This window comes from Kitasatospora sp. MMS16-BH015 (genome assembly GCF_002943525.1).
Taxonomy (GTDB): Bacteria; Actinomycetota; Actinomycetes; order Streptomycetales; family Streptomycetaceae; genus Kitasatospora.
Map to the genome: position 1 here is coordinate 7,015,761 of NZ_CP025394.1, position 114,350 is coordinate 7,130,110.

At 73.2% G+C, this 114,350-nt stretch carries 97 protein-coding genes, 3 rRNA genes and 1 pseudogene (2 of these 101 cut by a window edge); 59 read left to right on the forward strand and 42 right to left on the reverse strand.

The genetic code is table 11. The annotated features are described in order from the left end of the window. The 6 genes from CFP65_RS29855 to CFP65_RS29885 all read left to right on the forward strand — a co-directional run. Positions 1–436: the 3' portion of a TetR/AcrR family transcriptional regulator gene (locus CFP65_RS29855; RefSeq protein WP_104819100.1), read on the forward strand. Its footprint begins 209 nt before the window's first position; 436 of the gene's 645 nt are visible here — the last part of the coding sequence; its start codon lies beyond the left edge, outside the window; the stop codon is at positions 434–436. 42 nt (positions 437–478) lie between these two features. Beyond that, on the forward strand, positions 479–1,264 hold the full coding sequence (locus CFP65_RS29860; protein WP_104819101.1) for an alpha/beta fold hydrolase: 786 nt from the start codon (positions 479–481) through the stop codon (positions 1,262–1,264). A gap of 594 nt (positions 1,265–1,858) precedes the next feature. Continuing rightward, a 16S ribosomal RNA gene (locus tag CFP65_RS29870) occupies positions 1,859–3,380 on the forward strand. Between the two features lie 281 nt (positions 3,381–3,661). Further along, a 23S ribosomal RNA gene (locus CFP65_RS29875) occupies positions 3,662–6,784 on the forward strand. 88 nt (positions 6,785–6,872) lie between these two features. Then, positions 6,873–6,989 (forward strand): 5S ribosomal RNA (rrf, locus tag CFP65_RS29880). The 16S, 23S and 5S rRNA genes sit together here, the layout of an rRNA operon. A 158-nt stretch (positions 6,990–7,147) precedes the next feature. Further along, positions 7,148–7,792: a hypothetical protein gene (locus CFP65_RS29885; RefSeq protein ID WP_104819103.1), complete on the forward strand. Its 645-nt coding sequence runs from the start codon at positions 7,148–7,150 to the stop codon at positions 7,790–7,792. Positions 7,793–7,805: 13 nt separating this feature from the next. Here CFP65_RS29885 and CFP65_RS29890 read toward each other — a convergent pair whose 3' ends face one another. The 6 genes from CFP65_RS29890 to CFP65_RS29915 all read right to left on the reverse strand — a co-directional run bounded on the left by CFP65_RS29890 (position 7,806) and on the right by CFP65_RS29915 (position 14,614). Next, positions 7,806–8,591 carry a GNAT family N-acetyltransferase gene (locus tag CFP65_RS29890; protein ID WP_104819104.1) on the reverse strand — a complete coding sequence of 262 codons (786 nt, stop codon included), beginning with the start codon at positions 8,589–8,591 and terminating at the stop codon, positions 7,806–7,808. Between the two features lie 123 nt (positions 8,592–8,714). Continuing rightward, positions 8,715–9,233 (reverse strand): NUDIX domain-containing protein, encoded by a 519-nt coding sequence (locus CFP65_RS29895; RefSeq protein WP_104819105.1) that lies wholly within the window; start codon positions 9,231–9,233, stop codon positions 8,715–8,717. A 77-nt stretch (positions 9,234–9,310) separates the two neighbouring features. Continuing rightward, positions 9,311–10,033: a WXG100 family type VII secretion target gene (locus CFP65_RS29900; protein WP_104819106.1), complete on the reverse strand. Its 723-nt coding sequence runs from the start codon at positions 10,031–10,033 to the stop codon at positions 9,311–9,313. Between the two features lie 56 nt (positions 10,034–10,089). Beyond that, positions 10,090–10,854: an SDR family oxidoreductase gene (locus CFP65_RS29905; protein WP_104819107.1), complete on the reverse strand. Its 765-nt coding sequence runs from the start codon at positions 10,852–10,854 to the stop codon at positions 10,090–10,092. Positions 10,855–10,952: 98 nt separating this feature from the next. After that, complete coding sequence (locus tag CFP65_RS29910; RefSeq protein WP_104819108.1) at positions 10,953–12,656, reverse strand: AMP-binding protein; 1,704 nt, start codon at positions 12,654–12,656, stop codon at positions 10,953–10,955. Between the two features lie 8 nt (positions 12,657–12,664). Next, on the reverse strand, positions 12,665–14,614 hold the full coding sequence (locus tag CFP65_RS29915; RefSeq protein WP_104819109.1) for an FAD/NAD(P)-binding protein: 1,950 nt from the start codon (positions 14,612–14,614) through the stop codon (positions 12,665–12,667). 287 nt (positions 14,615–14,901) lie between these two features. Here CFP65_RS29915 and CFP65_RS39305 point away from each other — a divergent pair, with 287 nt between their 5' ends. The 3 genes from CFP65_RS39305 (at position 14,902) to CFP65_RS29940 (ending at position 21,181) form a co-directional block, all read left to right on the forward strand. Next, entirely contained in the window at positions 14,902–19,026 is a 4,125-nt protein-coding gene (locus CFP65_RS39305; protein WP_158702428.1) for a type I polyketide synthase, read from the forward strand. Positions 19,027–19,154: 128 nt separating this feature from the next. After that, positions 19,155–19,766 carry a TetR/AcrR family transcriptional regulator gene (locus CFP65_RS29935; protein WP_104819111.1) on the forward strand — a complete coding sequence of 204 codons (612 nt, stop codon included), beginning with the start codon at positions 19,155–19,157 and terminating at the stop codon, positions 19,764–19,766. Positions 19,767–19,846: 80 nt separating this feature from the next. Continuing rightward, entirely contained in the window at positions 19,847–21,181 is a 1,335-nt protein-coding gene (locus CFP65_RS29940; protein WP_168219639.1) for an NAD(P)/FAD-dependent oxidoreductase, read from the forward strand. A 9-nt stretch (positions 21,182–21,190) separates the two neighbouring features. Here the strand turns inward: CFP65_RS29940 and CFP65_RS29945 are convergent, their stop codons facing one another. From CFP65_RS29945 to CFP65_RS29955, 3 genes are all read right to left on the reverse strand, one after another. Further along, positions 21,191–22,048 (reverse strand): alpha/beta fold hydrolase, encoded by an 858-nt coding sequence (locus tag CFP65_RS29945; RefSeq protein ID WP_104819112.1) that lies wholly within the window; start codon positions 22,046–22,048, stop codon positions 21,191–21,193. A gap of 95 nt (positions 22,049–22,143) precedes the next feature. Beyond that, on the reverse strand, positions 22,144–24,714 hold the full coding sequence (locus CFP65_RS29950; RefSeq protein ID WP_371682478.1) for a discoidin domain-containing protein: 2,571 nt from the start codon (positions 24,712–24,714) through the stop codon (positions 22,144–22,146). Between the two features lie 157 nt (positions 24,715–24,871). Further along, positions 24,872–26,089 (reverse strand): ROK family protein, encoded by a 1,218-nt coding sequence (locus CFP65_RS29955; RefSeq protein ID WP_104819113.1) that lies wholly within the window; start codon positions 26,087–26,089, stop codon positions 24,872–24,874. A gap of 142 nt (positions 26,090–26,231) precedes the next feature. On the opposite strand from CFP65_RS29955, the gene CFP65_RS29960 reads away from it, so the two are divergent. From CFP65_RS29960 to CFP65_RS29975, 4 genes are read left to right on the forward strand one after another with little or no spacing between them, the layout of a single operon-like run. Continuing rightward, positions 26,232–27,548 (forward strand): sugar ABC transporter substrate-binding protein, encoded by a 1,317-nt coding sequence (locus tag CFP65_RS29960; RefSeq protein ID WP_104819114.1) that lies wholly within the window; start codon positions 26,232–26,234, stop codon positions 27,546–27,548. A gap of 1 nt (position 27,549) precedes the next feature. Further along, the gene (locus tag CFP65_RS29965; protein ID WP_104819115.1) at positions 27,550–28,476 is read left to right on the forward strand and encodes a carbohydrate ABC transporter permease; all 927 of its coding nucleotides are present in this window, start codon (positions 27,550–27,552) and stop codon (positions 28,474–28,476) included. Beyond that, complete coding sequence (locus CFP65_RS29970; protein WP_104819116.1) at positions 28,473–29,315, forward strand: carbohydrate ABC transporter permease; 843 nt, start codon at positions 28,473–28,475, stop codon at positions 29,313–29,315. Before CFP65_RS29965 ends, CFP65_RS29970 begins: the two co-directional genes overlap by 4 nt. Then, complete coding sequence (locus CFP65_RS29975) at positions 29,312–30,694, forward strand: GH1 family beta-glucosidase (RefSeq protein ID WP_371682479.1); 1,383 nt, start codon at positions 29,312–29,314, stop codon at positions 30,692–30,694. Before CFP65_RS29970 ends, CFP65_RS29975 begins: the two co-directional genes overlap by 4 nt. Positions 30,695–30,713: 19 nt before the next feature. Here CFP65_RS29975 and CFP65_RS29980 read toward each other — a convergent pair. The 6 genes and pseudogenes from CFP65_RS29980 to CFP65_RS30005 form a co-directional block, all read right to left on the reverse strand. Beyond that, a pseudogene (locus tag CFP65_RS29980) lies at positions 30,714–31,717 on the reverse strand (IS5 family transposase). 85 nt (positions 31,718–31,802) lie between these two features. Beyond that, the gene (locus CFP65_RS29985) at positions 31,803–33,764 is read right to left on the reverse strand and encodes an ABC transporter ATP-binding protein (RefSeq protein ID WP_104819118.1); all 1,962 of its coding nucleotides are present in this window, start codon (positions 33,762–33,764) and stop codon (positions 31,803–31,805) included. 61 nt (positions 33,765–33,825) lie between these two features. After that, positions 33,826–35,526 (reverse strand): ABC transporter ATP-binding protein, encoded by a 1,701-nt coding sequence (locus CFP65_RS29990; RefSeq protein ID WP_104819119.1) that lies wholly within the window; start codon positions 35,524–35,526, stop codon positions 33,826–33,828. Between the two features lie 188 nt (positions 35,527–35,714). Continuing rightward, positions 35,715–35,834 (reverse strand): SapB/AmfS family lanthipeptide, encoded by a 120-nt coding sequence (locus CFP65_RS29995; protein ID WP_104819120.1) that lies wholly within the window; start codon positions 35,832–35,834, stop codon positions 35,715–35,717. Positions 35,835–35,932: 98 nt separating this feature from the next. Next, positions 35,933–38,479: a class III lanthionine synthetase LanKC gene (gene lanKC, locus CFP65_RS30000; RefSeq protein WP_104819121.1), complete on the reverse strand. Its 2,547-nt coding sequence runs from the start codon at positions 38,477–38,479 to the stop codon at positions 35,933–35,935. 513 nt (positions 38,480–38,992) lie between these two features. Beyond that, entirely contained in the window at positions 38,993–39,655 is a 663-nt protein-coding gene (locus tag CFP65_RS30005; protein WP_104819122.1) for a response regulator transcription factor, read from the reverse strand. A 285-nt stretch (positions 39,656–39,940) separates the two neighbouring features. On the opposite strand from CFP65_RS30005, the gene CFP65_RS30010 reads away from it, so the two are divergent. Continuing rightward, a complete protein-coding gene (locus CFP65_RS30010; protein WP_158702429.1) occupies positions 39,941–40,666 on the forward strand; it encodes a response regulator transcription factor in 726 nt (241 codons plus the stop codon). 31 nt (positions 40,667–40,697) lie between these two features. Here CFP65_RS30010 and CFP65_RS30015 read toward each other — a convergent pair whose 3' ends face one another. After that, positions 40,698–41,927, reverse strand: coding sequence for a DegT/DnrJ/EryC1/StrS aminotransferase family protein (locus CFP65_RS30015; RefSeq protein WP_104819124.1), 1,230 nt, complete (start codon positions 41,925–41,927; stop codon positions 40,698–40,700). A 545-nt stretch (positions 41,928–42,472) separates the two neighbouring features. On the opposite strand from CFP65_RS30015, the gene CFP65_RS40290 reads away from it, so the two are divergent. Beyond that, a complete protein-coding gene (locus tag CFP65_RS40290) occupies positions 42,473–43,021 on the forward strand; it encodes a hypothetical protein (protein ID WP_217368202.1) in 549 nt (182 codons plus the stop codon). Between the two features lie 38 nt (positions 43,022–43,059). Here the strand turns inward: CFP65_RS40290 and CFP65_RS30025 are convergent, their stop codons facing one another. The 5 genes from CFP65_RS30025 to CFP65_RS30045 form a co-directional block, all read right to left on the reverse strand. Beyond that, positions 43,060–45,426 carry a tetratricopeptide repeat protein gene (locus tag CFP65_RS30025; protein ID WP_104819125.1) on the reverse strand — a complete coding sequence of 789 codons (2,367 nt, stop codon included), beginning with the start codon at positions 45,424–45,426 and terminating at the stop codon, positions 43,060–43,062. Between the two features lie 155 nt (positions 45,427–45,581). Beyond that, positions 45,582–46,373 (reverse strand): nucleotidyltransferase domain-containing protein, encoded by a 792-nt coding sequence (locus CFP65_RS30030; RefSeq protein ID WP_371682480.1) that lies wholly within the window; start codon positions 46,371–46,373, stop codon positions 45,582–45,584. Between the two features lie 60 nt (positions 46,374–46,433). Beyond that, the gene (locus CFP65_RS30035) at positions 46,434–47,081 is read right to left on the reverse strand and encodes a fasciclin domain-containing protein (RefSeq protein ID WP_104819127.1); all 648 of its coding nucleotides are present in this window, start codon (positions 47,079–47,081) and stop codon (positions 46,434–46,436) included. Positions 47,082–47,167: 86 nt separating this feature from the next. Continuing rightward, a complete protein-coding gene (locus CFP65_RS30040) occupies positions 47,168–48,703 on the reverse strand; it encodes a molybdopterin-dependent oxidoreductase (protein WP_104821220.1) in 1,536 nt (511 codons plus the stop codon). 150 nt (positions 48,704–48,853) lie between these two features. Further along, complete coding sequence (locus tag CFP65_RS30045) at positions 48,854–50,359, reverse strand: SDR family oxidoreductase (RefSeq protein WP_104819128.1); 1,506 nt, start codon at positions 50,357–50,359, stop codon at positions 48,854–48,856. Positions 50,360–50,671: 312 nt separating this feature from the next. Here CFP65_RS30045 and CFP65_RS30055 point away from each other — a divergent pair, with 312 nt between their 5' ends. The 7 genes from CFP65_RS30055 to CFP65_RS30085 all read left to right on the forward strand — a co-directional run bounded on the left by CFP65_RS30055 (position 50,672) and on the right by CFP65_RS30085 (position 57,624). Further along, positions 50,672–51,256, forward strand: a complete 585-nt coding sequence (locus tag CFP65_RS30055; RefSeq protein WP_104819130.1) for a sigma-70 family RNA polymerase sigma factor — start codon at positions 50,672–50,674, stop codon at positions 51,254–51,256. After that, positions 51,253–52,029, forward strand: coding sequence for an anti-sigma factor domain-containing protein (locus tag CFP65_RS30060; protein WP_104819131.1), 777 nt, complete (start codon positions 51,253–51,255; stop codon positions 52,027–52,029). Before CFP65_RS30055 ends, CFP65_RS30060 begins: the two co-directional genes overlap by 4 nt. 124 nt (positions 52,030–52,153) lie before the next feature. Continuing rightward, a complete protein-coding gene (locus CFP65_RS30065) occupies positions 52,154–53,461 on the forward strand; it encodes an NAD(P)/FAD-dependent oxidoreductase (RefSeq protein WP_254552639.1) in 1,308 nt (435 codons plus the stop codon). 89 nt (positions 53,462–53,550) lie between these two features. Next, positions 53,551–54,267: a DUF1365 domain-containing protein gene (locus tag CFP65_RS30070; RefSeq protein ID WP_104821221.1), complete on the forward strand. Its 717-nt coding sequence runs from the start codon at positions 53,551–53,553 to the stop codon at positions 54,265–54,267. Next, on the forward strand, positions 54,264–55,544 hold the full coding sequence (locus CFP65_RS30075) for a cyclopropane-fatty-acyl-phospholipid synthase family protein (RefSeq protein ID WP_104819133.1): 1,281 nt from the start codon (positions 54,264–54,266) through the stop codon (positions 55,542–55,544). The genes CFP65_RS30070 and CFP65_RS30075 overlap by 4 nt, the downstream gene beginning before the upstream one ends. 3 nt (positions 55,545–55,547) lie before the next feature. Further along, on the forward strand, positions 55,548–56,312 hold the full coding sequence (locus CFP65_RS30080) for a DUF1295 domain-containing protein (protein WP_104819134.1): 765 nt from the start codon (positions 55,548–55,550) through the stop codon (positions 56,310–56,312). A gap of 49 nt (positions 56,313–56,361) precedes the next feature. Then, positions 56,362–57,624, forward strand: coding sequence for a deoxyribodipyrimidine photo-lyase (locus CFP65_RS30085; RefSeq protein ID WP_104819135.1), 1,263 nt, complete (start codon positions 56,362–56,364; stop codon positions 57,622–57,624). A gap of 104 nt (positions 57,625–57,728) precedes the next feature. On the opposite strand, the gene CFP65_RS30090 is transcribed toward CFP65_RS30085, so the two are convergent. Together CFP65_RS30090 and CFP65_RS30095 are read right to left on the reverse strand one after the other, a co-directional pair. Next, entirely contained in the window at positions 57,729–59,360 is a 1,632-nt protein-coding gene (locus CFP65_RS30090; protein ID WP_104819136.1) for an amidohydrolase, read from the reverse strand. Positions 59,361–59,410: 50 nt separating this feature from the next. After that, complete coding sequence (locus tag CFP65_RS30095; RefSeq protein ID WP_104821222.1) at positions 59,411–60,865, reverse strand: APC family permease; 1,455 nt, start codon at positions 60,863–60,865, stop codon at positions 59,411–59,413. A 265-nt stretch (positions 60,866–61,130) separates the two neighbouring features. Between CFP65_RS30095 and CFP65_RS30100 the strand changes: the two genes are divergently transcribed. The 5 genes from CFP65_RS30100 to CFP65_RS30120 all read left to right on the forward strand — a co-directional run bounded on the left by CFP65_RS30100 (position 61,131) and on the right by CFP65_RS30120 (position 67,123). Continuing rightward, positions 61,131–61,946: a TetR/AcrR family transcriptional regulator gene (locus tag CFP65_RS30100; protein WP_104821223.1), complete on the forward strand. Its 816-nt coding sequence runs from the start codon at positions 61,131–61,133 to the stop codon at positions 61,944–61,946. Positions 61,947–62,039: 93 nt separating this feature from the next. After that, entirely contained in the window at positions 62,040–64,061 is a 2,022-nt protein-coding gene (locus tag CFP65_RS30105; protein WP_104819137.1) for an NADPH-dependent 2,4-dienoyl-CoA reductase, read from the forward strand. A gap of 280 nt (positions 64,062–64,341) precedes the next feature. Continuing rightward, a complete protein-coding gene (locus CFP65_RS30110; protein ID WP_104819138.1) occupies positions 64,342–64,911 on the forward strand; it encodes a PadR family transcriptional regulator in 570 nt (189 codons plus the stop codon). Between the two features lie 248 nt (positions 64,912–65,159). Further along, positions 65,160–66,515 (forward strand): histidine kinase, encoded by a 1,356-nt coding sequence (locus CFP65_RS30115; protein WP_104819139.1) that lies wholly within the window; start codon positions 65,160–65,162, stop codon positions 66,513–66,515. Next, entirely contained in the window at positions 66,479–67,123 is a 645-nt protein-coding gene (locus tag CFP65_RS30120; protein WP_104819140.1) for a response regulator transcription factor, read from the forward strand. The genes CFP65_RS30115 and CFP65_RS30120 overlap by 37 nt, the downstream gene beginning before the upstream one ends. Before the next feature lie 78 nt (positions 67,124–67,201). Here CFP65_RS30120 and CFP65_RS30125 read toward each other — a convergent pair whose 3' ends face one another. Both CFP65_RS30125 and CFP65_RS30130 read right to left on the reverse strand, forming a co-directional pair. Then, on the reverse strand, positions 67,202–67,702 hold the full coding sequence (locus CFP65_RS30125; RefSeq protein WP_104819141.1) for a GNAT family N-acetyltransferase: 501 nt from the start codon (positions 67,700–67,702) through the stop codon (positions 67,202–67,204). Positions 67,703–67,804: 102 nt separating this feature from the next. After that, positions 67,805–68,395, reverse strand: a complete 591-nt coding sequence (locus tag CFP65_RS30130; protein ID WP_254552640.1) for a GrpB family protein — start codon at positions 68,393–68,395, stop codon at positions 67,805–67,807. 81 nt (positions 68,396–68,476) lie between these two features. Between CFP65_RS30130 and CFP65_RS30135 the strand changes: the two genes are divergently transcribed. Next, positions 68,477–69,232, forward strand: coding sequence for a class I SAM-dependent methyltransferase (locus tag CFP65_RS30135; RefSeq protein ID WP_104819142.1), 756 nt, complete (start codon positions 68,477–68,479; stop codon positions 69,230–69,232). Between the two features lie 22 nt (positions 69,233–69,254). Here CFP65_RS30135 and CFP65_RS30140 read toward each other — a convergent pair whose 3' ends face one another. Together CFP65_RS30140 and CFP65_RS30145 are read right to left on the reverse strand one after the other, a co-directional pair. Further along, entirely contained in the window at positions 69,255–69,824 is a 570-nt protein-coding gene (locus CFP65_RS30140) for a maleylpyruvate isomerase N-terminal domain-containing protein (RefSeq protein WP_104819143.1), read from the reverse strand. 231 nt (positions 69,825–70,055) lie between these two features. After that, positions 70,056–71,042, reverse strand: coding sequence for a serine/threonine dehydratase (locus tag CFP65_RS30145; RefSeq protein ID WP_104819144.1), 987 nt, complete (start codon positions 71,040–71,042; stop codon positions 70,056–70,058). A 157-nt stretch (positions 71,043–71,199) separates the two neighbouring features. On the opposite strand from CFP65_RS30145, the gene CFP65_RS30150 reads away from it, so the two are divergent. The 4 genes from CFP65_RS30150 to CFP65_RS30170 all read left to right on the forward strand — a co-directional run bounded on the left by CFP65_RS30150 (position 71,200) and on the right by CFP65_RS30170 (position 74,129). Further along, positions 71,200–71,559, forward strand: coding sequence for a hypothetical protein (locus tag CFP65_RS30150; protein WP_158702430.1), 360 nt, complete (start codon positions 71,200–71,202; stop codon positions 71,557–71,559). Positions 71,560–71,687: 128 nt separating this feature from the next. After that, positions 71,688–72,467 carry a tRNA-dependent cyclodipeptide synthase gene (locus tag CFP65_RS30155; protein WP_168219640.1) on the forward strand — a complete coding sequence of 260 codons (780 nt, stop codon included), beginning with the start codon at positions 71,688–71,690 and terminating at the stop codon, positions 72,465–72,467. 269 nt (positions 72,468–72,736) lie between these two features. Continuing rightward, positions 72,737–73,477: a class I SAM-dependent methyltransferase gene (locus CFP65_RS30160; RefSeq protein WP_104819146.1), complete on the forward strand. Its 741-nt coding sequence runs from the start codon at positions 72,737–72,739 to the stop codon at positions 73,475–73,477. A gap of 169 nt (positions 73,478–73,646) precedes the next feature. Further along, positions 73,647–74,129: an AAA family ATPase gene (locus CFP65_RS30170; RefSeq protein WP_254552641.1), complete on the forward strand. Its 483-nt coding sequence runs from the start codon at positions 73,647–73,649 to the stop codon at positions 74,127–74,129. A 69-nt stretch (positions 74,130–74,198) separates the two neighbouring features. Here the strand turns inward: CFP65_RS30170 and CFP65_RS30175 are convergent, their stop codons facing one another. Beyond that, complete coding sequence (locus tag CFP65_RS30175; protein ID WP_104819148.1) at positions 74,199–76,451, reverse strand: bifunctional polysaccharide deacetylase/glycosyltransferase family 2 protein; 2,253 nt, start codon at positions 76,449–76,451, stop codon at positions 74,199–74,201. A gap of 64 nt (positions 76,452–76,515) precedes the next feature. Next, complete coding sequence (locus tag CFP65_RS39310; protein ID WP_158702431.1) at positions 76,516–77,286, reverse strand: hypothetical protein; 771 nt, start codon at positions 77,284–77,286, stop codon at positions 76,516–76,518. Positions 77,287–77,439: 153 nt separating this feature from the next. On the opposite strand from CFP65_RS39310, the gene purN reads away from it, so the two are divergent. Beyond that, positions 77,440–78,036, forward strand: coding sequence for a phosphoribosylglycinamide formyltransferase (gene purN, locus CFP65_RS30185; RefSeq protein WP_104819150.1), 597 nt, complete (start codon positions 77,440–77,442; stop codon positions 78,034–78,036). Between the two features lie 322 nt (positions 78,037–78,358). Here purN and CFP65_RS30195 read toward each other — a convergent pair whose 3' ends face one another. Next, positions 78,359–80,068, reverse strand: a complete 1,710-nt coding sequence (locus CFP65_RS30195) for a heavy metal translocating P-type ATPase (protein WP_371682481.1) — start codon at positions 80,066–80,068, stop codon at positions 78,359–78,361. Between the two features lie 167 nt (positions 80,069–80,235). Between CFP65_RS30195 and CFP65_RS30200 the strand changes: the two genes are divergently transcribed. Beyond that, entirely contained in the window at positions 80,236–80,544 is a 309-nt protein-coding gene (locus CFP65_RS30200; protein WP_104821226.1) for a metalloregulator ArsR/SmtB family transcription factor, read from the forward strand. Positions 80,545–80,632: 88 nt separating this feature from the next. On the opposite strand, the gene CFP65_RS30205 is transcribed toward CFP65_RS30200, so the two are convergent. Continuing rightward, positions 80,633–80,896, reverse strand: coding sequence for a hypothetical protein (locus tag CFP65_RS30205; protein WP_104819153.1), 264 nt, complete (start codon positions 80,894–80,896; stop codon positions 80,633–80,635). A 388-nt stretch (positions 80,897–81,284) separates the two neighbouring features. On the opposite strand from CFP65_RS30205, the gene CFP65_RS30210 reads away from it, so the two are divergent. The 3 genes from CFP65_RS30210 to CFP65_RS30220 all read left to right on the forward strand — a co-directional run bounded on the left by CFP65_RS30210 (position 81,285) and on the right by CFP65_RS30220 (position 84,562). Beyond that, the gene (locus CFP65_RS30210) at positions 81,285–81,722 is read left to right on the forward strand and encodes a hypothetical protein (protein WP_104819154.1); all 438 of its coding nucleotides are present in this window, start codon (positions 81,285–81,287) and stop codon (positions 81,720–81,722) included. Between the two features lie 171 nt (positions 81,723–81,893). Next, complete coding sequence (locus tag CFP65_RS30215; protein WP_104819155.1) at positions 81,894–83,747, forward strand: GMC family oxidoreductase; 1,854 nt, start codon at positions 81,894–81,896, stop codon at positions 83,745–83,747. Beyond that, positions 83,744–84,562, forward strand: a complete 819-nt coding sequence (locus tag CFP65_RS30220) for a hypothetical protein (protein WP_104819156.1) — start codon at positions 83,744–83,746, stop codon at positions 84,560–84,562. The genes CFP65_RS30215 and CFP65_RS30220 overlap by 4 nt, the downstream gene beginning before the upstream one ends. Before the next feature lie 3 nt (positions 84,563–84,565). Here CFP65_RS30220 and CFP65_RS30225 read toward each other — a convergent pair whose 3' ends face one another. Further along, a complete protein-coding gene (locus CFP65_RS30225; protein ID WP_254552642.1) occupies positions 84,566–85,732 on the reverse strand; it encodes an alpha-hydroxy-acid oxidizing protein in 1,167 nt (388 codons plus the stop codon). A 121-nt stretch (positions 85,733–85,853) separates the two neighbouring features. On the opposite strand from CFP65_RS30225, the gene CFP65_RS30230 reads away from it, so the two are divergent. Further along, on the forward strand, positions 85,854–86,111 hold the full coding sequence (locus tag CFP65_RS30230; protein WP_104819158.1) for a hypothetical protein: 258 nt from the start codon (positions 85,854–85,856) through the stop codon (positions 86,109–86,111). Positions 86,112–86,194: 83 nt separating this feature from the next. Here CFP65_RS30230 and CFP65_RS30235 read toward each other — a convergent pair whose 3' ends face one another. After that, positions 86,195–87,139, reverse strand: a complete 945-nt coding sequence (locus CFP65_RS30235; RefSeq protein WP_104819159.1) for a phosphatidylinositol-specific phospholipase C — start codon at positions 87,137–87,139, stop codon at positions 86,195–86,197. Between the two features lie 84 nt (positions 87,140–87,223). After that, positions 87,224–87,907 carry a TNT domain-containing protein gene (locus CFP65_RS30240; protein WP_104819160.1) on the reverse strand — a complete coding sequence of 228 codons (684 nt, stop codon included), beginning with the start codon at positions 87,905–87,907 and terminating at the stop codon, positions 87,224–87,226. A gap of 239 nt (positions 87,908–88,146) precedes the next feature. Between CFP65_RS30240 and CFP65_RS30245 the strand changes: the two genes are divergently transcribed. Beyond that, complete coding sequence (locus tag CFP65_RS30245; protein ID WP_158702432.1) at positions 88,147–88,863, forward strand: hypothetical protein; 717 nt, start codon at positions 88,147–88,149, stop codon at positions 88,861–88,863. 7 nt (positions 88,864–88,870) lie between these two features. On the opposite strand, the gene CFP65_RS30250 is transcribed toward CFP65_RS30245, so the two are convergent. Continuing rightward, complete coding sequence (locus tag CFP65_RS30250; RefSeq protein ID WP_174805581.1) at positions 88,871–89,773, reverse strand: LysR family transcriptional regulator; 903 nt, start codon at positions 89,771–89,773, stop codon at positions 88,871–88,873. A 162-nt stretch (positions 89,774–89,935) separates the two neighbouring features. On the opposite strand from CFP65_RS30250, the gene CFP65_RS30255 reads away from it, so the two are divergent. The 7 genes from CFP65_RS30255 to CFP65_RS30280 all read left to right on the forward strand — a co-directional run bounded on the left by CFP65_RS30255 (position 89,936) and on the right by CFP65_RS30280 (position 97,208). Further along, positions 89,936–90,487 carry a dihydrofolate reductase family protein gene (locus tag CFP65_RS30255; protein WP_104819162.1) on the forward strand — a complete coding sequence of 184 codons (552 nt, stop codon included), beginning with the start codon at positions 89,936–89,938 and terminating at the stop codon, positions 90,485–90,487. A 268-nt stretch (positions 90,488–90,755) separates the two neighbouring features. Beyond that, positions 90,756–92,207, forward strand: coding sequence for an MFS transporter (locus CFP65_RS30260; protein WP_104819163.1), 1,452 nt, complete (start codon positions 90,756–90,758; stop codon positions 92,205–92,207). Then, positions 92,204–93,037, forward strand: a complete 834-nt coding sequence (locus CFP65_RS41350) for a TetR/AcrR family transcriptional regulator (RefSeq protein ID WP_254552643.1) — start codon at positions 92,204–92,206, stop codon at positions 93,035–93,037. Before CFP65_RS30260 ends, CFP65_RS41350 begins: the two co-directional genes overlap by 4 nt. 294 nt (positions 93,038–93,331) lie before the next feature. Continuing rightward, positions 93,332–95,167, forward strand: a complete 1,836-nt coding sequence (locus CFP65_RS30270; RefSeq protein WP_104821229.1) for a cholesterol oxidase substrate-binding domain-containing protein — start codon at positions 93,332–93,334, stop codon at positions 95,165–95,167. Positions 95,168–95,292: 125 nt separating this feature from the next. Next, the gene (locus tag CFP65_RS30275) at positions 95,293–95,994 is read left to right on the forward strand and encodes an RraA family protein (RefSeq protein ID WP_104819164.1); all 702 of its coding nucleotides are present in this window, start codon (positions 95,293–95,295) and stop codon (positions 95,992–95,994) included. 190 nt (positions 95,995–96,184) lie between these two features. Continuing rightward, positions 96,185–96,460 (forward strand): hypothetical protein, encoded by a 276-nt coding sequence (locus CFP65_RS39315; protein WP_158702433.1) that lies wholly within the window; start codon positions 96,185–96,187, stop codon positions 96,458–96,460. Positions 96,461–96,530: 70 nt separating this feature from the next. Further along, positions 96,531–97,208: an IMP cyclohydrolase gene (locus tag CFP65_RS30280; RefSeq protein ID WP_104819165.1), complete on the forward strand. Its 678-nt coding sequence runs from the start codon at positions 96,531–96,533 to the stop codon at positions 97,206–97,208. Positions 97,209–97,236: 28 nt separating this feature from the next. On the opposite strand, the gene CFP65_RS30285 is transcribed toward CFP65_RS30280, so the two are convergent. The 7 genes from CFP65_RS30285 to CFP65_RS30315 form a co-directional block, all read right to left on the reverse strand. After that, positions 97,237–97,452: a hypothetical protein gene (locus CFP65_RS30285; protein ID WP_104819166.1), complete on the reverse strand. Its 216-nt coding sequence runs from the start codon at positions 97,450–97,452 to the stop codon at positions 97,237–97,239. A 139-nt stretch (positions 97,453–97,591) separates the two neighbouring features. After that, on the reverse strand, positions 97,592–97,879 hold the full coding sequence (locus tag CFP65_RS30290; RefSeq protein ID WP_104819167.1) for a metal-sensitive transcriptional regulator: 288 nt from the start codon (positions 97,877–97,879) through the stop codon (positions 97,592–97,594). Positions 97,880–97,935: 56 nt separating this feature from the next. Beyond that, positions 97,936–98,301 carry a YbfB/YjiJ family MFS transporter gene (locus CFP65_RS30295; protein ID WP_104819168.1) on the reverse strand — a complete coding sequence of 122 codons (366 nt, stop codon included), beginning with the start codon at positions 98,299–98,301 and terminating at the stop codon, positions 97,936–97,938. Then, positions 98,302–98,595: a hypothetical protein gene (locus tag CFP65_RS30300; protein WP_158702434.1), complete on the reverse strand. Its 294-nt coding sequence runs from the start codon at positions 98,593–98,595 to the stop codon at positions 98,302–98,304. It abuts the gene before it with no gap. 250 nt (positions 98,596–98,845) lie between these two features. Then, positions 98,846–99,145, reverse strand: coding sequence for a cation transporter (locus CFP65_RS30305; protein WP_104819170.1), 300 nt, complete (start codon positions 99,143–99,145; stop codon positions 98,846–98,848). Between the two features lie 225 nt (positions 99,146–99,370). Beyond that, complete coding sequence (locus CFP65_RS30310) at positions 99,371–100,273, reverse strand: M56 family metallopeptidase (RefSeq protein ID WP_104819171.1); 903 nt, start codon at positions 100,271–100,273, stop codon at positions 99,371–99,373. Then, positions 100,270–100,716 carry a BlaI/MecI/CopY family transcriptional regulator gene (locus CFP65_RS30315; protein WP_104819172.1) on the reverse strand — a complete coding sequence of 149 codons (447 nt, stop codon included), beginning with the start codon at positions 100,714–100,716 and terminating at the stop codon, positions 100,270–100,272. Before CFP65_RS30315 ends, CFP65_RS30310 begins: the two co-directional genes overlap by 4 nt. A 268-nt stretch (positions 100,717–100,984) precedes the next feature. Between CFP65_RS30315 and CFP65_RS30320 the strand changes: the two genes are divergently transcribed. The 13 genes from CFP65_RS30320 to ahcY all read left to right on the forward strand — a co-directional run. Continuing rightward, a complete protein-coding gene (locus CFP65_RS30320) occupies positions 100,985–102,229 on the forward strand; it encodes a PLP-dependent aspartate aminotransferase family protein (RefSeq protein WP_104819173.1) in 1,245 nt (414 codons plus the stop codon). A 112-nt stretch (positions 102,230–102,341) separates the two neighbouring features. Then, positions 102,342–102,821, forward strand: coding sequence for a MaoC family dehydratase (locus tag CFP65_RS30325; protein ID WP_104819174.1), 480 nt, complete (start codon positions 102,342–102,344; stop codon positions 102,819–102,821). Between the two features lie 56 nt (positions 102,822–102,877). Further along, on the forward strand, positions 102,878–103,702 hold the full coding sequence (locus tag CFP65_RS30330) for an SAM-dependent methyltransferase (RefSeq protein ID WP_104819175.1): 825 nt from the start codon (positions 102,878–102,880) through the stop codon (positions 103,700–103,702). Positions 103,703–103,726: 24 nt separating this feature from the next. Continuing rightward, positions 103,727–104,776, forward strand: a complete 1,050-nt coding sequence (locus tag CFP65_RS30335; RefSeq protein ID WP_104819176.1) for a bifunctional 2-polyprenyl-6-hydroxyphenol methylase/3-demethylubiquinol 3-O-methyltransferase UbiG — start codon at positions 103,727–103,729, stop codon at positions 104,774–104,776. A gap of 40 nt (positions 104,777–104,816) precedes the next feature. After that, positions 104,817–105,713, forward strand: coding sequence for a diiron oxygenase (locus CFP65_RS30340; protein ID WP_104819177.1), 897 nt, complete (start codon positions 104,817–104,819; stop codon positions 105,711–105,713). A gap of 12 nt (positions 105,714–105,725) precedes the next feature. Continuing rightward, positions 105,726–106,559 carry a hypothetical protein gene (locus CFP65_RS30345; protein WP_104821230.1) on the forward strand — a complete coding sequence of 278 codons (834 nt, stop codon included), beginning with the start codon at positions 105,726–105,728 and terminating at the stop codon, positions 106,557–106,559. Between the two features lies 1 nt (position 106,560). Next, entirely contained in the window at positions 106,561–106,983 is a 423-nt protein-coding gene (acpS, locus tag CFP65_RS30350) for a holo-ACP synthase (RefSeq protein ID WP_104819178.1), read from the forward strand. Between the two features lie 73 nt (positions 106,984–107,056). Further along, positions 107,057–107,299 carry a phosphopantetheine-binding protein gene (locus CFP65_RS30355; RefSeq protein WP_104819179.1) on the forward strand — a complete coding sequence of 81 codons (243 nt, stop codon included), beginning with the start codon at positions 107,057–107,059 and terminating at the stop codon, positions 107,297–107,299. Between the two features lie 105 nt (positions 107,300–107,404). Further along, positions 107,405–108,601 (forward strand): methionine adenosyltransferase, encoded by a 1,197-nt coding sequence (metK, locus tag CFP65_RS30360; RefSeq protein ID WP_104819180.1) that lies wholly within the window; start codon positions 107,405–107,407, stop codon positions 108,599–108,601. 149 nt (positions 108,602–108,750) lie between these two features. Beyond that, positions 108,751–109,752: a carbohydrate kinase family protein gene (locus CFP65_RS30365; RefSeq protein WP_104819181.1), complete on the forward strand. Its 1,002-nt coding sequence runs from the start codon at positions 108,751–108,753 to the stop codon at positions 109,750–109,752. After that, the gene (gene metH, locus CFP65_RS30370; protein WP_104819182.1) at positions 109,749–113,276 is read left to right on the forward strand and encodes a methionine synthase; all 3,528 of its coding nucleotides are present in this window, start codon (positions 109,749–109,751) and stop codon (positions 113,274–113,276) included. The genes CFP65_RS30365 and metH overlap by 4 nt, the downstream gene beginning before the upstream one ends. A gap of 67 nt (positions 113,277–113,343) precedes the next feature. Then, positions 113,344–114,246 (forward strand): methylenetetrahydrofolate reductase [NAD(P)H], encoded by a 903-nt coding sequence (metF, locus tag CFP65_RS30375; RefSeq protein ID WP_104821231.1) that lies wholly within the window; start codon positions 113,344–113,346, stop codon positions 114,244–114,246. 22 nt (positions 114,247–114,268) lie between these two features. Next, positions 114,269–114,350, forward strand: the 5' end (the start) of a protein-coding gene (gene ahcY / locus CFP65_RS30380; protein WP_104819183.1) for an adenosylhomocysteinase. It continues 1,334 nt past the right edge of the window; 82 of the gene's 1,416 nt are visible here — the first part of the coding sequence; it begins with the start codon at positions 114,269–114,271; the stop codon falls past the right edge of the window.

Consider the following 114,350-nt stretch of genomic DNA (forward strand, 5'->3'; position numbering starts at 1 on the left):
CGTCCAGCGGATCACCGAACGCATCGACGCCGCGATCGCCGCCACCGAGGCCGGTGACCTCCCCCTCCAGTCCCTGGTCGAGATCCTCGCCGAGGTGGAGCCGGCCGAACGCGACTGGTACCTCGTCACCACCGAGTTCACCCTGCACGCCATCCGCGACCGCCAGGCCGCCTGGGTCCTCGCCCAGCACGACGCCCGCCTCCGCACCGAGATCGCCCGCTGCCTCACCACCCACCTCCACCGCACCGGCCGCACCCTCACCGTCGACCCCGACACCTTCGCCCGCCTCCTGGTCGCCGTCCGCGAGGGCGGCCTGGCCCAGAGCTACGTCGAACCCGAGGCCCTGCCCCCCGGCCAGCTGGAGCGCACCTTCCTGGCCCCGCTGCTCACCGCCTTCACCACCCCGGCCGACCATCCGGAACGGAAGGTTCCGTAAAACCGGGTGGCACGTATGCGGACCGCCTGAGAGCATCTGCGGATGTCGATCACCGCCGACGACCTCGGCCACCTCTTCTTCACCGTCGACGGCGACGGACCGCCCCTCGTGCTCGTGCACGCCGGCGTCGCCGACCACCGGATGTGGGACACCGTCACCCCCGCCCTCGCGGAGCAGTACACCGTCATCCGCTACGACCTCCGCGGCTTCGGCCGCTCCGCCCCACCGAGCGGCCCGTTCAGCGAGGTCGAGGACCTCCGCCTCCTCCTCGACCACCTCGGCCACTCCCGCGTCCGCCTGGTCGGCGCCTCCTGGGGCGGCCGGGTCGCGCTGGAGTTCGCCCTCGCCCACCCCGACCGGGTGGAGGCCCTGGCGCTGCTCTCCCCGCCGTGGCCCAGGTACGACTGGTCCGAGTCGATGGTCCGCTACGACGAGGCCGAGACCGCAGCGATCGAGGCCGGCGACTGGGACACCGCCGTCCAGGTCAACCTGGACATGTGGCTGCGCGGCCCGGCCCGCAGCTGGGACGAGGTCACCGCAGGCCTGGCCGACCAGCTCCGCGACCCGATGCGAACCTCCCTGCTCAACCAGGCCGCCACCGGCGAGCACTCCCAGGGCCCCTCCGCCGCCGACGTCTCCACCCTCTCCGTCCCCACCCTCGTGGGCATCGGCCTGCTCGACGTCGCGGACTTCCAGGCCATCGCCCGCCGCTACGCCGCCACCATCCCCGGCGCCGCCCTGGTCGAGTTCCCCACCGCAGCCCACCTCATCGCCCTGGACACCCCGGTCGAACTCGTGGCCGCCCTGGGCCCGTTCCTCGCCGGCTAGTCCCCAGCCCCGGGGCCTTCGGACAGGAGACGTTTGCTTCCGCTGCCGGACCGGCGTAGTGTTCACTAGTCGCTCGGCAGGGAGCACCGGACACGCGGTCAGTGTGGACGGTCCCGGAGCGGCCAATCCTCCTGAACCACCACTTCTGCTCGGCGGAGTCGTGTCTTCTGACACGCCTCGGCTTGAATTGTCGTGTGCGTTTATCGGATTGCGGTCGGATTCGCTTTTCGGAGCGGGGATCGGCTAAGGTTTGAAACCTCGGACGGGCCGTCAGGTCGCAGACCGGCAGGGAAAATCGAGTGGAAAGCGAAGCGGAAATCATCTGCTAAGCTGGAAACACGAAAGAACGAAACGAACGAAGCCCGGAGAGCTTGCGAGAGCGGCTTGAAGGAAGCGTCCGTTCCTTGAGAACTCAACAGCGTGCCAAAAGTCAACGCCAGATATGTTGACATCCCCGGCCTTGGTCCTTCGGGATCGGGGTTGGAGATTCCTTTAGTAACAAAACACAGCGAGGACGCAGTGCGCGGGGCCACCCTATTCCGGTGGTTGCCGTGCCGCTCAACGCGAGTGTCACCCGGCTTGGTCCGGAAAACATTCACGGAGAGTTTGATCCTGGCTCAGGACGAACGCTGGCGGCGTGCTTAACACATGCAAGTCGAACGATGAAGCTCTTCGGAGTGGATTAGTGGCGAACGGGTGAGTAACACGTGGGAAATCTGCCCTGCACTCTGGGACAAGCCTTGGAAACGAGGTCTAATACCGGATATGACCTTCCTCCGCATGGGGGTTGGTGGAAAGCTCCGGCGGTGCAGGATGATCCCGCGGCCTATCAGCTTGTTGGTGGGGTAACGGCCCACCAAGGCGACGACGGGTAGCCGGCCTGAGAGGGCGACCGGCCACACTGGGACTGAGACACGGCCCAGACTCCTACGGGAGGCAGCAGTGGGGAATATTGCACAATGGGCGAAAGCCTGATGCAGCGACGCCGCGTGAGGGATGACGGCCTTCGGGTTGTAAACCTCTTTCAGCAGGGAAGAAGCGCAAGTGACGGTACCTGCAGAAGAAGCACCGGCTAACTACGTGCCAGCAGCCGCGGTAATACGTAGGGTGCGAGCGTTGTCCGGAATTATTGGGCGTAAAGAGCTCGTAGGCGGCCTGTCGCGTCGGATGTGAAAGCCCGGGGCTTAACCCCGGGTCTGCATTCGATACGGGCAGGCTAGAGTGTGGTAGGGGAGATCGGAATTCCTGGTGTAGCGGTGAAATGCGCAGATATCAGGAGGAACACCGGTGGCGAAGGCGGATCTCTGGGCCATTACTGACGCTGAGGAGCGAAAGCGTGGGGAGCGAACAGGATTAGATACCCTGGTAGTCCACGCCGTAAACGTTGGGAACTAGGTGTTGGCGACATTCCACGTCGTCGGTGCCGCAGCTAACGCATTAAGTTCCCCGCCTGGGGAGTACGGCCGCAAGGCTAAAACTCAAAGGAATTGACGGGGGCCCGCACAAGCAGCGGAGCATGTGGCTTAATTCGACGCAACGCGAAGAACCTTACCAAGGCTTGACATATACCGGAAACGGCTAGAGATAGTCGCCCCCTTGTGGTCGGTATACAGGTGGTGCATGGTTGTCGTCAGCTCGTGTCGTGAGATGTTGGGTTAAGTCCCGCAACGAGCGCAACCCTTGTTCTGTGTTGCCAGCATGCCTTTCGGGGTGATGGGGACTCACAGGAGACTGCCGGGGTCAACTCGGAGGAAGGTGGGGACGACGTCAAATCATCATGCCCCTTATGTCTTGGGCTGCACACGTGCTACAATGGTCGGTACAAAGGGCTGCGATGCCGCGAGGCGGAGCGAATCCCAAAAAGCCGGCCTCAGTTCGGATTGGGGTCTGCAACTCGACCCCATGAAGTTGGAGTTGCTAGTAATCGCAGATCAGCATGCTGCGGTGAATACGTTCCCGGGCCTTGTACACACCGCCCGTCACGTCACGAAAGTCGGTAACACCCGAAGCCGGTGGCCTAACCCTTGGGAGGGAGCCGTCGAAGGTGGGACCAGCGATTGGGACGAAGTCGTAACAAGGTAGCCGTACCGGAAGGTGCGGCTGGATCACCTCCTTTCTAAGGAGCACATAGCCGGTTGCGAGCGAATGTCTCGCACGGTTGCTCATGGGTGGAACGTTGACTATTCGGCACGATGAGGGTCACCTCTCCAAGTACTGCTTCGGCGTGGAACGGGTTGGTTGGTCTTGATCGTGTCGGGCACGTTGTTGGGTCCTGAGGGAACGGCTTGATGTCGTTGCTTCAGTGATCGCCGGTCTCACTTGAGAGCCGCCTTGTGCGGGTCGAGGGTGGGGGACTGGTCGTTGTTTGAGAACTGCACAGTGGACGCGAGCATCTGTGGCCAAGTTTTTAAGGGCGCACGGTGGATGCCTTGGCACCAGGAACCGATGAAGGACGTGGGAGGCCGCGATAGTCCCCGGGGAGTCGTCAACCAGGCTTTGATCCGGGGGTTTCCGAATGGGGGAACCCGGCAGTCGTCATGGGCTGTCACCCGCACCTGAACACATAGGGTGTGTGGAGGGAACGAGGGGAAGTGAAACATCTCAGTACCCTCAGGAAGAGAAAACAACCGTGATTCCGGGAGTAGTGGCGAGCGAAACCGGATGAGGCTAAACCTTGAGCGTGTGAGACCCGGCAGGGGTTGCGCTCAAGGGGTCGTGGGAAAGTTCTTCAGCTGTCTGCCGGCAGTTGGGCGAGTCAGAAACCGTATGGATAGTCGAAGGACATGCGAAAGGTCCGGCGTAGAGGGTAAGACCCCCGTAGACGAAATCTGTACGGCTCGCTTGAGCTTCTCCCAAGTAGCACGGGGCCCGAGAAATCCCGTGTGAATCTGGCGGGACCACCCGCTAAGCCTAAATATTCCCTGGTGACCGATAGCGGATAGTACCGTGAGGGAATGGTGAAAAGTACCGCGGGAGCGGAGTGAAATAGTACCTGAAACCGTGTGCCTACAAGCCGTGGGAGCGTCGGACATGCGGCTTGCTGTGTGTCTCGTGACTGCGTGCCTTTTGAAGAATGAGCCTGCGAGTTTGCGGTGTGTAGCGAGGTTAACCCGTGTGGGGTAGCCGTAGCGAAAGCGAGTCCGAATAGGGCGATTGAGTTGCACGCCCAAGACCCGAAGCGGAGTGATCTAGCCATGGGCAGGTTGAAGCGCGGGTAAGACCGTGTGGAGGACCGAACCCACCAGGGTTGAAAACCTGGGGGATGACCTGTGGTTAGGGGTGAAAGGCCAATCAAACTCCGTGATAGCTGGTTCTCCCCGAAATGCATTTAGGTGCAGCGTCACGTGTTTCTTGCCGGAGGTAGAGCACTGGATAGGCGATGGGCCTCACCGGGTTACTGACCTTAGCCAAACTCCGAATGCCGGTAAGTGAGAGCGTGGCAGTGAGACTGTGGGGGATAAGCTCCATGGTCGAGAGGGAAACAGCCCAGAACACCGACTAAGGTCCCTAAGCGTGTGCTAAGTGGGAAAGGATGTGGAGTCGCAGAGACAACCAGGAGGTTGGCTTAGAAGCAGCCACCCTTGAAAGAGTGCGTAATAGCTCACTGGTCAAGTGATTCCGCGCCGACAATGTAGCGGGGCTCAAGCACACCACCGAAGTCGTGTCATTGCAGCATTAACCCCCAACGGGGGCTGTGATGGGTAGGGGAGCGTCGTGTGCCGGGTGAAGCAGCGGAGGAATCCAGTTGTGGACGGTTCACGAGTGAGAATGCAGGCATGAGTAGCGATACAAGAGTGGGAAACTCTTGCGCCGATTGACCAAGGGTTCCTGGGTCAAGCTGATCTGCCCAGGGTAAGTCGGGACCTAAGGCGAGGCCGACAGGCGTAGTCGATGGACAACGGGTTGATATTCCCGTACCCGCTTTGAAGCGCCAACGGCGAACCTCTGAATGCTAAAGCCGTGAAGCCGGCCCGGAGTCTTCGGACGATGGGACGTGGTGGAGCCGCTGACCCAACAGGGTAGTAGCTGAGCGATGGGGTGACGCAGGAAGGTAGTCCAGCCCGGGCGGTGGTTGTCCCGGGGTAAGGGTGTAGGACGCAAGGTAGGCAAATCCGCCTTGCACATAGTCTGAGACCTGATGCCGAGCCGATTGTGGTGAAGTGGATGATCCTATGCTGTCGAGAAAAGCCTCTAGCGAGTTTCATGGCGGCCCGTACCCCAAACCGACTCAGGTGGTCAGGTAGAGAATACCGAGGCGTTCGGGTGAACTATGGTTAAGGAACTCGGCAAAATGCCCCCGTAACTTCGGGAGAAGGGGGGCCGGAGCTGGTGATCGGATTTACTCCGTGAGCTGGGGCCGGCCGCAGAGACCAGCGAGAAGCGACTGTTTACTAAAAACACAGGTCCGTGCGAAGCCGTAAGGCGATGTATACGGACTGACGCCTGCCCGGTGCTGGAACGTTAAGGGGACCGGTTAGTCGTGATTCGTCACGGCGAAGCTGAGAACTTAAGCGCCAGTAAACGGCGGTGGTAACTATAACCATCCTAAGGTAGCGAAATTCCTTGTCGGGTAAGTTCCGACCTGCACGAATGGCGTAACGACTTCTCGACTGTCTCAACCATAGGCCCGGTGAAATTGCATTACGAGTAAAGATGCTCGTTTCGCGCAGCAGGACGGAAAGACCCCGGGACCTTTACTATAGCTTGATATTGGTGTTCGGTTCGGCTTGTGTAGGATAGGTGGGAGACTGTGAAGCCGTGACGCCAGTCATGGTGGAGTCATCGTTGAAATACCACTCTGGTCGTGCTGGATGTCTAACCTGGGTCCGTGATCCGGATCAGGGACAGTGTCTGGTGGGTAGTTTAACTGGGGCGGTTGCCTCCTAAAGAGTAACGGAGGCGCCCAAAGGTTCCCTCAGCCTGGTTGGCAATCAGGTGTTGAGTGTAAGTGCACAAGGGAGCTTGACTGTGAGACCGACGGGTCGAGCAGGTGCGAAAGCAGGGACTAGTGATCCGGCGGTGGCTTGTGGAAGCGCCGTCGCTCAACGGATAAAAGGTACCCCGGGGATAACAGGCTGATCTTCCCCAAGAGTCCATATCGACGGGATGGTTTGGCACCTCGATGTCGGCTCGTCGCATCCTGGGGCTGGAGTAGGTCCCAAGGGTTGGGCTGTTCGCCCATTAAAGCGGTACGCGAGCTGGGTTTAGAACGTCGTGAGACAGTTCGGTCCCTATCCGCTGTGCGCGTAGGAATATTGAGAAGGGCTGTCCCTAGTACGAGAGGACCGGGACGGACGAACCTCTGGTGTGCCAGTTGTCCTGCCAAGGGCATGGCTGGTTGGCTACGTTCGGGAGGGATAACCGCTGAAAGCATCTAAGCGGGAAGCCTGCTTCGAGATGAATGTTCCCACCTCCTTGAGAGGGTAAGGCTCCCAGTAGACGACTGGGTTGATAGGCCGGATGTGGAAGCCCAGTAATGGGTGGAGCTGACCGGTACTAATAGGCCGAGGGCTTGTCCTCAGTTGCTCGCGTCCACTGTGTTGTTCTGAAACAACGACCCCACGCCCCGGTAAGGGTTTGCGTGGTGCGGTTGATAGTTTCATAGTGTTTCGGTGGTCATAGCGTGAGGGAAACGCCCGGTTACATTCCGAACCCGGAAGCTAAGCCTCACAGCGCCGATGGTACTGCAGGGGGGACCCTGTGGGAGAGTAGGACGCCGCCGAACAATTATTCAGAGAAGCCCCATCCGGGAGACCGGATGGGGCTTCTTTGCGTTTTGGATGACGTAGCCGATATGGCCGTACTGCAGTGCGTGGTCGTTGAGGCCGTGCTGGGGCGCGATCCCGCCGTGCACCCGGTGGCCCTGCGGCTAGGCTCCCGAGCATGACCGTACTGATGACCTCTGTCGGCCCGGTGGGTGCCGAATCCCTGCTGACCAGGACCGGTGGGGTGCCGTTGGTGCCGGCGGGGTTCGTCTGGCCGCGGTGTGCGGGGTGCGGTGGGGCGATGCAGTTCCTGGCGCAGGTGGTGCTGGACGATCTGGGGCGGAACGGGCTGAGTGGGGCGGCGGTCGGGCGCGGGGTGCTGGCGGTGTTCATGTGCCAGAACGAGCCGGGGCAGTGCGGGGATTGGAGTGCGGGGTCGGGTGGGAACAGTGCGCTGGTGCTGCCCTCGGCCGGGTTACGGCTGGCCGAAGTGCCGGGGCAGGGGGCGCTGTTGCTCGGGGCGGTCACGGGGGTGACGTACATGCAGGCGGGGACGGGTGGGTACGACGACGATGCCGAGGTCTGGTACCGGACGGCGGGGCGGGCGGCTCGCGAGGTGATGGGGCAGCTCGGCGGGGAGCCGGAGTGGTTGCAGGGGGACCAGACGCCCGGATGTGCGGGGTGCGGCGGGGAGATGGGGTTCGTCGCGCAGTTCGAGGAGGGGCCGGACGCCCGCACGGCGGCCAACTTCGGGGGTGGCGGGGCGGCTTATGCGTTCGCCTGCGAGCCGTGCGGCGAGGCGGCGTTCCTCTGGCAGTGCTGAGCCCGCTAGGGAGTCAGCGCAGCGGGACGGCGTAGACCGGCTCCGCGCCGAAGGAGGTGAAGCCGGCTCGCCGCAGGATCGGGCCGGAGGTCTCCGGGTTGGCCTTGACCAGGGCCATCCGTGCGCCGTGGGTCACGGCGTAGGTCAGCCGGGCGTGGAGTACGGCACGGTAGATGCCCTGCCCGCGCCACCGCGGGGCCACCACTCCGCCGGTCAGCCGGGCGACCCCGTCCACGATCTCCAAGCCGCCGCTGCCGGCCGGCTCGCCGTCCACGTACGCCACCACCGTGCCGCCCGCACCGGCCGGGACGCCGGCGGCTTCACGGGCGGCGATCGCCTCGATCCGCTCCTCGGGCGGGAGTTCGCCGCCGAAGCCGGTGACCATGAGCGCGGCCACGTCCCGGGCCGTGGCCCGGGACGTGGCCCAGCGCAGCGAGACCTCGACGGCGGGCGGGCGCAGCGGCAGCGGGCCCTGGTCGAGGTCCGCCGCCAGCGCCTCCGGGACCAGCTTCACCCTGCCGCCCCGGGCGGCCAGTTCCTCGGTCAGCCCGACCGGGTGGCTGAGCAGCACCTGCCAGTCCAGCGTCGGCACCCCGAAGGTCCGGGCCCGTTCGACCAGCGCGTCGACCGCCGGGCCGACTGCCCGGCGGGGGGTGAAGGAGACGACGGAGAGGTCGAAGTCGAAGTAGTCGGGCAGCCGTACGAGGGTGTACTCGTCGCTCGCGACCACCTCGGCATCCGAGGGTCGCCACACCCAGGCGGCGCTGGCGGCGGCGACGGTAGCAGGGGAGAGATCCATGCGGGCAGCCTAGGCACAGGCGGGGGACGGCCCCGGAGATGATCACTGCACCGTTGCCGGATCAGGACCGTACGGTGACAGAGCCGGGGAGGCGGGGAGAGCAGAGGGGGACGAACCGGCCCGTCACGCCCGGGCGGTGGCGAGGCGGGCGGCGTACCGGCGGGCGCGGGCGGTGTCCTCGGGGAAGGCGGTGGCCCAGGTGGTGGTGAGCGGGGTCCACCGGAGGGGCTGGTCGGGCTCGGGGGTGAGGGGGGAGCTGCGGGGGACGACGGCGCTGTAGGTGAAGCCGAGGGTGGGGGCCCAACCGGACTGGTAGGAGCGGATGGTGACGGCGACGGGGGTGGGGTGGAGCTCGGGGCGCAGCCCGGTCTCCTCGGACAGCTCGCGGATCGCGCCCTCGCGGGGCGTCTCGTCGTGCTCGACGCCGCCGCCCGGCGGGACCAGGCCGCGCCAGCGGTGCTGCACCAGCAGCAGGTGGGTGAAGTCCTCGTCGAAGACCCAGACCTCGGTGCCGAACGGGTCCATCTCAGTCGGGTCGGTCCGGGCGAGCCAGGAGAGGGCTTCGTCGTACCGGGCGTCGGCGAGCCGGGCGTCGGCCGCCGCTGCGGCGAGGGTGCGCTGGGTGGTCGCGGTGCTGGTCATGCGGGCAGGGTAGAGGGAGGTACTGACAACGGGAGCGGCGACCAGTGGGGCGGCGGCCGACCGGGTGGAGGGGCGGGCTACTCGAAGCTGACCGAGGCGAGTTTGGACTGGAAGGCCAGGGTGTGGCCCTCGATGGTGCGGGCGTGGTCGCTCATGGTCTCGGCGTGGGTGTCGAGGGCGTCGGGGTGGATCCGGAAGCCGGTGCCCCCGCCGCCGGCGGAGACGCCGAGGGCGGATTCGGCGCCCTTGAAGACCAGGCCGCTGACGGCCTGGCCGACCGTCTCGACCAGCGGGTTGATGGCGGCCTCGACCACCTGGGCGATGATGTACTGCTCCAGCTGCTGCTCGAGGAAGTTGACCAGCTTCTTGGCGGCCTCCTCGATGGCGATCATCGCGGCCTCGGCCAGGCCGAAGGTGGCCACCGCGGCGGCCTGGTCGGCGATGAAGGAGGCGGCGAGCACGACGAGTTCGGCGATCGCCTCGGCCTTCATGGCGACGATCACCTCGGCGGCGGCGTCCAGTGCGGTGGCCACGGTGTGGCAGCCCTGGATCAGCTCGGTCATGTGACTGCCGGAGAGCTGGCCCCACTTGGTGACCAGCGCCTCGTAGGAGGCGCCCTGGTACGCCTCGCCGATGGCCTGCACGGTGGCGGTGGAGTCCTGGTGGGTCTGCTGGATGTTCTCGGCGAACTCGCGGACGTGCCCGGCGAATTCGCGGACCTTGTCCTCGTTCACCTGGGGCCAGTTGATCCCGATGAAGTTGAGCAGGGTGACCACTTCACCCGGCAGTTCGATCGCCATAGCTCCCCCTAAGCCCGTGATCCGGGCTTCAGGCTAGCCCAACCGGCCGGGCCGGGTCAGCTGCGGCGGAAGGTCTTGTGCTGCGCGGCCTGGGCGCGCGGGCGCACCACCAGCAGGTCGATGTTGACGTGCGGCGGGCGGGTGACGGCCCAGGCGACGGTGTCGGCCACGTCGGCCGAGGTGAGCGGGGCGTCCACGCCGGCGTAGACGGCGGCGGCCTTGGCCGCGTCGCCCCGGAAGCGGGTGAGGGCGAAGCCCTCGGACTGCACCATGCCCGGCGCGATCTCGACCACCCGGATCGGCTCGCCGCAGAGTTCGAGCCGGAGGGTGCCGGCGATCGCGTGGGCCCCGCTCTTGGCGGCCACGTACCCGCCACCGCCCTCGTAGGCGGTGAAGGCCGCGGTGGAGGAGAGCACCAGCACGGTGGAGTCGCCGGTGGCCCGAAGGGCCGGGAGCAGCGCCTGGGTCATGTGCAGCACGCCGAGCACGTTGACCTCGTACATGGCCTGCCAGTCGGCCGGGTCGCCGGCTTCGACGGTCTCGGCGCCGATCGCGCCGCCCGCGTTGTTGACCAGCACGTCGACCCGGCCGAGGGTGGCCGCGAAGGCGTCCACGGCGGCCCGGTCGGTGACGTCGAGCCGGTACGCGAGGCCGTCGATCTCCTTGGCCAGGGCCGTGATCCGGTCCAGTCGGCGGGCGGTGAGGACGACCTGGTAGCCCTCCTCGGCGAGCCGGCGGGCGGTGGCCGCGCCGATCCCGCCGCTGGCGCCGGTGACGACCGCCACCGGGATCTGCACGGCCGGGGCCTCGGTCAGTGCCATGGTGCGACTGCCTTTCAGCGGTGAGGAGTTCAGGGTGCGCTGGGCCGTCCGGGCCGTGGCGGGCCCGGACGGCCCCGACGAGGAGGTGGGCCTCGGGGTCAGAGGCCGGGGGCGCCGTGGGCCATGGTGCGGCCCAGCAGCTCCTCGGTGCGGTACTCGAACCCCGCCGTGGTGGCGCGGAGTTCGGCCCGGCGGATCTTGCCGGAGGTGGTCTTGGGCAGCTCGGCGAACTCGAGCAGGGCGAGCTGCTGGTGCGGTGCGAGGGTGCGGGCGGCGTAGCCGAGCACCTCGCGGGCGGTCTCGGCGTCCGGCTCGTGGCCGGCGGCCAGGGCGATGTACGCCTTGGGCACCTGGTAGCCGATCGGGTCCGGGACGGGGATCACGGCGGCCTCGGCCACCGCCTCGTGCCGGAGCAGCACGCTCTCCAGCTCGAACGGGGAGATCCGGTGGTCGTAGGACTTGAACACGTCGTCGTCGCGGCCCACGTAGGTGAGGTAGCCGTCGGCGTCCCGGGTGGCGATGTCACCGGTGTGGTAGAGGCCGTCGGCCAGCGTCTTGGCGGTCTTCTCGGGGTCGCCGAGGTAGGCCGTCATGATGCCGACCGGCTGCTGGGCGAGGTCGACGCAGATCTCGCCCTCGTCGCCGGGGCGGCCGGTGCGCGGGTCGATCAGCACGATCGGGTAGCCGGGCAGCGGCTTGCCCATCTTGCCGGGGCGGACGGCCAGGCCGGCGGTGTTGCCGATCTGGGCGGTGGTCTCGGTCTGGCCGAAGCCGTCCCGGACGGTGACGCCCCAGGCGGTGCGGATCTGCTCGATCACGGCCGGGTTGAGCGGCTCGCCGACCGAGGAGGCCTCGCGCAGCGCGGCCGGCTTGGTGCCGAGGTCGTGCTGGAGCAGGGTGCGCCAGGCGGTGGGCGGGGCGCAGAGGCTGGTGGCGCGCTCGCGGTCGACGATCTCCAGCAGCAGCTTGGGGGAGGCGCCGGCCGGGAGGTTGACCGAGAGCACGGTGGCCTCGGCGTTGAACGGGCCGAAGAAGCTCGACCAGGCGTGCTTGGCCCAGCCGGGGGCGGAGACGTTGCAGTGCACGTCGCCCGGGCGCAGCCCGTTCCAGTACATGCCGGTCAGGTGGCCGACGGGGTAGCTGGTGTGGGTGTGGCCGACCATCTTGGGGCGGGAGGTGGTGCCGGAGGTGAAGTAGATGAACAGCAGCTCGTCGGCCCGGGTCTCCTGCTCGGGGGTGAACTCGGCCGGGGCGGTGTGCGACCCGGCGTAGTCGAGCCAGCCGGGCACGGGGGCGCCGACGCTGATCCGGGTCAGGTGGGCGGGGGCGGTGGCGAACGCGCCGGTGAGGTGGGCGGCGGTGATCACGTGGGTGACCTGGCCACGCAGCATCCGGTCGGCGAGGTCGTCGGCGGAGATGGTGGTGTAGGTGGGGATGACCACCAGGCCGAGCTTGATCGAGGCCAGCAGGGTCTCCCAGACGGCCAGTTGGTTGTCCAGCATGAGCAGCACTCGGTCGCCGCGGGTCACGCCCTGGGCGCGTAGCCAGTTGGCCACCTGGTTGGAGCGGGCGGCCAGTTCGGCGTAGCTGAGCTGCTCGGCGGAGGTGCCGTCGAGGATCCGGACCGCCGTGCGGGGGTTGCCCTCGGCGATCACGTCGAACCAGTCGAGCGCCCAGTTGAACCGCTCCAGGCGGGGCCAGCGGAACCGGGCGACGGCGGCGTCGTGGTCCTCGCGCAGTTCGAGCAGCAGGTCGCGTGCGGCCCGGAACTCGGCGGTGGCTTCGGGATGGTGGCCGGTCACGTGCTGCCTCACTTCTGGTCGTCTGCGGAAGTGGCCGTGCCTTCACTCGAGTCGGCGAGGATGTCGGCGGCGATGGCGTCGGCGTCGGCGTGGAAGCCGACCATCGGGCCGGGGCGGCCGTTGCCGATCTGGGTGAACCAGCGCAGCTCCTCGGTGGGGATGCCGAGCGCGTAGAGGCCCTTGGTGGGCCGGCCGGCCGCGTCGATCATCCGGAACGGCTTGCCGGTGACGGCCAGCGCGCCGGTGGTGAAGCGGGCGCCGTCGCTGGAGCTGACGTTGGTGTGGGTGGTGGCGCAGCCCTCGCCGAGCAGCTGGCGCATCAGGGGGGAGGCGTCCACCCGGACGTCGGCGCGCGGGATCCGGCCGTCGATCAGGGTGGTGGCGGTGATCTCGGAGCCGCCCACCTGGCTGGAGGTGAGCGAGAAGACGCCGGTGTCCTCGCACTGGCCGAGCTCCAGCCCGGGGCCGACCACGGTGAGCACGCCGGCCTCGATCAGCGCGATCGCCTGCTGGATCCGGATGGCCGGCGGGCCGGCCGAGACCATGGTGTTGATCGGGTTGAACCAGGTGAGGAACTCGTCGCGCTGCGAGTCGGGGTGCAGGCTGGAGAACTCCACCGCCTCGCGGACCACGCCGCGGATGTCCCGCAGGATGTCCAGCGCCGCCTTCAACGGGCCGTCTACGTTGCCGAGTTCGGCCTCGTCGGCGTCGGCGCGCAGCACGTCGAGCAGCCTCTCGTGGAAGGCCTCGGGGGAGGCGAAGAGCTCACCGGCGAACGGGCGGGCCATCCGCTCCAGGTCGATCGGCGGCACCCCGGCCAGGCCGGTCTCGGCCAGCAACTTGCTGATGCAGTGCGGGTCTTCGGCGACGGCGGCGGTGTACGCGGCGGTGAAGGCCTCGGCCGCCTGCTCGCCGTCGCGGTGGCGGACGTGGGTGCGGTAGTAGACGTGGTCGACCTCGCGGAGCATCAGCGGCAGCACGTGCTCGCGGAAGCGCAGCTTGACGCTGCCGGTCTCGCTGAGTGCCTGGGCGCGGATCCCGGCCAGGGCCTCCTGGGTGAAGAAGCGCGGGGTGTAGCGGTAGTCCGGGCCCTTCTGGTTGCGGCCCCGGGCGAGCAGCGGCAGACCGCTGCGCGAGCCCGCGTAGATCTGCGGCTCGTGGCCCGAAGGCTCGTACTTCAGACGGCCGTTGACCCGCTCGGTAAAGCGGCCGCCGCGACCGGTGGTGAGCACCGCCGTGATGTCGTAGAAGGTGAGGCCGAGGCCGATCACCGCGACGGGCTTGCGGGCGGGCAGGTCGTCCAGGCCCATGTCGGCGGCGGAGTCGCCGCGCAGGTAGGTGGTGCCGCGGTGGCGGGAGGCGAAGTCGAGCAGGTCGCGGTCGGCGCCGCCGGCGAAGTTGTGCGGGTGGCCGGTGGTGAGGATGACCTTGTCGGCCTCGAAGGTGTCACCGGTGCTGGCGGTGAGCTGGTAGGTGCGGTGCTCGCCGCGGCGGGCCCAGCGGGCCCGGGCCTTGACCGGCTCGACGGTGACCGACTCGGGCAGGTTGGCGGTGATCCGCTGGTACACGTCGGACAGGTAGGTGCCATAGACCCGGCGCGGGGCGTAGACGTTGGGCGAGGCGAGGTCCGGGTAGCGCTCGGGCTGGGAGATCAGCCACTGGTGCAGCGAGGGGCCGGCGCCGGCCCGCCAGGGGCCCTGGTCGGCATCGCCCGAGTAGAGGCTCACCTCGCCGGCCGCGGTGTTCATCAGCAGCCACTCGGACTGGTCGGTGCGCCAGACCCGGCCCGCTCCGTGCTCGGCCGGGTCGATCGTGAAGATCCGTACCGGTCTGGGCTGGTGGGCCTTGGCGACGGCTTCGGCCGCCTCCTCGGCGAGCCGGACCACCAGCCGCTCCAGGACCGAGAGTCCGCGCGGGCCCATGCCGACGATCGCGATGTTGAGCGTGGTGCCGTCCATCTGTGCCGTCCCTTCGGGGGGTTCGTGGCGACCTGGAATCGTGCACTGATGGCTAAAGTTTGATCCGAATCGATAGATGTACGCAAGTACAAGAATACTGTGACCCAGCTCACAGCATGGGTCAATTGGGGTGCTGACCTGACGAATTGGCGATCCCTCTGACGGTGATCTCCGGCCAACTGACGGCCTCCCGGGGAGGTCTCCATCACACTGAGGGTCAACTCTCGCCTCTAGGCCAAAGTTGATTTCGGGTGCATCTTTCCGTCCGTCCCGGAGGTGGCCAGTCCATGGAGCACTCAGGCGCGGCCCGTGCCGTCCCCCTGGCGATCATCGGTCTCGGCTGTCGCCTGCCCGGCGCCGACGGCGTGGCCGCGTACTGGGACGCCCTGCTGGCCGGGGCCGACGCCGTGCGGCCGGTGCCGCCCGACCGGTTCGACGTGGCGGCCCACTACGACCCCCGCCCCGGCGTGCCCGGCCGCACCGCCTCCCGGCACGGCGGCTTCCTGGACGGGCTGCACGAGTTCGACGCGGCCTTCTTCGGGATCAGCCCGGCCGAGGCCCGCAGCATGGACCCGCAGCAGCGCCTGCTGCTCCAAGTCGCGTGGGAGACCGTGGAGTCGGCCGGCATCCTGCCCTCCTCGCTGGCCGGCGGGCGGGTCGGGGTCTTCGTCGGCCAGGCCACCGCCGAGTACGGCGCCGACGGCTCGGCGGGTGAGTCCATCCGGGCCGCAGCGGGCAGCCGGCTGCGCGCGGTGACGGCCGGGCGGCTCTCGCACGCGCTCGACCTGCGCGGGCCCAGCGTGGTGGTGGACACCGCCTGCTCCTCCTCGCTGGTCGCCGTCCACCTCGCCCGGCAGAGCCTGCTCACCGGTGAGAGCGACCTGGCCCTGGCCGCCGGGGTCAACGTGATCCTCTCGGCGGCGGACGCCGTCACCTACTCCGGCAGCGGCATGCTCTCGCCCGGCGGCCGCTGCCGCTTCGGCGACCGGGGCGCGGACGGGTTCGTCCGCAGCGAGGGGGTCGCGGCCGTGCTGCTCAAGCGGCTGCCGGACGCACTGCGGGACGACGACCCGATCACCGCCCTGCTGCTCGGCAGCGCCGTGACCAACGACGGGCGGGCCAGCGGGTTGCTGCTCCAGCCCTCGGTGGCGGGGCAGGTACGGATGCTCCGGGACGCCTGGGCCACGGCCGGGGTGGGGCCCGCCGCACTGGACTACCTGGAGGCGCACGGCACCGGCACCTCGGTCGGTGACGAGGTCGAACTCCGGGCACTGCGCGAGGCGTTGGGTGCGGCGCGGGCCCGGGTGCTGCCGGTGGGCTCGGCGAAGAGCAACCTCGGGCACACCGAGGCCGCCGCCGGGCTGGCCGGGCTGGTCAAGGCCGCCCTGGTGGCCCGGCACCGGCTGGTGCCCGCGACCCTCCACCTGACCGACCCGCACCCGCTGCTGGCCGGGCCCGACTCGCCGCTGCGGCCGGTCCGCGCGGTGCAGCGGCTGGAGCCCGCCGGGGCGGCGGCCGTGGTGGGGGTGAGCTCCTTCGGCATCTCGGGCACCAACGCGCACGCGGTGATCGGCGAGTACCGGCCGGAGGTGCACGGGGTGTCGGGTGCGATGGATGCCTCCGGCGGGGCCGTCCCGGCGGGCGGGTCGGGGGTGTCGGCCGGCGTTACTGCGGGTGCCTCCGGCGGGGGTGCTTCGACGGCCGCTTCGGCGGTGTCGTCCGATGGTGCTGCGGGGGGTGTCGGCGGGGCCGTCCCGGTGGCCGGGGCGGGGGTGTCCTCCGGCGGTGTTGCGCGTGCCTCCGGCGGGGGTGCTTCGGCGGCCGCTGCGGCGGTGTCGTCCGATGGTGCTGCGGGGGGTGTCGGCGGGGCCGTCCCGGTGGCCGGGGCGGGGGTGTCCTCCGGCGGTGTTGCGCGTGCCTCCGGCGGGGGTGCTTCGGCGGCCGCTGCGGCGGTGTCGTCCGGCGGAGCTGCGGTGGCTCGGGTGGGTGGGGAGCTGCTGGTGCTGAGCGCTCGGAGCCGGGCGGCGCTGTTGCGGCTCGCCGGGGCGTGTGCCGATCATCTTCTGGGTGCCGGGCGGGAGTTCGAGTTGGGGCGGATCTGTGCGACGGCCGCTTTGCGGCGGGAGGCGCACCCGTGGCGGCTCTGGGTGCGCGGGCGCAGTCACGAGCAGCTGGCCGAGCGGCTGCGGCTGCTCGCGGCGGGGGAGCCGACGCCGGACGGCGGGTACGCGGAGGCCGGGTACGGGGGCGGCCGGCGGGTGGTGTTCGTGCTGCCGGGGCAGGGGGCGCAGTGGCTCGGGATGGGCCGGGGGCTGCTCGCCGCCTCGCCCGCCTTCCGGGCCGCGCTGACCGCCTGCGACCGGGCGGTGCGGGAGGAACTCGGCTGTTCCGTAATGGAGTTGCTGCAGGACGAGAGCCTGGCGGCCTTCCCCGAGCGGGTCTCGGTGGTGCAGCCGGCGCTCTGGGCCGTGCAGGTGGCGCTGGCCGCCGCCTGGGCCGAGCGCGGGGTCAGCCCGGACGGCCACCTCGGGCACAGCATGGGCGAGGTCGCCGCGGCGCAGCTGGCCGGGGCGCTGCCCCTGGCGGACGCCGCCGCGGTGATCTGCCGCCGCAGCCGGCTGATGGAGACCGCCCCGGCCGGCGGCATGCTGGTGGTGGCGCTGGACGCCGGGGCGGCCGAGCGGGCCCTGGCCCCGTACGGCGGCCGGCTCTGCGTGGCCGCGCACAATGCCCCCGGCTCCACCGTGGTGGCGGGCGAACTCGCCGCACTCGACGACCTGGTGGAGCGGCTGACGGCGGGCGGGGTGGGCTGCCACCGGGTGAAGGTGGCCGTCGCCTCGCACTCCCCGCAGATGGACGGCCCCAGCAGTCGGCTGGCCGAGCGGCTGGGCGGGCTCACGGTGCTCGCGCCGACCGGCGGGCTGTACTCCACGGTACGCCAAGCGCCGGTGGTGGAGGCCGAGTTGGACGCCACCTACTGGGCCGCGAACCTGCGCGAGCCGGTCCGCTTCACCGAGAGCGTGCGGGCGCTCGCCGAGCAGGCCGAGACGGTCTTCGTCGAGCTCGGCCCGCACCCGGTGCTGGTGCCCGCGGTGACCGCCACCCTCGCCGCGCACGGTCTGGCGGGCGCCGCGCTGGGCTCGGTCCGGGCCGACCGGGCGGAGCCGGCCGAGCTGACCCGGGCGGTGGGGCGGCTCTTCGCGGCCGGCGGCACAGTGGACTGGACCCGCTGGTACCCGGCCTCCGGGGTGCCGGTGCCGCTGCCCGCCTATCCCTGGGAGCGCACCGTGCACCGGGCCGACACCGCGCACCTGCGCGAGACCGACCTCGCCGGGCTCGGCGCGGCCGGCTGGGCCGGTGGGCTGCGGGTGCGCGGGCTGACGCCGGTGCCCGCGGTGGTGCACCTGGCCACCGTGCTGGACATGGCCCACCGGGTCGCGCCCGAAAAGGAGTTCGCGCTGGAGCGGGTTGAGCTCGGGCCCGGTGCGGTGGACTCGACCGGCGCTGCCCGGCTGCGGATCCGGCTGGACGCGGCACTGCGGCACGCGGTGGTCGAGGCGGACGGAGTGCCGTGCGCGCGGGCGGAGTTGGTGCCGCTCACGGCGCGGCCGGTCGGGGTGGCGGGGGTGCTGGACGAGTCGCTGGCCCGCTGCCGGGAGTACCTGACGGCCGGTGAGTTCGACGCCCTGGCGCTGCGGGCCGGCTTCGAGATCGGGGCGCCGTACCGGGCCGTCCGGCAGGTCTGGCGGCGGGACGGCGAGGCGGTGGCCCGGCTGCGGCGCCCCTCGGCGCCGGCTCCCGCCGTCTGGGAGTCCGGGTTGCTCACCCTGCTCGCGGCCTGGCCGGGTGTGGTCGCGGGCCACCCCGGCCCGGTCGGCTATCTGCCCGAGGGCTTCGAACGGGTCGAGTTGCACGGGGAGTTGACGGAGGAGTACTGGGCGGTGGCAAGCTTCACCCCGGAGCTCGGCCTGCCGCACGGGCGCGGCGACCTGCTGCTGCTGGCCCCGGACGGCGCGCAGCTCGCGGCCTTCCGGGGGATCCGGCTCAGACCGCTCGCCCCGCAGCTCGCCCCGGTCACGGCGCCCGCCGCCGAGTGGCCGAGCGCCTGGCCGGAGCCGGCGGCGGAGCAACGGCGGCCCGAACGGCCCTGGGGGCAGCGGCCGGTGGCCGAGCCGGAGCAGGCCGGGCCGTTGGTGGTGCGGGCGGCCCGGCTGCTCGGGATGCGGGCGGAGGAGGTGGACGACCGGCGGGCGCTGCGCGATCTCGGGCTGGATTCGCTGATGGCGAGCCAGCTGCGGCAGCAGCTCGCGGCGGAGTGCGGGATCGAGGTCGGCGCGCAGCGGCTGCTCGGGCCGGAGAGCCTGGCGAAGCTCCGGCGTGAGCTGGAGGGTCCGGTTCCGCAGCCGGTCTGACGGGGAAGGCATGACTGATCGTCAGGCTCGGTGACGTGACACTGTTTCGACCCTGAAGCATAAATGTACTGTGGTATAAAATCGAACGAGGGAGTTTGGGTACGAGGTAGCGACGGAGAGGGCATCCCATGCAGTCGGCGGCACCCGCGATGGGCCGGAGAGAGCGCAACAAGCAGAAGGTCCAGGAGCGTCTCTACGATTCGGCCCTCGGCCTGATCACCGAGCGGGGTTACGACGGCACCTCGATCGAGGACATCGCCGAGCGCGCCGACGTGGCCCGGGGCACCTTCTTCAACTACTTCCAGCGCAAGGAAGACCTCATCGTCGAGTGGGGCCAGCGCCGCCGGGCCCGGCTCGCGGCCGGGATGCTGGAGGAGGGGGCGCCCGGTCAGGGCGCCGTGGCGCAGCTGGAGCACTGCATGACGGTGCTCGGCGTGCTCAGCGAGAGCGAGCGGGCGGTGACCATCGCGATGCTCACCGCCTGGGTGAAGGCCGGGCGGCCGGTGCTCGAAGAGCCGTACGTGGCCGAGACCTTCGCGCGGATCGTGGCCCTCGGGGTGGCCGGGGGAGAGTTCCAGCCCGGGGTGAGCGCCGAGCAGGTGGGCCACGTGCTGCGCGACCTCTACCTCGGCACGCTCTACCGCTGGTGTCGCCAGGGCGAGCCGGGGGAGCCGGGTGCGCTGGTGGCCGAACTCCACGCGGTGCTGCGGATGGTGATCGAGGGCATCGGCGCGCGCTGAACCCGGTGCGCCCGGCGGGGCTTCGGCGGAGCGTGTGCGGCCGGTTACTCGCCGAGCGGGCCGCTACTACGATGTCGACCATGGTGGATCAGGGGACAGTGTCCGGCCGGGGTACGGCCGTGGTGATCGGTGGTGGACACGCGGGCCTGCTGGCGGCGTGGGCCCTGCGCGGGTACGCCGACGAGGTCGTGGTGGTCGAGCGGGACAGGTATCCGGCCGAGACCGACTTCCGGGCGGGCGTGCCGCAGGGGCGGCACGCGCACCTGCTGCTGGAGGCCGGCCACCGGGCGCTGGAGGAGCAGATGCCCGGCATCCGCGCCGAGTTGGTGGCGGCGGGCGCGGTCTGGATCCACATGGCCGAGGAGCTGCGCTGGCTCAGCCCGGCCGGGTGGATGGCCAAGCACGAGAGCGACCTGCGGCTGCTCTCCGGCACCCGCCCGGTGCTGGAGCGGGCGGTGCTGGAGCGGGTCCGCACCGAGCCGTCGATCCGGATCGAGGAGGGCACCGAGGTGGTCGGCCTGCTCGGCTCGCCGGGCACGGTCACCGGCGTCCGGGTCCGCGAGCGCGGCGAGGGCGGCGAAGTCCGCGAGATCCCGGCCGAGTTGGTGGTGGACGCGAGCGGCCGCTCGACCTCGGTGCCGGGGTGGCTGGCCGAGCTCGGGGTGCCCCCCGTCCCGGAGGAGCGGGTCGATCCGGGCGTCAAGTACGCCAGCCGGCTCTACCAGCGCCCGGCAGGGGCCGAGTTCGACTTCGAGGCGCTCTACGTGCAGGCCAAGGCGCCGGACGTGCCGCAGGTCGGCGTGCTGCTGCCGGTGGAGAACGACCGCTGGATCGTCAGCCTGGGCGGCATGCGCGGCGGCCACCCCGAGGCCGGCGAGGCCGGCTTCCTGCGCCACCTCGACCTGCTGCGCGACTCGCCCATGCGCGAGGCGGTGCTGGCGGCCACCCCGGTCACCGAGGTGCGCGGCTTCCTGCCCGGCCCCGGCGTGTTCCGGCACTACGAACGGTCCGCGCCGGACGGCCTGGTGGTGCTCGGCGACGCCTCCTGCACCTTCAACCCGGTGTACGGGCAGGGCCTCACGGTGGCCGCCTTCGGCGCCGGGGCGCTGCGGGCGGCGGTCGCCCAGTACGGCGGGATCAGCCACCCGGCGGCCCGGGCGGCCCGCAAGGCCGTCGCCCTGGTCAGCAAGGAGCCGTGGGTGATGTCCTCCGGCGAGGACGTGCGGTTCGCCGCCACCACCGGCGGGCCCTCGGGCGTGCTGGTCAAGGTGCAGCACCGGTTCCTGGACCGGGTGTTGCAGCGGGCCACCAAGGACCCGCACATCGCAGCGGTGTTCTACGAGGTGATGTCCCTGGTGACCCCGTCGCAGGTGCTCTTCCGCCCGGCCAACCTGGCTTCGGTGCTCCGCGGTTGAGGCTGCCGGTCAGGTGGCCAGGTGGGCGAGCACGGCCGGCAGGTACCGGTCGTGGTCGCACTCCGGCAGCCAGTGCGAGGCGCCGTCCAGGGCCAGGAAGCGGTACGGGCCTTCGACGTACTTCGCGGTGAGCTCGGCCGCGTCCCGGCCGAGCGCCTGGTCCTCGGTGCCCCAGACGTAGAGGGTGGGCACGGTGACCGGGCCGGCCTCCACCCGCAGGGTGCCCTCGACGGCGCGGTACCAGTTGAGGCCGCCGGTCAGCGCGCCGGCGACCAGCCGCTCGACGTTCCGCGTCACCTGCTCCTCGGGCAGGTGGCCGCGGTAGGCGCCGCGCAGTGCCGCGGCCTCCTCGGCGAGCAGCACCCGCTCGGCCGCGTGGTCCGGGGCGCGGAAGAGCTGTACGTAACGCGAGCGCTCGGCCTGGTCGTTGGCCAGGCCGAGCGCCTCGTGCAGGGCGGCCGGGTGCGGGGTGGAGAGCACCGCGAGGGTGCGCAGCCGCTCCGGGTGCCGGGCGGCCAGCGCCCAGGCGACCAGGCCGCCCCAGTCGTGGGCCAGCAGGTGGAAGCGCTCGGCGCCGAGCGCCTCGGCGAAGCCGAGCACGTCCGCCACCAGCTCGGGCACGGCGTAGGCCGCCACCGGCTCGGGCCGGGCGCCGGGGGAGTAGCCGCGCTGGTCCACGGCCACCGCGTGGTACCCGGCGGCGCCGAGGGCCGGCAGCGCCGGGCCCCAGGAGTCGGCGAACTCGGGGAAGCCGTGCAGCAGCAGCACGAGTTCGCCGGTGCGGGGCCCGGCGGAGTACGCCTGGAAGGCGTGGTCGCCGAGCCTGAGCTCGAACGGGGTGACGGCGGTGTCCCAGCTGTCGGTCAACGGTGGCTCCGGGGTGGTCGGTTCGGGTTCGTCCCGACCACCCTTACCGTCCGCCTCGCGGGTTGGCAATGGCCGGCCCGCGAGGCGGACCCCGGTCAGGGGTAGGAGACCACCGTGGACGGGGTGGTGGAGGTGCCCGAGGTGGCGCCGCCGGTCGAGTTGATCACGTGGTCGTACTGGCCGTTCCCGCCGAGCGAGACCACCAGCAGGTCGTGGAACTTCACGCCGGCGGTGTTCGGCGCCTCGAAGCCGTGGTCCACGTGGATGGTCGGGTCGACGTTGAAGTAGCAGTAACTGCCCAGCCCCCAGCCCTCGTGGGTGCGGACGGTGTCGTCCACCTTGTAGGCCGCCCAGCCCTTGGTGGCGCCGTTCTGCTCGGCGGCCTGGTTCGGGGCGTCGTAGGCGATCTCGTTCTGGAAGAAGATCGTCCGCCCGCGCTCGCCGGACCACTCCACGTCGTACTTCTCGAAGTGCTCGACGAACAGGCCGGTGGCCAGCACGTCGTTGCCGTGCACCACCATCCCGTAGTCGGCCGGGTTGACCGTCCAGCCCACCCCGGTGCCGTGGTCGGCCCGCCAGATCCAGGTGTGGTCCACGATGGTGCTGTTGGCGTTGACCTCCACCGCCGTGCCGGCCACCCCGGCGCCCGCGCCGCCGACCCGGACGAACACGTCCTGCATGCTGGTCGGGTCCGCCGCGTGGTCGGCGGTGGAACCGGCCGGGCCGAGCTGGAGCAGCACCGGTGACTTGACCGGGCCCGCGTCGATCAGCAGGCCGGCGAGCCTGACGCCGTCCACGTCCTCGGTGCGCAGCGCCGTGACGCCGTTGTCGGGCACGATGGTGGCCAGGCCCAGGCCCAGCACCACGGTGTCCGGGCGGGTCACGTCGATGGTCTGGTCCACGTGGTAGACCCCGGGCGTGAAGAGCAGGTTGAGGCCCTGGGCCAGCGCGGCGTTGATGGTCGCGGCGGTGGCGCCGGGCTTGACCACATAGAACTGGCTCAGCGGCAGCGAGCTGCCCGGGGTGGCGCCGTTCGCCCAGGAGGTGCCGACCGCGTCGGTGCGCTTGGCGGGCACGAACACCCGGTAGTTGCCGGCCGGGTCGAGGTAGAGGTAGGGCTTCTCCCGGGAGACCGGGGTGCTGGGCAGCGTGGTGTAGGGCGGGTTGGGGAAGCTCTGCGCGGGCGCGCCCTGGACACCGGAGAAGGTCTGGTTCCAGACGCCGTTGCTGAACCCGCCGATCGCACTGTCCCGGGTGTACCACTGCTGCTGCGAGTAGTTGCCCACCTGGCCGTCGACCTTGGAGTCGGCGATGTACCCGCCGCTGGCCCAACCGTAGCCGTTGGGTGCCAGGTTGAGGCCGCCCTTGATGTGCATCCGGCGCAGCGGCGCGGCCTGGGCCACCGCCCAGCGGTCGGTGCCGCTGACCGGGTTGAGTGCGAGGTTCTCGGCGGAGCGCCAGAAGTTCTGGGTGGCGTTGCCGTTGAACCAGCCCGCGTCCACGGTCAGGTCGCCGTTGATCAGGGTGTCGTCGGGGTTGAGGCCGAGGCCCGCCACGGAGGTGTAGAAGCCGATCTGCGCGTTCAACCCGCCGTTGTAGGTGCCGGGTTTGAAGAGCAGCGCGTACCGGTCGGTGCCGAACTGGTTGGTCTCCTGCTTGGCGAAGACCGCGTCCACCTTCGACTGGATGTCCGTCATCGACGGGTCGAAGACCAGCACGTTCGGCCCGAGGTCGCCGCCGCCCTGGACCGGCGGTACCCCGCCGTCGGTGGTGTGCACCGCGAACTCCCAGAGGGAGTAGCCGTAGGCGGTGCCCCGGGCGGTGCCGTTCATCCGGACGTAGCGGCCGGTGCCGTTGACGTTGAGGGTCTCGGTGCCGCCGGTGCCGGTGGTGGTGGAGTAGATCGTGGTCCAGGTGGCGCCGTCGGAGGAGGTCTGGATCTGGTAGGACTTCCCGTATGCCGCCTCCCAGTTGAGCACCACCTGGCAGAGCTGGCGGCTGCTGCCGAGGTCCACCTGGAGCCACTGCGGGTCGCCGAAGGCGGAGGACCAGCGGGTGGCGGTGTCGCCGTCCACGGCCGCGCTCGCCGGGGTGTTGGCGTTCTCGGCGGAGGAGGCGGTGGCCGCCTTGCCCTGGGCGGCGTTCGCGGTGCCGCAGGTGGCGGCGGCCGGGGTGCCGTAGACCTGGAACTCCCAGAGGGAGTAGCCGTAGGCGGTGCCCCGGGCGGTGCCGTTCATCCGGACGTAGCGGCCGGTGCCGTTGACGTTGAGGGTCTCGGTGCCGCCGGTGCCGGTGGTGGTGGAGTAGATCGTGGTCCAGGTGGCGCCGTCCGGGGAGGTCTGGATCTGGTACGACTTCCCGTACGCCGCCTCCCAGTTGAGCACCACCTTGTCGATCGCGGCGCTCGCACCGAGGTCCACCTGGAGCCACTGGGCGTCGCTGAAGGTGGAGGACCAGCGGGTGCCGGTGTCGCCGTCCACGGCCTCGGCCGCCGCCGTGGTGGCGTTCTCGGCGGAGGAGGCGGTGGCCGCCTTGCCCTGGGAGAGCAGGGCGTCGGTGGCGGCCTGGGCGCTGACCTGGGGCAGCGTCAGGCCGCCGAGCGAGAGGGCGGCCACGCCGAGCAGGGTGGCCAGGGTGGAGCGGGGGCGTGCTGAAGTGAGCCTCACGGGCTGCTCCTGCGGGTGGGGGTGGTGGGGGACGGGGCACGGGCCGAGGGGCCGGCGGAGGGTTCCCCGTCCGGAGTCTCCGGGCTGGCGCGGGGGAGCGTCAACCCTTCGGTACCGACTTTCTTCACACCGTGAACTCGCCCGCGCGGCGCAGGGATCAGCGCGGGCGGGGGTCGCCGCCGGAGTCGAGGAAGTGGGAGAGGGGGAGGGTGGCGGCGCCGACGGTGACCGCGTCGGGGCCGAGGGTGCCGAGGGTGATGGTGGTCTGGGCGTGCGGGAAGTGCAGGGCGTAGTCGGCGGCGGCGCGGCGGATGCCGGGCAGCAGGCGGGGCCCGAGCAGCAGGCCGGCCCAGCCGCCGATCACGATCCGCTCGGGGTTGAAGAGGTTGACCAGGTCGGCGATGGCGGAGCCGAAGTACTCGGCGGCCTCGTCCAGCAGCTCGCCGGTGGCCGGGTCGCCCGCCTCGGCGGCGGCGAGCAGGGCGGCCAGGCCCGCCTTCTCGCTGGCCCCGGCGGGGGCGCGGCCCCAGCGCTCCAGCAGGGCCTCGGCGCCGACGTAGGCCTCCAGGCAGCCGCGCGAGCCGCAGCGGCAGCGCCGCCCGCCCACGTGCACCCGGGTGTGGCCCCACTCGCCCGCGCTGCTGGTGGCGCCCCGGAAGCGGGCGCCGTCCACGATCACGCAGGCCCCCACGCCGGAGCCGAAGAGCGCGATCACGGCGTGCCGGGCGCCGCGCCCGGCGCCGTACCACATCTCGGCCTGCCCGAGCGTCTTGGCGCCGTTGTCCACGTAGAGCGGCAGCGCGGTGCCGGCCCGGAGCAGCTTGCCGAGCGGCACGGCGTCCCAGCCGATGGTCTGGCTGTGCACGGTGATCCCGAGGCCGTCGTCGACCGGGGCACCCTGCTCGACGATGCCGGGCACCCCGACCCCGACCCCGAGCACGCTGGCCGGGTCGGCCCCGGTGCGGTGCAGCACCTCGGCCACCCCGCCGAGCACCAGCTCGACCACGTGCGCCACGTCGTGCCCGCAGTCGGTCAACGGGTGGTCGCTGGCGGCCAGTTCGGTCAGCGCGAGGTCGAAGAGGGCGACCCGCACCTGGGTCTCGCCCACGTCCACCCCGATCAGGTGGGCCGCTCCGGGCGGCACCCGGAGCAGGATGCGCGGCCGGCCGCCCTCGGACTCGACGGAGCCGCACTCCTCCAGCAGCCCGTCGGCGAGCAGCTCGGCGGTGACGTTGCTGATCGAGCCCGCGCTGAGCCCGGTGGCCGGGCCGAGCTCCTGGCGGCTGATCGGCCCGTCGAAGTACACCCGGCGCAGCAGGATCGCTCTGCTGCCCCGGCGCAGGTCACGCACGGTCTGCTTGCCCGGTGCTGTCATGGGTCATCCCTCCTGGCTCGAATCTATCGCTGCGTGAACTCTTGACGCCACCATTTCGGCCCAGTTAGATCACGCCGTGAAGTAAGCCCCTGAGCTCGACAGTCGTCCCCGCCACGCCGTCCAGTCACAGAGAGGCCCGGCCATGCGCGCCAGCCGTACCGTTCACCCCCTCGCCGCCACCGCCCTCACCGCCGCCCTGGCCCTGGCCGCCACGGGCTGCGGCGGCGGCACCTCGGGCTCCGCCTCCGGCAGCCCCACCACGCTCACCTACTGGGCCTCCAACCAGGGCACCAGCCTCGAGAACGACAAGCAGGTGCTGGAGCCCGAGCTGAAGAAGTTCGAGCAGCAGACCGGCATCAAGGTCTCCCTCGAAGTCATCCCGTGGTCCGACCTGCTCAACCGGATCCTCGCCGCCACCGCCTCCGGCCAGGGCCCGGACGTGCTCAACATCGGCAACACCTGGTCGGCCTCGCTCCAGGCCACCGGCGCTCTGCTGCCCTTCGACGCGGACGCCTTCGGCAGGATCGGCGGCAAGGACCGCTTCCTGCCCGCCACCCTCGCCTCGGCCGGTGCGGCCGGCCAGGACCCGGCCGCGGTGCCGCTCTACTCGATGGCCTACGGCCTCTACTACAACAAGAAGCTCTTCCAGGCCGCCGGCCTGGACCACCCGCCGGCCACCTGGGAGGAGCTGGTCGCCGACGGCAAGAAGCTCACCACCGGCGGGCACTACGGCATCGCGGTGGAGGGCGGCAACGTCTCGGAGAACGTCCACCACGCCTTCACCCTCGGGCAGCAGCACGGCGCCGAGTTCTTCGACGCCTCTGGCAGGCCGCAGTTCGACAGCCCGGCCGCCGTCACCGCCGTGAAGACCTACGTGGACCTGATCGCCGGCGACAGGATCGCCGCCCCGGGCAACGCCGAGTACGCCAACAACCAGTCCGTCACCGACTTCGCCAGTGGCAAGGCCGCGATGCTGATGTGGCAGGCGGCCGGCGCCAACCTCAAGTCGCACGGCATGGCCGCGGAGGACTACGGCGTCGCCCCGGTGCCCGCCCCCGCCGGGGCCACCGGGGCCGCGCAGACCAGCTCGATGGTGGCCGGGATCAACCTCGCCGTCTTCAAGAACACCCACAACAAGGACGGCGCGCTGAAGTTCGTGCAGTTCATGACCAGTGCCGCCGAGCAGACCCAGCTCAACAAGAGCTACGGCTCCATCCCGCCGGTCAGCGACGCCCAGGGAGATCCGGCCTTCGCCACCCCCGAGTTGAAGACCCTCTCGGAGGTGCTCGCGCACCGCGCCCGGCCCCTGCCGCAGGTGGCCGCCGAGAGCCAGTTCGAGACCCTGGTCGGCACCGCCGTGAAGAACCTGTTCGCGGCGGCCGCCGCCGGCCAGCCGGTCACCGAGGCCACCGTCAAGGCCGAACTGGCCAAGGCCCAGCAGCAGATGCCGGCCAGCTGAGATGCGCCTCCCCTCGGCCCGGGCCCGCCGCCGCGCCACCCCGTACCTGCTGCTCCTGCCCGCGCTCCTGCTCGAACTGCTCATCCACCTGCTGCCGATGGTCACCGGCGTGCTGATGAGCCTGCGGCGCCTCACCCAGTTCTTCATCCGCGACTGGACCGCCGCGCCCTGGGCCGGGCTCGCCAACTTCCGTACCGCGGTGGACTTCAACGCACCCGTCGGCAAGGCCCTGCTGCACTCCTTCTGGGTCACCTGCGGCTTCACCCTGCTCTCGGTCGGCCTCTCCTGGCTGATCGGCACGGCGGCCGCGGTGCTCACCCAGGACGCCTTCCGGGGGCGCGGCCTGCTCCGGGCGCTCTTCCTGGTGCCGTACGCGCTGCCGGTCTACGCGGCCGTGATCACCTGGTCGTTCATGTTCCAGCGCGACACCGGCCTGGTGAACCACCTGCTCCACGACCAGCTGCACCTCACCTCCGGGCGCCCGTTCTGGCTGATCGGGGACAACAGCTTCACCGCGCTGCTCACCGTCTCGGTCTGGCGCTCCTGGCCGTTCGCCTTCCTCACCCTGACCGCCGGCCTGCAGAACATCCCGCGCGAGCTGTACGAGGCCGCTGCCCTGGACGGCGCGGGCATCTGGCAGCAGATCCGCAGGATCACCCTGCCCTCGCTCCGGCCGGTCAACCAGGTGCTGGTGCTGGTGCTCTTCCTCTGGACCTTCAACGACTTCACCACCCCGTTCGTGCTGTTCGGCCGCGCCGCCCCGGTGGCGGCCGACCTGATCTCGGTGCACATCTACCAAGCCTCCTTCGTCACCTGGAACTTCGGCGCCGGCTCGGCGATGTCCGTCCTGCTGCTGCTCTTCCTGCTGCTGGTGACGGCGGTCTACCTCTTCGCCACCACGCTGCCCGAGCGGAGGAGCCGCCGATGACCAAGCCGCCCGCCTCCTTCCGCTGGACCCGGCGGATCGTGCTGACCCTGCTCACGGCCTTCGCCCTCACCCCGGTGCTGGTGATGCTCAGCTCCTCGCTGAAGCCGCTGCGCGACGTGCAGGGGCCGTTCCGCTGGATCCCCAGCACCCTCACCGTCCGCCCCTACCTGGACATCTGGCGCACCGTGCCACTCGGCCGCTACCTGGTCAACTCGGCGCTGGTGAGCGCCGGTTCGACCGTGGTCTCGGTGCTGGTCGCGGTGCTCGCGGCCTACGCGGTGAGCCGGTACCGCTTCCGCGGCCGACGGGCCTTCACCGTCACGGTGCTGGCCACCCAGATGTTCCCCGGCATCCTCTTCCTGCTGCCGCTCTTCCTGCTCCTGGTCGACATCGGCAACTCCACCGGCCTGCCGCTCTACGGCAGCCGGGGCGGGCTGGTCCTCACCTACCTGACCTTCTCACTGCCGTTCTCGATCTGGCTGCTGGTCGGCTACTTCGACGGCATCCCAAGGGACTTGGACGAGGCGGCGGCGGTGGACGGCTGCGGCCCGGTGCGCACCCTGCTGCGAGTGGTGGTGCCTGCCGCGATCCCGGGCATCGTCGCGGTGGCCGTGTACGCCTTCATGACCGCCTGGGGCGAGGTGCTCTTCGCCTCGGTGCTCACCAACGACACCACCCGCACCCTCGCGGTCGGTCTCCAGGGCTACGCCACCCAGACCGACGTGTACTGGAACCAGGTGATGGCCGCCTCGCTGGTGGTGAGCGTGCCGGTGGTGGCCGGATTCCTGCTGCTGCAGCGCTACTTGGTCGCCGGGCTGACCACCGGTGCCGTCAAATGACCTCGACCCGCTTTCCCGGAAGGCAAACAGTGGACTTCCTGAGTGACCTCCCCGCCGGCTTCCGCTGGGGTGCCGCGACCGCCGCCTACCAGATCGAGGGCGCCGCCACCGAGGACGGCCGGGCCCCCTCGATCTGGGACACCTTCTCCCACACCCCCGGCAAGGTCGCCGCCGGTGACACCGGGGACGTGGCCTGCGACCACTACCACCGCTGGCCCGAGGACCTCGCCCTGATGGGGCGACTCGGCCTGGACTCCTACCGGTTCTCGATCGCCTGGCCCCGGGTGGTGCCGCAGGCCGACGGCAGGGTCAACCCCGCCGGTCTCGACTTCTACGACCGCCTGGTGGACGGCCTGCTGGCCGCCGGGATCACCCCCTTCCCGACCCTCTACCACTGGGACCTCCCGCAGGCCCAGCAGGACCGCGGCGGCTGGCCCGAACGCTCCACCGCCGAGCGGTTCGGCGAGTACGCCGCCGTGGTGGGCGAGCGCCTCGGCGACCGGGTCACCCACTGGGCCACCCTCAACGAGCCGCTCTGCTCGGCCTGGATCGGCCACCTGGACGGCGCGATGGCCCCCGGCCTCACCGACCTGACCGCCGCCGTCCGCGCCTCCTGCCACCTCCACCTGGCCCACGGCCTGGCCGTTCAGGCCCTGCGCGCCACCGTGCCCGGCGCCCAGCTCGGCATCGTCAACAACCTCAGCACCATCGAGCCGGCCGGCGACAGCGAGGCCGATCTGGCCGCCGCCCGCCGCGCCGACGGCCACGTCAACCGCTGGTGGCTCGACCCGGTGCTCGGCCGGGGCTACCCGGCGGACATGGTCGAACTCTACGGCGTGGAAATCCCGTTGAAGGATGCCGACCTGGCCACCATCGCCGCACCGCTGGACTGGCTCGGCCTGAACTACTACTTCCGCCAGATCGTCACCGACGACCCGACCGGCCCGGCGCCGTACGCCCGCCAAGTGACCGGCCCCGGGCCAGAGTTCACCGCGATGCCCTGGGAGGTGCACGCCCCGGGCCTGGAGCAGCTGCTGCTCCGGCTCACCCACGAGTACGGCGCCCGGCGGATCTACGTGACCGAGAACGGCTCCGCCTACGAGGACACCCCGGCCGCCGACGGCAGCGTGCAGGACCCGGAGCGCACCGCCTACCTGGAGCTGCACCTGGCCGCCTGCGCCCGCGCGGTGGCCCAAGGCGCCCCGCTGGCCGGGTACTTCGCCTGGTCGCTGCTGGACAACTTCGAGTGGGCGTACGGCTACGCCAAGCGGTTCGGCCTGGTGCACGTGGACTACCCGACCCAGCGGCGGACGGTCAAGGCCAGCGGCCACCGGTACGCGGAGCTGATCCGGGCGCACCGGAGCGGCCGATCAGCCTAGGGCACGTATTCGGTTGTGATCACGGGGCGGTTTTGGTGAGGTCTTTGATCCAGATCATCGCGCCGCGGAGGTGGAGGCCGGCGAGGTAGCTGCCGGGGGTCTTGTCGTATCGCGTGGCGATGCCTCGCCAGGCCTTCAGCTTGTTGATCAGGCGCTCGACGGTGTTCCGCTCCCTGTAGAGGTCGGTGTCGTGGCTGACGGGCCGGCCGCCCTTGCTGCCTTTCTTCTTCCGGTTGGCGGCCTGGTCCTTCTTCTCGGGGATGACCGCCTTGATACGGCGACCGCGCAGGTGGGCGCGGTTGGCGCGGGAGGAGTAGGCCTTGTCCCCGGCGACCGCGTCGGGCCGGGTGCGGGGGCGGCCGACGGGCCCGCGGACCCGCACCTTCTCCAGGACGGGGATGAACTGCGGGCTGTCGGCGGCCTGCCCCTCGGTCAGAATGAACGCCAGCGGGCGGCACCTGCGCTCGCCGGCGACGTGGACCTTGCTGGTCTGTCCGCCTCTGGAGCGTCCGAGCAGGGCGGCCTTCAGGCGGAGCCTTCGCCTGCGTCGGACGCGTCGGAGCTCGTCCCGTTCCGGGTCGTGTGCGGTGTCCTGTCCGTCTTGTCCCTGCGGGCCGCCCCTTTTTGCCGGGCCTTCTCCGCCTCCTCGGCGGCCTTCTCCAGGTCGGCGAGCGTGTCGGGGTCAAGGTGCATCCCGGCGGCGTCGTGGTGGGCCCGGATGGTGGTGGAATCCACGCTGACCAGCGAGAGGTCCACCTCGCCCCGTCTGGCGGCTTCCGTGATCGCGCCCTCCAGCAGGGCCTCGAACACCCTGGCGTCCCTCCACTGCCGGAAGCGGTTGTGGACGGTCGACCAGGCGCCGAACTCGCTCGGCATCTCCCGCCACTGGCCGCCCGTCCGAAACCGCCAGATCACGCCCTCGAACTGGCGGCGCAGCCGCTCGGGGTACGGGCCGTACTCGCCGATCGGCAGGTACGGCTCGATGAACTCCCACTCGGCATCGGTCAGTTGCACACGCGTCACACAACACGATCTACCGGATCAGGCACGAGCGCGAGGGCGAAACCCACAAAGTGATCACAACCCGATACGTGCCCTAGGGCTTCTCTTACGGATCACGCCGGGCGTCCGCCGCCGGGGCACGCACCTCGACGGCTTCTCGTCGGTCGCCGATGCTCCGCATGGACTCCCTCCTCGGCACCGCCGATGCACGCACCCCAACGACGCCCGCTGATCCGACGTGATCCGTAAGAGAAGCCCCAGCGGTCCCGGCGTCCACCAGGCGGGCGTAGCCCGGGCAGTCGCGGAGCAGCTGCTCGTGGCTGCCCAGGGCTGGTCCGGTCCGGTCCAGCAGCAGCACCCGGTCGGCCCGCCGGGCGGAGGCGATCCGGTGGGCGATCACCACCAGCGGCCCCGGCCGGGCCCGGAACGCCTCCTCCGCCCGCGCCTCGGCCGCCGGGTCGAGCAGGCTGGTCGCCTCGTCCAGGATCGCCAGCGGGGCGGGGGAGAGGTAGCTGCGCGCCAGGGTGAGGAGTTGGCGCTCGGCCGGGCTGAGCCTCATCGGGTCGAGGTGGCTGGAGAGCCCCTCGGCGAGCAGCTTCTCCAGGCCGAACAGCCGCCCCACCTCGTGCAGTCGGCGGTCGGGTGCGGTGGGGGCGAGCAGGGCGAGGTTGGCGCGCAGCGTCCCCGCGAAGACGTAGGCCTCCTGCGGGATGAGCACCCGGTCGGCGGCCGGGGTGGCGGTGCGGCCGGGGCGGACGACACCGCTCTCGGGCGCGGCCAGCCCGGCCAGCAGATCGGCGAGGGTGGACTTGCCGACCCCGCTGGGGCCCACCACGGCGAGGTGTTCGGACGGGCCGAGGGTGAGGCTGAGCCCGTCGAGCACCGGGTCGGCGCCGGGGGCGTAGCGGAAGGTGACTGCGCGCAGGGCGACCGGGCCGTGGGTGCGTGGCGGCGCCGGGGCCGGTAGGGCCGACTCGGTGGTGGTGGCCAGGCGTTCGGCGGTGACGGCCAGGCGCAGGCCGGAGGCGCCGAGGCCCTGGACCAGCACGTGCAGCGCGGGCTCCAGGCTGACGGTGAGGTAGCCGAGCGCGCCGACCACCTCGCCCGGGGTGAGGCTGTGCTGGCGCACCAGTGCGGGGGCGGTCAGCAGGATCAGGGCGGCGGGCAGGTGGGCGCCGACCGCGACGGTGAGGCGGCGCAGCGCGCCGAAGGCGGCGGCGCGGCGGCGGGCCTCGGTCAGTGCGTCGAGCGCTTCGGCCAGTTCGGCTTCGGCGCGGGTGGTGGCGCCGCAGGCCAGCACGTCCCGGAGGCCGCCGAAGGTGGTGGTGGCCAGGCGGGTGAACTCCTCCTCGGCGGTGAGGACTTCGCGCTGGCGCGCGGTGAGGCGGGGGAGCAGGAGCAGGAAGGCGAGCAGGGCGAGGGCGAGCGGGCCGCCGATCAGAGGGAGCAGGCGGGGGCTGAGGGAGGCGGCGCCGAGCAGGACGAAGACCAGGGTGACGGCGAACTGACGGATGATCAGCAGCTGGCCGGCGAGCGAATCCCGGACGGCCTCCACCTGCCGGGTCAGCCGGGCCACGGCGGCCGGATCGGGCCGGCGGGCCCGGTCGGCGGGCCGGTGCAGCTCGGCGGTGACCACGCGGCGGGTGAGTGCGTGCCGGGCCGGCTCCACCACATCGGCGAGCTGCGGGTAGACCTGACGGGAGCCGTAGGCGGCGACGATGCTCAGCAGGCCGAAGGCCAGCAGCCGGAGGCAGCCGGCGAGCGGGCGGCCGGCGAGGAAGCCCTGGTCGAGCGCCCCGGCGAGCAGCCGGCCGGAGAAGGCGGCCGGGAGGAGCTCGATGACGGTCCAGGCGGCGAGGCGGGTGAGGGGCGCCCGGTGCGGCCGGAGCAGGTCGAGCAGCAGGCGCCGACCGGGGTGGCGGGGGCGTTGGGCGGGCGGGGGACCAAGGACGGGGGCCTTACGGGCGGTGTCCTCGGACGGGCTGTCGAGCGCAGGTGGGCCGTCGAGCGCGGGTGGGCCGGGGGCCGTGGTGCCGGCAGCCGTGGTGCTGGGACGGTGGGGCTTCAATGGGGCTCCGCCGGGGTCGTCGGGTGGTCGGTGAGGAGGGCGTGGCAGGCCGGGGCGGGCTTCACCGGGGCTCCGCCGGGGTCGGGTGGTCGGTGAAGAGGGCGCGGTAGGTGGGGTCGGGCCAGAGGGTCTGGTGGGGGGCCAGGGCGTGGAGGCGGCCGTGGTGGAGCCAGGCGACCAGGTCGGCGGTGGCGGCGGTGGCGGGGCGGCGGGCGATCAGGAGGCGGGTGGGGCCGTGCGGGGTGGCGGTCAGGGCCTCGGTGATCTCGGCCTCGGTGGCGGTGTCGAGGCTGGAGGTGGCGTCGTCCAGGATCAGCAGGCGGCCGCCGTGGGCCAGGGCCCGGGCCAGGCCGAGGCGTTGCTCCTCGCCGCCGGAGAGCGGTGCCCGCGCGACCGGGGTCGCGTACCCCTCGGGCAGGCGGCGGATGAACCCGTCGGCCTGGGCCTGTCGGGCCGCCGAACGGACGGCGGCCGGGCCGGGCCACGGTGGGTCGGTGTAGGCGAGTGCCTCGGCCAGGGAGTGGCCGAGCAGCACCGGGCGGGCGAAGGCGTAGCTGACGGCCCGGCCCAGCTCGCTGCGGCTCAGTTCGGCCAGCGGTACGCCGTCGAGCAGCACCCGCCCGCCGTCCGGTTCGGCCAGGCCGCCGGCCAGGGCGGCGAGGGCGGCCCGGCCCGAGCCCGGCAGCCCGACCAGGGCGACGGAGAGCCCGGCGGGCACGGTGAGCCGGAGGCCGTCCAGCACGGCGGTCCCTTCGCGGTGGACGGTGACCGCCTCGAAGCAGAGCTCGCCGGGCCCGGGCGGCAGGGTGCGGGTGCGGGGCGGCGGCGGGGTGAGGGCGAGCACCTCGGCGGTGCGGGTGGCCCCGGCGCGGGCGCGGGCCAGGCCGAACAGCTGCTGGGTGATGCCGAGCAGGCCGAGCGCGAGGGAGCTGTAGGCCAATGCGGCGAGCAGCTGGCCTGGGGTGGTGCGGCCGGCGGCGACACCGAACCCGGCCGTGGTGAGCACGGCGATCTGGAGCGCGGGCGCGAGCAGGGCGGCCCGCCACTGCACCTGCCGCTGGCTCTGCCAGATCGCCCGGCCGGCCCGGTCGAGGTCGGTCAGCGGGGCCAGCACCCGCTCGGTCTCGGTGGCTTGGAGCTCGGCGGCCTGGATGGTGCGCAGCCCGGCGAGGGCGTCCAGCAGCCGGGCGGTGAGGGCGGCCTGGGCGGTCTGGTACTCGCCGGCGCTGCCGGTCACCCGGCGGACGAAGTGGCGGACCAGGGCGGCGCCGATCGGCGCACCGAGCAGCAGGACCAGGGCCAGCCGCAGGTCGATCAGCGCGAGCGCGATCAACGCGCCGGTGGCGGAGAGGAGTTCGGCGACGGCGTGCACGGCGCCGGAGGGAGCCAGGCCCGCCTCCGGTGCACCGGTGGTCAGCCGGGAGACGAGGTCGCCGACGGGGTACCGGGAGGTGGCGGGCAGGCCGACGGCCAGCACGCGGCCGATCAGCCGCCGGCTGAGCCGGTGGGTGGCCCGGGCGGCGCACCAGGGGTCGGCGTACTGGGCGACGGTGTCGGCGGCGGCGCCGAGGGCGAGCAGTGCGAGGAAGGGCGCGGCGGCCCCCGGTCGGCCGGCCAGGGCGCCGTCCACGGCGTGGGCCAGGGCGGCGGGCAGCAGCAGGCCGGCGACGGTGCTCACGGCGACGGCGAGCCCGAGGAGGGTGGCCGGGCCGAGGTTCTGCCGGAGCAGCGGAGTGAGGACACGGGCGGAGTGAGCTGGCATCCGTTCCCTCGTCTGGGGTCGTCACGGTCGGTCGATCCGTGGCCGGTCGATCCGTGGCTGGTCGGGTGCACGGTCGGTCGGTGCACGGCCGGTCAATCCGTGGCTGGTCGGTTCACGGCCGGTGAGTGCATGGCCGGACGGCCCGGGAGCGGGGTGCTCCCGGGCCGTGCGGGGATCTGACGGAGAGGTCAGAGGCAGAGGATGGTGCTGACGGTGCTCACACCGCAGTTGACCACGCTCAGGGTGCTGGCGTTGGCGGTGGTGTCCTCGACCGGGGTCTCCAGGGACTGCAGCTCCAGGATCTCCATGACAGTTCTCCTCACGGGGGTGACAGAGGTGGTACTCCCGGCGGGATGCCGGGCGCTGGTGGGGGCACCGGTGGGTGCCCGGGGGTGGCGGCCGCCGGTCAGGCGGCATCGCCGGCGGGTGGCAGTGGGTCGGTGAACGGCAGGCCGGGCGTGCCGGCCAGCGCGGCACCGAGGGCCAGCAGGACGCCCGCCGTGCCGGTGGCCAGATCGCTGGAGAGCCGGATCAACTGCTCACCGGGGAAGGCGAGTCCGCCCTTGTGCGGGACGGCGTGCAGGGCCAGGGCCCGTCGGTGGCGGTCGATCACGGCCGCCGGGCGCGGTCGCAGCCGGTCCAGGTGGAGCAGCAGGCCGGCCCGTCCGTTGAACAGGCTGGGCTGCACGACGAATTCGGTCTCGGCGGAGCGTTGCAGGGCCACCGAGTGGCCGGCGAGCGGGGAGTGGGGCCGGTGCCGGAGCAGCTCGCCGAGCACCAGGCCGATCCCGGTGCCGCCCTCGGCGAGGTAGGGCAGGACCCTGGTGCCGTCGGGCACTTGGAGGGTGCCGTCGGGCACGGTGACGCAGCGGTCGAGCTCGGCGGCCAGGGTCTGTTCGGCGCGGTCGAGCAGTTCGGTGCGGCCGGTGGCCTCGAAGGTGCGCAGCAGGGCGAGGGCCTGGCCCGCGCCGCCGAGCAGCAGCCCGAGCGGGGCCTGCTCGGGGGCGGCGAGCTTGTCCTGCCACCGGGTGAGCGCTTCGGCGGCGGCCTCCGCCCGGTCGAGCAACTCCGGTGCCTGTCGGGCGAAGTGGAGCAGGGTGAGCAGGGTGCCGGGCAGCCCGCCCGCGAGGTCGCCGCCCTGGGCCTCCAGTGGGAGGTCGAGCAGCCGGTCGAGCAGCTCCCGGGCCTCCTCGCGCTGGCCGAGCAGATCGAGGGTGTACGCGACGCCGTGGCCGCCGGTGTACAGGCCGGGCCGGGGGGCCCGTCGCCGTTCGGCCTCGATCAGCCAGCGGGCGTGGGCCGGATCGGTGCCGGCGCCGGTGACGTGCAGGGCGTAGAGCACCCCGGCGGCCCCGTACGCGAGCGAGAGGGCGTCCACCTCGAACTGGGCGATGTCGCCGGGGAAGAGCCGGTCGGTGCGGTCGGGGGTGGCGGAGGCCCGGATCGAGGTGGCCAGTGCGGCACGCAGGCCCGGCCAGTCGGGTTCGACCCCGTCCAACCGGCCGAGCAGGAGCCGGTGTTCCTCCTCGGGCAGTGGCGCGGCAGTGGCGGCGGGCTGGACCAGGCCCCGGCGGGTGGTCTCGGCGTAGTCGGGTGGCAGCGGGAAGCGGGCGGCGGCGGCCTCGGTCAACTGCCGGGCCTTGCCGGGGTCGTGGGCGAGCAGCTGCTGGAGCGGGAGGAAGAGCCAGAGCCGGAGGGCGGCCAGCGCCCGCAGGTCCACCTCGCGGCCGGTCAGGCCGGGCACGGCGAAGCCGGCGGCGCCGAGCGCGGGGGCGACGAAGGTGTCGGCCGGGCTGGCCAGTTCGAAGTCGATGAAGGCGATCCGGCCGTCCGGGCGGACCAGCAGGTTGTGCGGGTGGAGGTCGCCGAAGACGAGCCCGCGCTCGTGGATCCGGGCCAGCCCGGCCTCGACCTTGGCCAGCAGCTCCAGTGCCTCGGCGGCGTAGGCGGCGACCTCGGCCTCGGTGCAGTCGGGGTGGACGAGCGGGTAGCGGCCGGCCAGCCAGGCGTTGAGGGTCTCGCCCTCCACGTACTCCTGGGCGATGAACTCGTGCTCCCAGGAAGTGAGTTCGGCGATCAGCCGGGGCACCTCGGGCACGCCGTCCAGGCGTCGGAGCATCTCGGCCTCGTGGTGCAGCCGGGCCACCGCGTCGGTGCCGCGCTGGTCGAGCCCGGCGTACGGCCGGGCCTCCTTGAGCACCAGCCGGGTGTCGGTCTCGGGGTCGCGGGCCAGGTAGATGCCACCCGCGTTGGAGAAGTGCAGCGCCCGCTCCACCCGGTAGGGCAGACCGGTGCCCTTGGCGGTGCGGCGCGACTCCAGGGTCTCGCGCAGGACTTCGGGTACCGGGGCCCAGGCGGGGAGTTCGAAGACGGGCGCCCGGACGTCCGGCACCAGGGTGCCGTCCGGATCGGCGAAGGCCAGCTCGGGCACCCCGCTCGGTGAGCGCAGCCAGCGCTCGACGAAGGCGCCGTACCGCAGGTAGAGCGGGCCCTGCCGCCAGCGCAGGTCGCTGAGCACGTACGGGCCGGGCTCGCCGTCCAGGGCGGTGCCGAGCTCCTCCAGGCAGCGGGTGAGCTGGGCCTCGTCCAGCGGGTAGAGGGTGCAGAACTTGCCGCTGCCGGAGCGGGGCGCGTACTTGGCGTTCTGGAGCTGCAGCACCGGCAGGCCGCGCAGGAACTTGAAGGGCAGCCGCTCCCGCAGGCAGTAGGCGTGCACGGTGGCGAGCACCTGCTCGGCGTTGGCCAGGCCGGCCGAGACGTGGATCTTCCAGCCCTGGTCGGGGAACCGGACCCCGACCGGGTGCAGGCCGGCCCAGGTGCCCCGGTCACGGCGCTCCCAGCCCTCGGGGGCGGGCTCGCCGGTCTCGGTGAACTCCTCCGGGGCTCCCCAGGTGACCGGGGAGTCGTAGTAGTGCGGATCGGCGAAGGAGTACGCCTCGTACCGTGCGTCCAACGGGTACTCCCTGGTCTGAGAGCGGGTCGGATCGGTCAACTATCAAGAAAGCAAAGGAAGTTGATGCTCAGTCAGGTCGGCTGCCCGGCCCGGCGGTTCTTCCTCGCAGAGCATGCTCCGGTCGCTGCGGCGGCGCCAGAGGGACTTCGGGGCAATGGCCGAATATGCCGCCGGTATCCATCCACGGGTGCGCCGGGGCGCTCCCCGCTGCACTCCGTGCCCGGTCGCCTGCGCTCCGTCATGGCGATGGCACCGGCCGGGTGCCGCGGTGTCGGGCCGAACGGCAAGGCGGCGGGCGGTGGGGCTCGGGGTGGTGCGCCGGTGCGCGCCGGTCGGTCGGTCGTGCCCGCCCCATCCGCCCGTTCACCTGCCGGACGTCCCGTGGGCCCCGATGGGACCGGCCGTGACCCGGTCGCAACATGACCGAATCCTGACGGTTACCCGCCGCAACACTCCCGTGGCACGGCGGCAACATCACGGCGGAGTCCGGGCTCGCGGTCCAGGGATCCGGATTCAGGGCTCCGGCAGCGGCGGCGGCCCGACCCGGTTGGCCAGCGCCACGGCCGCGACCGAGGAGTGCACGTCCAGCTTGAGCATCATGTTCTGCACGTGGGTGCGCACGGTGTTGGTGGAGAGAAAGAGCCGCCGCCCGATCTCGGGCCGGCTGAGCCCCGCACAGAGGCAGCCCAGCACCTCGCGCTCGCGCGCGGTCAGCGTGGCCAGCCGTTCGGCGCCCTCGTCCTGGGCCGAGCGCAGCGCCACCAGCTCGTCCACCACGGTGGTCAGCAGCACCGGCGGCAGCCAGGTCTCGCCGCGCAGCACGCCCCGGATCACCACCAGCAGGTGCTGCAGTGCGCTGTCCTTCGGCACCCAGCCCCGGACGCCGGCCCGGACGGCGGCGGTGACCAGCTCCGCATCCCGCGAGCCGTCGCTCAGCACCACCAGCGGCACCGGCAGGTCACGGCCCCAGCTCGGCCCGGCCGCCGTGGGCCCGGCGGTGAGCAGGCCGATGTCGGCCACCACCAGATCCGCCCGCCCGGCGGCGGCCAGCGCCCGGGCCTCGGCCAGCGCGGTGACGGCGTGCGTGGTGAGGCCGACCTGGTGGAGCCCGGTGGCCAGCACCTCGGCCACCGTGCGCCGCCGGTCGGCGACCACCACCCGGACTGCGCCCGACATGTCTCCGAGGCTGCCACGGTGCGGCGCGCCCTGCCACGCCCGGCCGGCCCGCCCACCCCGCTCCGTCCGCCCGGGGTGGCCGGGCTCGGGGCCGTCTGTTTCCCTGGAGGCAAGTGCCGCACCGACCGGCCTCGGCCTGGGGTGCCCGCCCGGCCTGGGCGGCCCCGGCCGCCGCCCGGTGGGCCCCGTCCGCCGCTCGGCGGGCTGCGGCGCGAGGCCGGTGGGCCGCGGTACGGCGCTGGTGCGCTGCGGCGCGGCGCCGGTGGAGCGAAGGGAAGGTCGCAGGTGGTGGAGACGCCGGCCGGGCCGGGACACGGAGCGGGAGCGGGTCGGACGGCCGCCGGGGTCGGAGCCGGGGCCGGCCGCAGCGGGGGCGGCCTCGCGCTGGTGGTGGCGGACGCGGAGCGGCTGCTCGCCGACGCGCTGGCACTGGCGCTCACCGGGCGGGGTTACCGGGTGCGGGCCACGGCGACCACCCGGAACGGGCTGCTGCGGGCGGTGCTCCACCACCGGCCGGACGCCTGCCTGCTGGACCTGCACCTCAGCGACGGCCGGGCGCTGGACGTGATCGAGGCGATCCACCGCGCGGTGCCCACCACCCGGATCCTGGCGCTCTCCCGGGAGGCCGACCCCGGGGTGGTGGAGATCGCGATCGAGGCCGGGGCGGCGGGCTACCTGAGCAAGGACCGGGGCGTCGAGGCGCTGGACCGGGCGCTGCGCCGGATCACCGCCGGGGAGCTGTTCGTCGAGGCCAACCTCACCCTGGAGGCCAGGCAGGGCCGACCCGCCCCCGGCGGGCGCTCGCTGCGCTGGCTGACCCACCGCGAGCTGGAGGTGCTGCGGCGGCTCACCGAGGGCGACGGCACGGTGGAGATCGCCCGGGCCCTGGACATGACCACCAACACCGCCCGCACCCACGTGCAGAACGTGCTCGACAAGCTCGGTGTGCACTCCCGCCTGGAGGCCGTCGCGCTGGCCAACCGGCTCAAGACCGAGCAGCGCAGCAGCTGAGACCGGTCGGTCCGCGCCGGTCCGGACCGTCTCAGGGACGCACCCCCGGTCCGGGGTCGGCTTCGGCTTCCGCGATGACGGCGCAGACCCGGTCGACCTGGGATTCGGTGAGGCCGGGGTGCAGCGGCAGCGAGAGCAGCTCGGGGAAGAGCGCGTCGGCGCCGGGCAGGCCCTCGGGCGGGCGCAGCGCGGCGCGGCGGAGGTACCCGAGCCGGTGCAGCGGGATGAAGTGCACCGAACTGCCGATGCCGTGTTCGGCCAGCCGGGCGACCAGGCGGTTGCGCCGCAGCGGGTACTCGGGGCCGACCCGCAGCACGTAGAGCTGCCAGGAGTGCAGACCTGCGGTGGGCGGGCGGGGCGTGGTCAGGCCGGGGACACCGCTCAGCCGGGCGGTGTAGCGGGCGGCCAGCACGGCGCGGCGGCGCTGCCAGCCGGCCAGGTGGCGCAACTGGGCGCGGCCGATGGCGGCCTGGAGGTCGGTGAGGTTGGCCTTGAGGCCGGGCTCCTCGACGGCGTACTGCCAGGCGCCGCCGGGCTGGTGGCGCCGCCAGTCGTCGGTGGACATCCCGTGCAGCCGGGCCCGCCGGCAGCCGGCGGCCAGGTCGTCGTCCTCGGTGGTGATCATGCCGCCCTCACCGATCGGCAGGGTGGCCCCGGCGGCGAAGCTGAAGCAGGCGGCCCGGCTCAGCGCCCCGACCGGCCGCCCGCCGAGGAAGGTGCCGAGCGCGTGCGCGGCGTCCTCCACCACCCGGTGCGGCGGCAGCCCGGCGGCCTCGCCGAGCTCGCGCAGCGGGGCCGGCGCCCCGGCGTAGTGCAGGGCCATCAGCGCCTCCGGCCGTCCGAAGGCCCGGACGGCCCGGCGCACCGTCGCGGCGGTGGGCATCCCGGTGGCGGGCTCCACGTCCACCAGCAGCGGCCGCAGGCCCGCGTGCAGCACGGCCTGGGCGGCCCCGCAGAAGGTCAGGTCGGGCACCAGCACCAGGCCGCCCGGCGGCAGCCGGAGGTCCCGCAGCACCAGTTCGAGCGCGGCCGTGCCGGAGCTGACCGCCACGGCGTGCCGGGCACCGACCAGCCCGGCGAACTCGCCCTCGAAGAGCTGGGTCTGCGGCCCGCTGGTCACCCAGCCGGACTCCAGGACCACTCGCGCGGCCTCGCGGGCCTCGGCGCAGATCTCGGTGCGGGTGTACGGCACCGACAGGTCGTCAGCCACCGGCAGCCGCACGGTGGTGACGCTGCGCGGTACGGAGGTCGACATGCTCATCGGCACCGTCCTCGGCCTGCCGAGCCCGGGGCGGACTCGTCCTTGCCCCGACGGTAGGCGGGCCGCCGGGCCGGGAGATCCGGTGCGAGGACGAGTTCGGGTACGTCATCTGCGGATCACCCCGCCACCCGGGCCCTCCGGCGGGTTACGTTGCGCTGGGAGGCGCCGCGGACGAGCAGCGAAGCCCGTCACAGGCTGTCCCAAGGCGTCGGCCGGACCGCGAGGTGTGCGTAGGCCGGGCCGCTGGTGACGGATGTCGCGCCCCGCCGCCTCCCGTCGCGCCCGAGGCCGGATCTTGTCGGTGTCCGCCAGGTGCGCGCGGCGGCCGGGTCGGTGCGGGCCGACCCGGCCGCCTCTTCGTGAGCTCGGGGCCCGTTCCGGGCCGGCGACCGACCGGCAGAAGTGCGTGCGAGGGCAGTTCTGCCGGTGGAAGCTCCTGGCCGGTGGGGCGGGCAGGTGGTCGACTCGAGGGGTACGGGCCGGGTGGTGGGAGCCACCGGTCGGGCCCGGAAGGATCCACCGCCGACCAGGAGCCGACCGTGCCGATGACGCAGCCCACCACCACCGCCCACCCGGCCCGTGCACTCCGCGAGCTCGGGGGCCACGCCTTCGGGTACGAGTCGGCCGGCCGGCTGGTGCGCTGCGCCGAGTGCGGCGCGTACGAGGGCGGGGTGAGCGCGGCCGACGGCACGGTCACCCCGTGCACCGGGTTCGCGGGGTACGGCGGCGACCACGGGCGGGTCTACCTGCTGGTGACGGTGCGGCCCGAGCTCCGGGACGGCTGGGTCACGCCGCTGATCTGGCGGATCGAGCAGACCGGGCTCGCCCGGACCCCGCAGTACCCCTGGCGGGACGGGCAGCTGCTGGTGGAGTCGGCGCCCAGCGTGGTCGAGGACCTGGCGAACCGGATCCGGGGCGTCGCCTTCGACCTGGCCGGCCGGAGCCGGGTGCCCGCCGCGGCCGCGATCCGGCAGCTCTCGGAGCCGGCGGGTCGGGCGGTGCTCGAGGCCAACCGCGCGGCGTACCTCGCCGAGGAGGAGGCGGGGGGAGAGCAGCTCCGGCGCCGGTTCGACGCCCTGCCGGCGGCCGGCTGACCGGGAGCCGTCCGGTCGGCGGGGACCGGTCAGCCGCCTCAGGACGCCGGTTCGGCGTCCGGTCGGTCCAGGGCCGCCAACTCGGCGGCGGCCTCGGCCTCCTGGGGGCTGCGGAGTGCGGCGAGGGAGGTGTGGGCGGCGCGGAGCAGGCGGCGGGCCTCCTCGGGGCGGCCGGTGCGGGCGAGCACGCGGCCGAGGGCGAGCCGGCTCGGGGCCGTCCAGGTCGGCATGTCGGCGGGTTCGAAGCCGGCCAGGGCCTCGCGCAGCCAGGGCTCGGCCTCGGGCCAACGTGCCAGGGCCACCAGGTCGTTGCCGAGGTGCAGCGAGGTGGCCGCCCGATAGAGGGCCATCAGCTCGGGCGGCTTGCCGGGCACGCCGGCCCGGCAGATCGCGTCGCTGCGGCGGTGCACCTCCAGCGCCTCCTCGGCCCGGCCGGCCTCGCGCAGGTAGCGGCCGAGGGTGTTGAGGGTGAAGAGCTCGGCGAGCCGGGCCCCGCTCTCCGGCAGCGGGGCCAGCAACTCGGCGGCCTGCCGCAGCCGTTCCATCGCCTCGCTGACCCGGCCCAGCCGGTGCAGGGCCGTGGCGCCGTGCGCCAGCGCCGAACAGACCGCCTGCGGGTCCTCGATCGAGCGGGCCACGGCCGAGGCGGCGTCGGCGGCGGCCAGGGCCAGCCCGGGATCGTCCCCGGAGACGTTCAGCGACCAGGCCAGGTTGGTGAGTTGGGTGCTCTGGTCGTCATGCCGGCCCAGTGCCTCGGCGGCCTTCGCCGCGCAGCGGAACACCTCGGCCCAGACGTCCCAGTGCTGGTTGAGCTCGGCGAACCAGTGCACCGCGTCGGCGGTGGCGATGACCTCCTGGTACCGGCCGATGGCCAGCAGCCGGTGCAACGCGGCCTGCCACTCGGCCTGTTCGGCCTCCAACCACTCCTTGGCGCTCTCGCGGTCGGTGGGCGCGGTGGCCGGGTCGGGGTCCGGGGCCGAGCCGTCGTGGCGGCGCTTGGCGTCGAAGTGCGAGGCGGCGGCCCGGGTGCGGGCGAGCAGCCACTGGGCGAAGGAGTCCAGGGCGGCCTCGCGTTCGGACGGTTGCTCCTGGGCGGCGAGTCGCTCACCGGCGAAGACCTTGAGCAGATCGTGGAAGCGGTACCGCTCCGCGCTGGCGTGGGGTTGCAGCAGGCCGGCGTCCACGAGTTCGTCGGCGTGCAGCGCGGCCTCGCGCAGCGGCAGACGGGCCAACCTCGCCGCGCTCTCCAGGCTGAAGTCGACTCCCGCGGTCAGCGCCGCCCGGCGCAGCACCACCTGGGCGGGCGGGGAGAGTTGGCGGTAGGACAGCTCGAAGGCGTTCCGCACCCGCAGGGTGCCGGCCTGAAGCAGGTCCAAGCGTCGGTCCTCGCGGGCGAGTTGGACCGCCATCTTGCCCAGCCGCTCGTCGGCCCGGCCGGCCAGCCGCTGCCCGGCGATCCGGACGGCCAGCGGCAGCTGCCCGCACAGCTCGGCCAGCCGGTGCGCGGCCTGCTGCTCCTCGCCGACCCGCTGCGGGCCGAGGATGCGGCCGAGCAGTTCGACGGCCTCCCCGGGCTGGAGCAGGGCGAGTTCGATCCGGTGCACCGCCTCCAGGCCGGCGAGCGTGCGGCGGCCGGTGACGATGGTCAGGCAGCGGCCGGCGCCGGGGAGCAGCGGCCTGATCTGCTCCTCGTCCGCCGCGTTGTCCAGCACGAAGACCGCCCGCAGGTCGCGGACCACCGTCCGGAACAGCCCCGAGCGCGCCTCCGTCCCGGCCGGGATGCCGCCGGCCGGCACGCCCAGCGCCGAGAGCACCCGGCCGAGGGCCTCGTGCGGGCTGGTCGGTTCCTCGGCCATGCCGAGCAGGTCGATCGAGTACTGCCCGTCCGGGAAGCGTTCGGCCAGCCGGTACGCGGCGTGCACGGCGAACGCGGTCTTGCCGAGCCCGGGCTGCCCGCAGACCAGCACCACCGGGGCGTGGGCGGCGTCGGCCCGGTCCAGCACCGCCGAGACCTCGGCCAGCTCCCGGTCGCGCCCGACGAAGTCGGCGACGGCGCGGGGGAGGAGCAGGGCGGTCCGCGGCTCGGCCGTTCGGACCGGCCGGCCCGGTGCACCGCTCTCCGTGGTGGCGGCCGGGCGGGCCGTGTGCGGGCGGGAGCGGCCGGGGCTCGCGGCCTGCTCCAACTGCCGGGCGCCGGCCTCGTCCAGGCCGAGGCCCTGGGCCAGCGCCTGCACGGTACGGCGCTGCGGGCCGCGGGCCCGGCCGCGTTCGAGGTCGGCCACGGCGCGGACGCTGATCCCGGAGCGGTGCGACAGCTCCTCCTGGCTCAGGCCCGCCCGGGTGCGCAGGCCGCGCAGCAGCGGGCCGAGCGCGGGTGGCTCGGCCGCCGGTGGATCGGTCTGCATGCGCCTCGACTGTCCCCTCTGGCCTGGTCGGTCCGGCCCGCGCCCGCCGGCCGGTCCGCACCGGCAGCAGTATGCCCGATCGGACCACTGTCAAGCGGGCGGGCGGGCCGGCTGTCACCGCTGGGGTCGGCCGGTGCCGGCCGACGGGCCGCAGGTCAGGGGCGGGGAGCCTTGGGGCCGTGGACGGCCAGGTACTCGGCGGCCAGCCAGGGGGCGAGCTCGTCGAGGAGCATCGGGAGGTCGGCGGGGGTGGCGGTGGCCGCCCGGCGCAGCTGCTCGGCGCGCTCGGGGTAGTAGTGGGCGGCGATCTCGGCGGACCGGGCCAGGTCGCTGGTCCAGCCGCCCCAGCGGGGCATCACCAGGGTGAGGGCGGAGCGCAGCAGGCGGCGGCTGACGATGCGGGTGAGCCGCTGCGGGTCGGCGGTGTCGCGCTGGGCCTGCCAGCGCGGGACGGCGAGGTGCAGGTCGCCGTTGGTCTCGCGGGCGAGCAGCGGGGTGGGGCGGTAGCGGGGCAGCTGCTCGGCGAGGTCCGGGCCGAGCAGCGGGGTGCAGAGGCAGGCCAGGAACCAGCCGAGGTCGTACCGCTCCAGCTCGCTCAGCAGGGTGGCGGTGTCGTAGAGCAGGATGCCGACGCCGTCGATCTGCGGGAAGGAATCGTCCAGGAAGGCTTCCTGGTCCTTCGCCGCGGCCCGGTCGGCCGGGGTGGGCGGCCGGTGCAGCGCGAGCAGCAGGTCGAGGTCGGAGCTGCCCGGGCGGGCCGTGCCGCGCGGGATGCTCCCGTACAGGTAGGCGCTGTGCAGCAGTTCCGGCCCGAAGGCGGCGGCGATCCCCTCCCAGGCAGCGGCCACCACCGGGGCGAACAGGTCCGGCACCAGGTCGATCGAGCCCTCGCGAGCGAGGAAGCCGTCGGGGTCGAGCCCGGTCACGGGCGGCGCGCTGATCTCCACGGACACCACTCTGCCAGGCCCCCGCGTCCGCCGAGCAGGGGCCTGGCAGCGGGCCCACGGTCAGGAGGTGGGCATCAGCACGGTGTCGACGATGTACACCGTGGCATTGGCGGTCTGGACGTTGCCGCAGAGCACCTTGGCGTTGGTGTTGACGGTGAAGTCCTCGCCGGAGCCGGTCACGCTGAGGTCCGAGCCCTCCAGCGTCTTGTGGGTGCCGGCCAGCGCGGTCGGGGCGAGCCGGGTCGGGGACACGTGGTAGGTGAGGATCTTGGTGAGCTTGGCCTTGTCGGCGAGCACGGCGGCGAGGGTGTCCTTCGGCAGCTTGGCGAAGGCGTCGTTGGTCGGGGCGAACACCGTGACGTTCTGGGCCGAGTTGAGCGTGTCGACCAGCCCGGCCGTCTTGACCGCCGTCACCAGCGTGGAGAGCAGCGGGTTGTTGGAGGCGGCGGTGGCCACCGGGTCCTTGGCCATCCCGGAGAAGCTGCCCGCCCCGTCCTTGGGCACCGCCGCGCAGGCCGCGCCGAACGGCTGGTCGGTCATCGCGGCGGCCGAACTCCCGGTGCTGCCGGTGCTGGTGGAGCTCGCCGGAGAACTGGCGGAGCTGGAGGCCGAGTTGGAGCTGCTCCCGGAGGAGCAGGCGGTCAGGCCGGTGGCCAGGGCGCCGGCGGCGAGCAGGGCGGCGACGGTCTTGGAGCGCAGGGTGAACATCGGAATTCCTTCGGTGAGTCGGTGAGTCGGGTCTGTTTTCGGCAAGGCGGTGCCGCACGGGCGGCGGGTGGGGAAGATCCGGGGGTTCAGGTGACGGTGACCACCGTGCTGTGCCAGCCGGTGGCGCCGGACGGGAACGGGGCGGCGCGGGCCTCCGGCTGGACGGCGCCGGTGGCATCGGTGGCGCGGACCTCGAGGCGGTGGGTGCCGGGTCGGGCGTTTGACCACTGGTAGCTCCACTGCCGCCAGAGGTCCGGCCCGGCGTCGGCCGCGAGGGTGGCTTCGGCCCACGGGCCGCCGTCCACCCGGACTTCGACCGCCGCGATCCCGCGGTGGGTGGCCCAGGCGGTGCCCGCCACGGTGACCTCCCCGGCCGGGACCCGGGCGAACGGAGCCGGCACGTCGATCCGGGAGGCCGTCCGGACCAGCCCCGTCCGGTCCCAGCCGCGCCGCACCCAGTACGGGTCGTACGCGGCGAAGGTGGTCACCTCCAGGTCGACCAGCCACTTGGTGGCCGAGGTGTACCCGTACAGTCCGGGCACCACCGTCCGGCACGGGAACCCGTGGGCGAGCGGCAGCGGTTCGCCGTCCATCGCCACGGCCAGCAGGGCCGTGCGGCCGTCGAGCACGGCGGCCAGCGGGGTGCCGATCGACATCCCCTCGCTGGAGCGCCCCACCAACTGGTCGGCCCCGGCCCGGACTCCGGCCTGCCGCAGCAGGTCCGGCAGCGAGGCGCCGAGCCACCGGGTGGTCGAGACGTACGGGCCGCCGACCTCGTTGGAGACGCAGCTGAGGGTGTGGTCGAGCTCGGTGAGGGGGCGCCGCAGCAGCTCGTCGAAGCTCAGCAGCAGGGGGTGGTCGACCAGGCCGCGCACCCGGAGGGTCCACTCGCGCGGGTCGATCCTGGGGAGGGTGAGGGCGGTGTCGACCCGGTAGAAGTCATCGGTGGCGGTGCGGAATCCGGGCAGCCCGGGGACGGCCGGGTGAGCGGACGCCGGGATCGGGCGGGCCGGCACGGGCGGGGCGGGCAGGCGGATCGCGGCCCGGGCGGCGGAGACGTCGGAGCGGCTGTCCGCGAGGCGGCGGCCGCCGTAGCCGGCCACGGCGGCGATGGCGAAGGTGCCGGTGGTGGCGAGCAGGAAGGTGCGGCGGGCGGGGCGGGGCGGCTCCGCCGGGGAGACCGGTGAGGGATCGATCTCCGGTGCGGCAGCGGGGAGTCGGGAAGTGAGGAACAGCAGGGTGGCGGCGCCGACGGCGGCTGCGGCGAGGGACGGCAGGGCGTGGGAGGCGGTGGCGGTGGGGCGGGAGAGGGCGGCCCAGGTGCCGAGGGCGCCGAAGAGGAGGAAGAGGGCGGCGCCGGTGCGGCGGTGGCGGGCGGCGATGAGTCCGGCGAGGGCGGCCAGGGCCGCCATGGTGAGGTAGATGCCGGTGAGCAGGACGGGCTTGTCGTGGGTGCCGAAGGTGCGGACGGCGTACTCCTTGAGCGGAGTCGGCGTCAGGTCGATGGCGGCGGAGCCGACCGCGATGACCGGGGCGCTGTCCGGCCCGGTCAGGGCCGCCGCCAGCTCCCCGGCCCCCACGGCCGCTGCGGCGGCCGCCAGCCCGGTCACCGCAGCCCCCATGGCCCGCAGCAGACCGGCGCGGCGGCGCCGGGTCGGCGGGGTGGGGGTCTGGTTGGCGTTCACACCCGGTATTCGGGCCTGCCCCGGGCCCGGATGGGTCGGAGTTGCGGATACACCCGGAAGAGTGAAGGAGCCGGTGAGAACCGCAGGTCAGGGGTGGTTGCCGGTGATGTTGTCGGCCATGGCGTTGAAGACCAGGGAGTGGAAGGGGGCGACGGACCACCAGTAGGCGTGGCCGGCCAGGCCGTGCGGGTGGAAGAGGGCGCGCTGGTGGTAGTGGGTGCCGCCGGTGGGCGTGGGGGTGACGGTGAGTTCGAGCCAGGCCAGGCCGGGGAGCCGCATCTCGGCGCGCAGGCGCAGCAGGCGGCCCGGTTCGATCTCCTCGACCCGCCAGAAGTCCAGGGCGTCGCCGACCCGGAGCCGCTGCTGGTCGCGGCGCCCGCGCCGCAGGCCGACCCCGCCCACCAGCCGGTCCAGCCGGCCCCGCACGGACCAGGCGAGCGGGAGGGAGTACCAGCCGTTGCTGCCGCCGATGCCCTCGATCGTGCGCCAGACCGTCTCGGGCGGGGTGGTGACGGTGCGTTCGCGGAGGTCCTCGTACAGACTGCCGCCGGCCCACGCCGGGTCCGTGGGGAGCGGGTCACTCGGTGCGCCGGGGAGCGAGGCGGAGGACCAGCGGGTGGTGACCTCGGCGTCCTGGATCCGCTTGAGGGCCAGCCGGACGGCCCGGTCGAAGCCGAGCAGCCCCTCCGGCGGGTCGGGCACCCAGCGGGCGATGTCGTGCTCGCCGCAGACCACTTCGTGCCGGAGCGACTCGACCAGCGGGCGGGCCAGCGCGTTCGGCACCGGGGTGACCAGCCCGACCCAGTGGCTGGAGAGCCGGGGCGTGAGCACCGGCACCGGCACGATCACCCGCCGGGGCAGCCCGGCGATCCGGGCGTAACGGCGCATCATCTCCCGGTAGGTCAGCACCTCCGGCCCGCCGATGTCGAAGACCCGGTCGGTGTCGGGCGGGAGCGCCCCTGGGTCGGCGCAGGCGGCCAGGTAGCGGAGCACGTCGCGGACGGCGATCGGCTGGATGCGGGTGTCCACCCAGCTGGGGGTGACCATCATCGGCAGGCGTTCGGTCAGGTGGCGCAGCATCTCGAAGGAGACCGAGCCGGAGCCGAGCACCACGGCCGCCCGCAGCTCCACCACCGGGACGCCGCCCGCCCGCAGGGCGCGGCCGGTCTCGGCGCGGGAGCGGAGGTGGGGGGAGAGCTCGGCCTCGGGCACCCCGCGCGGGACGAGGCCGCCGAGGTAGACGATCCGGCGGCAGCCGGCCTTCGCCGCCGCCTCGCCGAAGGCCCGGGCCGCCTCCCGGTCGGTCTGCTCGAAGCCGGGCCCGGTGCCGAGCGAGTGCACCAGGTAGTAGGCGACGTCGATGCCCTCGAAGGCCCCGGCCAGGGTGTCCGGCCGGGTGACGTCCCCGGTCACGACCGTCACCTCGGCCCGCCAGGGGTGGTCCCGCAGCCGGGCCGGGTCGCGGACCAGGCAGTGCACCCGGTGCCCGGCCTCGAGCAGTTCGGGCACCAGCCGGCCGCCGAGGTAGCCGGTCGCGCCGGTGACCAGGCAGCGCTGCGGGGCGGCGGGGGCCGGGGGAGGGGTGGACGGCATGGCGGACTCCTGGTGGTGCGGGACCGTGCGGCGGTCGAAGGCAGTGTTGTTCGTACCGGTTCATCCGGATTCGGAGCGGACGGCCAGGCGGTTCGGTGCGGCGGCCGGGCTGTGGGAGGCTGCGCGCACGCCGTGGGGCGGGACGGTTCCGAGCCTGCACCAATCCGGCCCGGTGGCGGCTCCGAACGGTACGTGTCGGCGGTCCTTCCGCCGCGTCCGTAGCCTCCGGCGGGTCGTCCGGCCGGAGGGCGTCTCCCTGGAGGTTGGTATGCGCGCCGTCCGTGCGAGTGAGCGGAGCGGGGAGGTCGCGCGGTGAGCACCGTCGTGCCGCTCGCCACCCCGAGGTGGCGGGGGCCGGATCTCAAGGAGCTGGTCGCCAAGGTGGCCTTCGGCGACCAGGACGCGTTCGCACGACTGTACGACGCGGTAGCCGGGCCGGTGTTCGGGCTGGTCCGGCGGGTGCTGCGGGACCCGGCGCAGTCGGAGGAGGTGACGCAGGAGGTGATGCTGGAGCTCTGGCGCACCGCCGCCCGCTACCGCCCCGACCGCGGCGAGGTGCTGCCGTGGGTGCTGACCATGGCGCACCGCCGGGCCGTGGACCGGGTCCGCTCCGCGCAGGCCGCCGCCGACCGGGACCAGCGGGCCGCTGCCCAGGCGCACGCCCCGGTGTTCGACGAGACCGCCGAGCTGGCCGAGGGCCGGCTGGAGCGGGAGCAGGTGCGGCGCTGCCTGAAGACGCTCACCGAGTTGCAGCGCGAGTCGGTGACCCTGGCCTACTACCGGGGTTACTCCTATCCGGAGGTGGCCGAGATGCTCGGCACACCGCTCGGCACCGTCAAGACCCGGATGCGGGACGGCCTGATCCGGCTCCGCGACTGCCTGGGGGTGGGGGCATGACCACGTCGCCCGATCTGCACACGCTCACCGGGGCCTACGCGGCCCACGCGCTGGCCGACACCGAGCGGGAGGCGTTCGAGCAGCACCTGGCCCGGTGCCCGGCCTGCTCGGCGGAGGTGGACGAGTTCGCCGCCACGCTGGCCCGGCTCGGCGTGGCCGAGGCCGTGCCGGTGCCGCCCGCGCTCAAGGCCAGGGTGCTGGCCGCGCTGCCCGAGGTCCGCCAGCTGGCGCCCAGCGGTCAGCTCTCCCCGGCCGGTGCCCCGGCGGGCCGGCCGCGCGGCTGGTGGGCCCGGCACGGGTCCAAGTTCGCGCTGGCGGCGGCCGTCGCCCTCGCGGCGGGGCTCGGCGGGGTCGCGGTGCAGCAGCACCAGGACGCCGACCAGGCCCGGCAGGCGGCGGCTCGGGCCAGCGCCTCGGCCGCCGCGGCGGCCGCCGAGTCGGCCCGGTTCGGCGCGGTGCTGGCCGCTCCCGACGCCCGGACGGCCACCGCCCGGGACGGCGGCGGGTCCGGCACCGTGGTCTGGTCGGCCGCCCAGGGCCAGGCCGCCTTCCTGGCCGCCGGCTTGCCCCAGCCCAAGGCCGGCACCACCTACCAGCTCTGGTTCAACGACGCCGGGGTGATGCGCCCGGCCGGACTGCTCGGCAGCGGCGACGGTTCGCTGGTGCTCGCCGGGGCGATCGGCGGCGCGGCGGGGGTGGGGGTGACGGTGGAGCCGGCCGGCGGTTCGGCCCACCCGAGCGGGGCGCCGGTGCTGCTGCTCCCGTTCAGCTGAGGGAGCCCGTTCGGCCGAGGGAGCCCGTTCAGCCGGGCAGCCGTTCGGCCGGGCAGCCGTTCGGCCGGGGGAGTCAGGGTGCCCCGGCACCCATCCGGCAGCGCCGCTGCTCCGAATGAAGGACGTGACGAGATTCGAGAGCGGTGCCAGGGTGGCCGTGGTCGGCTCCGGCGTGGCCGGGCTGACGGCGGCGTACGAGCTGCGGCGGGCCGGGGCGGTGGTGGAGCTGTTCGAGGCCCAGCCCCGGCTCGGCGGGCACGCGCACACCCAGGAGGTGACCGGCGCGGACGGCCGGGTGCTGCCGCTGGACACCGGCTTCCTGGTGCACAACGAGCGGACCTACCCCCGACTCACCGCGCTGTTCCGGGAGTTGGGGGTCCGCACCCGGCCGAGCGAGATGAGCATGTCGGTGCGTTGCGAGGGCTGCGGCCTGGAGTACGCGGGTGCCCGGGGCCCGGCCGGGCTGCTGGCCCGGCCGGAGGCGCTGCTGCGCGGGCGGTACCTGCGGCTGCTGGCCCAGGTGCCGCTCTTCCACCGCCGGGCCCGGCGGCTGCTGGCCGATCCGGCGGCCGGCGAGCCCACCCTGCGGGCCTTCCTGGTCGAGGGCGGCTTCACCCCGTACTTCGCGAGCCACTTCGTGACCCCGCTGGTGGCGGCCGTCTGGTCCTGCGCGCCGGACGTGGCGGGCGACTACCCCGCGCGGTACCTGTTCACCTTCCTGGCCAACCACGGCCTGCTCGGGGTGACCGGCTCGCCGACCTGGCGGACGGTGGTCGGCGGCTCCCGCACCTACGTGGAGCGGATCGCCGAACGGCTCGGCGCGGTGCACCGCTCGGCCCCGGTCCGGGCGGTGACCCGGCACGCCGACGGCGTGGAGCTGGTCACCGCGGACGGCCGCCGTACCGGGGCCACGGCCGTGGTGATCGCCACCCACGCCGACCAGGCCCTGCGGCTGCTGGCCGACCCGACCCGGCCCGAACGCGAGGTGCTCGGCGCCTTCCGGTACTCCCGCAACCCCACCGTGCTGCACCGGGACGCCTCCTGGCTGCCGCACGCGGTCTGGGCCCGGGCCTCCTGGAACTACCTGATGCCCACCTGCTCCGACGACTCCCGCCGGGTACAGGTGAGTTACCACCTCAACCGGCTGCTCGGCCTGGAGACGGCGGAGGACTACCTGGTCACCCTCAACGAGCAGCGCCCGGTGCCGCCCGAGGCGGTGGTCTCCCGGACGGTCTACGAGCATCCGGTCTACACCACCGAGACGATCGCCGCCCAGCGCCGGCTGCCCGAACTCACCACCGGCCGCACGGCCTTCGCCGGGGCGTACCACGGCTGGGGCTTCCACGAGGACGGCTGCCGCTCCGGCGCGGAGGCCGCCGCCGCCCTGCTCGGCCAGGCCCCCGAGCCGGTCACCGCTGCGAGGCCGTGGTGAACCGCCGTGCTGTGGCGGCGGACCGCCGCGCGGCCGTGGCGGACCGGACTGACGGCGCCGTGGACTCGCCTGCCGGGCAGGGCAGTCCGCTGCCCGGGCCGTGGGGTGCGGCGCTGTACGAGGCCCGGATCGGCCACCTGCGCCGCACCCCGCTGCGCCACGCCTTCACCCACCGCAGCTACCTCTGGCTGGTCGACCTCGACCACCTGCCGCCGGTGCCTGCGCTGCTCCGCCCGCTGGCCCGGTTCCGCAGCGCCGACCACCCGGGCGACCCAGGCTTGACGATCCGTCAGAACCTGACGGCGTACCTCGCGGGGGAGGGCATCGCGCTCGACCCGGCCGGCCGGGTGCTGATGCTCACCCAGGCCCGCTCGCTCGGCCACGTCTTCAACCCGCTCACGGTCTACTGGTGCCGGGATGCCGCCGGGCAGCCGGTCTGCACCGTCGCCGAGGTGCACAACACCTACGGCCAGCACCACCGTTACCTGGTCGAGGAAAGCCCGGTGCCCAAGCGGTTCTACGTCTCGCCGTTCTTCCCGGTGGACGGCGCGTACCGGCTGCGGCTGCCCGAGCCCGGCGCGCGGCTCGACCTCTCCGTCCGGCTGGACCGCCCGGACGGCACCGCCTTCTGCGCCACCGTCCGCGGCGAGCGGCGTCCGGCCGGGGTGCGAGCCCTGCTCGCCGCGGCGCTGCGCCACCCGTTCGCGACCTACGCGGTCAGCGCGCACATCCGTTACCAGGGCATCCGGCTGCTGCTGCGCGGCCTGCCCGTCCAGCCGCGACCGCAGGGGGATGCAGGCCCATGACCACCCGAACCACCCGATCGGTACTCGAACTCCCCACCGCCGTCGACCCGTTGCGCTGGCCGGACGTGGCCCGGGTGCCGCAGGCGCCGGTGCGCGGGGCGGTGGCCTGGTGGCTGCTCCGCCGGGCGGCCCGGCAGCGCCGGATCGGCGTCCAACTGCCCGACGGACGCTGCCTGGTGGCCGCGCCGCCCGGGGCGCCGGTGCTGCGGCTGCACCGGCCGGAGAGCTTCCGGCAGCGGGTCGGCGCGGGCGGGCTGATCGGCTTCGGCGAGTCGTACCAGGCGGGCGACTGGGACGCCCCGGACCTGGTCGGCCTGCTCACCGCGCTCGCCGAGGCCCCCGAGACCCTGGTGCCGGCCGGCACCGGCCGGCTGCGCCGGCTCTACGTCCGCCGCCCGCCCGAGGCCGAGCTCGGCACTCCGGAGAACGCCCGGCGCAACATCAGCCGCCACTACGACCTCTCCAACGAGCTCTTCGCGCTCTTCCTCGACCCGACCATGACCTACTCCTCGGCCCTCTTCCCGCTCGGCCCCGACGGCACCCCGCAGGCCGACTGGGCCGGTCTGCCCGCCGCCCAGCACCGCAAGATCGACCGGCTGCTCGACCTGGCCCGGGTCGACTCCGGCAGCCGGGTGCTGGAGATCGGCACCGGCTGGGGCGAGTTGGCCCTGCGGGCCGCCGCCCGGGGGGCCAGGGTGGTCAGCCTGACCCTCTCCACCGAGCAGCAGGCGCTGGCCCGCCGCCGGATCGCCGCCGCCGGGCTGACCGACCGGGTCGAGGTGCGGCTCTGCGACTACCGTGCGGTGCAAGGGAGTTACGACGCCGTGCTCAGCGTGGAGATGATCGAGGCGGTCGGCCGGGCGTACTGGCCCGCCTACTTCGCCACCCTCGACCGGGTGCTCGCCCCCGGCGGCCGGGTGGCGCTGCAGGCGATCACCATGCCGCACGAGCGGATGCTCGCCAGCAGCGAGACCCAGACCTGGATCCTCAAGTACGTCTTCCCCGGCGGCCGGATCCCCTCGCTCCGGGCCATCGCGGACACCGCCGAACGGGAGACCGGGCTTCGACTGAGGGCCGCCGTGGGCTTCGGGCAGCACTACGCGGAGACCCTGCGGCTCTGGCGCGAACGGTTCGCCGAGCACGCGGCGGAGGTCGGCGAACTCGGCTTCGACCAGGTCTTCCGGCGGATGTGGCGGTTCTACCTCGCCTACTCCGAGGCCGGCTTCCGCACCGGCTACCTGGACGTGCGCCAGCTGCTGCTCACCCGGGAGGGCTGAACCGTGGTGCTCCGGACTCTGCTGCTCACCGCCCTGGTGGTGCTCGCCGTGCTGCTCGCCGCCTTCGCGGTGGGCCTGCGCACCGGCCGGCACCGGGGCGTGGACGTCGCCTGGGGGCTGGCCTTCGCCGCCGTCGGCCTCACCGCCTGCGCGCTCTCCGGCGGCCGGGGCCTGCTGAGCACCGTGCTGGTGGTGCTCTGGGGCGGGCGGCTCTCCGCCCACCTCTGGTGGCGGGCCCGGGGCGCGGGGGAGGATCCGCGCTACGCCGCGATGCTCGCCGGCGGCGGTCTGCTGACGGTGCTGACCAAGGTCTACCTGCTGCAGGCCGTCCTGGTCTGGTGCGTCTCGCTGCCGGTGCAGGCCGCCTCCTGGCTGCCCGCGCCCCCGCTCGGCCTGGCCGTGGCCGGCACCGCGCTCTGGGCCCTGGGTCTGGTCTTCGAGGCGGTCGGCGACGCCCAACTCGCCCGGTTCCAGGCCGATCCGGCCCACCGGGGGCAGCTGCTGACCACCGGCCTGCGGGCCTGGACCCGATACCCCAACTACTTCGGCGACGCCTGCGTCTGGTGGGGCCTGACCCTGCTGGTCCTCGGCACCCCGGCCGGCTGGGCCTACCTGCCCGCCCCGCTGCTGATGACCTGGCTGCTGGCCTTCGGCAGCGGCCGACCGCTGCTCGAACGCCGACTGCGCGCGACCCGGCCCGAGTGGGCCGCCTACGCCGCCCGGACCAGCCCGTTCATCCCGTGGCCCCCGCGCCGCCGGGGATCCTGACCTCCTGACCCCGACTCCCCATCCGCCCACGACCCTTGGACCCGTACCGGTGAACGTCTCCATCGCCCTGCTCACCCAGGACCTCCGCCTGCACGACAACCCCGTGCTGCACGCCGCCCGGCGCGACGCCGACCAGGTGGTGCCGCTCTTCGTGCTCGACACCGACATCGAGGCCGGCGGCTTCCCCTGCCCCAACCGGTCGGCCTTTCTGGCCGACTGCCTCGCCGACCTGGACGACTCGCTGCGCCGGATCGGCGGCCGGCTGATCCTGCGCCGGGGCCGCGCGGCGGTCGAAACGGCCCGCCTGGCCGAGCAGTTGGGCGCCCGCAGCGTGCACGTGGCGGCGGGAGTGAGCGGCTTCGCACAGCGTCGGGAGGCCGAGCTGCAGGCCGCGCTGGGCGGACGGCTGCGGGTGCACGAGGGGTCGGTGACCGTGGTGGCGCCCGGGGCGGTGCTGCCGAGCGGGCGCTCGCACTACGCCGTCTTCACCCCGTACCACCGGGCCTGGCAGTCGGCCGAACGCCGCAGCCCGCTGGGCGCCCCGCGCGCCATGCCCGTGCCCGAGGAACTGGAGAGCCTGCCGATCCCCACTGCGAAGGCCGACTCGCCCGAGCTGCCGACGGGCGGGGAGCGCGAGGCCCGGCGCCGCTGGCAGGCCTGGTCGCCCGAGCGGTACGAGGAGCTGCACGACGCGCTGGCCGACGACGGCACCTCGCGGCTCTCGCCCTACCTGCACTTCGGCTGCCTCTCGCCCACCGAACTGACCGTCCGGGCGATGGAGTTGCCGGGCCCGGGCGCCGAGGCCTTCGTCCGCCAGCTGGCCTGGCGGGACTTCCACCACCAGGTGCTGGCCGCCACCCCGCAGGCCGCCTGGCAGGACTACCGCGACCGGGGCAAGGTCTGGCGGGAGGATGAGGCGGAGGCGGAGGCCTGGCGGCAGGGACGCACCGGGGTGCCGATCGTGGACGCCGGGATGCGCCAACTCGCCCGGGAGGGCTGGATGCACAACCGGGCCCGGCTGATCACGGCCAGCTACCTGACCAAGACCCTCGGGCACGACTGGCGGGTCGGCGCCCGGCACTTCCTGCGGCTGCTGGTGGACGGCGACCTGGCCAACAACCAGCTCAACTGGCAGTGGGTGGCCGGCACCGGCAACGACACTCGGCCGAACCGGGTGCTCAACCCGCTGCGCCAGGCCGAGCGTTACGACCCGGAGGGCGCGTACGTGCGGCGCTGGTGCCCCGAACTCGCCCATCTGCCGGGCAAGTCGATCCACCGGGGCGAGAGCGGCGGCGGGGAGACGCTGTTCTGAACGCGGTGGGGAGTGAGCGGCCCCGGGGTGGTGCGTCCGGCGGAGAGTGCACCACCCCGGGCGGGTTGACGGCGACCTCCGGGTCAGTTGACGCCGACCCCGGTTCAGCCGAAGACGCGCTCGCCGCCGACGAAGGTCTGCTCGACCTTGGCGTCGGCGATGCCCAGCGGGTCCTCGGTGAGGATGTCCCGGTCCAGCACGACCAGGTCGGCCAGCAGCCCGGCCCGCAGGCTGCCCGCCTCGTCCCAGCCGTTCACGTGGGCGGAGCCCGCGGTGTAGGCGGTGAGCGCGGTGGTCAGGTCGAGCCGCTGCTCGGGGTAGAAGACCCGGCCGTGGTCGGTCTCGGGCTCCAGGCGGTTGACGGCCACGTGCAGGCCGGCCAGCGGGTCCGGGCTGGAGACCGGCCAGTCGCTGCCCGCGCAGAGGGTGGCCCCGGCCCGCAGCAGGCCGCCGAACGGGTACTGCCAGGCGGCGCGCTCGGGCCCGAGGAACGGGATGGTGAGCTCGTCCATCTGCGCCTCGTGGCAGGCCCAGAGCGGCTGGATGTTGGCGATCGCGCCGAGCTTGGCGAAGCGCGGCAGGTCGTCCGGGTGCACCACCTGGAGGTGGGCCAGGTGGTGGCGGGTGTCGCGGAAGCCGTTCGCGGCGCGGGCGGCCTCGATCGCGTCCAGCGCCTCGCGCACCGCGCGGTCGCCGAGCGCGTGGAAGTGCACCTGGAAGCCGTGCGCGTCCAGCTCGGTGACGTAGCCGCGCAGGGCGACCGGGTCGACGAAGCTGAGCCCGCTGGTGCCGGTGGCGCAGCCGCAGCCGTCCAGGTAGGGGGTGCCCAGGGCGGCGGTGAAGTTCTCCGCGATGCCGTCCTGCATGATCTTGACCGAGCTGGCGACGAACCGGCCGTACCACAACTCGGCGCGGCGCTCGATCAGTTCGGCGATCTGCTCGCCGCCCCGGCCGCGGTCCCACCAGAGCGCCCCGCGCACCCTGGCCGTCAGGGTGCCGGCCCGGGCGGCGGCCAGGTAGGCGTCCGAGGGGTCGGGCTGGCCGTTGAAGACGCCGAGCAGGGCGTCCTGCCAGCCGGTGATGCCCAGCGAGTGCAGCAGCTGCTGGGCCCGCTGCAGGCCGGCCACCCGCTCCTCGAAGGTGGTGGGCGGCACCAGCCTGGCGACCAGGCCGGTGGCGCCCTCCTGGAGCACCCCGCTGGGGGTGCCGTCGGCCTCCCGCTCGATCCGGCCGTCGGCCGGGTCCGGGCTGTCCTTGGTGAGCCCGGCCAGCTCCAGCGCCCGGGAGTTGGCCCAGGCGCCGTGGTGGTCGCGGTTGACCAGGTAGACCGGGCGGTCCGGTACCACCCGGTCGAGCAGCTGCCGGGTGGGCAGGCCGCCCTCGAAGCTCTCCAGCGACCAGCCGCTGCCGGTGATCCACTCCCGCTCCGGGTGCGCCTCGGCGAAGGCGCGCACCCGGTCGAGGTACTCCTCGACCCCGACGGTGTCGCTCAGGTCGCACTCGCCGAGTTCCACGCCGCCGTAGACGGCGTGGATGTGCGAGTCCTGGAAGCCGGGCACGAGCAGCTTGCCGGCCAGGTCGACCACCTCGGTCTTCGGGCCGATCAGCTCCCGCACCTCGTCGTGGCCGACGGCGGTGATCCGCTCGCCGGTGACGGCGAGGCTGGTGGCCCGGGTGCGGGCCGGGTCGGCGGTGAAGACCGGCCCGTTGGTGAAGACGAGATCCGCGTGGTTCAAGGGAATTGCTCCAGGGGAGGTGGATCAGGAGGGGTGATCAGGCGCGGTGGTCAGGACGCGGTGATCAGGTCGGCCGCTTCGGCGTCCGTGCCGCGGCCGGTGCGGAAGTACTCCGACTTGCGGCGGTACTTCGCCCAGGCTGCCACGAGCAGGCCGCTGACGATCATCAGGACGGGGCAGAGCAGCTGGAACCAGCCGTTGTCGGCCGCGAGTTCGAAGTGGTCGGCCGAGTCGAAGAAGGTCCAGGCCAGGTAGCCGCCGACGGAGAGCAGCACGGCGGCGCCGAGCAGCGGGGCGACCACGGCGCGCAGCGCCTCCAGCGGGGCGGTGCGCAGCAGGCCGCGGAAGCGGACGGCGGCGGCGATCGCGGTGAGCGCGTAGTAGAGCGAGACCACGATGCCGATCGCGTTGACCGCGGCGTTGATCAGCTCGGTGACGGTCGGGATGATCAGCATGACCAGCGAGATGGCGGCGGCGATGGCGGTGAGCAGCACGGTGCCGGCCACCGGGGTGGCGTACTTGGGGTGCAGCCGGGTCCAGACCTTGCCGACCGTGCCGTCCCGGCCCATGGCATACATGCCGCGGGCGGAGGGGATCACGTTGGCCTGCAGCGAGGCCACGGCGGAGAGCGTGAGCGCGACCAGCGGGAGGGCGGCCAGCGGCTGGTGGGCGAGCCGCTCGCCGAAGTAGGTGAGGCCGTTGGCGCCGTTGCCGGCCAGCTCGTCCAGCGGGAGCACCCGCTGGAAGGCGGTGGAGGCGAGCAGGAAGAGGCCGAGCACGGTGAACAGCGCGATCTGGCCGCCGCGGGAGGCGTCCTTGGGGTCGCGGACCTCCTCGCCGACGGTGAAGACGGCCTCGAAGCCCCAGTAACAGAAGACGGCCTGGATCATGCCCTGGGCCAGCGCGCCCATCGAGGGGATCGCGAACGGGTCGTACCAGGAGAGCGAGAACGGCTGGTCGCCGGCGAACAGCCCGTAGCCGCAGAAGCCGAGCAGCACCGCGTACTCGAAGATCAGCAGGTACTTCTGCAGCCGGGTGGCGAGCGCGACCCCCTTCACCGCGACCAGGGTGGCCGCGATCAGCACCACCATGCCGAGGACGGTGGCCTGCCAGGTGGTGTCCGGGTCGAGGGTGAGCCCGGCGAGGTGGTGCAGCCCGGCCTGGCCCGCGAGCTGCAGTAGGGCCGAACCGGTGACGGCGACGGTGTAGGCGAGGAAGACGATGGTGCCGACCACGTTGACCCAGCCGGTCAGGAAGCCCAGCCAGGGGTTGAGCGTGCGGCCGACCCAGGTGTACGAGTTGCCCGCGTTGGGCTCCACCCGGTTGAGCCGTCCGTACGCCCCGGCGATCGCGACCACGGGGAGGAAGGAGATCAGCATGATCGCGGGCAGGTGCAGCCCGACGATCCCGGCGATCAAGCCGAGCCCGATGCCGATGCTGGAGGTCGCCGCCGTACTGGACGCGGCGAGCACCACGCCGTCCACCACGCCGAGCGACTTGTGCATCGACGTCTGTGCGCCGCCCGCCACGCGGTCGGCTCTCGCCTCGTCCTGGGCTACTGCTCTCAATGTACCCACCACCAATGTGAGACAGGGGCCGCGTGGGGCGGCCCCGGAGAAGGACCGCGTGCGGGGCGGCCCTGGTCGGGCCGCGCGCAGCGGCCTGGTGGGTGGACATGAAACTCTCCGTGGCCTTCACGCGTCAACGCCGTTGACATAAGGTGGCGTCTGCCGGCGCGCAGCGCGGGGGAGCCGAAGGGCGGTGCAGTGGATGAGCGATCGAGTCGTACCCGAACCACAGCGTAGGCGACGCAAGCCCACCAAGACCGGCACGGTGCTGTCGGAGGAGCTGATCGTCGAGACGGCGCTGCGGCTGCTCGCACAGCACGGCTCGGAGGCGCTCACGGTGCGTCGCCTCGGCCTCGCCCTCGGTGCCGATCCGAGCGCGCTCTACCGCTACTTCCGCAGCGCCGACGACCTGCTGCTCGCGGTGGCCGACGAGCTGATCGGCCGGGCCCAGTGCGGCTGGGAGCCCACCGGCGACTGGCAGGCCGACCTGCGGGCGATCGGCCTGCGGATCCACGCCTGCTATCGCACCCACCCGCAGGCCGCCCGGCTGGCCGGCTACCGCACCACCGGCCGCGCGCACGAGATGGCGGCGGTGGAGAACATCCTCGGCCTGCTCCGCCGGGCCGGCTTCCCCGACGCCGAGGCCGTCCGGCTCTACCACGCCTTCGTCGACCAGGGCCTTGGCTTCGCGATACTCGACGCCGCCGCCGACGCCCTGCCGGACGCGGCCCGGGAGGCGGACGAGTCGGTCTGGCAGGAGCGGTACGCGCACCTGTCGGCCCGGAGCCACCCCAACATCGCGGCCACGGCGGGGCTGCTGACCGTGGAGATGCGGTTCTCCGGCTATCCGCTCGCGCTGGACCTGCTGATCGCCTCGGCGGCGGACCGGCTGGCCGCGATCCAGGCCGCGGGCCGGGCTGCCGGTCAGGCTGCCGGTCAGGTCGCTGGCCAGGCCCTCGGTCAGGTCGCTGGCCAGGCTGTCGGTCAGGCCGGCGGTCAGGGGAGGGGCGCGCGCTGAGCCGGTGTGTTTCTCGCGAGGTTCTGCAACTAGTTGCATAAGGGCGCCGCGCGCCTCTACCTTGGTGCGACCACACCGCCGAGGAGGCGCCGCATGACCGCGTACCCGCACCTGCTGAGCCCGCTCGACCTGGGGTTCACCACCCTGCCGAACCGAGTGATCATGGGCTCGATGCACGTCGGCCTGGAGGAGGCCGCCGACGGGTTCGAGCGGATGGCCGAGTTCTACGCCACCCGGGCGCGCGGCGGTGTCGGCCTGATCGTCACCGGCGGCATCGCCCCCAACGAGGCCGGCCGGCCCTGGGGCGGCGGCGCCAAGTTGACCACCGAGCAGGAGGCGGTCGAGCACCGGGTCGTCACCGAGGCCGTGCACGCGGCCGGCGGCAAGATCGCCATGCAGATCCTGCACTTCGGCCGGTACGCCTACCACGAGGACCTGGTCGCGCCCAGTGCCCTGCAGGCCCCGATCAGCCCCTTCGTGCCGAACGAGCTCACCGACGAGCAGGTCGAGCAGACCGTCGAGGACTTCGTCCGCTGCGCCGAGCTGGCCCGCAGCGCCGGGTACGACGGCGTCGAGATCATGGGCTCCGAGGGCTACCTGATCAACGAGTTCATCGCCGCGCAGACCAACCACCGCACCGACCGCTGGGGCGGCTCCTACCAGAACCGGATGCGCTTCCCGGTGGAGATCGTCCGCCGGGTGCGCGAGCGGCTCGGCGCCGAGTTCATCCTGATCTACCGGCTCTCCATGCTCGACCTCGTCCCCGGCGGCTCCACCCTGCCCGAGGTGATCGAGCTGGCCCGGGCGATCGAGGCGGCCGGCGCCAGCATCATCAACACCGGCATCGGCTGGCACGAGGCGCGGATCCCCACCATCGCCACCTCGGTGCCGCGCGGCGCCTACACCTGGGTCACCCAGAAGCTGATGGGCTCGGTCAACGTCCCGCTGGTGACCACCAACCGGATCAACACCCCTGAGCTGGCCGAGCAGTTGCTCGCCGAGGGTCGGGCCGACCTGGTCTCGCTGGCCCGCCCGCTGCTGGCCGACCCGGAGTTCGTGGCCAAGGCCGCGACCGGCGCGCCCGAGGCGATCAACACCTGCATCGGCTGCAACCAGGCCTGCCTGGACCACACCTTCAGCGGCAAGATCACCTCCTGCCTGGTCAACCCGCGCGCCTGCCACGAGACCGAGCTGGTGCTCGCACCGACCCGGCTGCGCAAGCGAGTTGCCGTGATCGGCGCCGGCCCGGCCGGGCTCGCCTGCGCCGTCACCGCCGCCGAGCGCGGCCACGCCGTCACCCTCTACGACGCGGCCGAGGAGATCGGCGGCCAGCTCAACGTGGCCCGCAAGGTGCCCGGCAAGCAGGAGTTCGACGAGACCCTGCGCTACTACCGGCACCAACTGGAGGCGCACAAGGTCGAGTTGCGGCTCGGCACGCTGGTCTCCGGCGAGACGCTGGCCGGCGAGGGCTACGAGGAGATCGTGGTCGCCACCGGCGTCACCCCGCGCACCCCGGAGCTGGAGGGCATCGAACACCCCAGTGTGGTCGGCTACTTGGCAGTGCTGCGCGGCGAGGTCGAGGTCGGCGAGCGAGTCGCGATCCTGGGCGCCGGCGGCATCGGCTTCGACGTGGCCGAGTACCTGACCGACCCGGGCCGCTCGGCCGCCCAGGACCCGGCCGCCTTCTTCGAGCAGTGGGGCGTGGACACCGAACACCGCACCCCCGGCGGCCTCGCGACCCCGGTCCGCCCGGTCTCCCCGCGCACCGTCCACCTGCTCCAGCGCAAGACCAGCAAGGTCGGCGCCGGCCTCGGCAAGACCACCGGCTGGATCCACCGCACCGAGCTCAAGCACCGTGGCGTCACCACCGTCGCGGGCGCGAGCTACGACCGGATCGACGACGAGGGCCTGCACATCACGGTGGACGGCCAGGCCCGCCTCATCCCGGTCGACCACGTGGTCCTCTGCACCGGCCAGGAGCCCCGCCGCACCCTGCACGAGGAGCTCACCGCCCTCGGCGTCGCCGCCCACCTGATCGGCGGCGCCGACCTGGCCGCCGAGCTCGACGCCAAGCGCGCGATCGACCAGGGCACCCGGCTGGCCGCCGCCCTCTGATCCCTCCGGTCCCTCCGATCCGCCCGACCCCTCGGTCGGTCCTCCGCTCCTCCGGTCCTCCGCTCCTCCGGTCCTCCGCTCCTCCGCTCCTCCGGTCCTCCAGCCGGACGCGGCCGGCCCCGCCGATGTCCCACCATCGGCGGGGCCGTCCTGCCTCTTGAGCTTCCCTGCCTCTTGGGTCGTCCCGTCTCCCGAGCTGTCCCGTCGACTGGGCTCGACTGGGCTCGGCCGGGCTCGGCCGGGCGGCCGGGCAGGGTGGCGGGCCTCGTAGGATCGCGGCATGTCGCTGCCGCACGCCATCCTCACCGCCCTGCTCGAACGCCCCTCCTCGGGGCTGGAGCTGACGCGGCGCTTCGACCGCTCGATCGGCTTCTTCTGGTCGGCCACCCACCAGCAGATCTACCGCGAGCTCGGCAAGCTGGAGCAGAGCGGCCTGATCCGCGCCCTCCCCGGCCCGCCCGCCCAGGGCCGCCGCAAGGAGTACGAGGTGCTCCCGGCCGGTCGTACGGCCCTCACCGACTGGGTCGCCGAACCGCAGGACCCCAAGCCCATCCGCGATCCGCTGCTGCTCCGCCTGCGCGCCGCCGCCGTGGTCGGCCTGCACGGCCTGGACGCCGAACTCCGCCGCCACCTGGACCTGCACGAGCGCCAGCTCGCCGAGTACCTGGAGATCGAGCAGCGCGACTTCCCGGCCGCGAAGGCCGACACCGAGAACCGCCTCCAGCACCTCGTCCTCCAGGCCGGCATCCAGCTGGAGACCTTCTGGGTCCAGTGGCTCACCGAGGCCCTCGCGGCAGCCGTCGCCGAGGCGGCGGAGGCCCTCGCCGCCTCGGCTCCGGAACGGGGTTGAGCGAGGCTCCGGCTCATCCGCAGGCCGCCGGCGCCGCCTTTCGCGTGGCAGCCCCCTCGTGCCAGCCCCCTCGTGCCAGCCCCCTCGTGCCGGCTCCCGTCCGGCCCTTGGCGAAGAGGGGGGTTAGTACTACCGACTCGGGGTGCCCCGACGTGATCGGATAAGGGCACGGTCGCAGCGGCGGCCGGATCACGGGGGCGGCGGGGCAGGGCCTCGCCGCACGGCACGGTACGGGAGGGGTGGCGGTCATGGCCGGCACGGTGACAGGCGGGGTGCGGGAGGAAGGGGCCCGGGTGTCCCGGGGGTTCTCGGTCCGGGCCGGGGCGGTCGCGCTGCGGCGGTCGCTGACGCTCTGTCGGATCACCTTCTCGGCGCTGGGGCAGTCGCTCTACCTGACGAGCGCGCTCACCCTGATCTGGCCGGGCCCCGGCCTGCTGCCCCGTGCGCTGGCCCGGGTCCGCCGGCTGAGCGAGCGTCAGCGCGAGCTCGCACTGAGCTGGTCCGGAGTGGAAATCCCGGCCCCGCTCGAGCCGTCGTCCTCCGCCGCCTCGTCCTCCTCCGTGTCCGCTGTCCCGGTGCCGAAGGAGATCTCGGGGGTCTACGGCCGGCTCCGCTGGCTGCTGCACGATCCCCGGTCCCGACGGGAGGCCCGGTGGGTGCTGGCCGAGCCGGTGATCGGCGCGCTGCTGGCCTTCACCCCGGTCGCCCTCGTACTGAGCGGCTGTTGGGGAGTCTTCCTGGCCTTCTTCGGCCTCCGGCTCTCCCAGGTGGCGGACGGGCTCTGGTTCGAGTTCATACCCATCATGGGCCCGGTCACCGCCACCGTGGCCGGCGTGATCGGGCTGGCGCAGCTGCCGTTCGCCCTGTGGGCCGCTCCGCGCGTGCTGGCCGTGCACGCCCGGTACACCAGGGCGATGCTCGCCCCCAGCGAGGCCGAGCTGCTGGCCGGCCGGGTCCGGCACCTGGCCGCCACCCGGTCCGAGGCGGTGGACACCCAGATGGCCGAGATCCGCCGGATCGAGCGCGACTTGCACGACGGCGCCCAGGCTCGCCTGGTCGCGATGGGCATGACGCTGGACGCCGCCGAGCACCTGCTGGAGACCAATCCGGCGGCGGTCCGCGGTCTGCTGATCGAGGCCCGCGAGTCCTCCACCAAGGCCCTGGAGGAGCTGCGCGACCTGGTCCGGGGCATCCACCCGCCGGTCCTCGCCGACCGCGGCCTGGTCGACGCGGTCCGGGCCCTGGCCCTGGTCTGCCCCGTCCCCACCAGGGTCGAGGCCGCACTGCCGGGCCGCCCGGAGATGCCGGTGGAGTCCGCCGCGTACTTCGCCGTCTCCGAGCTGCTGGCCAACGTGGCGAAGCACTCCGGCGCCGACTGGGCCGAGATCGACCTCCGTTACGATCACGGCGTGCTCCGTGTCTCGGTGGCCGACGGCGGCAGCGGCGGTGCCGATGCCGCCCTGGGCACCGGCCTGCGCGGCATCGAGCGGCGGCTGGCCACCTTCGACGGAGTGCTGGCCGTCAGCAGCCCCGCCCACGGCCCGACGATCGTGACGCTGGAGGTCCCGTGCGCATTGTCATCGCCGAAGACCACTTCCTCCTGAGGGACGGTCTGATCCGCCTGCTCCAGGCGTACGGCCACGAGGTGGTCGCGGCCGTCGACAACGGCGCCGAGCTGCTCACCGCCCTCACCGAGCTGCGCCCGGACATCGCGGTGGTCGACGTCCGGCTGCCGCCGGACTTCACCGACGAGGGTCTGCGCGCCGCGCTCGCCGCCCGCCGCGAGCTCCCCGGCCTGCCGGTCCTGCTGCTCTCCCAGTACGTCGAGCCGCTCTACGCCCGCGAGTTGCTGGCCGCCGGCGGCAGCGGCGTCGGCTACCTGCTCAAGGACAGGGTGACCAACGGCCGTCAGTTCCTGGAGTCCATCCGGCAGGTGGCCGAGGGCGGCACCGCGATGGACCAGGAGGTGGTGGCCCAGCTACTCACCGCCCGCGAGCGCGACGGCGGGGTGGGCAGCCTCACTCCGCGCGAGCGCGAGGTGCTGGCCCTGGTCGCCCAGGGCCGGTCCAACGCGGGCATCGCCCAGGCCCTGGTGGTCACCGAGAAGGCCGTGGCCAAGCACATCAGCCACATCTTCACCAAGCTCGGCCTGCTCCAGTCCGACTCCGACAACCGCCGGGTCCTCGCCGTGCTCGCCCACCTCGACCAGTGAGCGGGCCCGTCGGCCGGTCCGTCGTCCCGCCGGCCGTCCCGTCGGCCGGTCCGTCGTCCCGGCATTCCGGCCTACGGCCTACGGCTGCCGCGTCAGCTCGCAGCGGTACCAGGAGCCCGGCTGCCCGCCGAGCTCGGCCGGGTCCGCCGGGCCCACCGGCACGAACCCGGCCTTGGTGAGCACCTTCTGGGAGGCGAGGTTGGCCTGCGAGGCCGCCGCCCGCAGCGTGTGCAGCCCGAGCCGCTCCGCCGCCACCCGGCACAACTCCCGTACGGCGGCGGTCGCCAGACCACGACCGGCGGCCTGCTCGGCGACCCGGTACCCGAGGACGGCGCTGCCACCCTCCAGGTCGTACAGGTTGAACCGCCCCAGCACCTCTCTGTCCTCCCCGACCAGCAGGTGGAAGGCGCAGACCCCGGCCTCCTGCTCGGCCAGCAGGGCGGCGTGCCGCTCGGCGTACCGCGCGAAGAACTCGTCCCCCCGGTCGGAGACCGAGGCGGCGAAGTAGGCGCGGTTGGCCAGCTCGAAAGCCAGCACCGCCGGGGCGTGGTCGGCGTCCAGCCGGATCAGCTCGGGCACGCCGTCACCCTACCCGGACGGCCCGGCCGTCCGGCCGGCTCACCGACCCACCTGCTCAGACCTGGCCCAACCGGGCCAACGGGCCCAACCAGACCGACCGATTCACGCGGTCCAGCCGGTCTCGGCGGCCCACTCCTCGGCCACGGCCACGACCAGGTCGACCACCGGGTCCTTCACCTCCGAGTACACCCCGACCCCGTCCACCGTCCCGGCCAGCACGGTCTTGAACTCGGCGTACGCGGGCACCGCCGCCGGGTGCGCACGGAACCAGTCGCGGAACAGCAGCGCCAGCCGCTCGTTCGGCGAACCGACCAGCCGGACATGCAGGTTCACGGCCGGGCCCTGCTCCGTGGCCGCCCGCCGCTGCCACATCCGCTTGGTCCACCGCTCCGGGTCGTCCGTCAGACCGGCCGGTACGTGGTCGTGGCGGTACGGCCGCAGCTCGTACCCGGCGTCGGCCAGCGGTTCGGCGAAGGCGAGTTCGGCCGCGTCCAGGTCGCCGACGCTCACCTGGACGTCGAAGACCTCCTTGGCCGCCATGCCGGGGATCGCGGTGCTCCCGATGTGCTCCACCCGCACCGCCGTCGGCCCCAGCAGCTCCCGCAGCCGGTCGGTCAGCGCGAGCCCCCGGTCCGCCCAGGCCGGATCGGCGGGTACCACGACGGGGGAACGGCGCGAGGTCTCTGTGGTCATCGCGCCAGTCTACGGACGGTCCTCGGCCGGTAGCGGCCGCATTCCACGGCACCCGGTCGCTCCGGGCGGTACCGTCCACGGGTGATCAATGCTGACGGGTACTTCGACGAGCGCGTGGCAGAGCAGTACGACCAGTCCTCGGGGGCCGAGTTCGAGCCGACGGCGATAGCCCGTGCGGTGGACGTGCTCGCCGAGCTGGCCGGCCGCGGCGCCGCCCTGGAGTTCGGCATCGGCACCGGCCGGCTCGCCCTCCCGCTGGCCCGCCGGGGCGTACCGGTGCACGGCATCGACCTCTCCAGGGCGATGGTCTCCCGCCTCCGCGCCAAGCCCGGCGGCGCCGACATCGGCATCACCATCGGCGACTTCGCCACCACCCAGGTGACCCCGCCCCCGGCCGAGCCCTTCACCCTCGCCTACCTGGTCTTCAACACCATCATGAACCTCGCCGACCAGGAGTCCCAGGTCGAGTGCTTCCGCAACGCCGCGGACCACCTCGCCCCTGGCGGGGTCTTCGTCGTCGAGGTGATGGTCCCGGAGCTCCGCAAGATCCCGCCCGGCCAGAACATCGTCCCGTTCCACACCAGCCCCACCGGCTGGGCCTACACCGTCTACGACACCGTCACCCAGGACGCGACCTGCCACTACATCGAGCTCACCCCGGACGGCCGGGGCGAGGCCCACTCGATCCCCTTCCGCTACGTCTGGCCCGCCGAACTCGACCTGATGGCCCGCCTGGCCGGCCTCCGCCTGCGCCACCGTTGGGACAGCTGGACCCGTGCCCCCTTCACCGAGGACAGCGTCCAGCACGTCTCGGTCTGGGAGAAGGTCCCGGTCTGACGGTTCGAGCAGTGACCCTGCGTCAGTCGGAGATCGCTGCCTTCCAGACCCAGGAGGTCCGCCGCGGACGGCCGGGCAACTCACCACGGCCGGTGCACCAGAGGAGGACCTGGACGGCGCCTCCCGCAGGGGCTTCGGGGAAGAGGCGGCGGAGCACCCCCTCGCACAGGTCCACCGGGGGCAGCCAGGGGAGGTCCAGCCCCCGGGTGATGTCGTAGGTGTGCAGGAGGGTCTCGGCGACACCCATCGTGGCGAAGCCCGCCGGGTCGCAGGGTCCCCAGTGCCAGGCGCGCGTCCCCGGGTCGGCCGTGGCCAACGCGCTGCCGAGCAGCCCCGCAGAGGCGGTGACCACGGCCAGTACCTCGCGCGGGGTGGCCTCCGACCGGACTCTCAGGTCGAAGGGCAGGTACGCCTCGGCCGACCGGCCCGCCACCTGCCCGGCGTAGGCCAGCAGGTCGTGCGCCACGTGGGCGGCGGTCTCCCAGCAGGTCCAGTCGAGTCCCCCGGCCGGCACCGTCCAGTCCCGCGCGACCTGCGGTTCGAGCACCCGCATCATCTCTGCCACGGCCGCCGCGACATCGTGGTGGTCCATGCTCCGCCTCCCGAACATCTGAGCTGTGTCGCGAGCAGGTCTACCCGATCCGCCTCGGCCGTGTCGCCTCGGTTACCCGAGCCCGCGGGCACTCGGCACCTCGTACTGGATCTGCCATCCGACGGCCCCGACGCCGCGCCTCCCGGCCGCCGTAACGGAGGACCGCTTGACGGGCGTTCGGCATCGTCATGCCGCCGCGTCGGACGTCGCCCCACTCGCCCTCGCTCCGCATCAGTGGGCGGGCTGCGCCTCCGCCGGTGCGGTCGGTGCGGTCAGATCTCTCGGGTCGGTGTTGGAGCCGCAGAGGACGACGGCGAGGCGCTCGCCCGCGGTCGGGCGGTAGGCGCCGGCGCCGAGGGCGGCCAGGGCGGTGCCGGCGGCGTGTTCGACGGCGAGGCGGCGGTCGTCCCACAGGGCCTGGCGGGCGCGGACGATCTCGTGGTCCGGGACCAGGACGGCGCGGACGCTCTCGTGGCGGGCGGCGGCCAGCGCGGCGGCCGAGGCGCGGCGGGCGCCGAGGGCGTCCGCCGCCACCGAGACGACCGGTACGTCCACCACCTGGCCGGCCGTCACGGCCGCGTGCAGGGCCCGGCTGCCCTCGGGTTCGACCGTCACCACCCGGACGCCGTGCTCGCGGGCCGCTGTGGCGACTCCGGCGAACAGCCCGCCACCGCCCACCGAGAGCACCACCGTGTCCAGCCCCGGCAACCCGGCCCGGATCTCCTCCAGCAGCGTGCCCGCCCCGGCCGCGATCAGCGGGTGGTCGTACGCGTGGCTGGCCAGGGCCCCGCTCGCCGCCGCGTACTCCTCGCAGGCGGCCAGCGCCTCCGCGTACTCCGCCCCGACCAGCCGCACCTCGGCCCCGTACGACCGCAGCTTCGCCACCTTCACGGCCGGGGCGTTGGCAGGCAGGAAGACGGTCGCCCGCACGCCCTGCGAACGCGCCGCCCAGGCGCAGGCCAGCCCGGCGTTGCCGCCGGAGGCGATGGTCACCCCGGCCTCCGGCAGGCTGCCCGCCTCCCGGTGCGCCTGGAGGAAGTTCTGCGCGCCGCGCGCCTTGAAGCTCCCGGTGTGCTGCATGAATTCCAGCGCCAGCCAGACCTCGGCGGCCCCCGTGCCGTACCAGCCCGCTTCGACCGGGGCGAGGGCCACCGGCCTGGTCCGTCCGGCGATCCGTCCGGCGGCGGCCTTGACGTCGGGGTAACTCAGCTCGGGCACGGCGGTTCTCCTGCGGGTTCGGGCCGGTCGGCGGTGCTGCCGCCATTCTGCCCGGCGGGGGCGGCCGCTGGTCCGGCCGGGCCGACACGGGGTGTTTCACCTGATCGTGTGACAAAGAGTCGGGCACCGGCCTCCGTTGCCTAGCGTTTGTACCGGTATGGCAGTGATGAGCAGGCGTTGGGGCGTGGCCGCCGTGGTGGCCGCGCTCTTCGGCCTGCTCCTGCTGCTGGGTGCCGGGCCGGGGGAGTGCGGGCCCGGGCACGAGGGGCACTCGGCGATGTCCATGGTGCGCTGCGCGCCCAGTGAGTCGGTGCCGGTGGGGTGCTGCGCCGGTCAGCCTGAGAGCTCATTTGCCGTCAGCCACCCCCGGTGGGTTGAGGAGTGGGGCGTCGCCCCGCTGCCCGCCGGTCCCTTCGAGCGCCCGGTCGATCCGGCGGGCCGCGCTCTCGACCTGCCACCCCCACGCCCCAGCAGCGGGCGCGCCACCCTCACCGGTCTCTGCGTGAGTCGCACGTGACGCACCACCAGCGCTGATCCCCGGGCCGGTCACCACCGAGCCCCGGGCCGCTCCTGCCTGCCCCGGCGGCGCGGCCCGTCCACCCACCGCCGCCCCCGGCGGCGGTCACCCCAGCCTGGAGCGTCCCCTTGACCACGTCCCTCGCGGCCCCCGCGGCCGCCACTCCCTCCGCCCCGTCTGCTCCCTCTGCTCCCACCGCTCCCACCGCTCCCACCTCGACGATCCCCTTCACCCCGCGTCCGCTGACGGCCAACTGCGCCCGGCTGGCCGCCCGGCGGGTGCACGCCTGCATCGGCATCAGCCCGTTCAACGGCTACTTCCACGCCCGTCGGGTTGCCGAGCTGGCCCGCTGGGCCGTCACCGAGTTCGAGCAGGTGCACTTCTTCCTGCCGGATTCGCTCGCCGTGCACACCCTGGAGGCCGTCGGCTACCCCGGGGACCGCGCCCTCTTCAAGGCCCGCCGCCAGGGCCAGCACCTGCACAACAAGATCACCACCGCCCTGCGCGAGCTCGGCGTCCCCGACCCCGACAGCCGGGTCCTCACCTCCACCGCCCTCACCACCCACCCCCGGTACGCCGCCCTCCACCAGCAGGCCCAGCACCTCTTCTCGGCCGATCCCACCTTCCGCACCGCCTGCCTGGAGGCCGGCAGCTGGGTCCTGGAGCGCCGCCTCCCGCCCGGCACCGCCCCCACCGCAGCCCAACTCCTGATCGCCAGCCGCTACCTGCTCGGCGAGCTCCCCCTCTTCCTCGACACCCCCGCCCTCACCGGCGCCCCCGAGTCCGTCTTCTGCTACCACCAGACCCCCCTCTTCCTCCGCCACCTCTACGAGGGCCGCCTCCCCTGTCGCCCCGCCCCCACCCAGGGCTACCTCGCCGTAGAGGAGGCCGCCGCGACCGAAGACTGACCCGCTTCGCGCCGGTGGCGGTGCCCCCTCCCAAGGGCACCGTCACCAGGGCCACCACCCGCGACGGCTCCCCGGCCTACCGACCCCCACCTCCGGGCGCGGTGCCACGCACGTGGTCACCGCCCCCCGGGCTCACTCCCGGGCCCGTCCGCGGATCCACTCCCGTGCTCGCCCCTGTGCCCACCACCGCCCGTCCTCGCCTGTCCCCGCTCGTCCCTGCCCACCGGGCCCTTGGCCCGGGTCGGCGGCGATGGTCCAGGATGGCCGTCATGCTGAACTACGACGATGAGGCCGCCGGTTACGACGCCAGCAGGGGTGGGGAGGCCCGGGCCGAGGCCGCCGCCGATGCCTTGACCGAGCTGCTGCCCGGTGACGCCCGGCTGGTGGCCGATCTGGCCTGCGGCACCGGGATCGTCACCGCGCGACTACGGCGGCCCGGGCGCGAGGTCTTCGGGCTGGACCTGTCGCCCGGGATGGCGCGGGTGGCGGCCGGACGGTTGCCCGGGCGGGTGCAGGTGGCGGACGGGCGGCGGTTGCCGCTGCGCAGCGGGGTGGTGGACGCCGTGGTGATGGTGTGGCTGCTGCACCTGCTGGCGGCCGAGACCGCCGAGGCGGTGTTCGCCGAGGCCGCCCGGGTGGTGGCGCCCGGCGGGGTGCTGCTCACCACGGTGGAGAAGCACGGCGCCGCCCTGCTGCCGCCCAGCGACGTGGCGGAGCTGATCGCCCCGGTCCGGGCCCGCTGCGCGCTGCCCCACGCGGACGGCCTGGCCCGCCTCACCGAACTCGGCACCGCCCACGGCCTGCACCCCACCGGCCGCACCACCTTCACCGGCCTCGGCCAGGGCCGCTCCCCACAGGAGTGGCGCACCCAACTGCTGGCCGGCCGCTTCGACTGGACCAGCCGGACCACCGAGCTGCCCGCCCTCTGCGAGCAGCTCCGGGCACTCCCCGACCAGGACCGCCCCCGGCCCGACCCGGTCTACCAACTGGTCCGGTTCACCAAGGCCTGAGCCAGGGCGACGGCCCTCGGTGGCCCCGGTAAATGCTGCTCGGCATCGGTCGGGCCGGCCTGTACGGCCTGCCGGGCGGCCAACCGACCTGGGCCCCGGCCGGCCGAGCAGCGCTGGAACAAGTGCTCGCCCACCGCCGGTGATCCGCCGACCCGGTAGCCTCGCGCGGGTGAAACGGGTACTGATCACCGGGATGTCGGGTACGGGCAAGTCCGCGCTGCTGAACGAGCTCGCCGCGCGCGGCCACCGGGCGGTGGACACGGACGAGGCCGAGGAGGTCTGGTTCGAGACGGTGGACGGCGAGCGGCTCTGGCGGGTCGACCGGATCCAGGAGTTGCTGCGCAGCGAGCCCGGCGGGCCGGGGGAGGTGCTGTTCGTCCAGGGGACCACGCGCAACCAGGGGCGGCTCTACCCCTGGTTCGACGAGATCGTCCTGCTGAGCGCCCCGACCGAGGTGCTGGTCGAACGGCTCAGGACCCGCACCTCGAACCCGTACGGCAAGGACCCAGCCGAACTCGCCGAGATCCTCGGCCACCTGGAGACGGTGGAACCACTGCTCCGCGCCTCCGCCACCCTGGAGGTGGTCACCACCGTCCCGGTGCCCGTCGTCGCGGACGTCGTCCTCACCCACGTCCTGCGGGAGTGCGGCTGATCCGGCGGGCCAGCGCGGTGCGGCCGCGGAGGTAGCCGGTCCAGAGCAGGGAGGTCAGACGGCGGCGGATCACTGCGGTGCCCCGGCCTCGTTGCGCGTCCCGGCGGTGGTGGTGGCGGCGGAGGCAGCAGCGGAGACGGCGGTGGGGACCTGGAGGGAGCCGTAGCGCTCCATCCGCTGCCAGCGCAGGCGAGAGCCGGCCACGGCGGTGATCACCGACTGGATCACCACCAGGTACATCAGCTGCCGGTAGACGAACTGCTGGAGCGGCAGGCTCCAGAGCGGCCCGAGCCGCTCGCCGTCGAGGCGGAAGGCGTAGACGCCCATGGCGAGTTGGAGGGCGAGGAAGGCGGCGAAGAGGCCGAGCACCCGCCCCGGGCCGATGAAGACCAGGCCGTAGACGGTGGTCACGTCCACGGCCGGGGCGAGCAGCGGCAGCAGCACCTGGAACATCAGCAGGTAGAGCAGCCCCCGGCGGCCCAACTTGCCGGACTGGCCGCGCTGGCCGATCGCGCTGCGGTGCTTCCACATCGCCTGCAGGGTGCCGTAGCACCAACGGTACCGCTGGCGCCAGAGGGCGGAGAGCGAGGCGGGGGCCTCGGTCCAGGCGTGGGCGCGTTCCTCGTACACGACCCGCCAACCCGCCCGGCAGAGCGCCATGGTGAGGTCGGTGTCCTCGGCCAGGGTGGTCTCGCTGACCCCGCCGAGCCGGAGCAGGGCCGAGCGGCGGAAGGCGCCGACCGCGCCGGGCACGGTGGGCATGCACTGGGCCAGGTCGAAGAGCCGGCGGTCCAGGTTGAAGCCGATCACGTACTCGATGTGCTGCCAACGCCCGAGCAGGCCACCTCGGTTGACCACCTTGGCGTTGCCGGAGACGGCGCCCACCCGGGGGTCGCCGAAGGGTTGGACGAGCAGGCGGACGGCGTCCGGTTCGAAGACGGTGTCACCGTCCACCATCACCACCAGTTCGTGGCTGGCGGCGCGGATGCCGGTGTTGAGCGCGGCCGGCTTGCCCGCGTTGGGCTGGCGGATCACCCGGACGCCGGGCAGGCCGAGGGATTCGACCAGGTCGGCCGTGCCGTCGGTGGAGCCGTCGTCCACCACGATCACCTCCACCAGGTGGTCAGAGGCGAGCAGCGAGCGGACGGCGGGTTCGATGCCGGCCCGCTCGTTGTAGGCGGGCACGATCACGCTGACCGGCCCGGTGATCGGCGGCCCCCAGGGCGTCGCGCGCAGCCGCCGGTGCCGGCGGGCCGCGACCAGCACGGCGATCGCGCGCAGCACGCTGATCCCGCCGGCCGCGTAGAGCAGCCAGCCCAGCAGGTCCAGCCCCCAGCCGCTGCCCTTGAGCACCCCGATCAGCGCCAGCCCCTGCCAGTGGTCGGCGGCGGTGGCCGGACGGTTGGCGGCCGGCAGCCCGACGGCCTCGCTCACGGTGGCGAAGTGGAAGCCCTGGGACTTGAGTTGGGGCAGCAGTGCGGCCAGTGCCGTGACGGTCTGCGACCGGTCGCCACCCGCGTCGTGCATCAGCAGCACCTGCCCGGTGCCCCGGGCCGGGGTCGCGTTGGTGAGGATCCTGGCCACTCCCGGGCGCTGCCAGTCCTCGCTGTCCTGGGTGGTGAGGACGGTCAAGTAGCCTTCGGTACCTGCTTGTTGCACGGCTGCCCAGTCGGCATCCCGGAGCGAGTCGTTGCCCGCGGAGTACGGTGGGCGGAGCAGCGAGCTGGTCACGCCGGTCGCTCCGGCCACCGCCAGCTGGGTCTCGCGCAGCTCCATCGAGCGCTGCCAGGCGGGCAGTTGGCTCAGATCGGGGTGGCTGAAGGTGTGGATGCCGAGTTGGTGGCCCTCGGCCACGATCCGCCGGGTGAGCTCCGGGTTGGCGGCCACCTGGGTGCCGATCACGAAGAAGGTGGCGTGCACGCCGTTGCGGTGCAGCACGTCCAGGATCTGCGGAGTCCAGCGCGGGTCCGGCCCGTCGTCGAAGGTGAGCGCGATGGTGTCGGGCCTCGGCCCGGCCGTGCGGGCGGGCCGCGCGGCGCTGTCGATCACCGGCCCGCCCTGCACCACCTGGGCGGGCACCGCGCCGGCCGCCCCCTCGTGGTCGGCCGCGCCGTCCGGGGTGGAGCCGAACATGTGCTGGGTGTAGCCCTGGATGAGCAGCGCCGCCGAGAGGGTGAGGATCAGCGTGGTGAGCAGCAACCAGTGGGTGCGCAGCGGTACTTGGCGGACCTTGCCGCGGCGCCCGGCGGAGCCGGGGGAGGCCGGACGGTGGGAGTCGGCTCGAGCCTGGCGGCGTGGGGCCTTGCGGCGCGCACGGGACATGGAGGTGCTCTTCTTCGTCGTGGACGGTGGGGCTGGGCTACCGGAACGGGGACGCCGGCTGGGTCTACTGGTGCGGGCGGTGGGTGGAGTGCCCGTGTCCCGGGGTGGGGCTCGGGTGGCCGGGCGGGGTCGTGGGTGGCGGCGGGGTGGGTGGGGCCGTGACCGGTGCGACCGGGGGTTGCGGGGCTCCGGTCGAGGGTGTGCCGGCGGGCCGGTTGCTCGGGTGGGCGGCCGGTGCGGCGGCCGGGCGGCTCGCCCGGGCCGAGGGCGCGGGGCTCGGCCCGGCCGGGGAGTCGGCGGCCGTCGCGGCGGTGGCGGCGGAGGGCGTGGCGGCCGGCGCGGCGGGCAGCGGGAGGAAGGAGGAGTGCACGGTCGGCCCACCCAGCAGCGTGCTGGAGAGCAGCCCGAGGTAGCCGACCGCCGGCACCACGAGCAACCGCCCGACCCGCCGCACCCGCCGCTGCCGCCGACCCGAGGCATCCACGAACACCGGTCCGTCCGCCGCCGGCCCGGCCACCCGCCGGAACGCCAACGTCTGCCGCCCGGCGGCAGGGGCGGCGGGAGCGAGTGCGGGTGCGGGTGCGTGAGCGGGGGTCGGGGGGAGCGCAACGGTGGGATCGCCCGATGCCGCCGGCATGGCGGGGAGGACGGCGGTGGGTGCACCGGAGGCCGCGAGCGGGTACGCGCCCCCGTGCCCGGGTGCGTCGAAGCCGGGCAGCCCGTGTTCGGGTACGGCGGAGCCGACCGCCGCCCAGCCGGGGAACGCCTGCCCGGGTGGGGTGGAGCCGGGAGCCGTGGGGGGCTCGGGGTGCTGGGGGCTCGTGTTGGTCCTCATCTCACCTTCCCCAGCGTTGCCGCGTTCGATTCCGTCACCTCGGACGCCGGGAGGAATGGTGAAGGTCCCGGGGAGGTGGTGCGCGTGCCCCGTCGGCACCGGGCGGCGGCGCCGGAGCGGACTCCGTGGGGCCGGGCGTGCCATGATCGGCTCATGTCGTTCAAGGTTGCCGTTCTCGCCTCGCACCACGGATCCAACCTCCGCGCCCTGACGGCCGCCGCCGCCCGGCCGGAGTCGGCCTTCGAGGTCGCCCTGGTGGTGAGCAACAACAGCGCCTCCGGCGCGCTGGTCCACGCCCGCGAGCTGGACATCCCGTGGCTGCACCTCTCGGGCCGTACCCACCCGGACCCGGAGCAGCTCGACCTCGCCCTGCTGGCTGCGCTGACCGACCGCCACGTCGACCTGGTCGTGACGGCCGGCTACCTGCGCAAGATCGGCCCGTTCACCTTGAGCGGGTACGGCGGGCGGATCGTCAACGTCCACCCCTCCCTGCTGCCCCGGCACGGCGGCCCGGGCATGCACGGCCTGCACGTCCACGAGAGCGTGCTGGCCGCCGGGGACACCGTCTCGGGGGCCTCCGTCCACCAGGTCACCGCCGACTACGACGAGGGCCCGGTGATCGCCCGCCGCGAGGTGCCGGTGCTCCCGACGGACACGGTGGAGACCCTGGCCGCCCGCGTCCTGACCGCCGAGCACGCCCTGCTGGCCGAGACCGTCCAGGCCCTGGCCATCGCCCACGCCGACCACTGAGCCGCCCCGGCCCACTGAGCCGCCCCGGCCCACTGGGTCCCGCCGATCACTGGGTCCCGCCGATCACTGAGCCGCGCGGGCTGCTGAGCCGCGCGGCCCACCCGCTGCGCGTCCGCATCCCGCGCGGCCTGATGGCCGAGGCCCAGCCCGTCCCGTCGTTCGCCGAGCCGTGCCGCGACCGGGTGGAGGGCCGCCGGGCCGTGGTGCTCGACCTGCCGGCCCGGGGCGTGCGGCTGCTGCGCGATTGGGCCTGTTCTGGTAGCGCCTGCTGGTCGGCCACCAGCCGCTGCACCCGGCCCAAGCTGGCGGCCGGCCACGTGGGTCAGCCCTCCTGCCAGGCCGAATCGCGCAGCAGCCGCAGGCCGTTGAGCCCGACCAGCACGGTCGAACCCTCGTGGCCGGCCACGCCCAGCGGCAGTGGCAGGTGGCCGACCAGGTCCCAGAGCACCAGGGCGGTGATGAACACCCCGGCCAGCACCAGGTTCTGCACCACCAGGCGGCGGGCGCGGCGGGAGAGCCGGAGGGCGGCGGGCAGGGCGCCGAGTTCGTCGTGCACCAGGACGGCGTCGGCGGTGTCCAGGGTGAGGTCGGCGCCGGAGCGGCCCATCGCCACGCCCATGTGGGCGGCGGCCAGCGCGGGGGCGTCGTTGACGCCGTCGCCGACCATCAGTACCCGGTGGCCGGTCTGGGTCAACTCCCGCACGGCCGCCACCTTCTGGTCCGGCAGCAGGCCGGCCCGGATGGCCGGGACGCCGGTCTCGGCGGCCAGTCGGGCGGCGGCGCGCGGGTTGTCGCCGGTGAGCAGCACCGGTAGTTCGGCGGAGCGGGTGGTGAGCCCGGCCAGGGCGGCCACCGCCGGCGCGGCGCCGGCCCGCGGGCGGTCGGTCAGCCCGAGCAGGCCGACCGGTCGGCCGTCCCGCAGCACCGCCACCGCCGTGCAGCCGGCCTCCTCCAACTCGGCCGCCACGGCGGAGGGTTCGTCAAGCAGCCGGGCCGGGCTGCCGACCGTCACCGCGTGGCCTTCGACCAGGGCGGTCACGCCGGTGCCGGGGGTGGAGGAGAACTCCAGGGCCGGGCCGAGGGTCAGGCCGCGCTCGCGGGCCGCCGTGACCAGGGCGCGGCCGAGCGGGTGCTCGCTGGGGTGCTCGGCGGCGGCCGCCAGGGCGAGCAGGGCCTCGGGGGTGAGCTCGGAGCCGGGCAGCGGGCGGAGCTCGGTGAGCCGGGGGAGGCCCTCGGTCAGGGTGCCGGTCTTGTCGAGGGCGAGCGCGTCCGCCTGGCCGAGGCGCTCCATCACCACGGCCGACTTGACCAGCAGGCCGTGCCGCCCGGCGTTGGCGATGGCGGAGAGCAGCGGCGGCATGGTGGCCAGCACCACCGCGCAGGGGGAGGCCACGATCATGAAGGTCATGGCCCGCAGCAGGCTGGCCGAGGCCGCCGCGCCGAGGGCGAGCGGCACGGCGAAGACCAGCAGGCTGGCGGCCACCATGCCGAGCGAGTAGCGCTGTTCGATCCGCTCCACGAAGAGCTGGGTGGGCGCCTTCGTGGTGGCGGCCTCCTCGACCAGGGCGACGATCCGCGCGATCACCGAGTCGGCCGGGTCGCGGTCGACCCGGACGCGCAGCGCGCCGGTGCCGTTGAGGGTGCCGGCGAAGACCTCGTCGCCGGGCTGCTTGGCGACGGGCAGCGGTTCGCCGGTGATGGTGGACTGGTCGACCTCGCCGGTGCCCGCGAGCACGGTGCCGTCGGCTCCGATCCGCTCGCCCGGGCGGATCAGCAGGGTGTCGCCGACGGCCAGGCACTCGGTGGGCACGGTCTGTTCGGAGCCTCCCCCAGCCTCCGGCTGGGAGGTGCCCCCTGGCAGCAGTCGGGTGGCGGTGGCGGGCGCGAGGTCGAGCAGCCCGCGCACCGAGTCGGCGGTGCGGGCGGTGGCCAGCGCCTCCAGCGCACCGGAGGTGGCGAAGATGACGATCAGCAGGGCGCCGTCGGTGAGTTGGCCGAGCGCGGCGGCGGCCAGCGCGGCCACGATCATCAACAGGTCGACGTCCAGGGTGCGCTCGCGCAGTGCCTGGAGCCCGGCCCAGGCCGGCTCCCAGCCGCCGGTGGCGTACGCGGCGGCATAGAGCCCGCCCCAGAGCCAGCCGGGCGCGCCCGTCAGCTGGAGCGGCAGGGCCAGGGCGAAGCGCCACCGCCCGCGAGCGCCTGGACGCCGTCGGCCCGGCCAGTGTCGCCGCGACCCTCCAGGCCCTGGCTACTCCGTCCCGGCTGCTGATCCTCGCCCGGCTGCACGAGGGCCCGTGCGCCGCCACCGAACTCGCCGCCGCCGTCGGCATGGAGCAGTCCGCCTGCTCGCACCAGCTGCGCCTGCTGCGCAACCTCGGCCTGGTGGTCGGCGAGCGGAACGGCCGCTCGGTGGTCTACGCGCTGCACGACCACCACGTGGCCGAGCTGCTCGACCAGGCGCTCTTCCACGTCGAGCACCTGCGGCTCGGGGTCAGCGACCCGGTCTGACCAGGTCCGACCGGGCCTGACCAGGTCTAGCCCGGCTCGGTCGTACGGCCCGTGGGCCCGGCCGGGGGCCGGACCCACGGGGGTGGGGTCAGAGGAGAAGGCCCAGGGCGGGGTGCCAGAGCAGCGGGTACGGGTACGGGTAGACCACGGCCGGGCCGTAGGCCACGGGCTGTGGGGCGACGGGGGTCAGGTAGACCACGCCGGGGGAGGGGGCCCGCTGGGCGGTCGCGACCGCCTCCGGGGTGGCCGGGTGGTCGACGGCCGAGGCCGAGGTGGGGATGAGCGCGGCCAGGGCGGCGGCCCCGGCGAGCAGGACGGGATGGGCGAGCCGACGGATTGCGGCGTTGGACACCGAAGCTCCTAAGGGGGACAGGGAGCGGACAGTCGCCGGGCGGACATGGCCTGCCCGACCGGCGCGAACAAGGGGAATCACTGGGGTGACAGCGGCCTGAGCCGGCCTCGGACCGGATCCCGCCCGGCGCGGGGCGGGTCGTCGAACCACCGGGGACACGGGGGTCGGCGCGCCGCTGCGCAGGGGTGGAGTGTGGCGAACGCCCGCGCGCCTGCCCGGAGTACGGGGCAGGGCGCGGTCGTCGCCGACTTCGGACCAGGAGTCGAATGCCGACTGGTCACTGTCGGTGTCATATATATCACCGTGCGTGTGCGGACGCAGTGGTGCCGCGCCCGGAAAAGGATCACGCGCATGAAACCGCCGGGGCCGAGGTAGGGATCAAGGCGTCATGGACATGATCCCCGAGCAGAGCGGAGTGCCGCCGGTGACAGCCGAGGAGTGGGAGTTCCTGGAGCTCTCGCAGGCCCTGACCGGGTTCACCACCGCCGAACTCGCCACCACCGGCCAGACGGCGGAGTACTGCGCCACCGTGCTGCGCCGACTCGGCCAGGCGCCGTACCGCCGGCTGCTCGCCGCCCTCGCGGCGGCCGGCGGCGAGCCGGACGGCCTGCCCGAGGGCCCGGAGCGCGAGGCCGCCCGCGCGGTCTGCGGGCTCTGGTACCTGGGCGTCTGGCCCGGCCTGCGCGGTGACCCGTCGGCGCCCTCGGTGGCCGTCTCCGGCGAGGCGTACGCGGCGGGCCTGATCTGGCGCACCTTCGGCACCCGCGCGCCGGGCACCGCCCGTCCGGGGTACGGGAGTTGGGGCGCCGAGCCCGAGGAGGAGTGAGGGCGGGGCAGGGTTGAGCGGGGGAGTCGTGGGGAGCAGACAGATGTCGGGGCCGGGAAGGCCCGGCCGGTCGGGAGCGCCGGCCGGAGGGGCCGGGCCGAGCGGTGGGGGCCGGTGGATGACGCGGTGGTGGGGTCGGCCGGGCCGATCGGGAGCGGGCGAGGAGGGGTGATGGCGGAGCAGACGTACGACGTGGTGGTGGTCGGGGCGGGGATCGCCGGGTCGTTGCTGGCCGGGCAGTTGGGGGCGCGCGGCTGGCGGGTGCTGGTGCTGGAGGCGGGCACCGGCGGGGGTGACCCGGCGCGTGAGCAGGCCGAGGCGCTGGCCCGCTACCGGGGCGCCCCGGCGAAGGTGCCGAGCGCCGCGCTGGCCGCCAATCCGGCCGTGCCCTCGCCCGACGTGCCCGAGCTGACCGGCCTGCCCGACGGCGGGTACCGCGCCGAGGGCTACCTGCGCCAGCAGGGCCCGCAGCCGTACGCGAGCGGCTACCTGCGAGTCAACGGCGGTACCGGGACGGCCTGGACGGGCCTCACGCCCCGGATGCACCCGGAGGACTTCCGCACCGGCGCCTTCGGCTACGGGCGGGACTGGCCGTTGGACTACCTGGAGTTGGAGCCCTGGTACCGCGCGGCCGAACGCGAGCTGGGCGTGGCGGCGGACGCCGCCGAGCAGCGGGCCGAGGTCGGCCTGCCGCTGCCCGAGGGCTACGAGTTCCCGCTGCCCGCAGTGGCCGCCAGCCACCTGGACCAGCTGCTCGCCGAGCGGCTGGACGGAGCCGCCGTCCAGGACCCGTACCTGCAACACCCCACCGGGCTCAAGGTGGTGGGCACCCCGCACGCCCGCAACACCAAGGCCACCGAGCAGTACGGACCGGCCTGCCAGGGCAGCGCGAGCTGCATCCCGGTCTGCCCGACCCAGGCCAAGTACACCCCCGCCCGCACCCAGGCCGGCTGGTCGGCCGGGGTGCGGCTGCGCACCCGCGCGGTGGCGACCCGGGTGCTGGTGGATGCCACCGGCCTGGCCGCCGGGGTGAGTTACCGCGGTTACGACGAGCAGGGCCGCCCGGATCCGACCGAACGGACCGCCCGGGCCGGCCTGGTGGTGCTCGCGGCGCACGCGATCGAGAACGCCCGGCTGCTGCTCGCCTCCCCGGTGGCCGACGCCAGTGGGCAGCTGGGGCGGAACCTGATGGACCATCCGGTTTTGCTCACCTGGGGACTGATGGATCGTCAGGTCGGTCCGTACCGAGGGCCTGGCTCGACCTCCGGGTTCGAGGGGTTCCGGTTCGGTGCGGGCCGGGCCGCCCGGGCGCCGTTCCGGATCGAGATCGGCAACTGGGGGTGGGGCTGGGCCGCCGGCCCGCCGGGCCTGGAGCTGGACGCGCTGCTGCGCACCGGCGATCCGGCCTTCCCGGACGGGCGAGGGCTGTTCGGCAAGGCGCTGCGGGAGGCCGTCGGCGACCGGGTGGGGCGGCAGTTCGCCCTGCAGTTCGAGCTGGAGCAGGAGGCCGACCCGGCCAACCGGGTCACCCTCGACCACCGGCACCCCGACGCCTTCGGGCAGCCCCGGCCGCTGATCGACTACCGGCTCTCCGAGCACGTCAAGCGCGGCATCGCGGCCGCCAAGGCCGTCTCCGACCAGCTCTTCACCCTGCTCGGCGCCGAGGACCACAGCAGCTACCGCCCCGGCCCGGCCAACCCCGGCTGGTACGAGTACCAGGGCCGGCCCTACGTCTACCGGGGCGCGGGCCACGCGGGCGGCACCCATGTGATGGGCCGCCACCCCGGGGATTCGGTGGTCGACTCCTTCCAGCGCTGCTGGAGCCACCCCAACCTCTACGCCGTGGGCTGCGGTTCGATGCCCTCCCTCGGCACCTCCAACCCCACCCTCACCATGGCGGCCCTCGCCCTGCGCACCGCCGACCGGATCCACGGCGAGCTGACCAGTGCCCGCCGCTCCCTCACCACCAGCCGGTCCGCTGTCACCCGCGAGTCCGGCCCGACCGAGGAGACCGCTGCCCGATGAACCCCGACCTGAGCCTGCCGCCCGTCGCCGCGCCCTACCAACTGCCCTTCCACTACGGTGCGCTGCACCAGATCGGCCTGGACTACCTGACCGACCCGGGCCCGGCCCGCAAGCTGCTCGCCGAACGCCACCCGGCGCTCACCCTGGCCGAGTTCGACGGGCGGGCCTGCCTCACGCTCAACTACCAGCTCTACTTCGCCCAGTACGCGGGCGGCGGCGGGGTCACCCAGGAGATCGAGGTGAGCCTGGTGGCGTACCCGACCGCCCAGGCCGACCGGCTGGCCGGGCTCTCCTACCGCCAGTACGCCCACGGGCTCGACCAGACCAAGCTGCTCGGCATCGCCCGGCTGCACGTGCTCTGCGACAACCCGATCGCGATCGAGGCCGGCACCAAGCTCTTCGGCGAGCCCAAGTACCCGGCGGCCTTCGAGGTCACCATGCCTTCGCTCAACGGCCCGGCCGGCGAGACCTGGGCGATCCGCTGCGCCACCCCGGAGGGCGCTCCGCTGCTCTCCTTCACCGCCGCCCTCGACGGCCTGCCGCACACCCCGGTCAACAGCGCCCCGGTCACCGGCTACGGCACCGACCAGATCGGCCGGGCGCTGGCCGGGCCGATGAACGTCTACCACCCCTACCGGTACGTGGAGTTGGACGAGGACACCACGGGCCGGGTGGGCCTGTCGGTGCACGACCCGGCGAGCGAGGTGGGCGCCGACCTGACCGAACTGCTGGGCAGCGCCCCGGCGGTGGCCGCCTGGAGCTACCAGTCGGCGCCGGTCGGAGCCCACAACCACCCGTACTACCTAAGGGGTTGAGCGTCAGCTCAGGCGGCGCAGCGCCTGCGGGGTGAGGTCGGCCACCGTCGGGTAGCCGTCCACCGCCATCAGCAGATCAGCCTCGGCCAGCACCGAGCGGAGCACGTGCACCACGCCGTCCTCGCCGCCCACCGCGAGCCCGTACGCGTACGGGCGGCCGAGGCCGACGGCGCTCGCGCCCAGCGCCAGCGCCTTGACCAGCTCGGCGCCGCTGCGCACGCCCGAGTCGAACAGCACCGGCAGGCCGTCGGCCGCCTCCACCACGCCGGGCAGCGCCTCGATGGCGGGCAGGCCGCCGTTGGCCTGCCTGCCGCCGTGGTTGGAGCAGTAGATGCCGTCCACCCCGCCGTCCCGGGCCCGGCGGACGTCCTCCGGGTGCTGGATCCCCTTGAGCAGCAGGGGGAGTGAGGTGAGCGAGCGCAGCCAGGGCAGGTCGGCCCAGCTGAGCGCGTTCGGGAAGACGGTGGCCCACTCGCGGACCACGGCCGCCGGGTCCTCCTCGGGCGTCTTGGCCAACCGGGCCCGGAAGACCGGGTCACTGGTGTAGTTGGCCAGGCACTTGCCGCGCAGCTGCGGGAAGTTGGCGGTGCTCAGGTCACGCGGGCGCCAGCCCGTCACCCAGGTGTCCAGGGTGACCACCAGCGCCGTGAACCCGGCGGCCTCGGCCCGGCGCACCAGGCTCTCGGCCAGCTCCCGGTCGCCCGGTGGGTAGAGCTGGAACAGGCCCGGGGCGGTGCCCAGTTCCTTGGCCACCGCCTCCAGCGGATCCGCCGAGAGGGTGGAGGCGATCATCGGCACCCCGGTCCGGGCCGCCGCCCGGGCGACGGCCAGGTCGCCGTGCCCGTCCGGCGTGCAGATGCCGAGCACCCCGACCGGCGCCAGCAGCAGCGGCGAGGCCAGCGCCAGCCCGAACAGCTCCACCGAGAGGTCGCGCTGCGCCGCCCCGGCCATCATCCGGGGCACCAGCCCCCAGCGCTCGAAGGCGGTCACGTTGGCCCGTTGGGTGTGCTCGTCCCCGGCCCCGCCGGCCACGTAGGACCAGACCCCGGGCGGCAGGGCGGCCTCGGCCCGCCGCTCCAGCTCGGCGAAGGTCATCGGGTGGTCGGGCACCGTCCCGCCCAGGCCGTTCAGGTAGATCTCCAGCTGGTAGTCGCCGAACTGCGGTGCCACGGATGCTCCTTCTGCGGTGGGCCGGACGGGTGGTTCGGCGCGGACGCGCCCGGGGGTCTGCCGAGGTAGTGAGCAGCGGCCGACCGCCGGGGCGGCCGCACCGCCTTCGAGAGGATCCCCCATGCGACGCACCACCGCTAGGCTCGCCGCCCCGCTCGGCCTGGCCGCTCTGCTGGCCGTCGTCCTGGCCACCGGGACGGCGGGCCCGGCCGCCGCCTACCAGGGCCGGGCCGGCACGGCCCAGGCCGCCGAACTGTCCGGGCCGCCGGTGACCACCGAGAAGTGCTGGGAGGGCGGCGGTGGCCCGGCGGTCGACCGGTTCACCCGGGTCGAGTTCTGCTCCGGCGGCGAGTACGACGGCCGGGTGATCCTGGACTGACCGGCCAGGCCGGCGGCGTGATCCTCGACTGATCCGGCCCGGTCGGAGGCGGGGCCGGATCGCCCCCGCCGCCGGGGGCGGGCTTAGGCGCCGAAGTTGAGCGCGTAGAGCGGCCGCACCGAGTCCGCCGTCACGAAGTCCATCGGCACCGTGCCCAGCACCGGCCGGGCCGCGTGGTCGAGGCCGCCGAGGTAGGCGGCCAGCTTCGGGGCGGCGGTGTCGGCCGCCTGGCGGGGCCAGAGGCCCCAGCCGGAGGAGGAGGTGAAGCTCAGGTAGAGCCGCTGCGGGTCGGTGGCGGCCCGGGCGGCGTCCAGGTGGGCCGAGACCTCGGGCCACTTGCGGGAGTTGTACTCGAAGACGGTGCCGATGTCGTAGTCGTCCTCGATGTCGGTGTTGCCACCGCCCCACCGCAGGCCAGGCACCCCGCCGTTGTCGGCGATCACCACGATCCGGCCGCGCACCTCGCCGAGCGCGGGCACGTGCGGCTCGGTCCAGAGCAGCGGCCAGCGGCTCTGGTAGCCCGCGAAGACGGCGCCGAAGCTCTGGTCGGATTCGGTGGAGTACTCCTGCTTGACCCGCATCAGCACGGTCTCGCCCGGGTGCTGGGCGAGGAAGGCCTGGCATTGGTTGAGCACGTCGCCGAAGAAGATGTTCTGGAAGAACTGGCTGTGGTGGATCGCGAAGACCCCGTTGACCAGCCGGCACCGGATGTCCAGGAACCTTACCCCGGCAGCCAGTTGGTCCGGCACTGAGAGGGTCTGGGTCTGGGTGATCGGGCCGCCGTAGAGCGAGCAAGTGTCGTGGGTGCCGGGCACGGTGAGCCGGGCCAGCGGGGCGCTGTCCGGCAGGGCGGCCATCCAGTCGGCGCCGGACGGGAGTTGGAGTGCGGGTCGGGTGCCGGCGGCCCGGGCCGCCGGGGCCGCGCCGAGCACGGCGGCGCCCGCCGCGAGGCCGGCGGCCAGCAGTGCGCGCCGGGAGACCGGCCCCGCCGCGCTTACCGTGCTCCGGTTGGTCTGCTCCGCCCGCATGCCGCACTCCTGTCCGTCGGACTGGTGGTCATGTGCATTATCAGGAGTGCGGCCGGGTGGGGATAGACCCCGTGCGGGGGCGGGTCAGGAGACCCGGGCGAGGTAGCCGTTCTCGACCAGCCAGAGCACGTTCAGCCGGTCCGGGCCGCCGGGCAGCAGGGCGGCGTCCAGCTGGTACTGCCAGCCGAAGCCGGGCTGGCCGAACCACGGGGCGATCGGGCCGGCGTCCACCGTGAAGGGCTTGACCACCTGGTAGTCGTGGTAGTTGCAGAGCTCGGCCGGGGAGCCGTCCAGACTCTGCGGCGGGATCGAGCGGTTGGCGTAGGGCAGGCCCTCGGGGGCCAGGAAGGCGCCGTACTCGCTGCCGAACCGGTCGATCCGCTGGCCGGGCAGCAGGGTCTGCTGCAGCTCGACCGGCTTGCCGTCGGGGGTGAGCAGGTAGCCGTTCTGCGGCGGGTACTTCCAGGAGCCGGCCGTGGCGTCGTAGTAGGTGGCCAGGAAGTCCGGCTGGGAGAGCGCGCCGGTGCGGTGGTAGCCCCAGAGCTCGCGGCCGACCGGGCCCGCGGTGGGCAGCTGCTCCGGGCCGAGCCGCTTGTCGCCCTGGTAGAACATGGCCGAGCACTGGTCGGCGGGGAGGCCCGCCGTGGCTCGGACGGCGGTGACCTGCGGTCGGGCCAGCGCCGAGGCCGGGGCCGCGCTGGTCGCCACCGTGCCCACCAGTACCGCCACTGCTGCGCCGACCGCCGCCAAGGTCCGTCGAATCGCCATCCGTTGATCCCCTCCCGCCACTGCCGGGCGTGGTCGCACCGACACCTTCGGTGATCATCCAAGCCGGGCCGGTGTCAACTCGTCAACCGGATCCGGGATTTGGCCTACCAGCCCGGCGTGGCCTGACGCGGCGTTATCCATTCGATGCACGGAGCTTCCGGGATTCCCCGTGCGGGATGAGGGGCTCCGCTACCGTTTTTCTGGATTCGTCGAGCTTTGCCCACCATTGGAGGGAAGCCATGAGCGAAGAACCCAACGCGGGGCCGAGACCGGAGGGCGAGCCGCCGTCCGGTCCGGGGGCTCCGGAAGTGCCGGGCTTGGGCGGGCCGAAGAAGGGTTTCGCTGCGGTCCTCGGTGACATTAGGGAGATCCTGAACAACGTCTACGGAATCGTCACGGTGATCGGCGCGCTCGTCGCCAGCTTCGCCGGCGGCGCGGCGGTCGGCCATGTGGTCACCCCCACCCCGACCGTCGCGGCCTCCCCGCCGACCTCGCCCGCCCTCAGCCCCACCGTCGCCCCGAGCGTCACCCCCACCCCGAGCGTCACTCCCCCCTCGACCCCGCCGCCGAGCCTGCCGGTCACGCCTTCTGGCACGACGGGCGGCCAACTGCTGGGTTCGTACACCGTGAAACTCCCTCCGGGTTACAAGGTGCCGCTCGGGGCCTCCCCGCCGAAGCAGAGCGACTTCACGCCGAATTCCGGTGGGGCGCTGTTCAGCAACGGCCACGAGAACTTCTCGGGGGGAGACAGCAAGATGCTCCAGGCGACTCCGGGGGCGACTCCCACCTATCAAGGGTGCGCGGCCGACACGGAGTTCATCGGCTCGCAGCCGATCTTCGCCGGAGCGGCGTTCTGCTACATCGAGCCGGGGCTGATGCTGGGCATCACGGTCTCCTCGGTGGTCACCACGCCCGCGCCCTTCGAGGTGCTGAACGTCACGGTCTGGAGCAACTGAGGGTGCCTCAGGCGTGGGCGGGTGCGAGCTCGGCGACGGTGGCGGCGAAGTCGCGCAGCAGTGGGGTCTCGGTGCCGGTCCGCCAGACCAGGCCCCAGGTGAGCGGCGGCGCGTCCTCGATCGGCACGTAGGCGACGTCGGGGCGCAGGTAGAACCGGTTCATCTGGGCGCCGACCGGGAAGGCGCCCTTGCCGGCCGCGACCAGGGCGAGCAGCTCCTGCATCGAGGCCACGGGCGGCCCCTGGGGGATCGGGCGGCCGCTCGGGGTGGTGAGCGGGGCGCGGGCCCTGGACCAGCGGACGGACAAGGTCGGGATGGTGAGCATGGTGACCTCGGCCATGTCCTCCAGGAAGACCGCCGGGCGGCGGGCGAAAGGGTGCTTGGCCGAGACGGCGAGCACCCGCCCCTCGGTGACCAGGGCCTCGCTGACGCTCATGTCCGGGGCGTCGAACGGGAAGCTCACGTTGCTCAGCTGGATCTCGCCGGTGCGCAGCGGCTCCTGTCCGACTCCGAACGGCACCTCGCGCAGCTCGATCACGCAGCCCGGCCGGGCGGCCTGGAAGGCGTCCGCCGCCGCGCCGAACAGCTGCCCCCAGAGCGCCCCGACGAACCCGACCCGCAGGGTCCCGTTGATGCCGCGCGCGGTGGCCACGGCGCGCTCGACGGCATCCGCCATCGCGCGGTGCAGGGGAGCCAGGTCCTCGGCCAGCCGGCTGCCGAGCGGGGTGAGGCCGACGGTGCGGCTGGTGCGCAGGAAGAGCGGGGCGCCGATCCGGCGCTCGAGCTTCTGCAGGGTCTGGCTGACGTGCGCGCGGGAGACCAGCAGCCGGTCGGCGGTGCGGCCGAAGTGCAGCTCCTCCGCCAGGGTAAGGAAGACCTCCAGCTCGTGCCGCTCCAGCCCCGCTGCCATGCCGTCCTCCGCTCGTCCAGCCACCGATCGGTCACTCCGTCAGATCGGTGCCCGGCGCACCGTTCAGTCAGGCTGATCGATTGTTCCAGAGAAGCGCGTTGTTCGAGGTGGCGGGGTGCACGAGGCTGGGCGCAGCCGACCGGAGAGGACAGGGGCAGGTCCGTGAAGAAGCTCACCGCCGGGTTGTTCGTCTCGCTCGACGGGGTGGTGGAAGCTCCGGAGCGCTGGCACTTCCCTTATCTGAACGAGGAGTTGGGCCGCGCGCTGGGTGCGCAGATCCAGGCGGCCGACACCATGCTGCTCGGCCGCGCCACCTACGAGGAGTTCGCCGCGCACTGGGCGCACCAGGGCAGCGAGGTGCCGTTCGCGGACCGGATCAACGGCATCCCCAAGTACGTGGTCTCCGGCACCCTGGGGGTCGCCGACTGGCAGAACACCACCCTGCTCGCCGGGCCCGGCCTGGCCGAGCGGATCGGTGAGCTGAAGCGGCACCCGGGCGGGGACATCTCGGTGACCGGGAGCGTGACGCTGGTCCGCTGGCTGCTGGCGCAGGGCCTGCTCGACGAGCTCTCGCTGATGGTCCACCCGATCGTGGTCGGCGCCGGCCGCCGCCTCTTCGACGAGGCCGACACCGCGCGCTACCCGCTCGAGCTGGTCGACTTCACCACCTTCAGCACCGGAGTCGTCCACCTCACGTACCGCACCACCGCCTGACCCCACCACCGAAGCCAGGGCCGGGGCCGGCACCGCAGTCAGACGCCCACGAGGGGAGGCGTCTGCCGGCGGCGTCGGCCCCGGCCCGTTTCCGTAGGTCGGGGCACCCGTGCGCTTCCGTACGCCCTGGCGGGTCTTCGTCACACCGCCAAGCACCGCCAAGACCCCCGTTCCCAGCCTGCCGGGCGCCGGGTATCGTTTGTCATCACTTGAAGACATCGGGCGAAGACATCGCCCGGTGGCACGGAACTGCCGCGAGGGGTGGACGATGGACGACGGTCGGGACGGGTGGCGCAAGCGGGCGCTGGTGCCGGTGCTGGTGTTCCTGGGGCTGGTGGTCTCGGTGGTCAGCAGCCTCGGAGCGCCGCTGGTGCCCACGATCGCCGCGCGGGACCACGTCTCGCCCGCGAGCGCGCAGTGGTCGCTCACCATCACCCTGCTGGTCGGCGCGGTGGCCACCCCCACCATGGGGCGGCTCGGCGACGGCCCCTGGCGGCGGGCCGTGGTGCTCTGCGGCTCGGCCCTGGTGCTGGTCGGCAGCGTGCTGGCCGCCCTCCCGCTGGGCTTCGGCTGGCTGGTGGTCGGCCGCGGCCTGCAGGGCGTCGGCCTCGGGCTGACCCCGCTGGCCATCGCCACCGCCCGGGACAGCCTCTCCGAGGAGCGCTCCCGCTCCGCCGTGGCGCTGCTCTCGATCACCACCGTCGCGGGCGTCGGCCTCGGCTACCCGCTGACCGGCGTGATCACCGAGGCCTTCGGCGTCTCGGCCGGCTTCTGGTTCGCCGCGCTGATCGCCGCGGTGGCCTTCACTGCCGCCGCCCTGGTACTGCCACCCACCCCCGTCCGGGCCCGGCGCCCGCTGGACGCCCCCGGCGCCCTGCTGCTCGGCGTCGCGTTGGCCGGCCTGCTGCTGGTGCTCAGCCAGGGCGAGACCTGGGGCTGGGGCTCGCCGCGCCTGCTGCTGCTCGGCGCCGCGGCCGTGCTGCTGCTGGCCGGCTGGGTCCGGCACGAGCTGCGCACCGCGCACCCGCTGGTCGACCTGCGGTTGGTGCGCCACCGCACCGTGCTCACGGCCAACGTCACCGGCCTGGTCGCCGGGGTCGGGATGTACCTGCTGATCGCCCTGGTCACCCGCTTCGTGCAGACCCCGAAGGCGGCCGGCTACGGCTTCGGCGCCTCGGTGGTGGTGACCGGCCTGGTGCTGCTGCCCTTCTCGGTGGCCAGCGTGCTCACCGGCAAGGTGCTGCCGCTGCTGGCCCGGCGGCTCTCGGCCGCGGCCGTGCTGCCGCTCGGCTGCCTGGTCTGCCTGGCCTCGCTGCTCGGCTTCGCCGGCCTGCGCGGCCAGCAGTGGGAGGTGCTGGTCGTCATGGCGGTGGCGGGCCTCGGCGTCGGCTGCACGTTCGCGGTGATGCCCGGCCTGATCGTCGGCGCGGTGCCGGCCGCCGAGACCGGCAGCGCGATCAGCTTCAACCAGGTGCTGCGCTACGTCGGTTACTCCACCGGCAGCGCGCTGAGCGCGGCCGTCCTGCAGGCGCACACCGCCCCCGGCGCCGTGCTCCCGAGCGACTCGGGCTACACCACCGCCGCCCTGATCGGCGGCGCGGTCTCGCTGCTGGCGGCCGTGGTCGCCGTCGTCCTCCCGCGCCGCGCGGCCACACCGCCCACCACTCCGGTCGCCGCCGGGGCCGCCCCCGCCCCGGCAGGGCGTACGGTAGCCAAGTGACCGACCTCCCCGCCGCCGAAGCCGTCGAAACCACCGCCGAAGCCGTCGGATCCGCTGCCGAGACGGCCGCTGACGCGGCTGCCGAGACGGTCGCTGGCGCCGCCGCCGAGACGATCGCTGGCGCCGCCGCCGACGCCTCGGCCGAAAGCTCCGCCGGCACCGCTGCGCGCACCACCGCAGCCGACGCCGCTGCAGCCGGTACCGCTGCGGCCGGTACCGCCGCCGCCGGTACCGCCGCCGCCGATACCGCCGAGCGGCCCGCCGAGCCCGTCGCCAAGCCCGCTCGGCGGCGGGATTCGGCCCGGAGCCGGGAGCTGCTGCTGGCGGCGGCCCGCCAGCTCTTCACCGAGCGCGGGTACGACCGGACCACCACCCGCGAGATCGGTGAGCTGGCCGGGGTGGACCCGACCCTGATCGCGCGCTACTACGGCGGCAAGACGCAGCTCTACATCGCCGCCCTGAACGCCGAGTTCGGCTCCACCCCGCCCGCCGACCTGCTGGACCGGGACCGGCTGCGCTGGCTGCTCGACCAGGTGGGCCGCCGCGGGCCCGGCCCGGGCTTCCGGGTCGCCTCGACGCCCTACCAGGACCCGGAGGTCCAGCAGGCCGCCCAGAGCCAGCTGCACTTCCGCCTGGTCGACCCCCTGCGCGAGCGCTTCCGCCGGGACGGCCTGGACGACCCGCAGCTCCGCGCCGAACTCGCCGTGGCGGCCTTCGCGGGCATCCTGATGGGCCGCAGCAGCGGCGCCTTCCCGACCCTCACCGAGGCCGACCCGGCCGAGCTGGTCGCCCTGGTGTACGAGCTGCTCAGCCCGGCGGACGGCAGCTGAGGCCCGCGCCGCTCCCCGGCGGCCCCGCTCCCTCCCCGGAGTGCCATGGCCGCCCGCCCGCAGGGGAGCCGGCTCGCACCGGCCCGCACCGACGCGCTGCCGCCCGCGCCGGGCCTGACCCGGGCGAGGGGCCGGCCTGGCCCGGCCGAGAGGCCGATCCGCCTCTCCAGGGTGAACCCGCGCCGGATCTGATCACTCGTTCGAGTGATGCTGATCAATTCGAGCCCGATCGGCCCGGTGCAGCGCCTAGCGTCACTGGCGGAACTGACGATCCGACAGGGCGAGGGGTGGGGCATGGCCGGGCAGGGTGCGGCGGAGCGGGGTACGGACGGGCTGAGCAGGCGGCGGCTGCTCGCGGCCTCGGCGGCCGGCGGGGCGGTCTGGCTGCTGCGCGGCACGGTGGGGCCGGAGAGCGCCGAGGCGGTGGGCACGGCGCCGGTGCTGCCCGGCGCTCTGGTGCCGTACCAGCAGGTGTACGAGAACTGGGCGGGGGAGATCCGCACCAGTCCGCTCTGGGTCTGCGCCCCGGCCGCCCCGCAGCAGGTGGCCGACCTGGCCGACTGGGCGGCGGCCAACGGCTGGCGGCTGCGGGCCCAAGGGCAGCGGCACGGCTGGGCGCCGTTCACGGTGGCGGCGGGCACGCCCTCCGACACCAAGGTGCTGCTGGTGGACACCACCCGCTCGCTCACCGCCCTGAGCCTGGCGAGCGGCTTCGGCGGTGCGGCCGTCCGGGCCCAGACCGGCGCCTCGATGGAGGATCTGCTGGCCTTCCTGGCCGGTCAGGGCCTCGGGGTGGCCGCCTGCCCGGCGCCGGGCGATCTCACGGTCGGCGGCGCGCTGGCCATCGGCGGCCACGGCACGGCCGTCCCGGCCGTCGGCGAGACGCCCCAGCCCGGCCAGGGCTTCGGCAGTCTGAGCAACCAGGTGCTCTCCCTCACCGCCGTGGTGCACGACGCCGGCGCCGGGCGGTACGTGCTGCGCACCTTCGACCGCTCGGAGGCCGACGCGGCGGCCTTCCTGGTGCACCTGGGCCGGGCCTTCCTGACCGAGGTGGTGCTCCGGGCCGCGCCCGACGCCAATCTGCGCTGCCTCAGCCGGGTCGACGTGCCCGCCACCGAGCTGTTCGCCGCCCCGGGCAGCTCCGCCGCCGCCGGCGGGCGGACGTTCGCGGATTTCCTGGCGAGCACCGGCCGGGTCGAGGCGATCTGGTTCGCCTTCACCGACAACCCCTGGCTGAAGACCTGGCAGCCCACCCCCGGCAAGCCGCTCTTCGCGCACGAGGTCTCGGCGCCCTACAACTACCCGTTCTCGGATAACATCCCGCAGCCCGTGGCCGATCTGGCCGGGCAGCTCATCGGCGGCTCCTGGGGGCTGGCCCCGCTCTTCGGCCAGCTCCAGTTCCTGATCACCAAGATCGGCCTCACCGGAGACCTGACCGACCTGCTGCTCGCCCCCGGCCTGCTGCGCAGCCTGCTCAGCGGCGACACCCTCACCCACCTGCTGGCCGGCGGCCTCCGCTCCGACCTGTGGGGCGCCTCCCGGCACCTGCTCCAGTACGTCCGCCCGACCACCCTGCGGGTCACCGCGAACGGGTACGCGATCCACTGCCGCCGCTCGGACGTGCAGTGGGCGATCTCCCGGTTCACCACGTACTACCAGCAGTTGCTCGCGGCCTACCAGGCGCGCGGCGAGTACCCGATGAACGGCGCGGTGGAGATCCGGGTCACCGGCCTGGACGACCCGGCGGCCTGCGGGGTGCCCGGGGCCCGGCCGCCGCTGCTCTCCGCGCTGCGCCCGCACGCCGACCACCCGGAGTGGGACACCGCCGTCTGGCTGGACATCCTGACGCTGCCCGGCACCCCCGGTCTGCACGCCTTCTGCCGGGAGATCGAGCAGTACCTGTTCGGGCTGTTCGACGGCACCCGGGCCGGCCTGCGGGTGGAGTGGTCCAAGGGCTGGGCCTACACCGCCGATGCCGCCTGGGCCGATCCGGACGTGCTCGGCCGCACCATCCCGGCCAGCCTCCGCGCCCCGGGTGCCCCCGGCTGGGACGAGGCGGTGGCCACCCTGGACGGGTACGACCCGGCCCGGGTCTTCGGCAATCCGTTCCTGGACACCCTGCTCCGCTGACCCTGCCCCGAATGATCTTGTCCTGACGGACCTTGCCCCGAATGACCTTGTTCCGCGGCCCGCCGAGGGGGTAGTCCTTTCCCGTCACCGCACCACCGAGGTCTGGACGAGGAGAGCCCACCACCATGGATTCAGCCGAGCTGCGGCGCCGTTTTGCCGCGTTGACCACCGCCCACCTGGCCGACGCGTGCGTGCGGGCCGATGTGGCGGTGCGCTGCGCGGAGCTGAGCGCGGTGGTGCCGGGCGCCCGGCTGGCCGGGCGGGCGCTGCCCGCCCGGCACGCGGGCAGCGTGGACGTCTTCCTGGAGGCGATGGAGCACAGCGACCCGGGCGACGTGCTGGTGGTGGACAACGGCGGCCGGGTGGACGAGTCCTGCGTCGGCGACCTGGTGGTGCTGGAGGCGAGGGCCGCCGGGCTGGCCGGCCTGGTGGTCTGGGGCCTGCACCGGGACACCGCCGACTGCCGGGCGATCGGGCTGCCGGTGTTCAGTCTCGGCGCCCTCCCCACCGGCCCGCTCCGGCTCGACCCGCGCCCGGCCGACGCGCTGACGGCCGCGCGGGTGGGGGAGTGCACGGTCACCCGTGCGGATCTCGTGCTGGCGGACGAGGACGGCGTGCTCTTCCTCCCGGCGGCCGAGGCCGAGCGGCTCTTCGTACTGGCCGAGTCGATCCGCGACACCGAGCGCCGGCAGGCCGCCAGGATCCGGGCCGGGGTTCCGCTGCGGGCCCAACTCCGTTTCGCCGCCTACCTGGAGGAACGCGCCCGGCGGCCGGAGTACAGCTTCCGCGACCACCTGCGGGCGATCGGCGGCGCGATCGAGGAGTAGCCCGGCAGGAGAGTGGGCGCCGAGGAGCGGCCGGGGGTAGTGGCGGGGGTGAACCGTGGCCGTTGACCGGCGGCGGGCGGGGCGGCTCTGCGATGCTGGGGGCAGCCGGGCCCGCCGGGAAGGGGGTGGCCCCGGCTCGACGCAGCTCGACGCAGAGAGACCTAGCGAGACCCAGAGAAAGGCCGGCCGGATGAGCAAGATGCCTCCCCCCGGAGCGAGGGGGCCCAGCTGGCCCGGTGGGCGGCGCGGTTCGCGCGGCCCGAGCCGGGGCACCCACCCGACCGCCCCGCCGTTCCCCTCCGGGCCGGTCGAACTCGGCCTCGCGCCGCGCCTGGTCAGCCCGCAGCGCGAGCCCAGCGGCACCGACTCCGGCATCGGCGGCGCACCCCCGCCCCCGCCCGGCCCGCGCAACCCGCCGCCGCCCACCGGCAACCCCAGCCCGCCGCAGGAGCCCCCGAAGCGTTGACCGGCGCAGATGCGGTTGAATGTCAGGGCGCGGTGATCTTGCCGCGCCCAGGACGAGAGGGGGCCGGCCGGTGGACGGTCTGGCGCAGGTGCTGTCGGGGAACCGCTATCCGGGACGCGGGGTGCTCTGGGCTCGGACGGCGGACGGGGCGCTGCACGGCGGCTACTTCCTGACCGGCCGCAGCGCGGCCTCCCGGGCCCGCGAACTCCGTCTGGACGGCGCCGGGTTGACCGTCTCGCCGACCGACGAGACCGCGCACGACCCGCTGCGGCACTACGCGGCGGCCCGCGAGGCCGGCCGCTGGCTGGTATACGGCAATGGCGAGCAGGTGGCCGTGGTCGCCGACCGGCTGGAGGCCGGACAGGGCCCAGGCGAGGCGCTGGCCGACCTCGCGTACGAGCCGGACCCGCCGATCTTCACGCCCCGGATCACCGTGGTGGCCGACCGGGCGGGCGAGCTCGCCTGGTTCGGCGCGGCCCGCCGCAGCCGGGGCGGCCGGACCGCCACCGACCTGCTCACCCTGGCGGTACGGGAGTTGGCCCCCGGTGACGCGGTGCTGATGACCACCTACCGCTCGGACGGCGAGCAGGTCGCCACCGCCGAGCCGTACCACGAGACCCGCACCGGGGCAGCGGACGGCGCGCAGCTGCTGGACGAGGTCTGGGGCGCACTGACCCCCGAACTCCGGGTGGCCGCAGCGGTGTTCGAGCCCGGCAAGGTGACCGGCGCCGCCCTCCGGCACGCCTGAGCCACCCGGACCTGCGTCGGCGGGCGGGTCAGCGGTAGTCGTCCTCGTCGAGCTCGACCACGCGGGCCTGCTCGGCGCGGTCGGCCTCGTTGGCCGTGTCCGGGTCGACGTGGCTGAGCGGTTCGTCCCGGGTGGGGGCGAGATCGGTGTGCTGCTCGGCGGCGTCGGCCTCGGGCGCCTCCGGGTCCACCGCGTCGAGCTCGTCGTCTTCGAACGTCTCGGGATCGGTCGGGTCGACGGGCATGGTGGCCTCCTCGGTACGCGGACGGACAGGGACCTACCGGAAGCTACCGCTACCGCCGCCCGGTGTGTCGTAGGCGCGCGGGGGAGGCGGGGAGTGGGGCGAGAACGGGAGCGGAGAGGGTCGGACCGGCCGGGAGGGGTCAGGAGCGGACGAGGCGGGCGATCGCGTCGTTGGCTTCCTTGAGCTTGAGGTTGGCCTCGTCGCCGCCCTCGGCGACGGCCCGGCTGACGCAGTGCGCGAGGTGCTCCTCGAGGAGCTGGAGGGCGAAGGACTGGAGGGCGCGGGTGCTCGCGGAGACCTGGGTCAGGATGTCGATGCAGTAGGTGTCGCTCTCCACCATCCGCTGCAGACCCCGGATCTGGCCCTCGATCCGGCGCAGGCGCTTGAGGACGTCGTCCTTGTTGTTGGTGTAGCTGACCGAGGCCATCTCCGCTCCTTCGTCTCCCGGCGGGGTGCCGACTACCAGCAGATGCGTCCCGGGTTTCAGCCTACTGTACCCGGGGGTGGTATCCGAGAGCGCCGGACGCGGCCCGGCTGGGCCCAGGCGACCAGCGCACCCAGGGCGAGCGGGGCGGCCCCGGTGGCCAGCCCGGCGGCGGTGCCGCCGGGTCCGTCGGAGAGGGCGCCGGCCGGCACCGGGCCCAGGCGCTGGCCGAGGGCGAAGGCCGTGGTCAGGCCCGTGATCGCGGCGGTCCAGTGCCGTTCGGGGAGTGCGGTGCGGGCGGCTGCGGTCACGGTGGTCACCACGGAGAGGAAGACCGCGCCGAAGACCAGCGCCGAGAGCACGGCCACCGTCCACCCCCGGCCGACCAGCGGCAGGGCCGCGCCAGACCGGCCAGGCCAGGCCAATCAGCAGGGCGGCCCCGAGCCCACCGCCGGGCCGGGCCGGCACCGGGCTCCAGCCCACCGCTCTGCCGCCGAGGCCCCGCCCTGGCGCAGGTAGGCCACGAGGGAGGTCATGGAGGCGATGTACCCGGCGCCGTCGAGGGCGTAGCCGCCGAGCAGGGCCGCCCGCTCGCCCGCCCGGGCCGTCAGTACGGGAGTGGCCGGCGCCCCCAGCGGGTAGCCCACGGCGTTGGCCGTGCTGAGCGCCCCTGCGGTGGCCAGTGACCAGTGCGGCTCGGCCCGCATCGCGGGCGGCACGAGCGCCTACGCGAACCGGCCCAGACCGAGGGCGACCGCCGGGACGGCGGCCAAGCCGAGGGCCTGGGTCAGGGCCCGCCGTCCCACCACGCCGGGAGTGTCGGTGGCCGTGCTGGTGGCCATCTCTCCTCCTCGGCGTGCACGAGGGGCCGTTCAAGGGGATGTCGACCGCTGAGCGCGGCCGGGTGCTGGTCGACCGGGCCGACGGGGTACGGGGGGACTCCGCCGGCCCGGCCGGGTTCAGGGGGTGTCAGGCGAGCTCGTAGCCGGCCTCGTCGACGGCGGCGGCCACCTCGGCCCGGTCCAGCGCGGCGGCGGAGTCGACGGTGACCTGGCCGGTGGCGAGGTCCACGGCCACCTTGGTGACGCCCGCCAGCTTGCTCACCTCGGCGGTCACCGAGCTGACGCAGTGGCCGCAGGTCATGCCGGTCACCAGGTAGACCTCGCGGACGGCGCCGGTGGCGGCCTCCTCGACGGCGGGGGCCGTGCCGCAGGAGCCGCAGCAGGAGCCGGTCGACTCGGCGGTCTCGATCAGGAGGTTCTCGGACATCTGCTGCTCCCTTGTCGCAAGTGCTCGCACGTACTCGTCTTCGGACGAACCCGGCCCCGGAGGGGCCGTTCGGGGCCGATCCGCTGTCGCGACAGTACCATACCCCCCTAGGGTAATTGGAAGACCTGACGGAGACGGGGTGCCGGTATGGTCCGGGCAGCAGGACGGCCGGCCGCACCGAGGTGCGACCGGCCGTCAGCGGCAAGGCGGAGCTCAGCCCACCGCTCAGCCCACCACGGGCCCGCAGGTCATGAAGTACGGCAGGGCGGCCGCCACCAGCCCGAGCAGCAGGATGCCGCCCCGTACGGCCGGGTGCAGCGGGGCCGAGGGCCGCAGCAGCCGCCGCAGGCGGGTGAGCACCGCCGCGCTCCCGGCCGCGAAGGCGGCCCGGGGCACGCCGCCCGCGGCGACCTCGCACATCGCGTCCGCCAGCGCCCGCGCCGAGCTGCTGCGCAGCGCGCGGTCGTCGCAGACCATCTCGAGCAGCTCGGCCGTGCTCTCCCGGGCCGCGGTGGCCAGCGGGAGCCCGGGGAAGGCCCGGGCGAAGGCCTCCACGGCGGCGGTGGCCAGGTGGTGCCGGCCGGTCAGGTGGGCCCGCTCGTGGGCGAGCACGGCCTGGAGCTGGGCGGTGGTCAGCGCGTTCAGGGCGCCGCTGGTGAGCACCACCCGCGGGCGGCGGCCGGGCAGGCAGTACGCGGCGGGGGTCTCGTGGTCGAGCACCACCGCGCGCAGCTCCGGGGCCGGGCGGCCGACCAGTTCGAGCAGTTCGGCGTGCCGGCCGCGCCGGCGGCGGGCCTCCAGGGTGACCCAGCCGAACCAGGCGGCCGGCCAGAGCGCGGTGAGCCCGATCGGCACCAGCACGTCGAGGCCCTCGGCGCCGTGCGGGGCGGAGTCCGGGTCGTCCAGCCGGGCGGCGGCGGTGCCGAGCAGGCCGTGCAGGTGCTCGCTGGAGGCGGGCAGGTGGTACCAGGCCAGGGCCAGCGAGACCACGAAGGAGACCATCAGCGCCTGCCAGAGCAGCACGGCGATCCGGGGCGCGCGCTCCACCCAGGCGGCCCGGGCCAGCCGCCCGGGCACCGCGCACCCGATCAGCGCCGCGTACCCCGCCAGGACGAGGGAGCCGATCACTCCTGCTCGCCGGAGCCGTCGGCGGCGGTCGCACCGGTGGCGGCGGCACTCGCACCGGGCGCACCGGCGGCTGGTGCGGCCGGGGCACCCTGGGTGAGCGAGTGCAGCGCCTGCCGCAGGGCCTCCTGCTCGTCCGGCGTGATCCGCTCGACGAAGTGGGCCAGCGCGCTGGAGCGGTCGGCGCTCACGCCGAGCGCGTCCTGCATCAGTGCGGCGGTGTACGACTCGCGGCTGCGGGTGGGCTCGTAGAGCCAGGCCCGGCGCTCCTTCTCCCGGCGCAGCAGGCCCTTGTGGAAGAGGATGTCGGCCACCGTCATGACGGTGGTGTACGCCAGCGGGCGCTTGCGGTTGAGGTCGTCGACCACCTCGCGCACGGTGGCCGGCCGGCCCCAACTCCACAGGCGGTCCATGATCTCGGCCTCCAGCTCGCCCAGCCGCCGCACCTCGGCTCCCCTCACCGCGTCCGCTCCCCCCACCGTGGCCTCCCGTCGGTTCGGCCCACATCGTAGACCGTCCGCGGAGCGGCCGGGAAGGCGCGCGGGGCGGCTGCGTCGAGTTGGCTAAATACCTCAGGGGGGTACGGTATCCGACGAGATCGGCGCATCATGGCTGGTCAGCATGGTTGGTCAGCGCCGCCTTCCGGTGGGCGACTTGACGAAGCCCGGTCGGAGGGGCCGTTCCGACGGGCTCTCGGCGCGCATCCTGTCCGGCATGACCACCGAGACTGCCGACCCCCACGCGCCCGGCCGGGAGCTGCGCCCGGAGACCAAGGCCGTGCACCCCGTGGTGCCACCGCTCGCGGGCGGCCGACCGCTCAGCCCGCCGATCTACCAGACCTCCGGCTTCGCCTTCGAGAGCGCCGAGGAGATCGCCGGGGCGATGGCCGGCCCCGAGGGCGCCTTCGTCTACACCCGCCGGGGCAACCCCACCACCCGCGCGCTGGAGACGGCGCTGGCCGAGCTGGAGGGCGGGGCCGCCGCGATCGCCACCGCCTCCGGGATGGGTGCGATCAGTGCCGCGCTGCTCGCCCTGCTGCGCCCGGGCGACCACGTGGTGGCCCAACGCTGCCTGTACGGCGGCACCTTCGCCGTGCTGGGCGACCTGGCGGCCCGGTACGGCATCGAGGTGACCTCCATCGCCGGGGAGAGCCCGGCCGAGGTGGCCGAGGTGGTGCGGCCGACCAGCAGGCTGCTCTACCTGGAGACCATCGCCAACCCGATGACCCAGGTGAGCGACCTGCCCGCGATGCTCGCGGCGGGCCGGGCGGCCGGGCTGCTCGGGGTGGTGGACAACTCGCTGGCCTCGCCGCTGCTCTGCCGCCCGATCGAGCAGGGCGCCGATCTGGTGGTGCACTCCACCACCAAGTACCTGGCCGGCCACTCGGACGTGATCGGCGGAGCGCTGGTCTTCGCGGACGCCGCCCTGCACCGTGAGGTCTGGGGCCGGGCGGTCGAACTCGGCGCCACCGCCGACCCGTTCGCGGCCTGGCTCACCCTGCGCGGGATGCAGACCCTGCCGCTGCGGATGCGCCAGCACTGCGCGGGGGCGGCGCTGCTGGCCGAACGGCTGGCCGCTCACCCGGCGGTGTCCGCCGTGCACTGGCCGGGGCTGCCCACCCACCCGAGCCATGCCGTCGCCTCTCGGGTGCTCGACGGCTACGGCGGGGTGCTGGCCTTCGACCTGGCCGGTGGCCGGGCGGCCGGGCGGCGGTTCGTGGAGGGGGTGCGGCTGGCCTCGCTGGCGCTCTCGCTCGGCGGGGTGGAGACGCTGGTGACCCACCCGGCCTCCACCTCCCACCGCGAACTGGGCGAGGCCGAGTTGGCGGCGGCCGGGATCGGCGCGGGCACCGTGCGGGTGGCCGTGGGCATCGAGCACCCGGAGGACCTGTGGGCCGATTTCGCCGGAGCGCTGGCCGGGGTGGACGTCCCTTCCGTCCCTCGTGCGACGCGACCCTGACAGAGTATCGAGGGCGGCTAGATTTGGCTTGACCAAATAAACGGAACGCTCATATGTTGAAATCGCCCGTGCGGGCTCATGTACCCCAGACAGTCAGACAAGGGGCCAACAGATGCTTTACTTCGAGGACTTCAAGGCCGGAGACGTCCACGACCTCGGGCTGGTCTCGCTCACCGAGCAGGAGATCATCGACTTCGGCACCCAGTGGGACCCGCAGCCCTTCCACGTGGACCGGGAGGCGGCCGCCGCCTCCGTGTACGGCGGGCTGATCGCCAGCGGCTGGCAGACGGCCTCGATGTTCATGCGCCGCTACGTGGACGGGCTGCTCTCGGAGAGCTCCTGCGCGGGCTCGCCCGGGGTGGACGAGATCCGCTACCACCAGCCCGTCCGGGCGGGCGACAAGCTCCGGGCCAAGGTCTACATCCTCGGCTCCCGGCGCTCGTTCAGCTGCCCCGACACCGGCGTGGTGCAGCCGCGCTGCCAGCTGGAGACGGAGGACGGCACGGTCGTCTTCAGCATGATCCTGCACAGCACCTTCGTGCGCCGATCCAGCCGCACCTTCGGTCGTTCGCTCGACCCGTGTCACCCGTAACACCAATGCCGCACCACATCACTGACGCATCGTCACTCAAGACGAAGGGGCCTCCCGTGGAAGCCGTATCCCGTACCGCCCAGTGGACCGCCGCCGCGCGCGCCCTGGAATCCGAGCGGGAGAGCCCGCTGTTCGTCGACCCCTACGCCCGCACGGTGGCCGCCGAGGTCGGCTTCCAGCTCCTGGAGCGCTACGCGGGTGCCGGCACGGTGGAGTTCCTGGCGATCCGCACCACCTACCTGGACCGGGCGATCGGCCAGGCCGTGGCCGAGCAGGGCCTGCGGCAGATCGTCTTCGTCGCCTCGGGCATGGACACCCGCCCGTACCGGCTGACCTGGCCCGAGGGGGTCACCGTCTTCGAGCTGGACCGGCCCGCCCTGCTGGCGGCCAAGGCCGAGCTGCTGGCCGGGGCCGAGCTGCCCGCCGGGGTGGAGCGCCGTCCGGTGGCGGTGGACCTCGCCGGGGAGTGGCTGGGCTCGCTGGTCGAGGCCGGCTGGCAGGGCGGGGAGCCCACCCTCTGGGTGGTCGAGGGGCTGCTCTTCTTCCTGCCGGAGGACGCCGTGCGCCGGCTGCTCGGCACCATCTGCGAGCGGACCGCCGACGGCAGCGTGCTGCTCGGCGACGTGGCCAGCCGGGTCTCGCTGCAGAACAAGCTGGCCGGCTCCTTCCTGAACGCGCTCAAGGAGGACGACTCGGCCTGGCTGTTCGGCACCGACGAGCCGGAGAAGTTCCTGGCCGAGTGCGGCTGGATCGTCCGCGAGGTCAAGCAGCCCGGTGAGGAGGGCGCCGCGTTCGGCCGCTGGCCGTACCCGGTGGTGGCCCGCGAGGTGCCGCGGGTGCCGCGCTCCTTCCTCTTCACCCTCGACGTCCCGCAGCGCTGACCCGCCGATCCAGGAGAGAGCACGATGAGCGAGACCAAGACCGAGTTCCATCAGCGCGTGATCACCGACGCCGGGGCGGCCGTGCGCGGCCTGACCGTGGCGATCGGCGAGCGGATGGGCCTGTACCGGGCGCTGCACGGCGCGGGCGAGGTCACCATAGGCGAGTTCGCGAAGCTGGCCGACCTGCAGGAGATGTACGCCCGCGAGTGGCTGCACGCCCAGGTGAGCGCCGACTACGTGAGCCACGACCCGGCCGGTGACACCTACTGGCTGAGCGAGACCCAGGCCGCCGTGCTCGGCGACCCGCAGAGCACGACCTACGCGGCCACCTTCTTCACCGCGCTCAAGGCGCTCTACGCCACCGAGGACCTGCTGGTCGAGGCGTACCGCAAGGGCGGCGGGGTCGGCTGGGCCGACCACCACGCGAGCCTGGACGCCGGCATGGGCGCCTACTTCGTGCCCGGCTACCGGGCCAACCTGGTCTCGAAGTGGATCCCCGCGCTGGAGGGCATGGCCGAGCTGCTCGCCGAGGGCGGCAAGGTGGCCGACATCGGCTGCGGCCCCGGCTACGCGACCCTGATGATCGCCGAGGCCTTCCCGAACGCCACCGTCCACGGCTACGACTACTCCGAGGAGGCCATCGCCCAGGCCCGCCGGAACGCCGAGGAGGCCGGGATGGCCGACCGGGTGGTCTTCGAGGTCGCGCCGGCCGAGGGGTACCCGGGCGAGGACTACGACCTGATCACCTTCTTCAACGTGGTGCACGACCTCGGCGACCCCGAGACCGCCGCCCGCGAGGTACTGCGCGCGCTCGCGCCGAACGGCACCTGGATGATCGTCGAGCCCAACGCCCACGAGGCGGTCCAGGACAACACCAGCCCGGCCGGCCGGCTCTTCATGAGCCTCTCCGCCGTGATGTGCCTCCCGGTGGCCGCGGCCCAGGAGGGCCCGTACGCCCTGGGCAACCACTCGGGCGAGCCGGCCCTGCGGGCCATCGCCGAGAAGGCCGGCTTCACCCGCTGGCGCCGCGCCACCGACTCGGCCGTCAGCGCCGTGTACGAGGCCCGCCCCTGACCCGGGCCCAGCCCCCTCGACCGTTCCCCCGGAGGTACCGATGGCCACGGCCACGCTCGAAGTGAACGACCGGTTCCGCGAGTTGCTCGACCGGCTCACCCAGAAGTCGATCGACGACTACTACAACCCCTACCAGCGCTTCGTCTGGGCCGACTCGCTGGCGGACGACCAGTGGTGGATGAGCCCCGACCTGCTGTCGGTGTACGGCACCCCGCTCTTCGACAGCTACGACGAGAAGACGCTCAAGGCCCTCTCCAAGTGGGAGAGCATCAACTTCTACAGCCTCAACGTGCACGGCATCCGCGAGCTGCTGATCGAGGTGGTGGGCCGCGTCCAGACGCCTGCCTTCGACGTGCCCTCGGACTTCTTCCACCACTTCATCGGTGAGGAGAACGAGCACATGTGGTTCTTCGCCGAGTTCTGCAAGCGGTACGGCGGCAAGCTCTACGCCGGACCGCCCGCGCTGAAGAACCCGGCCGCCGAGAAGTACGAGCTCGAGGTGGAGAACTTCCTGGTCTTCGCCCGGATCCTCTTCTTCGAGGAGATGGTGGACTTCTACAACACCCGGATGGCCCAGGACACTTCGCTCTGCGAGACGATCCGCCAGGTCAACCGGATCCACCACGAGGACGAGTCCCGGCACATCGCCTTCGGCCGCGAGCTGGTGGCCCACCTGCACGCCCGGATGAAGGCCGCCGTCAGAGCCGAGCGGGTCCGCGAGGTGGAGCAGTACCTCAAGCGGTACATCGTCTTCAGCCTGCACTCCTTCTACAACCCGCACGTCTACCGGGACGCCGGCCTGGCCGACCCGCTGGGCGTGCGCGAGACGCTGATCGCCGCCGAGGGCCGCCGGGCCGCCGAGCGCAAGGTGATCCGCAAGCCGATGGCCTTCTTCCTGAAGTCGGGCATCTTCACCGACGACACCCTGCCGGCCTGACCCGAGGTGACCATGATCGAGACCGCCATCGAGCGCAACGGACTCTCCGCGCTCGGCCCCGAGGCGACCGGCCTGCTCCGCCTGCTCGACGACACCTTCGCCGGGTGGGGCACCGAGGCCGGCGCGCTCGCGATGACCATGCCGCCGGTGCTGCCGGCGGCCGAGCTCAAGAAGCTCGACTACTACGACAACTTCCCGCACCAGGCCATCCTGGCCGCCCCGCTCGACCTCGCGAGCCGCGAGAGCGCGCCCTTCGACGATCAGGCCGGCGCCTTCCCGCAGGCCGCCCTGGAGCCGGCCGGCCTCGGCCTGCCCTCGGCCGCCTGTTACGGCATCTACCTGCACCACGCGGGCACCGAGCTGGCGGCCAACACCCTGATCACGGTGGTCGGCCGCTGCTTCCGCAAGGAGACGCACTACGAGAACCTGCGCCGGCTGCTCGGCTTCCACATGCGGGAGATCGTCGCGCTCGGCACGCGCGAGCACGTCGAGGCGCACCTGAAGCGCTCCACCGAGCGGATCACCGCCTTCGCCGAGGCGCTCGACCTGCCGCTGCGCAATGAGGCCGCCACCGACCCGTTCTACGACCGGGGCGGCGCCCGGCTGCTGCTCCAGCAACTCTCGCCGGTCAAGCACGAGTTCCTGTACGAGGACCTGGCCATCGCCTCGGTCAACGTGCACCGGAACTTCTTCGGCGAGCGCTGCGACATCACCCTGGACGGCGAGCCGGTCTTCACCAGTTGCGTCGCCTTCGGCCTGGAGCGCTGGCTCTCCGCGCTCACCCGCCGGCACGGCAGCTGGCCGGCCGCCACCGAAGCCGTCCTGCGGGCAGCGGCGGCGGTCTGAGGTGGCGCACGGCACCACCGTCCCGGACCGGTCGGCCGCCCCCTGGGGCCCGCTCGGCTTGGACATCGTCTCCGCGCAGCGGGTGCGAGGCATCATCGAGGAGCACGGCGAGGCCTTCCTGAGCCGGATGCTCACCGAGCGTGAACTCGCCGACTGCCGGGTGGACACCGGGCTGCACCTGCTCACCGTCTGCGGCCGGATCGCCGCGAAGGAGGCCGCGTTCAAGGCCCTCCGGGTGACCGGCCGCCCGATGCCCTGGCTGGAGATCGAGATCCGGCGCGGCCCCGGTGGCTGGCCCACGGTCGAACTCTTCGGTGAGGCCGCCGCGTTGGCCGCCGAGGCGGGCATCGAGCGGATCGGGGTGAGCATTAGCCACGACGTCGACTACGCCGTCGCGGTGGGCGCCCCACTGCCGACCGACTGACGTGGTCTGCATGCGACCGAGTCAACTTCCTTGTTTCACAAACTATTTGATACCCCACCAGAGGAGAATCACCATGAGCAACCAGCTGGATCAGGTCAAGGCGTGGCTCCTCAAGCGGCACCCCGAGCGCGAGGACATCGCGCCGGACCTCGACCTGATTGAGAACCGACTGATCGATTCGCTCTCGTTCGTGGAGTTCGTTTTCATGCTGGAGCAGGTCAGTGGAACGCCGATCGACATGGATGCCCTGGAGGTCGATGATTTGCGAAGCCTGTCCAGCATCGAGGCGCGGTACCTCGCTGCCGTGGCGAGCTGACCCCTGCCCGGATGCAGCATCCAGTCCGACCGGGCGGCTCCACCGAGCCGCCCGGCGGCGGTACCTGACCCACAACCGACCCCTACCCGAAGGGCCCGCACTCACATGTCACGCCGTCTGTTCACCTCGGAGTCGGTAACCGAGGGTCACCCCGACAAGATCGCCGACCAGATCAGCGACTCGATCCTCGACGCGCTGCTCCGCCAGGACCCGAACTCCCGCGTCGCCGTGGAGACCCTGATCACCACCGGTCAGGTGCACATCGCCGGCGAGGTCACCACCACCGCCTACGCCCCGATCGCGCAGCTCGTCCGCGACACCATCCTGGAGATCGGCTACGACTCCTCGCAGAAGGGCTTCGACGGCGCCTCCTGCGGCGTCTCGGTCTCGATCGGCGCCCAGTCGCCCGACATCGCCCAGGGCGTCGACACGGCGATCGAGACCCGGGTGGACGGCACTGAGGACGACCTGGACAAGCAGGGCGCCGGCGACCAGGGCCTGATGTTCGGCTACGCCTGCGACGACACCCCCGAGCTGATGCCGCTGCCGATCACCCTGGCGCACCGGCTCTCCCAGCGCCTGACCGAGGTCCGCAAGGACGGCACGCTCCCGTACCTGCGCCCGGACGGCAAGACCCAGGTCACCATCGAGTACGACGGCGACAAGGCCGTCCGCCTCGACACCGTGGTGGTCTCCACCCAGCACGCGGCCGACATCGACCTCGACACCCTGCTCGCCCCCGACATCGAGCAGTACGTGGTCCGCCCGATCGTCGAGGCGCTGGAGATCGACACCGAGGGCTACCGGCTGCTGGTCAACCCGACCGGCCGCTTCGAGATCGGCGGCCCGATGGGCGACGCCGGTCTGACCGGCCGCAAGATCATCGTGGACACCTACGGCGGCTACGCCCGCCACGGCGGCGGCGCGTTCTCGGGCAAGGACCCGTCCAAGGTGGACCGTTCGGCCGCGTACGCGATGCGCTGGGTGGCCAAGAACATCGTTGCGGCCGGCCTGGCCCGCCGGGCCGAGGTGCAGGTCGCGTACGCGATCGGCAAGGCCGCCCCGGTCGGCCTCTTCGTCGAGACCTTCGGGACGGAGACCGTGCCGGTGCTCGACATCCAGAAGGCCGTCCTGGAGGTCTTCGACCTCCGCCCGGCTGCCATCGTCCGCGACCTCGACCTGCTGCGGCCGATCTACTCGCAGACCTCCGCGTACGGCCACTTCGGCCGTGAGCTGCCCGACTTCACCTGGGAGCGCACCGACCGCGCCGACAAGCTCCGTCAGGCCGCCGGCGCCGCCTGACCGTCGCCTGATCGCTGCCTGACCGCCGCCTCGCGGCGCAGGACCGGGCGGGCCCGTCCCAGCCCGCCCGGTCCTGCGTCCGGCCCTGCGCCCGTACCGGACGCTCCCGCCAGCTCACCAGCTCCGCCCATGTTCCGAGACGAGGACTCATGCGCATTGCCATCACCGGGTCGATCGCCACCGACCATCTCATGGCGTTCCCAGGCCGATTCGCCGAGCAGCTGATGCCGGACCAGCTCGCCACGGTCTCGCTCTCCTTCCTGGTCGACGACCTGGAGGTGCGCCGAGGAGGGGTGGCCGCCAACATCGCGCTGGGCCTGGCCCGGCTCGGCCTCGCCCCGGTGCTGGTCGGCGCGGTGGGCCCCGACTTCGGCGAGTACGGCGACTGGCTGCGCGGCCAGGGCGTGGACACCGCCTCGGTGCGGTACTCCGAGACCCGCCAGACCGCCCGGTTCATGTGCACCACCGACCTCGACCGCAACCAGATCGCCTCCTTCTACGCCGGCGCGATGGCCGAGGCGCGGGAGATCGAACTCGCCCCGACCGCAGCCCGGTTGGGCGGGCTCGACCTGGTCCTCGTCTCGCCCAACGACCCCACCGCGATGGTCCGCCACACCGAGGAGTGCCGCGCGCTCGGCCGCCCGTTCGCCGCCGACCCCGGCCAGCAGATCGCCCGGATGGACGGCGCCGACCTGCTCCGCCTGGTCGACGACGCCTGGGTGCTCTTCACCAACGAGTACGAGGCCGCCCTGCTCACCAAGCACACCGGCCGCACCCACGACGAACTCCTCGACTCCGTCGGCACCTGGATCACCACCCTGGGCGCCGAGGGCATCCGGATCGAGCGCTCCGGCGCCGCGCCCGTCCTCGTCCCCGCCGTCCCGGTCGCCGACCCGGTCGAGCCCACCGGCCTCGGCGACGCCTTCCGGGCCGGCTTCCTGGCCGCCGTCTCCTGGGGGCTGGAGATGCCACGCGCCGCCCAACTCGGCTGTGCACTTGCAGCAGTGACGCTCCGCCAGATCGGCCCGCAGGGCGACGCCCCCGACCTGCCCGCCCTGCTCGACTCGATCCGCCGCACCTACGGTGAGGAGGCGGCCGCAGAGCTCGCCCCGCACCTCGCGGCCGTACCCTCCCCGGGAGGTGCCCGATGAGCCGCGGCGACGCTCTGCGCGAGGCCCTGGCCACCCGGGTGGTGGTGGCCGACGGTGCGATGGGCACCATGCTCCAGGCGCAGGATCCGTCGATGGAGGACTTCGAGCAGCTGGAGGGCTGCAACGAGATCCTGAACGTGACCCGGCCCGACATCGTGCGCTCCGTCCACGACGCGTATTTCGCGGTGGGCGTGGACTGTGTGGAGACCAATACCTTCGGCGCGAACTTCGCGGCCCTGGGCGAGTACGACATCCCTGGCCGGATCTTCGAACTCTCCGAGGCCGGTGCCCGGATCGCCCGCGAGGCCGCCGACGCCGTGGCCACCCCCGATCGCCCCCGCTGGGTGCTCGGCTCGATCGGCCCCGGCACCAAGCTCCCCACCCTCGGCCACATCGACTACGCCACCGTCCGCGAGGGCTTCCGCCAGAACGCGGCCGGCCTGGTCGCGGGCGGCGCCGACGGCCTGCTGGTGGAGACCTCGCAGGACCTGCTGCAGACCAAGGCCGCCGTGCTGGGCGCGAAGGCTGCGCTGGCCGAGGCGGGTCTCGATCTGCCGGTGTTCGTCCAGGTGACGGTGGAGACCACGGGCACGATGCTGCTGGGTTCGGAGATCGGTGCGGCGCTGACGGCGCTGGAGCCGCTGGGCGTGGACTTCATCGGGCTGAACTGCGCGACCGGTCCGGCCGAGATGAGCGAGCACCTGCGCTACCTCGCCAAGAACGCCAAGGTCGGCCTCTCCTGCATGCCCAACGCCGGTCTCCCGGTGCTGGGCAAGGACGGCGCGCACTATCCGCTGTCGCCGGCCGAGTTGGCGGACGCCCACGAGATGTTCGTGCGGGAGTACGGGCTGTCGCTGGTCGGCGGCTGCTGCGGCACCACCCCGGAGCACCTGCGCGCGGTGGTCGAGCGTGTCCAGGGCCGTCCGGTCACGGTCCGCGACCCGCGTCCGGAGTCGGCGGCTTCCTCGCTGTACCAGTCGGTGCCGTTCCGGCAGGACACCTCGTACCTGGCGATCGGTGAGCGGACGAACGCGAACGGGTCGAAGAAGTTCCGCGAGTCGATGCTGGCGGGTGACTGGCAGGCGTGTGTGGAGATCGCCCGGGACCAGATCCGGGACGGTTCGCACCTGCTGGACCTGTGCGTGGACTACGTCGGCCGGGACGGTGTCGCCGACATGCGCGAGATCGCGGGTCGGCTGGCGACGGCTTCGACGCTGCCGATCGTGCTGGACTCCACCGAACCGGCCGTGCTGCGGGCGGGGTTGGAGAAGCTCGGTGGTCGTGCGGTGCTGAACTCGGTGAACTACGAGGACGGCAACGAGGAGGGTTCGCGGTTCGCGGTGATCGCGGGGCTGGCGCGTGAGCACGGTGCCGGTCTGATCGCGCTCACCATCGACGAGGAGGGGCAGGCCCGCACCGCCGGGAAGAAGGTGGAGATCGCGGAGCGGCTGATCGCGGAGCTGACGGGCGACTACGGCATCGACGAGGGTTCGATCCTGGTCGACTGCCTGGCGTTCACGCTCGGCACGGGGCAGGAGGAGTCGCGTCGGGACGGTATCGAGACGATCGAGGCGATCCGTGAGCTGAAGCGCCGTCACCCGCGGGTGCAGACGACGCTGGGTCTGTCGAACATCTCGTTCGGTCTCTCGCCGGCGGCGCGTCAGGTCATCAACTCCGTCTTCCTGAACGAGTGTGTCGAGGCCGGGCTGGATTCGGCGATCGTGCACGCTTCGAAGATCCTCCCCATGGCGCGGATCCCCGAGGAGCAGCGCGAGGTGGCGCTCGACCTGGTGTATGACCGGCGTCGTGAGGGTTATGACCCGTTGCAGCGGCTGCTGCAGCTGTTCGAGGGTGTGAGCATGGCGTCCTCGGCGGCGTCGAAGGCGCAGGAGTTGGCGGCGTTGCCGTTGGAGGAGCGTCTGCAGCGTCGGGTCATCGACGGTGAGCGGGGCGGCCTGGAGCCGGACCTCGAAGAGGCGCTCCGGACTCGGCCGGCGCTGGACATCGTCAACACCACGCTGCTGGCGGGCATGAAGGTGGTCGGTGAGCTGTTCGGCTCCGGCCAGATGCAGCTGCCGTTCGTGCTCCAGTCCGCCGAGGTCATGAAGTCGGCGGTGGCGTATCTCGAGCCGCACATGGAGAAGTCGGACGATGAGGGCAAGGGCACGATCGTGCTGGCCACCGTCAAGGGTGACGTGCACGACATCGGCAAGAACCTGGTCGACATCATCCTGTCCAACAACGGCTACACGGTCGTCAACCTCGGTATCAAGCAGCCGGTTTCGGCGATCCTGGACGCGGCGGTGGAGCACAAGGCCGATGTGATCGGCATGTCGGGTCTGCTGGTGAAGTCGACGGTGATCATGAAGGAGAACCTGGAGGAGCTGAACCAGCGCAGGCTGGCCGCCGACTTCCCGGTGATCCTCGGCGGCGCCGCCCTCACCCGCGCCTACGTCGAGCAGGATCTGCACGAGATCTACGAGGGTGAGGTCCGGTACGCGCGGGACGCGTTCGAGGGCCTGCGCCTGATGGACGCGCTGATCGCGGTGAAGCGCGGTGTGCCCGGTGCTGCCCTGCCGGAGCTGCGGCAGCGGCGGCACGCCAGGGCGGAGGTCGTGGAGCCGGAGCAGGAGGTGAACCTCGGGCAGATCCGGTCGGATGTGTCCGTGGACAACCGGGTGCCGGAGCCGCCGTTCTGGGGGGATCGGATCGTCAAGGGTGTGCCGTTCGCGGATTACGCGTCCTGGCTGGACGAGGACGCGCTGTTCAAGGGGCAGTGGGGTCTGAAGGCCTCGCGGGCATCAGAAGGGGTGGCGCGAAGCGCCTCGGACAAGGGTGGTGGCGGGCGACGGGCGGGCGGGCCCTCGTACGAGGAGCTGGTGGAGACGGAGGGGCGGCCTCGGCTGCGGATGTGGCTGGACCGGTTGCAGACCGAGGGCTGGCTTGAGGCGGCGGTGGTCTACGGGTACTTCCCGGCGGCGTCCAAGGGCGACGATCTGATCGTCTATGACCTTCAGGGGCCGGAGCGCACCCGGTTCACCTTCCCGCGTCAGCGGCGTGGGCGTCGGCTCTGTCTGGCGGACTTCTTCCGGCCGGAGGAGTCGGGGCAGAAGGACGTCCTCGGGCTCCAGGTGGTCACGATGGGCAACCGGATCTCGGAGGCCGCGAACGAGCTGTTCGCCGCCAACGCGTACCGGGACTACCTGGAGCTGCACGGGCTGTCGGTCCAACTGGCGGAGGCGCTGGCGGAGTTCTGGCACGCGCGGGTCCGCTACGAGCTGGGATTCGGGGACGAGGACCCGCAGGACGTGCGGGACATGTTCCAGCTGAAGTACCGGGGTGCGCGGTTCTCGCTCGGGTACGGGGCCTGCCCGGAGCTGGAGGATCGAGCGAAGATCGCCGAGTTGCTGCGGCCGGAGCGGATCGGGGTGGTGCTGTCGGAGGAGTTCCAGTTGCACCCGGAGCAGTCCACGGACGCGATCGTGATCCACCACCCCGAGGCGAAGTACTTCAACGCCCGTTGATGCCAAACCACTTACCCGGAGAAGGAGGGCAGCCGTGTCACCAGACGGCAAGAGCCTGCGCGCGCTGATGCAGTCGAGTGAGCCGACCTATTCGTTCGAGTTCTTCCCGCCGAAGACGGCGGCCGGGGAGGCCGGGCTCTGGCAGGCCATCCGGCGAGTGGAGGCGGTCGTGCCCGCCTTCGTCTCGGTGACCTACGGGGCCGGTGGCTCCTCGCGGGAGCGGACGATCGAGACGGTCGGCCGGATCGTGGCGGAGACCACGCTGCGGCCGGTCGCCCACCTGACGGCCGTCGGTCACTCGGTCGGCGAACTCCGTTCTTTCATTCGGCAGTTGGCCGACGGTGGGATCAGCGACGTGCTGGCTCTGCGCGGCGATCCGCCGGGCGATCCGCGGGGGCCGTGGACGCGGCACCCGGAGGGGTTCGAGCACGCGGCCGACCTGGTGCGGCTGGTGAAGGAGTGCGGTGACTTCACCGTGGGCGTGGCCGCCTTCCCGGAGAAGCACCCCCGGTCGGCCGACTGGGAGAGCGAGGTGCGGCACTTCGTGGCCAAGTGCAAGGCCGGCGCCGACTACGCGATCACCCAGATGTTCTTCCGGGCCGAGGACTACCTCCGGCTGCGCGACAAGGTCGCGGCGGCCGGCTGCGACACCCCGATCATCCCCGAGATCATGCCGGCCACCAGCGCCGCCCAGATCGCCCGGTTCGCCGAGCTGAGCAACGCGACCCTGCCGGACGAGCTGCGGTCGCAGCTCGAAGCCGCCCAGGGCGACCCCGAATCGGGCCACCGGATCGGCGTGGAGCACGCCACCGCGCTGGCCGCCGAGCTGCTCGCCGAGGGCGCGCCGGGACTGCACTTCATCACCCTGAACAAGTCTCCGGCCGCGCTGGAGATCTACCGCGACCTGGGCCTGCCCCGGGCCGCCCACCTCGCCACCGACGACCGGGCCGCGTACACCGCTGCGGTCTGAACCACCCTGAAATGGAGCTCCGTTGACCACCACCCAGAACCAGGCGTCCGACTACAAGGTCGCCGACATCTCCCTCGCGGCGTTCGGCCGTAAGGAGATCGAGC

Bases quoted from the DNA above. Each gene is read 5' to 3' on its own strand.
- CFP65_RS30355 (WP_104819179.1), top strand. From the start codon at position 107,057: ATGAGCAACCAGCTGGATCAGGTCAAGGCGTGGCTCCTCAAGCGGCAC.
- metH (WP_104819182.1), top strand. From the start codon at position 109,749: ATGAGCCGCGGCGACGCTCTGCGCGAGGCCCTGGCCACCCGGGTGGTG.
- metK (WP_104819180.1), top strand. From the start codon at position 107,405: ATGTCACGCCGTCTGTTCACCTCGGAGTCGGTAACCGAGGGTCACCCC.
- CFP65_RS30095 (WP_104821222.1), bottom strand. From the start codon at position 60,865: ATGCACAAGTCGCTCGGCGTGGTGGACGGCGTGGTGCTCGCCGCGTCC.
- CFP65_RS29960 (WP_104819114.1), top strand. From the start codon at position 26,232: ATGCGCGCCAGCCGTACCGTTCACCCCCTCGCCGCCACCGCCCTCACC.
- CFP65_RS29970 (WP_104819116.1), top strand. From the start codon at position 28,473: ATGACCAAGCCGCCCGCCTCCTTCCGCTGGACCCGGCGGATCGTGCTG.
- CFP65_RS30130 (WP_254552640.1), bottom strand. From the start codon at position 68,395: ATGACCACAGAGACCTCGCGCCGTTCCCCCGTCGTGGTACCCGCCGAT.
- CFP65_RS29900 (WP_104819106.1), bottom strand. From the start codon at position 10,033: ATGGCGATCGAACTGCCGGGTGAAGTGGTCACCCTGCTCAACTTCATC.
- CFP65_RS30110 (WP_104819138.1), top strand. From the start codon at position 64,342: ATGTCGCTGCCGCACGCCATCCTCACCGCCCTGCTCGAACGCCCCTCC.
- CFP65_RS30235 (WP_104819159.1), bottom strand. From the start codon at position 87,139: ATGCGGGCGGAGCAGACCAACCGGAGCACGGTAAGCGCGGCGGGGCCG.
- CFP65_RS30045 (WP_104819128.1), bottom strand. From the start codon at position 50,359: ATGCCGTCCACCCCTCCCCCGGCCCCCGCCGCCCCGCAGCGCTGCCTG.
- CFP65_RS30035 (WP_104819127.1), bottom strand. From the start codon at position 47,081: ATGTTCACCCTGCGCTCCAAGACCGTCGCCGCCCTGCTCGCCGCCGGC.
- CFP65_RS29885 (WP_104819103.1), top strand. From the start codon at position 7,148: ATGACCGTACTGATGACCTCTGTCGGCCCGGTGGGTGCCGAATCCCTG.
- CFP65_RS30245 (WP_158702432.1), top strand. From the start codon at position 88,147: ATGAGCGAAGAACCCAACGCGGGGCCGAGACCGGAGGGCGAGCCGCCG.
- CFP65_RS30240 (WP_104819160.1), bottom strand. From the start codon at position 87,907: ATGGCGATTCGACGGACCTTGGCGGCGGTCGGCGCAGCAGTGGCGGTA.
- CFP65_RS30175 (WP_104819148.1), bottom strand. From the start codon at position 76,451: ATGTCCCGTGCGCGCCGCAAGGCCCCACGCCGCCAGGCTCGAGCCGAC.
- CFP65_RS30210 (WP_104819154.1), top strand. From the start codon at position 81,285: ATGGACATGATCCCCGAGCAGAGCGGAGTGCCGCCGGTGACAGCCGAG.
- CFP65_RS30100 (WP_104821223.1), top strand. From the start codon at position 61,131: ATGAGCGATCGAGTCGTACCCGAACCACAGCGTAGGCGACGCAAGCCC.
- CFP65_RS30290 (WP_104819167.1), bottom strand. From the start codon at position 97,879: ATGGCCTCGGTCAGCTACACCAACAACAAGGACGACGTCCTCAAGCGC.
- CFP65_RS30060 (WP_104819131.1), top strand. From the start codon at position 51,253: ATGACCACGTCGCCCGATCTGCACACGCTCACCGGGGCCTACGCGGCC.
- CFP65_RS30345 (WP_104821230.1), top strand. From the start codon at position 105,726: ATGATCGAGACCGCCATCGAGCGCAACGGACTCTCCGCGCTCGGCCCC.
- CFP65_RS29915 (WP_104819109.1), bottom strand. From the start codon at position 14,614: ATGGACGGCACCACGCTCAACATCGCGATCGTCGGCATGGGCCCGCGC.
- CFP65_RS29955 (WP_104819113.1), bottom strand. From the start codon at position 26,089: ATGACAGCACCGGGCAAGCAGACCGTGCGTGACCTGCGCCGGGGCAGC.
- CFP65_RS30220 (WP_104819156.1), top strand. From the start codon at position 83,744: ATGAACCCCGACCTGAGCCTGCCGCCCGTCGCCGCGCCCTACCAACTG.
- CFP65_RS29965 (WP_104819115.1), top strand. From the start codon at position 27,550: ATGCGCCTCCCCTCGGCCCGGGCCCGCCGCCGCGCCACCCCGTACCTG.
- purN (WP_104819150.1), top strand. From the start codon at position 77,440: ATGTCGTTCAAGGTTGCCGTTCTCGCCTCGCACCACGGATCCAACCTC.
- CFP65_RS30305 (WP_104819170.1), bottom strand. From the start codon at position 99,145: ATGTCCGAGAACCTCCTGATCGAGACCGCCGAGTCGACCGGCTCCTGC.
- CFP65_RS30335 (WP_104819176.1), top strand. From the start codon at position 103,727: ATGAGCGAGACCAAGACCGAGTTCCATCAGCGCGTGATCACCGACGCC.
- CFP65_RS29935 (WP_104819111.1), top strand. From the start codon at position 19,155: ATGCAGTCGGCGGCACCCGCGATGGGCCGGAGAGAGCGCAACAAGCAG.
- CFP65_RS39315 (WP_158702433.1), top strand. From the start codon at position 96,185: ATGAGCAAGATGCCTCCCCCCGGAGCGAGGGGGCCCAGCTGGCCCGGT.
- CFP65_RS30040 (WP_104821220.1), bottom strand. From the start codon at position 48,703: ATGGGGGCTGCGGTGACCGGGCTGGCGGCCGCCGCAGCGGCCGTGGGG.
- CFP65_RS30325 (WP_104819174.1), top strand. From the start codon at position 102,342: ATGCTTTACTTCGAGGACTTCAAGGCCGGAGACGTCCACGACCTCGGG.
- CFP65_RS29990 (WP_104819119.1), bottom strand. From the start codon at position 35,526: ATGCCAGCTCACTCCGCCCGTGTCCTCACTCCGCTGCTCCGGCAGAAC.
- CFP65_RS30250 (WP_174805581.1), bottom strand. From the start codon at position 89,773: ATGGCAGCGGGGCTGGAGCGGCACGAGCTGGAGGTCTTCCTTACCCTG.
- CFP65_RS30320 (WP_104819173.1), top strand. From the start codon at position 100,985: ATGACCACCGAGACTGCCGACCCCCACGCGCCCGGCCGGGAGCTGCGC.
- CFP65_RS30025 (WP_104819125.1), bottom strand. From the start codon at position 45,426: ATGCAGACCGATCCACCGGCGGCCGAGCCACCCGCGCTCGGCCCGCTG.
- CFP65_RS30215 (WP_104819155.1), top strand. From the start codon at position 81,894: ATGGCGGAGCAGACGTACGACGTGGTGGTGGTCGGGGCGGGGATCGCC.
- CFP65_RS30270 (WP_104821229.1), top strand. From the start codon at position 93,332: ATGGCCGGGCAGGGTGCGGCGGAGCGGGGTACGGACGGGCTGAGCAGG.
- CFP65_RS30015 (WP_104819124.1), bottom strand. From the start codon at position 41,927: ATGAGCATGTCGACCTCCGTACCGCGCAGCGTCACCACCGTGCGGCTG.
- CFP65_RS30075 (WP_104819133.1), top strand. From the start codon at position 54,264: ATGACCACCCGAACCACCCGATCGGTACTCGAACTCCCCACCGCCGTC.
- metF (WP_104821231.1), top strand. From the start codon at position 113,344: ATGCAGTCGAGTGAGCCGACCTATTCGTTCGAGTTCTTCCCGCCGAAG.
- CFP65_RS30150 (WP_158702430.1), top strand. From the start codon at position 71,200: ATGGCAGTGATGAGCAGGCGTTGGGGCGTGGCCGCCGTGGTGGCCGCG.
- CFP65_RS30140 (WP_104819143.1), bottom strand. From the start codon at position 69,824: ATGGACCACCACGATGTCGCGGCGGCCGTGGCAGAGATGATGCGGGTG.
- CFP65_RS29890 (WP_104819104.1), bottom strand. From the start codon at position 8,591: ATGGATCTCTCCCCTGCTACCGTCGCCGCCGCCAGCGCCGCCTGGGTG.
- CFP65_RS29860 (WP_104819101.1), top strand. From the start codon at position 479: ATGTCGATCACCGCCGACGACCTCGGCCACCTCTTCTTCACCGTCGAC.
- CFP65_RS30340 (WP_104819177.1), top strand. From the start codon at position 104,817: ATGGCCACGGCCACGCTCGAAGTGAACGACCGGTTCCGCGAGTTGCTC.
- CFP65_RS30230 (WP_104819158.1), top strand. From the start codon at position 85,854: ATGCGACGCACCACCGCTAGGCTCGCCGCCCCGCTCGGCCTGGCCGCT.
- CFP65_RS30260 (WP_104819163.1), top strand. From the start codon at position 90,756: ATGGACGACGGTCGGGACGGGTGGCGCAAGCGGGCGCTGGTGCCGGTG.
- CFP65_RS39305 (WP_158702428.1), top strand. From the start codon at position 14,902: ATGGAGCACTCAGGCGCGGCCCGTGCCGTCCCCCTGGCGATCATCGGT.
- CFP65_RS30105 (WP_104819137.1), top strand. From the start codon at position 62,040: ATGACCGCGTACCCGCACCTGCTGAGCCCGCTCGACCTGGGGTTCACC.
- CFP65_RS40290 (WP_217368202.1), top strand. From the start codon at position 42,473: ATGACGCAGCCCACCACCACCGCCCACCCGGCCCGTGCACTCCGCGAG.
- CFP65_RS29975 (WP_371682479.1), top strand. From the start codon at position 29,312: ATGACCTCGACCCGCTTTCCCGGAAGGCAAACAGTGGACTTCCTGAGT.
- CFP65_RS30365 (WP_104819181.1), top strand. From the start codon at position 108,751: ATGCGCATTGCCATCACCGGGTCGATCGCCACCGACCATCTCATGGCG.
- CFP65_RS29895 (WP_104819105.1), bottom strand. From the start codon at position 9,233: ATGACCAGCACCGCGACCACCCAGCGCACCCTCGCCGCAGCGGCGGCC.
- CFP65_RS30005 (WP_104819122.1), bottom strand. From the start codon at position 39,655: ATGTCGGGCGCAGTCCGGGTGGTGGTCGCCGACCGGCGGCGCACGGTG.
- CFP65_RS29940 (WP_168219639.1), top strand. From the start codon at position 19,847: ATGGTGGATCAGGGGACAGTGTCCGGCCGGGGTACGGCCGTGGTGATC.
- CFP65_RS29995 (WP_104819120.1), bottom strand. From the start codon at position 35,834: ATGGAGATCCTGGAGCTGCAGTCCCTGGAGACCCCGGTCGAGGACACC.
- CFP65_RS29905 (WP_104819107.1), bottom strand. From the start codon at position 10,854: ATGGCACTGACCGAGGCCCCGGCCGTGCAGATCCCGGTGGCGGTCGTC.
- CFP65_RS39310 (WP_158702431.1), bottom strand. From the start codon at position 77,286: ATGAGGACCAACACGAGCCCCCAGCACCCCGAGCCCCCCACGGCTCCC.
- CFP65_RS30115 (WP_104819139.1), top strand. From the start codon at position 65,160: ATGGCCGGCACGGTGACAGGCGGGGTGCGGGAGGAAGGGGCCCGGGTG.
- CFP65_RS30285 (WP_104819166.1), bottom strand. From the start codon at position 97,452: ATGCCCGTCGACCCGACCGATCCCGAGACGTTCGAAGACGACGAGCTC.
- CFP65_RS30275 (WP_104819164.1), top strand. From the start codon at position 95,293: ATGGATTCAGCCGAGCTGCGGCGCCGTTTTGCCGCGTTGACCACCGCC.
- CFP65_RS30160 (WP_104819146.1), top strand. From the start codon at position 72,737: ATGCTGAACTACGACGATGAGGCCGCCGGTTACGACGCCAGCAGGGGT.